The organism is Brevibacterium sp. FME37 (assembly GCF_014897485.1).
Classification (GTDB): Bacteria; Actinomycetota; Actinomycetes; order Actinomycetales; family Brevibacteriaceae; genus Brevibacterium.
This window is the reverse complement of sequence record NZ_JABUYE010000008.1, coordinates 1-115,343: the sequence shown is the minus strand read 5'-3', so window position 1 is coordinate 115,343 and position 115,343 is coordinate 1. Positions and strand designations below refer to the sequence as shown.

Below are 115,343 nucleotides of genomic sequence, written 5' to 3'. Positions count from 1 at the left end.
GCACGAGCATCACCGCGCCGTGCAGAAGATGTCAGGACTCTCGACCCAGTTCTCGAGTTCAGGTGATTCGGTGACAACTGAAGTCCTCTCGCTTGAACGCGGCGAGGACCCTCGTGCGCAACAGGCGTTGGGCACGTCAGATCTGCTTGCTCTCAATCGTCGCCGGAGCGTTGATGGTGAGCCGATCGCCCTCATTCACACATGGCTCCCTCGTCGTCTAGTACCGGGGCTCGAAGCGAAGGATCTGGTGGATTCCTCACTCCATGACACCCTGCGGCAGCGTTATGGAGTGCCGGTGACTGCTGGCCACCGCCAGGTGAGGGCCGTGTCAGCTTCGGAAGAGCTCTCCGCTGTGCTTGGGCTGCATTCAGCGGCCCCGCTTCTGGTCCTCGAAGGAACCAGCTGTGATGACAAGGGTGAAGTGATTGAGTATTTCTGTACCTGGCACCGCGCCGATCGTGTCATCTTCGACGTCGATGCGATTTCGGATCCTGCAGGCACGCGAGTCCGATCGACTCCCAAGCAGACTCCGACTCCTTACGGCAGTCTTGATGCGAAGAGTTCAGCAGAAGCCACTGAACTCAGCGAAGCAGCGCGGTCGATCGCCGAGGCGATGAATGACTTAGCCGAAAGAATGACCCAGCAAGACGGAGAAAGTCGGCACAGTACGCAGAACTGCTGAGCCTACAGCGGAAACTCCACGCCCGTCAGTTCCTCCGACACCGTCCACAGACGCCGCGCCACCTCAGTGTCCTTAGCGGCAGCAGAACGTCCGACGAGCTTCGGCTGACCCATAGTCTCCTTGAAGCCTCGTGGGCCAACATAGCTGTTGCCTGGGATATCGGCTGTGGCGGCGCACAGTGTCGGTACGGCACCCTGTTGTTCGCTCTGCGAGACTAGGCCGATGACCGCCTCGGCGACCGACGCGAGCAGTCGGTTCCCCTGCCGTCGATAAAGGTTCGTTGCGGCCAGGCCCGGATGAGCTGCGGTCGCGATGATAGGGGAGGACACTTCGGTGAGCCGTCGCTGCAGTTCGGATGTGAAGAGCAGGTTGGCGAGCTTCGACTGGCCGTACGCAGCCATCGGCTTGTACGTTCTGCGCTCCCAGTTGAGGTCATCGAATTCGATGCTGCCCATCCGATGCGCCATCGAGGAGACCGTGACGACACGATCGCGGATCTGAGGGAGAAGAAGGTTGGTCAGAGCGAAATGGCCGAGGTGGTTGGTCCCGAACTGCGATTCGAATCCGTCAGCGGTGTGCGCGAGGGGAGGGGCCATGATCCCGGCGTTGTTGATGAGGATGTCGATCGGGTCGCTGAACTCCTCAGCAAAGTCGTGCACTGTACTGAGGTCGGCGAGATCGAGGTGACGTACCTCGACGTTGCCGCGTATCGTCTGTGCTGCGGTCCGACCCTTGCGCAGGTTGCGCACCGCAAGTACCACTCGAGCGTCCATGCCGGCAAGCATGGATGCTGCCGCCCGGCCGATCCCGCTGTTGCCACCTGTGATGACGATGGTGCGGTCAGCCGCTGATGCGATGTTGCCATCAAGTCTCTTGCCCATGAAGCCATGTTAAACCTCAGTGGGACCGTCATGTCTCGCTGCGAAATGTTAGGGTAGCCTTCGTGTCGCAGACTCCCACATCAGGTTCGCTCCTCCTCCGCAGAGCCGCTCGTCGGCGCCTCGGTCTCCTCCTCCCCGGCGTCATCACCATGTCGCTGTGGCAGGTCTGCGAAGCCCTCGTGCCCGTCGCCATCGGAATCATCGTCGACCGTGCGATCATTCCCCTGTCCCTTCCGATGCTCATCGTCTCGATCATCGGCCTCGGTCTGCTCTTCACCGTGCTCAGCCTCGGCTACCGTTTCGGCGCCCGATTCTGCAATTCCGCCCGCGAACATGAAGCGCACGCACTACGTGTCGAGATCACCCACGCGGCTCTGACCTCGGCGAACCTGCCATCCGACCGTGCCTCCGGCGAAGTCCTCTCGATCGCCTCGGCGGACGCGGACACGGCTGCACAGTCCTTCGCCCAGTTAGGGCGTGGAATCGCCTCGGTGCTGGGCATGATCACGGCCGCCGTCTTCCTCCTCATCGCCGACCCCGTGACCGGACTCGTCGTCCTCATCGCCGTCCCCATCGGACTTGTCATCGTGGCCCTGCCCGGACGATCGGTGTCCACCAAGGCCCGCGCACAGCTCGAAGCCGTGGCACGAGCGGGCAGGTCAGCCTCCGACCTCATGCACGGACTGCGCGTGATCAAGGCTATGGGCGGAGAACCCTGGGCCGTGCGCCGCTACCGGACCACCTCGGACGAGGCCGCCACCGCCGGCATCGCCACCGGTGAGAGAACCGGACGGCTCGCTGGGCTTGGGGCACTGGTCATGTCGGTCGTGCTCGCGATCGTCCTCATCGTCGCCGGGCTGCGCCTCATCGAGGGTCAGATGAGCGTGGGCGCACTCATCGGCATCCTCGGCATGACCGCATTCCTCACCGAACCGATGCGGGCCCTGGCCGAGATCGTCGGCCTCTTCGCCCAATCACACGGAGCCGCCCAGCGGATCTCCCGGCTCCTGCTGGACATCGACGAGTCGGAGCTCGGGTCGGACGTGACCAACTTGCCTCAGATCCACCTCGGCGAGGACAATCTGAGCGTCCGCGATTGGGAGGTGGGGGAGGGCCGACACGTCGATTTCGACACTCCAACAGGCTCCCTGACCTGCATCGTCGTGGAGAGATCCGAGTCTGAGGCCGCACTGATCGCAGCCTTGAGCACCCACGCTCGCGGCACAGAACTGGACCAGATGATCGTGTCCCCACACACCGTCGACCTGTTCGAGGGCACAATCCGTTCCAACATCACCATGATTCTCGGCACCGACGATGCCCCTGTGGCCGCCGAGGTGCTGGCGGCCTCGGGCGCAGATGAACTCCTCGACCTCGTCGACACCGGACTCGACCACCGCATCCAGGAACTCGGCGGCAACCTCTCCGGCGGCCAGCGCCAACGTGTGGCCCTGGCCCGGGCCCTGAACGCCGACCCCCGGGTTCTCGTCCTCCACGAACCGACCACCGCGGTCGACGCCGTCACCGAAGCACGGATCGCGGCCGGACTCGAAGACCTGCGCAGCTCACGCGGCACCGCCGCAACCCTCATCTTCACCAGCTCACCGGCATTCCTCGCCGCGGCACAGACCGTTGTGTTCGTACCCGCCACAGGCTCGAGCGTCGTCGGCAGACATGCCGATCTCCTCGCCGCCGACAACAAGTCCGCCGAGGCCTACCGAAACGCGGTGACCCGATGAGCGAGCAGACCACCCAGACCACCCTGTCCATCGCCTCCAGGCGCCGTTCATTTGCGCATCTGGCGCCTCTGCTTCGGGCCCGGTGGGGGTGGCTGCTCGTCCTCGTTCTCGCCGGGGTCGCCAATGCCGGTGCCGGACTCGTCGGACCGTGGGCGATCGGCCGCCTCGTCGACGAGCTGCCCGCCGGAGCCGGTTCAGACCTCGTCATCACCTGTGCTATCGCCGTGGCCATCGCAGGTGTCATCATGGCCTTGGGCACCTGGATCGGAGCCTGGGCACTGGCCCATATCGCGATGCCCATCGTCGCTGACCTGCGTACACAGGTCGTCGAATCCGCACTCAGCCTCGAATCCCAGCGCATCGAATCCACAGGAACAGGTGATCTGGTCTCGAGGGTCGCCGACGACTCCCGCAAGATCAGCGAGGCGGCGGCGCAGGTGCTGCCGCTCGTGGTCGAATCGCTTCTCATCGTCATCGTCTCCGCCGCCGGTCTGGCTGCCATCGACTGGCGCCTGGGCATCGTCGGCCTCGTTGCGCTGCCGATGTACTGGCTCACCCTGCGCTGGTATCTGCCCCGCTCGGAGCCGATCTACAAGGAAGAGCGCGCAGCTTTCGGCCGTCGCGCGGGACGTCTCCTCGGCGGCCTCACCGGTGCCAGCACACTGCGTGCCTACCGCGCCGAATCTGGGGAGCTGACGCGCATCGATTCCGCCTCCGGGCAGGCCCGAGACCTCTCGATCGGCGTCTTCAGCTTCCTTACCCGAGCCTTCGGACGCAACAACCGCGCCGAGGCTGTCGTCCTCTCCCTGCTCCTCATCGCCGGATTCGTTCTCGTCTTCGCCGGTGAGACGACGGCTGGTGCCGTGACCACTGCGGCTCTTGTCTTCCACCGCCTGTTCAACCCCATCGGAGCCCTCGTCGGGCTCTTCGACCAGATCCAATCAGCCGGAGCCTCGCTGACTCGCATGGTCGGCGTCATCGACGAAGCATCGACCTCGCCGAGGCGGACGACCGACATCAGCATCGACCGACCCGCAATGGTTCTTGAGGACCTGTGGTTCACCTATGATGAGGACCCGGACTCGAGCAAGCACGTCCTCAAAGGTGTGAGTCTGCGCCTGAGTCCCGGCGAGGTCGTCGCCGTCGTCGGCACCACGGGGGCCGGGAAATCCACGCTGGCTCGGATCGCTGCTGGCCTGTCCTCACCCACCCGCGGTCGGGCCGGACTCACAACCACCTCGGCGAGGCAAGCGGGACAGTCAACGTCGCTGACCGACCTGCCGGAAGACATACTGCGCGGCCACATCTCGATGGTTGCTCAGGAGGTGCACACCTTCAACGGCACGCTGCGTGAAAACGTGGCTCTGCCGGTCCCGGATGCCACGGCCGAACAGATCGCGGCTGCACTGGACACAGTGGGAGCAGGTTGGGCCACCGAACTTCCTCGAGGCCTGGAGACCGAGGTCGGCGATGGCGGTGCCAGACTCACCGCGGTCCAAGAACAGTCGATCGCACTGGCCCGCCTGGTGCTCGCCGACCCGGACTTCGCGATCCTCGATGAAGCGACGGCCGAGGCCGGGTCGGCCGGGGCCCAAGTCCTCGAACAATCGGCCAAGGCCGCGCTGAACGGGCGCGGAGCACTCGTCGTTGCCCACCGATTGAGCCAGGCTGAGACTGCGGACCGTGTCCTCGTCATGGAGCACGGTCGAATCGTTGAAGAGGGCACACACGAAGAGCTGGTCGCAGCCGGTGGCCACTACTCGCAGCTGTGGGCAGCCTGGTCGGCTTGAGCGCAGTCAGCCTGAGCGCAGCCCAAGGGCGCAGTTCTCAGCTCAGTCCCAGAACCGTCGTCGCAATCGAGAAGTAGAGGATCAAGCCCGTGGCGTCGCAGAAGGTGGAGATGAACGGGTTGGAGAATACTGCTGGATCCGCTCCGACCCTCTTCGCGATGATCGGCATCAGCCCACCCACGGTCGCGGCCATCATGCACACCGAGAGCAGGGTGAGTCCGATGACCAGACCGATCGGCCACCCATAGACGAGGCCGGCGACGATGAATCCCAATAGCCCGAGCACGGCTCCCAGCATCGCTCCGACACGCAGTTCGCGCCAGATGACTTTCCAGAGGTCGCGGATTCTCACCTCGCCCACGGCCAACGCCCGGGTCACGGTGGTCGCGGCCTGGTTGCCGGTGTTGCCTCCGGTGCCGGTGAGCAATGGAATGAACAAGGCGAGGATAACGACCTGATCGAGGCGGTCCTCATAGACCTCGAGGACCTGCACCGTGAGGATCGCGGAGACGGCGAGGACCAGCAGCCAGACGATGCGGCTCCTGACCAGGCGAAAGATGGTGCTCGAGAGGTATGAACGGTCAAGGGGTTCGGAACCGCTGCCGCGGGCGATGTCCTCGGCGTCCTCCTCATCGACGATGTCGAGGACGTCGTCCATGGTCAGGATGCCGACAAGGCGGTCCTCCTGATCGACGACGGGCATCGCGATGAGCCGGTGGGAGAGGAACTGACGAGCGGCGACCTCACGGTCCGTCAGCGCCTGTGTGCTGATCGAATCTCGGACCAAGTCACTGACCAGGTCCTTGGCGTCTGCCGCGATGAGGTTACGCAGGGACACAACGCCGGAGAGGACGCGTCCGATGCCGACCACGGGGAGGAGATAGACGGTCTCGGGACCGTCGATGCGGGCCCGGACGACTTCCATCGCCTCGCCGGCGGTCCAGTCGTCGTGGAGGCTGAGGACCTCCGGGGACATGTACCGTCCGATCGCAGACTTCGGGTATCCGAGGACCGCGGTGGTCATCTCGCGTTCCTTGGCATTGAGGCCGCTCATCAGCCTGCGGGCGACATTGGCCGGCAGTTCGCCGAAGAGTTCGGCGCGGTCGTCGGGGTCCAAGCCTTCGACGATGTGGGCGACATCTGGTTCGCGGAGGTTCTGGATGAGTTCGGCCTGGTAACCCGGCGGAAGGTTCTCGAACACAGCGAGCGCATCATCCTTGTCCAGGATGCGGAAGAGGACCGCTGACTCCACGGGTGTGCTCGTGTGGACGAGCCGGGTCAGCTCGGGCAACGGGACCTCATGTGCCAGCTCGGAGATCGTGTCCATCGCGGATCGGTCGATTCGTCCCGTCAGTGCGGATTCGAGGCGGTCCACCGCCGAGTTGTCCACCGTCATGTCTGTCATGACTGCTCCTTCGCGTCCGCTGCCCGTATGATCGCTATCCACCCTATGCCACGGCAGGAGGCAGAGCCGAAAGCGGCCCGTTCATCACAGGTACGATCGTCCTATGGTTGGGCAACAGAATTATGCGACGACATTCGAAACCGGAATACTCACCACATGGATCCGACGCGTGACGCTGATTGCGACTGTTCTGTTGTCAGCAATTCTGCTTGCCAGCTACCCGAAGCTGCCTGAGCTGATTCCCACCCATTTCAACTTCGTCGGCAAGGCCGACAGCTACGGTCCGAGGTCGACGGTCTTCGTCATCGTCGGACTGCTCTGTGTCCTCATCGGCGCAACGTCCTGGCTGTCCACGAGGCCGCAGGTCCTCAACTTCCCGATCGTCGTGACTGAGACGAACGCGCAGCGGATCTTCCGTGAGTCGGAACGGATGATGGTGTGGGTGTCAGCGTCGTTGCTCATCATCTACGTCGGCACGGCGATCTCGACCTGGGGTGGCTACGGCGTCCCCGCCTTCATCGTGGGCATTCTCGGGCTGGCACTCGCGACGATCATCGGCGTCAAGAAAACCCTGACAGCCGGCTGAGCTCAGCCCGTCGCCGATCAGCGTTTCTTCGCGGCCTCCGGCACCCGCACGGTGAGCACCGGGACAGGGGAGCGGAGGATGAGGCGTTGGGCCACGGAGCCGAGCAGGACCTTGCCCACCCGGGAGCGACTGCGCACCCCGAGGACAAGGCGATCCACCTCGGCAACGTGATCGCGCAGCTCATCGAGGACTGCGGTGACGGGATCACGATCTCCGCGCCCGGACCGGTTGATCAGCTTCACCTCGAGGTTACGAGGAATCTCATCATCGGTGAAGTCATGGAGGGTGAGATTGATGAGGAGCAGGCCCGTGTCCAGGGCTCGCGCCTCGGCGACGGCGTTCTCCAGCGCTGTGCGTCCTTCGGGGCTGTCGGTGACGGCGACTGCGATTGACATGGTGGCTCCTGTTCTGTCATTTCCGGCCGTATTTCGCTTTGAACTTGCGTTCGAACTGCGCCAGGTCCTTGTCCTTGGTCTCAGGAAGAAGTGTGTAGAGGAAGATGAAGGCGATCACGGCGCAGCCGGCGAACATACTGAATGTCGCCGTCATCCCCATCGCCTCGATGAGCGGCGGGAAGAACTGCGCGACGATGGCGTTCATGATCCACAGCACGAACACACAGATGCCCATGGCGAAGCTGCGGATCTTCATCGGGAAGATCTCGGAGAGCATCAGCCAGGTCAGCGGTCCGACCGTGCCCTGCATCGAGAACACGAAGAGGACGAGGAAGACGAGGACCGTCCACGCCTGTCCCGGTCCCGGCGGAATCACGACGGCGGTGAGTGCGATGAGGATGTGGAAGAACGCGATGAGGGCGTAACCGGTGAGGAACATGACCCGACGCGGCAGCTTGTTGAGCAGGAACATGCCCAGCGAGATGCCCAGCAGCGAGAAGACCCCGTTGGCGATGTTGCCGATGATCGCGACACCGGAGTCCAAACCGGCATTGGTGAGCAGCTGCGTGCCGTAGTACATGACCGAGTTGATGCCGGTCAGCTGCTGGAAGAAGCCGAGGCCCACGCCGATGATGACCAATCGCAGCACCCAACGGGTTCCGAGATCGGAGAGTCCACCGGTGGACTGCTTGGCGTCTTGGGATGCGAGGTGGGTGACCTCGGCGACCTCCGCCTCGGCGCGTTCGGGGGAGCGGACCTGTTTGAGCACCTCGAGAGCCTCCTCCGTGCGGCCCTTCGAGATCAGCCAGCGGGGGCTCTCTGGTTGGAAGATCATGCCCACGAGCAGCGCGATGGCCGGTGCGAGTGCGACGAGGAGCATCCAACGCCAGATGGAGTCGACATGGCCCCAGACGTTGAAGATGACGGCGTTGATGATGAACGCTGCGAGCTGCCCCGCAACTATCATCAGCTCATTGCGAGTGACGAAGGAGCCGCGCTTCTCTGAGGGGGCGATCTCGCCCAGATAGACGGGGACGATGGCAGAAGCGGCGCCGACCGCGATGCCGAGGACGAAGCGGGCGCCGATGAGGAACTCCGCACCCGGGGCCAACACGCAGCCCAGCGTGCCGAGGATGAAGACGCCGGCGACGAGGATGAATGTGTGCCGCCTACCGTGGGCGTCGGCGACGCGACCGCCGAACACAGCACCGAATGCGGCACCGATCATGAGGCTGGCGACGACGAGTCCTTCGGACAGCGGAGTGAGGCCGAAATCTTGACTCATCGGTTCGAGTGCGCCGTTGACGACGCCTGTGTCATAGCCGAACAGGAGACCGCCGAAGGTGGCCACTGTGGCGATGATGCCGAGGCGGTGAACAGGCTTACCCGAACCCGCATGTGGCAGGTCGAACTGTTTCTCGGCGCGATCAGGCAAAGCAGACATGGATGACTCCTTTCCTCTCTCGTTCTAACACGGTTCGTTGTTGCTGAGGGCGGTTTGCCCGCACTGAGAAGTGAAGATCACACTTCGGCCCGTCCCGAACAGTAGGAGGCATACCATCGAAGCTATGACCAGGAGCCACCCGGAATCGGCACCGAATATCGCCGCGCTGGCCTCGGCGCTCGCCGACCCTACCCGCGTCATGATCTGCACGAGTCTCCTCGACGGCAGAGCCTGGACGCTGACGGAGCTGTCACGAGCTCTCGCGGTACCGATGTCATCGGCCTCTGAACATGCCAGCATCCTCATCGAGCGCGGCGTACTGGCCGAACGTCGGCAGGGCAGGCACCGCTACGTGCAACTCGCCTCGGCAGACATCGCCTGCTGGCTCGAATACACCGGTGCGCTCGCGGGGGAGAGAGTCGAATCGGCTCCGACCCTGGCGGCGAAGACTCGTGACCGACACCTCCTCGAGGCACGGACCTGCTACAGGCACATCGCTGGACGTCTGGGCGTGCAGATATGGGCGGCCGTCACGGCGCGAGGGTGGGTCGATGACACCGCGACCGTGACCGAGGCAGGAGTTGCGGGCTTCGCAAAGGTGTGGGGGATCGATGTCGCCTCCATGGCCTCAGGCTCGCGCCCGCTGACTCGCCGCTGCCTCGATTGGACGGAACGCCGCACCCACCTCGGCGGATGGCTTGGAGATGCCGTGTGCGAGGAATTCCTCGACCGGACGTGGATCACCCGCCGTCGTAGCAGTCGCGCACTCACACTCACATCGACTGGTCGGGACGAACTCGACTGGATACTCGACACAGAGGTGACACAGCTATGAACAGCACAACAACCGACCAGGACCCACCCTTCCACCGGTTGCACCGACCGGGGGACCCGTTCATCCTGCCGTGTGCCTGGGATGTGGCAAGTGCCCGACTCTTCGCCGAGGCGGGTCACCCTGCCGTGGGTACGAGCAGTCTGGGGGTGGCCGCCGGCATCGGAGCCGCCGATGAGGAGCGGGAAACGATGACCGCCATGGTCGATCTGCTGAAAAACCTCCGACGGGCCCTGCCCGAATCGCTGCTTACCTGCGACTTCGAAGATGGGTACAGTGGCGACCCGGCAGAAGTCGTCGACATCCTCCGGGACGCCTTCGCAGTGCGGCGAGACGCTGCAACAGGTGAGGGTCCCGGCCTCGCCGGACTTGCCGTCGACGGACTCAACATCGAGGATTCCGCTCGCGGACATCTCGTCGAACCGCGGGAACTCGCCGCCAAGGTCAGCGCGATCAAGGAGGCATTCCCGTCTCTGTTCGTCAACGCACGAATCGACACATACTGGACTGGTCAGGACAAGCTCGGGGAGACCCTTGAGCGGATGCGCCGCTACGCCGGTTCCGGGGCCGATGGGATCTTCGTACCCGGGGACCTGGATCTGGAGACCATCGCACAGATCGTTCGGGCCTGCCCACTTCCGGTCAATGTGCTCGCCAGTCCGCGCTTCTCACGTGACCAGTTCGCCGAGGCGGGTGTGGCCAGGATCAGCACCGGCTCATTGCTCTACCGGGCCGCGATTTCTGCGGCAGTGCACTCATTGAGTGGGCTGAACGAAGACCGCCCGGCGCAGACGGCGAATGTGCTGTCCTACCGGGCGGTCTCGACGCTGGGCGATTAGCCTGCCGCGGGGCAGACGGGTTTCAGTCTTCGACCCCGTCGTCGGCGAGTGCGTCGACATCGAGGTCATCACCGGCGAGTTGGGCGACTTCTGCATCGTCCTGGTATTCGGAGATCATGTGATCGCTGCGACGGTTGCCCTGTTCGGCAGCTGGCGAGGCATCTGTGGAGAACTCTTCCGGAATGTCGGGGGTACCGTTCCCAGACTCCAAGCCCTGTGCATCCAAGAGCTCATCGTCGGCGCCTTCGATGCCGATTCCCTCCGGGCCTTCGGCACCAGGCTCGACGGCTGCAGCGGAGGCGACATCGGCATCAAGGTCCGTGTCGAGATCATCGGCTTCGGCCTCGGCGGCATTGAGCTCCGGGTCATCAAGCTCATCGGCCGTGGGCTCGTCGAGGGTGGGGTCATCCATCAGCGGTGCACCCATCTCGGGTTCGTCCTGCCACTGTGTCGGATCGGTGGGGTTGTCGCTCATGGTCGCTCCTTCGGTGGTGGTCGATGCTTGTGTCTGTCGACGCCCACATTGTTGCACGAGCAGTGGGCCGCTCGCAGGTGTTTTGGTTCAGCGTCGCTCGTAGCGTTCCTTCCACGCCTGCCAGTCCCAGGTGCTGAGGAAATCTGTGGCTGCGGTTTGGCCCGAGTCGATGAGTTCGAGCTTATCGGCTCGACTCAGGCCGAAGTCGGTGCTGCTCTGCGAAGCGGTGTCGACGAAGATCGTTCGATCGGTGACCGAGGGCTCATCGATATGACGCCGGTCGTGGGCGTTGATCATGGTCGACAGGAGCGAGATCCCATATTGGTAGGTGTTCGCATTGGGCCGCCATTGGGTTTCAGCCGTTGTCCTGGCCGAGAGCATCACGCCCAATGTGGGCCAGCGGGCAGGACGCGCATCTTTCCGATCGAAGATGTCGACGGGGAAGTTCGAGAGCAGACCGCCGTCTGCACCGAGCACCGAGACACCGCCGGCCACGCGCGGATCTGCGCGCAGCGATCGGGGTCGGAAGAAGAAGGGTGTCGCGGCCGAGGCACAGACCGCCTCGGCGACCGACTGCGAATCCGGATCGACGCCGAGAGCAGACTGGTAGTCCCAGGGCAGGCGCAGCATGCGACCGCGGGAGACATCGGAGACGATGACGATGAGGCGGTACTGACGCTCCGGTGGCAGCGCACTGTGCGGGTCGTGCAGGCGAAGATCGCCCCAGGTGCGGATGCCCTGCGAGGCGAGGGCGTCGGCCAGGAAGTCGTGGAGGGCTGTGCCGAGGTACATGCCCTTGTGAAACAGAAGACCTTGGATCTTCCCGAGCCACGGCAGAAGAGAGAAGGTCGGGCTGAGGTCTTCGAAGTCGGTGAAGTCCTTGCGAAGAATCGTTTCGATGAGGTTCTCCGGAGGGATTCCTGCAGTTGTCAGCGCTCCCACGACTGCACCGGCCGAGGTTCCAGCGATGCGGTGGATGGAGTAGTCAGCCGAGCTCATCGCATCGACCGCGCCGACGAGCCCGGGAAGTTTGGCGCCCCCGCCTTCGAGGACCAGATCGGTCACGGCCATGACGCGCTCCTCCTTGGGCAATCTCGGTGTCCCGACGACGCTCGTGCCGAGGGGACTCCTCTCATTGTCTACCCGCAGGAGGGGCAACGAGAGGAGAAAGCCGTCTCGCCTGTCAGCGCGCCGTCGGGGCGGGATCGGTGATCTCGGCGGCCGGCGACGCAGTGTTGCGCTCTGCGACCACGGGCCGTCGGCCGGTGAAATGGTCCATGGTCTTGTTGACTCCGAGGAAGTCCATCAGCTTGTCGAAGGCCCGGGTGGGCAGCATCCGGGCTCCGGGCAGAATGCGCACCAGTGAAGGCATGGCAAGCTGCTCTCGTCCCGACTCAATGGAGTCGAGAACGTTGGTGGCAACGTTGGTTTCCTCGAGGATGGGCAGCAGACGAGGGAACTTGGTCGTGACGCCTTCGAACATCCCGGTATTGATGTAGAAGGGGCAGACGACGAGCGTATTGACGTTGTGGCCATCGGCGCGCAGTTCGGCGCGCAGAGACTCGGTGAAGCCCACCGCGGCGAATTTGCTCGCCGAGTAGTCGGTCTGACGGGCGACGCCGACAAATCCGGCAGCGCTGGAGATGGTGACCACTGAGCCCCGATCGCGTTCGATCATCCCGGGGAGGAAGGCACGCGTCACCCAGTAGAGGGCGAGTGTGTTGACATCGTAGACGCGTCGGATCGCGGCTTCATCGGCTTCGAGCAGTTTCGTACCGGTGACGATTCCGGCGCAGTTGATGAGGACGTCCACGGGTCCGGTGTCTTCGGCGATGACTGCGACCTGTTTGGCGTCGGCCACATTGACTGTGAACGAACGGGCCTGCGATCCGGTCGCCGAAATCTCATCGGCAACACGCTGTCCGGCCTCTGTTGAGAGATCCCAGATCAGAACTTCCGCAGCTCCACGCGAGGCAGCGTCGAGTGCCATCAGACGTCCGATACCGCTGCCCGCACCGGTGATCAGTACTCGTGAGCCGGCGATCTTTGTTCCACGCGTCATGTGGTTGCTCCTTTGCATCATGTGCTCTCAACTAAGATTGTGTCGAATCAAAGTTACTGTACAGTACATGTGTTTTCAATCACAAAGGGTGCCCTGTGCAGGGGAGGCTGGCTTCGGATACACGAAAACCCCTGCCGTGGCAGGGGTTTTCGTTGTGTGGTGGCTCCGACCGGCGTCGATCCGGTGACCTTTCGATTTTCAGTCGAACGCTCTACCAACTGAGCTACAGAGCCAGGTCGCCAACATACGTCAAGTATGTTGAGAGAAACAAAGGCCCTTCCGAAGAAGAGCCTTGTGCTCCGCGACCCTGACCGGACTCGAACCGGCGACCTCCGCCGTGACAGGGCGGCGCGCTAACCAACTGCGCTACAGGGCCTTACTGTGTTGCATCTGATCCGATGTCGGATTTCTCAATCCTACACCGTACCCCCAACGGGATTCGAACCCGTGTCGCCGCCGTGAAAGGGCGGTGTCCTAGGCCTCTAGACGATGGGGGCCCAGGTTGTCCTCGGATTCCCCGGGGCAACGTCGTTAATCCTAGCCCAACCATTTCGCAGAGTGCAAACCGATGATCCGTGTCCTCGGTCACACCGATTCGAGAGCCCCTGAGAGCCTCCGAGAGGGGCAGCAGGAGCGTGCCAGGGGCGCCGCCCTCAGCCCCTTCGGAGACCATCCCGCTAGGCTGGCAGACATGGAGTACCTCAGTGAAGAAGAGTTCGAGTCGATCCTTGATGAGGCGATCGACCAGCTTCCTTCGGGTGTGACCGATGAGCTCGACAATGTCGCTCTCTTCGTCGAGGACCGACCCGAGGATGGCAACACCCACTTGCTGGGACTCTATGACGGAACACCTATAGGGGAGCGAGGCATCTCCGGTCTCGAACTGCCGGACAACATCTTCCTCTACCGCGACAACCTCATTGCATACGCTGAGGACCATGATCACCTGCGGAGCGAAATCGTCATCACCATCGTTCACGAGATCGCACACTTCTATGGAATCGACGACGAACGACTCCACGAGATCGGTTGGGGCTGAGCATTACAACTGCCGAAGTTGACCGTGAAGTCCAGCGTCGCCCCAGGTCGTAGGTGGAATCTGGTGCTTCATCGGCCGTCATTGATTGGCGCTGGAGCCTGGACTTCGCTTATTGTGGGCGGGTACCCATCAGCATTCGATACAACATTCCGTCCGTATCGACGCGGGACCACAGGGGCGAAGCCCCGGGCAGAAGTGCCTCGCGTGTCCCCGCAGATTTACGGGCAGGAGGCACGACCCCTTTATGACAGTGGCATCCAAACCGACAAGCGCGGCTACCCCGGCCGTCCGTGTACTCAACCTGGCAGGCATCGATTACACCCTGCACAGCTTCGATCACGATCCAAGCACCCGCCGTTACGGGTCCGAAGCCGCCGACAAGCTCGGCGTCGGCTCTGACCAGGTGTTCAAGACCCTCATGATCCAGGTCGACGGCGCACCCGTCACCGCCCTGGTTCCCGTGTCCGGACAGCTCGACCTCAAGGGCCTCGCGTCTGCACGCGGAGCGAAGAAGGCTCAGTTGGCAGGCGTGGCCGAGACCGAGCGACGCACCGGCTACCCAGTCGGCGGCGTCTCCCCGTTCGGGCAGCGCCATGCTGTGCCGGTCGTCATCGACCGCACCGCACTCGAGCATTCCTCGGTCTTCGTCTCGGCAGGCCGGCGTGGCCTCGAGATCGAGATCCGTCCCGAAGACCTCGTCATGCTCACCAATGCGCAGGTCGGGAAGATCGCAGCCCTGGACTGATCAGTCCGGCACTGCTCACACCCATTCGATGTCACCGACGGCGGGCTCTGCCTGCCCGGCGGTGACGTCTGCGTATATGGCCAAGGCCGCGTCCACCTCGGCGACGGGAACCATCAAGTCGATCTCCACGGTGGCACCGTAGCTCGACCGTGTCGTCCACCCCCTGTTCCCGGCCGCCCGATCCAAGGCGTTGGCCTGGGCATAGTCCACGTCGGCGCGCACCGGAACCAGCTCATGCTTGGTGACGATGCGTGCGGTCTCCAATGCCGCCGAGGTGGCCTGTCCATAGGCGCGGACGAGTCCTCCCGCGCCCAGCAGAGTTCCCCCGAAGTATCTGGTCACGACCGCAACGACGAAGGTCAGCTGGTGACCGGAGACGACGTCGAGGATCGGCGCGCCTGCCGTGCCCGCCGGTTCCCCATCATCGCTGAAGCGCTGTGTGCGCGAATCCGGGTCAAGGACGAACGCCGTGCAATGATGACGCGCCTTCGGGTGGGCGGTTCTGCGCTCTGCGATGACCTCCCTGGCCTCTGCCTCATCGGCGACCGGCGCCACGAAGCCGATGAAGCGTGACTTCTTGATCTCGATCTCGGTTTCGGCGGGGGCGACGATCGTGCGGTAGGGCATGCGAATCACTCTACCGAAGACCATGGACACGGGGTCGGGGGCCACTGTCACGGACCGTTTCGCCGGAATCTGATCTACGATGAGCGGACTACCTGAACAATGGTGAAAGGGTGATGGAAAGTGCAGCAGCTCAGCGACGCTGAAATCTCAGCGATCAAGGACGAATCCGCCCGAGCCTACGAACTCGATCGGGCGCACGTCTTCCACTCATGGTCGGCGCAGGAGCTGCTGGACCCGATGACCGTCTCGCGGGCGCAGGGCTCACATATCGTGGACGGTCAGGGACAGTCATTCCTCGACTTCTCCTCCCAGCTGGTCAACACCAACATCGGCCACCAGCATCCGAAGGTCGTCCAGGCCATCAAAGATCAGGCCGACCTGCTGTGCACGATCAGCCCCGCCCACGTCAACGCCGCCCGGTCCGAGGCCGCCCGCCTCATCACCGACCGCACCCCGGCCGGTCTTGACCACGTGTTCTTCACCAATGGCGGTGCCGACGCCAACGAGCATGCGATCCGCATGGCCCGGCTGCACACCGGCAAACACAAGATCCTCTCCCGGTACCGTTCGTATCACGGCGGTACCGAGACCGCCGTCAACGTCACCGGTGACCCGCGCCGCTGGTCCAATGACCGCGGTGATTCCGGCGTCGTCCACTTCTTCGGACCCTTCCTCTACCGGACCGAATTCTCGGCCACCACCGAGGCGGAGGAGACCGAGCGGGCTCTGCGTCACCTCGAGCGCACCATCGAACTCGAAGGCCCGTCGACGATCGCCGCGATCATCCTCGAATCCATCCCCGGCACTGCCGGCATCATGTTGCCCGGCAGTGACTATATGCAGGGGGTGCGCGCGCTCTGCGATCAGTACGACATCATCTTCATCGCCGACGAGGTGATGGCCGGGTTCGGCCGTTCCGGTAAATGGTTCGCCTTCGAACACTTCGACGTCGTGCCTGATATCATCACCTTCGCCAAGGGCGTGAACTCCGGGTATGTGCCGTTAGGTGGGGTGATCATGGATGACGCGATCTATGGTTCATTCGCCAAGAAGCCCTATCCCGGTGGGCTCACCTACTCCGGTCACCCTCTGGCCTGTGCAGCAGCCGTGGCGACGCTCAAGGCTATGGATGAGGAAGGCATGATCGAGCACGCCGAGCGCATCGGCCAGGAGATCATCGGACCCAGGCTGCGCCAGATCGCTGAGAATTCGAAGCACGTCGGTGAGGTCCGCGGGGTCGGTGCCTTCTGGGCGATCGAACTCGTCTGGGACAAGGAATCACGCGAACCGTTGGCGCCCTACGGCGGAGGCTCACCCGAGGTCGCCTCGGTGGTGTCTTCGCTGAAGGAACGCGGCGTGGTGCCCTTCAACAACTACCACCGCCTCCACGTGGTCCCGCCGATCAACATCAGCGAAGAGGACCTCGAAACAGGCCTGGGCGTCTTCGAGAAGGTCCTCACCGACCTCGACTTCTCCCGCTAAACCTCCCCGACGTCACTAAATACCCCCGGCGCCGGGCGCTATTAGTGACGTCGGGGAGGTTTAGCGGGCGTCGTGGGTGAACTTTCCGCCGAGGATGGTGGCGCGGACCGGGATCTGTGAGATCTTGTCCGGGGCCACCTCGGCGGGGTGAGCATCGAGGGCAACGAAGTCCGCGAGCTTCCCGCGCGAGAGTGTTCCCTTGTCAGCGCCATGCCCGGAAGCCTCGGCCGCAACCGAGGTGTAGGCGGCGATCGCCTCATCGGGAGTCAGACACTCTTCGGCCGAACCCATGATGTCGCCATCGCGGGTCCCGCGGGTCACAAAGGCCTCGATGCCGCGCAGCACGTTGCCGTCGGCGCAGGGACGATCAGAGCTTCCGGCCAGCAGCACACCGGCGTCGATGAAGGACTTCGCACGGTAGATCAGTGACCGGCGTGCCGGGCCCAGTGAGGCGTTCATGCCATCGCCGATCCCTTCGGCGAACGCGGACTGCGGGGTCACGACGATGCCGTTGTCGGCCAGGGTGGTCAGGTGCTCGTCGTGGACGAGGGCAGCGTGTTCGATCCGGTTGGGAACCGCTCGGCGCCCGTATCTGGCCTGGGCATCGACGATGTTCTTCACCGCCTCGTCGATGGCGGCATCGCCGATCGCATGGACCGCGACGGACCATCCAGAGGCGTAGGTGTCGAGGATCTGCTTGCGCAGCGCCTCGGCGTCGGCCTGCAGGTAGCCGGGATGATCCTTGCCCTCATAGTTCTCTCGCAGGGCTGCGGTCTCCCCGCTGAGCGCGCCGTCCATGAAGAACTTGACCGGGCCCAAGGACACGAGGTCATCGCCGAGGCCGGTGCGGACTCCTGCATCGAGGCCGATTCCGAAGCCGTCGGCGGAGTTCGCTGCGATCTCGTGGAGTCCATCAGCCTGCGGCAGAAGCTGGGCGCGGGCGCGCAGCTTGCCCTCTTCGCGGGCGCGCAGGTAGGCGGTGACCTCGATGGGGGAGTGACCGATCCACCCGTAGGCGATGCCGCAGTCGCCGAAGGAGGTGATGCCTTCCTGCGCGTAGTAGGCAGTCGCAAGATCGATGGCTTCGACGATCGTGTCGAGCGAATAGGGGCGGATGAGGTCCTGGACGAGTCCCTGCGCGGTCTCTTCGACCAGCCCGGTGGGGTGCCCGGCCGCATCGGTGACGACCTTGCCGCCGACCGGGTCGCTGAAACCGGGCTCGAGGATTCCCGCTCGCCTCATCGCTTCGGTGTTGACGATCGCGGCATGCCCTGAGGTCTGACGCATGAACAGTGGACGGTCGCCGGTGATCTCGTCGAGGCGGGACAGCTCCGGGTACTGTCCGTCGTAGTCGCGGTGAGCGTAGCCGGTGGCGTTGATCCATTCACCTGCTGGCGTCGTCGCAGCGGCCTGCTCGAGCGCGGCGTAGACATCGGGCAGACCGCCGGGCAGGGCGGTGACATCGACCGATGCCAGGGTGAGTCCGAACCAAGCGGTGTGGCAGTGGACGTCGTTGAAGCCCGGCAGCACGGTGGCCCCGCCCAAGGATTCGACCCGGTCCGCGGTGATCCCGTCGAGCTCCTCGTCGAAGCCGATGATGCGTCCGGCGAAGACGCCGATCTTCTGCGCCCGCGGACGTGCCGGGTCGAGCGTGTGGGCGTCGAGATCGGTGAAGATCGCGTCGATGTTCATGTCAGTCACCTTTGCAGCGTCAGAGTCAGTTACAGCTTGAGGGGCAATTGCAGCGTGAGAGTGTGGGATTTCGCAGCAGCCGCGGCCGAAACACCGCCGGCGGCGTGCTCACGCCCGGGCTCCGCGGATCGCGGGGTCGGTGAGGCAGCGGACGAGGGCAGGACCCTCATGGGCGAGTGCCTTCTCGAAGGCGTCTCTGAAGTCCTCGGTGCGTTCGACGGTGAGACCCAGGCCGCCGAAGGCTGTGGCCAGCGCTGCGAAATCGGGGCTGCGCAGTGATGTGCCTGTCGCCCGGCCCGGGTACTCACGATCCTGGTGGCCCCGGATCGTGCCGTAGACCGAGTTGTCGTTGACGATGACGGTGAGGTTCACCCCGTACTGTGCCGCGGTCGCGAACTCCTGGCCGTTCATCAGGAAATCTCCATCGCCGGCGATGCAGAAGACGGCTCGCTCGGGATGGACGAGCCCAGCGGCCACGGCGGCCGGGAGGCCGAAGCCCATCGACCCGTTCCGTGGTCCCAGCGCCGAGGGGAAGCTGTGCGTGGGCAGGAACCTGGTGGCCCAGCCGGAGAAGTTTCCGGCCCCGTAGGTGATGATCGCGTTGTCCGGCAGCAGCTCCTTGACGTGGACGAACGCCTCATCCATATCGACGAAGGTGGAATCGCCGGTGCCCGCCGAGGTGGTGACCGGTTTCCGCCATTCGTCGAGTTCGGCGCGGGCATCGAGGATCCAGTCGGGCAGTTCCACCGGTTCGTCGGTGCCTGCCAGATGCTCATCACCGACGGCGGGCTCATCGACGGAGCCATCGGAGGACACCGAATATGCGCGAGCCCCGTCGGCGGTGAAAAGTGCCTGGGCGAATCGGTTGACCGAGGTGACGATGTGCTGGTCGAGGCTGCCGAAGTGTCCGTGGGCGTCCGGGTCGGGGTTGATGACGACTGTCTTTGCATCGGTGCCGATGGTGAAGGATTCCGTGGCCACATCGGTGCGGACACAGCCGAGGAAGATGTGCAGGTCAGCCTCGGCGAAGGTCCTCTTGGCCACTGCGGAGGCACCGAAGCCGAGCATGCCGAGGAAATTGGGGGAGTCGTGGTCGATGCCGTCATAGGCGCGGAAGGTGCCGATGACGCCGAGGCCGCGATCACGGGACCATTGGGCGATTCTGCGGGAGGTGGCCTGGGACCAATCTTCGCCGCCGATGATGAGGACGGGACGATCGGCCTGCAGGATGCGAGCCCGCAGCTCGGTGACGTCGCCGGCATAGGGCGCCGCAGAACCGTGGACACGGGGCGGCACTACCGTTCCGGCGCTGGACTGGACGAGCACCTCTTCGGGCAGGCCCACGACGACGGGACCGGGCCGGCCGGTCACGGCGGTGTGCATGGCATCGGCGACCACCTCGGCGGCCTTGTCCGGGTCATCGAGGGTCAGGACCTTCTTCGTGGTGGTGGAGAACCAGCCTGCCAAATCGAATTCCTGGAAGGCCTCACGGCCGCGCTGGGCTGTGGGGATGAGGCCGACGAACACGACGAGCGGTGTCGCATCCTGGTAGGCGGTGTGGAGGGAGACCATGACGTTGGAGGCTCCGGGGCCGCGGGTGACCATGGCGATTCCGGGGATGCCGGTCATGCGGCCCTCGGCTACGGCCATGTAGCCGGCGCCACCCTCTTGGCGGCAGACGATCGGGGTGATAGTCGAATCATGGAGCCCGTCGAGAACGTCGAGATAGGACTCGCCGGGGACCAGATAGGAACGCTGGACGCCGTGGGCTTCGAGCTCCTTGACGAGGAGATGGCCGGCGGAAAGTGGTGCTGAGTTGTCCATGGCTTCATGCTTATCATCCTTTTGTCTCATGTGGGCAGACTCTTGAACATTCGGTCGCGCAACGCCGTATGATCTTGGCACAACGGATTCCGCAGGGAACCGCTCGACATCGAGATACTTCATCGCCAGGAGGCTCAAGTATGACCGGCATCGACTCCGACGAACACCCGGCACAGGCATCATTCATGCCTGGACCGTCAGCTGCCGGAGGGACCTCCCGAAAGCGGTTGGACGCGGATGTTTCGGAGAACGGATTCCGGTCTCGGCCCAAACAATCCAAGCTCGAACGCGACCCGGGAATGCCGGCGAGCACCTGGCGTCTGCGCTCGGACGCCTGGGAGTACCTGAAGTTCGCGATCAAACGCCTGGCCATCAGCGGCGGCGACTTCTCGATGATCGCCGCCGACGGTGAGGTCTGGCGTTCGCTGCGCTCGCTGAAGACGATCGAACTGTACTGGGGCGGATTCGGTCAGCGCTATGTCGAAGACATTGCCGAGCTGCTCTCCGATGGTGAGTTCGATCGGGCCCACGACATGATCACGCGAGCCGTCAACCGCCTGCGCGGGAACACAGTCCCCGATGTGGCCGACGATGACCATCTCAATGAGGAAGAGCGCGCCGAGCAGAAGGACCGGCAGGACCCACGTCCTCGCTTCGAGGTCCTCATCGTCGACGAGACCACCGAGGGAGGCCGCGATGAGCTGCACACCGACCTGCTCAAGCTGCGCAACGCCTCCGACCAGTTCATCTACGACTACGTCATCGTCCCGACTGCTGATGACGCAGTCGTCGCGGCGCTGACGAACCCGAATCTGCTCGCCTGCGTCATCCGCCCCGGATTCACCGACCGGACCCGCGAGGTGCTCAGCCGCGATCTGCGCAGCACCGTCGCGCTCGCCCACGAGGGCACAGCCATGTCGCCTACAGCGCCGATGAGCCCGCTCAACTCGGTCCGTCGGGTGCTGCGCCTGGCCGACACTCTGGCGGGTCTGCGCCCGGAGCTCGACCTCTACCTCATGGCCGGCGCCCATATCGAGAGTTTGGCTGGTGCGCTGACTCATCGCTTCCGCCGTGTCTTCCGGCGCGAGGACCAGTTCGAACTGCACTTGTCCCTGCTGCGTCGCGTTCAGCACCTCTATGACACCCCGTTCTTCACCGCGATCCGTGAGCACGCCCGCCGCCCTGCCGGAGTCTTCCACGCGCTCCCAGTCTCCCGTGGCGGCTCGGTTGTGGGGTCGAAGTGGATCAGCGACTTCGTTGACTTCTACGGCCTCAACCTGCTGCTCGCCGAGACCAGTGCCACCTCGGGCGAGCTCGACTCGCTGCTCGCTCCGGTGGGCACGATCAAGAAGGCCCAGTCTCTGGCGGCCCGCGCATTCGGTGCCAAGCACACCTACTTCGTCACGAACGGAACGTCGACGGCGAACAAGATCGTCCACCAGGCCGTCGTCTCACCCGACGAGGTGGTCATGGTCGACCGCAACTGCCACAAATCCCACCACCACGCGTTGATGCTCACCGGTGCCCGAACCGCCTACCTCGAGGCCTACCCGCTCAACGACGTCGCCTTCTACGGTGCGGTGCCGCTGAACCGGATCAAGCAGCTCCTTTTGGACTACCGGGCCGCCGGTCGCCTCGACGAGGTGCGCATGATCACCCTGACGAACTGCACCTTCGACGGCATTGTCTACGACCCGGAGAAGGTCATGGCCGAGTGCCTGGCCATCAAGAAGGATCTCGTGTTCCTGTGGGACGAGGCCTGGTTCGCCTTCGCCCGGTTCCACCCTGTCACCCGCAAGCGCACGGCCATGGTCGCGGCCGAGCACCTGGAAGATCTCCTGGCCACCAACGCCCATGCCACGGCCTACCTCGATCAGCAGAAACGACTCTTCGACTCCGAGACCGGACAACCGGCACCCGATGAGGTGTGGCTGAACGAGACGCTGCTGCCGCCACCGGATTCGCGGATTCGCGTGTATGCGACCCAGTCGACCCACAAGACTCTGACCGCTCTGCGACAGGGATCGATGATCCATGTCTACGATCAGGAATTTGCCTACGGCGGCGAGGAGTCCTTCCACGAGGCGTACATGACGCACACCTCCACCTCGCCGAACTACCAGATCCTCGCCTCCCTGGATCTGGGCCGCCGGCAGGTCGAGATGGAAGGATTCGCACTCGTCCAGAAGCAGCTGGACCTGGCGATGAGTCTGGCATCGGCGGTCTCACGGCACCCGCTGCTGAAGAAGACCTTCCGCGTGCTCACCGCTGCAGACCTGATCCCGGAGGAATTCCGGGAGACCGAACGGACGATGCCGCTGCGTGACGGTATGGCGACCTTCTGGGAAGCGTGGGACAAGGACGAATTCGTCGTCGACCCGAGCCGCATCACCGTCGAGATCAGCGGCACCGGCGTCGATGGAGACACGTTCAAACACGAACACCTGATGGACCGCTACGGCATCCAGGTGAACAAGACGAGCCGCAACACGGTGCTGTTCATGACGAACATCGGCACCTCCCGCTCATCCATCGCCTACCTCATCGAGGTCCTGGTGAAGTTGGCCGGGAAGTTCAACGACCCGCACGAAATCCAGTCTCACGAAACCGTGGCGGAGCCGGCCGCGCTCATGCCTCCGCTGCCCGATTTCTCCGCCTTCGCTCCTGCCTATGCCGCCGAGGTGCCTGCTGAGGATCCGTCGAAGCAGCTGCCCGACGGTGACCTGCGTACGGCCTATTATGCGGGTCTGCGTCGGTGGAACATCGAACATGTGCTGCCGGAGGAACTCAGCCATCGGGTTGAGTCCGGTGACGAGCCGGTCTCGGCCGGATTCGTCACCCCCTACCCGCCAGGATTCCCTGTGCTGGTGCCGGGCCAGGTCATCACCGCCGAGGTGCTCGACTTCATGGCTGCCCTCGACACCAGAGAGATCCACGGTTACGACCCACGACTGGGCTACCGGGTGATCCTGAAGAAGGATCAGGCCGAAGCCAAGAAGTAGGACGAACCCACGAAACCGGACTCTGGAGCTACGGCGCAGCCTCGGCGTCCGGTTTCCGTCCGGGGAGGGCGAGTGCGGGCAGCAGCGCGAGAAGCGAGATGCCGACCGCCCACCAGAAGGACAGGTGGAATGCCTGCAGCGCGGCATCGCCGGAGGTGGAGTGGAGCGCGACGAATTGCAGGACGACCGCGACGATCGCGGTGCCGAATGAGGCTCCGAACTGCTGCATGATGCGCGTATTCATGCTGGCATGTGCGACATCCTCCGGCCCGAGGTCCTGGTAGGCCAGGGTCATCGGCGGGATGAGGACCGCGCCGATTCCGAGTCCCCGGACGAACAGCACGAGTGTCAGCCAGACGAGGCTCGTGTCGTGATCTGCGAACGCGAACGGCAGCGTGCCGATGACTGATACGAGGAAGGCGGCGACCGTCACGGTCCGACCGCCGAAGCGGGCGACGAGTTTGCCTGTCACGAAGCGGATGACAAGCGCGCCGATTCCTTGAGCGATCATCAGAAGGCCGGCTTCGAGCACGGACCGCCCCTGCACCACTTGGAAGTAGAGGGGCAGCAGGAACATGCCTGCGTACATGGCCGCTCCGGCGGTGAAGAGTGTCGACGAGGCTGTGAACATCGACCGGACCCGCATCAGCCGCACGTTCACGAGTGGGTCTGCGCTGCGGAGCGCCCATATGATGAAGCCGACCAGCAGGAGAATTCCGGCACTGAGCGGGATGAGAACACCGGGATGGTCAAGACCTCCGTGCTGTGCGGTCTGCGAGAAGCCCAGCAGAATGCCGACCACGGCCGGGGACAGCAGGCTCAAGCCCACCCAGTCGAGCCGTGGTCGTTTCTGGTCTGCGGCGGGTCGATCCGATTGAAGATATTTCCACGCCATCACCAGGGCGACGATGACGATCGGGGCATTGACGAGGAACAGCCACCGCCAGCTGAGCCAGTTGAGAATGACGCCGCCGACGACCGGTCCCAGAATGGGGCCCAGAGCTGCGGGCATGCTGATGGTGGCGATGAGATTGGGGCTCGGCCGGTGGCCGACGGCTCTGATGGCCAGAGTCTGCATGAGTGGCATGATGAGGCCGCCGCCAAGTCCCTGCATGGCGCGGAAGGCGATGAGGCTCGCATCATTCCAGGACAGTGCGCAGAGGACTGAAGCGGCTCCGAAGATCAGCAGCGCCAGCATCCATGCGCGTTTGCCTCCTATTCTCCGTTCCAGCCAGCCGGTCATGGGAACGGCCACGCCCAGTGCGAGCAGGTAGGCGGTAGTGACCCATTGGATGGTTGCAGTGGTGGAGTGCAGGTCGACAGTCAGGGTGTGGATGGCGAGAGTGACCATCGTGGAGTCGAGGATGGCGGCGATCGCGCCGATCACCAAGGTGGTGATGGCGAGTTTCGCTGCTCGGGGGAGCGGAGGCGCTGCGGCGTTCGCTTCGGCAGCGGGTGATCCGGTCTGGGAGGTGGACATGATGGGCAGGACCTTAGGTTAGAGAGGTTTTCCTCTCTAAAGATAAACCCATCTAATAAGAGATGCAAACATTCCTTGAGGGTTTGTGTCGTACGATGCTGAGGTGAGCGAATCCTCGATGCCCAGCCCCGCCCGCACCCGTCGACGAGGTGCGGAGCTTGAGAGCGCATTGCTGCAGGCAGCATGGGACGAACTCTCGGACGTCGGCTATGCGGGATTCACCATGGAGTCGGTGGCGACGCGTGCCCGTACCGGTATCGCCGTGCTGTACCGACGCTGGTCGAACAAGGACGACCTGGCTCTCGCCGCATTTGAGCACTACCGAGAGGCCCACCCGATCACGGTGCCGGACAGAGGCAGTCTGCGCGGTGACCTGATCGGACTGTTGGAGAGAATGGGGCGTCAGCGCGCCGGCTTCTTCTCGATCGCCTTCGGTGGTGCATTCTCCGGCCTGCTCAATTCGACAGGACTGTCATTGACGCAGTTCCGGGACAGGATCCTGGGCGCGCAGAGAACCGAGAACCTGATCATGATCTATCAGCGTGCGCATGACCGCGGAGAGATCGATCTGAACAAGATTTCGGGCACGGTCCTGGACATGCCCGTCGACCTGGTGCGACACGACATTCTCATGGATCCGAATCCAGTGGAGAGGACACGCATCGAAGCGATCGTCGACGAAGTCCTGCTGCCGCTCGTCCTGCCGACCGGGCGTGGTTGATTCGCCGACGAATCTACCCCAGCTGTCCGGGATTGAGGACGCGAGAGAGGAAGTCCCTCGTCCGCTGCTCCTGCGGATTGCCGATGACCTCCTTGGCTGGACCAGCCTCGACGACGACTCCTCCGTCCATGAAGATCACCCGGTCGGCGACCTGCCTGGCGAACTCCATCTCGTGGGTGACGACGACCATGGTCATTCCTGCCTCGGCGAGTTTGCGCATGACCTGGAGAACGTCACCGACGGTCTCCGGGTCGAGCGCCGAGGTCGGCTCGTCGAAGAGCATGACGTCGGGATCCATGCTCAGCGCTCGAGCGATCGCCACGCGCTGCTGCTGCCCGCCGGAGAGTGAACCGGGCTTGGCCTCGATCTTCTCAGACAGTCCCACCTTGGCCAGGTTCGCCTCGGCGACCTTGTCGGCCTCGGACTTCGGTCGCTTGAGCACCTTCGTCTGGGCGACCGTGAGGTTCTCACGCACGGTGAGGTGGGCGAAGAGGTTGAAGGATTGGAACACCATGCCGATGCGGGTGCGGGCGGCATCGATGTCGAGGTCGAGATCGGTCATGTCCATGCCGTCGACGACGATGGACCCACCGGTCGGGGTCTCGAGCGTGTTGATGCAGCGCAGCATCGTGGACTTACCCGAGCCTGAGGGGCCGACGACGCAGACGACCTCGCCCTTGCCGACATCGAGGTTGATGTCGGTGAGAACCTGATTCGTCCCGAAGCTCTTCTTGAGGTTGCGGATCGCAATGATCGGAGAGGTCATCATTTTGCTCCTGGCTCGGCGGAACCGTATTTGCGTTCGAGGACGCGTGAGAGATAGGACAGCGGAATCGTGATGATGAGATAGCAGACTGCGATGACGATGAACGGGGTGAGGTTCGCGGTGTTGACGATCTCAGCTCGACCGAGTGCTGCAAGTTCGCGACCGTCGACAGAGGATCCGAGGATGTAGGCCAGCGAGGAGTCCTTCGTGAGCAGGATGAGTTCATTGGTCAGCGGCGGCAGGATGATGCGCATCGCCTGCGGCAGCACGATCGTGACCATTGCTCTTGAGGAGGACATGCCCAGTGAGCGGGCCGCCTCGACTTGTCCCTTCGGCACGGCTTGGATGCCGGCGCGGATGGTCTCTGCCATGTACGCCGAGGACACGAGGCCCAGGGCGATCATGATGATGACCAACTGAGGCAGGAGGAAGCCGGGGAACGCGACAGGAAGCCCGAAGCCCATGACGAGGAAGACGACGAGGGCTGGGAGCCCGCGGAAGAATTCGATGTAAATAGTCGCCAGCCAGCGGTAGACGCCGACCGAGGACAGTCGCATGAGAGCAACGACCAGAGCGATGGCCAGCCCGAGGACGAAGCCCAGAGCCGTGAAGATGACTGTGTTCTTCAGCGCACCGGTGATGACCTCAGGGAACATGCCGACGGCGATGTCGACACGTCCGAAAGTATCAATGAGTGTCGGCCAGTCGGCGACGAAGGCGATGACGGCGGCGATGAGGATCAGGATTGCGTACTGGATTCCGCGGGAGAGCTTCGCCTTCTGGCGTTTGCTCATCTTGGCCTTGGGGGTGGCTGTGGCGAGAGGGACTGCGGGGCCGATGGGGCCGCTGTCTCCGTTCGCGGGTGTTGGTGACATGGGTGTCGTCCTTCAACGGTGGTGGCGTGGTGTGCCGAATCTGCTCAGGTCAACGGGCGGCCGACCCGGCCTCGAGGGCTCAGATCGACCGCCCGATCAGCGATCTCTATTTGGGAGCGTCGCCGAACCACTTCTTGTAGATCTTGTCGTACTCGCCGTTGCCCTTGATCTCCTTGAGGGTGTCGTCGACGGCCGTCTTCATCTTGGTGTTGCCCTTTTTCATGCTGATGCCGTAGTGCTCGTCGGTCTTGATATCGAAGCCGATGGCGAAGCCCTTGTTCTCGGTGTTGTAGTTGTAGAGCACGCCGTTGTCATTGATGACGGCGTCGACCTGCCCGGTCTTGAGCGCTTCGAGTGACAGCGGCAGGTCTTCATAGGTGACGACCTCCGAGTCTTTGAAGTGCTCGGTCGCGTATTCGAGGCCCGTGGTGCCCGCCTGTGCGCCGACCTTGAAGCCCTTCAGCGCTGCCTCGTCCTTGGCCTTCTTGTCGCCCTTGGTCAAGATCGCCTGGTTTGCATCGAAGTAGGGATCGGAGAAGTCGGCTGCTTCCTCGCGCTTCGGTTGGATCGTCGTTGCCGCTGCCGCTACGTCGCACTTCTTCTGGTTGAACTCGGCTCCCGAGGTGATCGTCTCGAAGGAGGTGTTGATGATCTCCTGTTTGACGCCGAGCTTCTTTGCCACGGCATCGACGATGTCGACGTCGAAGCCGACGACCTTGCCGTCCTTCTCGAACTGGAACGGCTGGTAGGACAGGTGGGTGCAGGTGGTCAGCTGGCCCTCTTTGACGAGAGGAACGCCGCCCTCACCGGTCGCCTCGGGTTTGGAATCGCCGCCTCCGCCGCATGCGGATAGGGCGAGCATGGCGCCGACGGCCACGGTGGCCAGGGTCAGGCGTCGTTTCATGGTTCCTCCAGGGGTGTCGCTGACATCGATGTCAGAAAGCCGGTGTCGCTCGCACGGAAATGTCTGAGCAACGTCTGGAAGGAATCGTACAGTGTGCTGAGTCACACTTGCGACCAGCCCGACCCCGCCGAGGTGGTTGTTTCCAAATCGTAGTGTTGAGATTCCTTTATTTGGCCCGAGGTTCGCCGAGGTTTCGGAGATGAGAAAGGTGGCCGCAGACTGGAGACTTCTCTCGAGTCCACGACCACCAATCCGGTCGCGCGCAATGGGCCGTGACCGGCCACTGTCTGCTTCAGCTCAGCTGAGCCTCCATGTCGAGGTCCGAGGTGTCCTTGGCCAGGAACAGGGCGATAAGCGTGAGAATCGCCGCCCCGATGATGTAGAGGCCGCAGTAGAAGATCGTTCCGCCTTCGGCCTGCCACAGGGCGACCATGGCGAAGGGCGCCGGCCCCGCGCCGATGACGCTGGACATGTTGTAGGAGATCGCCGACCCGGTGTAGCGGACGTTGGCGGGGAACAGCTCCGGCAGGTAGGCGGCCATCGGGCCGAAGGTCAGGCCCATCAGGATGAAGCCGACGATCAGGGCGATGATGACGCCGGCGGTTCCCGCGTTGAACAGGACGTTGACGACGAGGCCGTAGGCGGCGATGAGGATCGTCACTCCCATGAGCATCTTGCGCCGCCCCAGCTTCTCAGCCAGGGGACCGGAGACCACAGTGAAGATGCCGAAGAACACGACGCCGATGATGAGGTAAGTGAGGAACTCACTCTTCGTATACCCCAGCCCCGCGACGAACCCTGCGGGATCAAAGACCGTGCCCGCAGCCTCGGCGGCGGCCTTCGCCTGACCGGTCGTGGCGGGTGAGGTGCCGTAGGTGAGGGTGAACGCGGTCATGAAGTAGAAGATCACGTAGGTCGCGAACATGATGAAGGTGCCGAGGACCAGTGGCTTCCAGCTTGTCTTGAAGACAGCGGCGAGAGGGGCCTTCGAGATCTGCTGCTTCTGGGCGACCAGCTGGAATGCGGGGGTCTCCATGAGCGACATGCGGACATAGAGGCCGACCGCGACGAGAAGAGCCGAGAGCAGGAATGGGATGCGCCAGCCCCAGGCGAGGAACGCCTCGGGGGAGGTCCACCTGTTGAGTCCGATGAAGAGCAGGTTGGCAATGATGAAGCCGATCGGAGCGCCGAGCTGCGGGAACGTGCCCCAGATGGCGCGTTTGCCCTTTGGCGCGTTCTCAGTTGCGAGCAGTGCCGCACCCGACCATTCGCCGCCGAGGCCGACACCCTGGCAGAAGCGCAGGAGGACGAGGAGGAGTGGTGCCAGAATGATCCAGCCCGGAGTGCTCGCGGTGGGAAGAAGCCCGATGAGGAAGGTGCCGATGCCCATGATGAGCAGCGATGCGATGAGCGTCTTCTTGCGGCCGACGCGGTCACCGAAGTGGCCGAAGATGATGGAGCCCAGAGGGCGGGCGACGAAGGCGACGCCGAAGATTGCGAAGGAGCTCAGCAGCTGCGTCGTCGAGGTCTGGTTCGGGAAGAAGAGGGCAGGGAACACCAGCGAAGATGCGGTCGCGTAGGCGTAGAAGTCGAAGAATTCGATCGTCGTGCCGACCATCGAGGCGGTGAGAACCTTGCCTCGGGTGTTGTTCTTCCGAGTCGCCGCAATGGCGTCGTCGTGCTCTGATCCAGGCTGCGCGTTCGGGGAGCCCGGCTGTGTATCGGTGGACATGTTCTTTTGTGCTCCGCTGTAATCGAAAGACGAAGGCACGGGCGGATGGTGCTCGTGTCAGATGGAAGCCGCCGGACACAGGGATGAAGGGCGACTGCTAGACACTACTCCTGTCTCAGAAAACGCGCCCTTCAAGTCTCAGGCGTTGAGATTACTTGTACGTCCGAGTGATCTGTCCGACTCCGGCGTCAAGACACGGCAAGGCTCGCCAGAACGTGACAGGCCTCGGCAGGACTCAGAGCTCGACGGTCGAGCGGTTCTCGGAGCCGCCTCGGCGCAGGGCGATCGCGATTATGAGGACGATGAGTCCGAGCAGGCACAGACCGACGCCCACCCAGGCCGGGGCGCGGTAGCCCATGCCGGCGGTGATGACGATGCCGCCGAGCCAGGCGCCGAGGGCGTTGGCGAGGTTGAACGCGGCGTGGTTCATCGCCGCGGACAGGCTCGGGGCGTCGTGGGAATCGCGCAGCAGACGCATCTGCAGAGCGGTCGTGATCATCGAACCGGCGATGCCGATGAGGAAGAGCGCGACGATGGCAACGGCCGCGATGTGGGTGAAGGCACCGAATGCGGAGAGCACAATGGCGGAGAGGATCATGCCGCCGATGCCGGAGCGTTCGATGGACTTGTCGACGAGCGGACCTGCGATGAGTGAGCCGGCGGTCATTCCGAGGCCGTAGACGGCGAGGACCCAGGGGATCGCAACCTCAGGGACGCCGGCGACGTCAGTCATGGTCGGGGTGATGTAGGTGTAGACGGCGAACATGCCGCCGAAGCCGACGGAACCGGCAAGGAGAGTGAGGACGATCTGCGGACGTGCTAGTGCCTTCATCTCACCGCGAGCTGAGGGGGCTGCGCCGAGTTTCACACGGGGGACCGCGATGGCGACCATGACGACGCAGAGGATGCCGAGTCCGGCGACGAGGGCGTAGGCGCTGCGCCAGCCGAACATGTTGCCCAGTGCCGTGGCGATGGGGACACCGACGATGTTCGCGATCGTCAGACCCAGCATGACGCGTGACATTGCGCGTCCGCGACGATTCGGGGGCACGAGCGTGGAGGCGACGATCGCGCCGATGCCCAGGTAGGCCCCGTGGGGGAGTCCACTGGCGAAGCGAGCAATATTGAACAGGGCGGCGTCGGGGGCGAGCATCGAGGCGAGGTTGCCGAGGGCGAAGAGCCCCATGAGGCCCAGCAGCAGATTCTTGCGGTCCATGTGAGCGGCGATCGTGGTGATCAGCGGTGCGCCCACAACGACGCCGATCGCGTAGAACGACACGGCATGCCCGGCCTGCGGCACGGTGATGCCGAGCTCCCGGGCGATATGGGGCAGCAGGCCCATGGTGGCGAACTCGGTCACACCGATGGCAAAGGCGCCGATCGCTAAGGCGAAGACGGCGAATTTGTAGACTCGGCGTGGCACCGGAGCGTCGCTCATGGAGTCCCTTCGGACGGAGTGGGTAGGTCGAACAGACGCGATGCCCGGGGTCGGAGACCCGACCGGACGATTCACCGCAACCGAACAAGCCTATTGCTCAGCGACGGTCATCGGTAGCCCCTCCGACGCAATGTGACGATTCGAACAGCCTCGCGGGCCAGGGCCGGCTCAGCTCCAGCCAGCGCCTCAGCTCTCTTCGTCCATCTCCGCCAGTGCCTGCGAAGCCACTGAGAACGCGGTGTTCGCACTCGGTACGGAACAGTAGATGGCCGATTGGAGCAGGACTTCCTTGATCTCATCACGGCTCAGACCATTGCGGACAGCGGCCTTGACGTGCATCGCGAGCTCGGCCTCGTGACCGCCGGCGATCATTGCGGTCAGCGTGATCGCCGAGCGCATGCGCTTCTCCAGGCCAGGGCGGGTCCAGATCTCGCCCCAGGCGTAGCGGGTGATGAGGTCCTGGAAGTCCGCGGTGAAGTCGTCGACCTTCGCATTCGCGCGGTCGACGTGAGCGTCGGAGAGGACCTGACGGCGCACGGTCATTCCGGCCTCGCGCACCTCGTCCCGGCTGGCTTCACGTGGACCAGAGGCGGTCGGCAGTTCCGCCGAGGCTGCACCTGAGTTCTCTGCGCTCGCAGCGCTTCCGCCCCTGGTGTTTCCGTCCAGAAAATCGTGGAGCAGACCGGCGACGACTGCCGGCGCCTCGGCGGGTACGAGGTGGGCCGCACCCTCGATGACCTCGAGGAGGGCACCGGAGATGCCGTTGGCGATCTCTGCGAGCTTGGTCGGCGGGGTCGGTTGGTCCTGGGCCCCGGCCACGGCGAGAACAGGCAGAGAGATGCTGGACAGACGCGAGCGGACGTCGAAGGAGGCCAGCGCATGGCAGAGCGCGGCGTAGGAGAAGCGGTCCGCGTCCTGCAGCGAATGCAGCAGTGCGGCCGAAGTCTCTGGTTCGCGGTCCATGAAGCCCTCACCGAACCAGCGCTGGGCTGAACCGATGACCTGTGTGGGAGTGCCCGAAGTGGCGACGACCTCGGCACGTTCTTCCCAACCGCTGGCCTCGCCGATCTTCGCGCCGGTGCAGAACACCGCGGCGCGGTCGAAGCGATCGGCGTGGTCGAGGGCCAGCTGCAGGGCGATGGCTCCGCCGATCGAATCACCGGCCACGCTGATGCGGGCAGCAGCAGACCCGGCGACATCGGGAAGGATGCGATCGAGGGTAGCCAGGACCGCCTCGGCGAGGTCGCTCATCGTCAGCTTGGGAACCTCGGATGTCCCCGCGGGGACGTCGACCGGTGCCGAACGACCGTGACCGGGCAGATCGATGCCGATGACAGTCGTCTCCGGGTGCACTCCGCCGAGGTGGGTGGACGCGGACTGCCACAGTGCGCTCACCGAGGTGCCCAGTGAGGGCAGGACGATGAGGATGCGCGGGTTCGCGGTGGCGGGGGCGGTCGGTGCGGCAAGGACAGTTGCGGTCAGTTCCACGTCAGATCACTTTCTCGAGGCGAAGGGGAGGAGGCCCGGTGATACGGGCTCGGGTCCGTTGATGGTGGCGATGATGGTCTGGCGGATGTCTTCGGCATCGCCGAGGTAGTTCTCCGGTGAGAAGAAGTCGGCGAGGTCGAGTGCGTCGTCACCGGCGACCGGGTGCTGGGCGAGCGCTGCTGAGAGTGCGGCCACCGGGTCACCGTCGGGAGCGATGATGTTCTGGATCTCGGTCTTCGACAGCCTGTCGCCGAAGGCGATGTTGAGGCGTTCGGCATAGATGCCGGGGCTGGCGGTGTCCACGTTCTTCAGCATCGCGTCGGGGTTGACGCTCAGTCCCTCGACCATCGTCTGGAGCATGATGAGGGAAGACACCGCCAGGCTCATGAGTTCGGACAGGGCAGGCCATTCGGCGTGCCAGGCTCCGTCGGAGCGTTCCTCGATCGCTTCGGCGGCGGTCGAGGTCAGTGTGGCCATGGCACCGGGGGCGCGCATTCCGTTGCGGTGGAGCAAGACCGCCGAGGTGGGGTTGAGTTTCTGCGGCATCGCCGAGGATCCGCCGGTCGAGGCCAGGCTCAGTTCGCCGACCTCCGGGCGGGTTCCGATGAGTACGTCACGAGCGATCGAAGCTCCGACGGTCACACACTGTGTGAGGTGGGAGGCCCAGTTGAGGACCCGGACGCGGTCGGTGTGCCAAGGCACGGGAATGCTGGTGAGCGCGGCGTCGGGTCCGCGCAGCTGCACATGGAATTCGCGCAGCAGTGCCTCGGTCTGGGTCCCGGCGAACTCGCGGATCGCGGCTCGGGTGCCGGCCGCACCTCCGACCTGCACATAGTCGATGCGGGGGGTGAGACTCTGGACCTCCTGGACTTCCGAGGCCCAGGCCGCAGCCTTGAGTCCGAAGGTCGTCGGCAGGGCCGGTTGGGTCAGGGTGCGGGCCAGGCACACGGTCGAGGCATGGGCGTCGGAGAGGCCGACGAGCGCCTCGGCGATGACGTCGAGGCGCGCATGAGTCTGGCGGGCGACGCGGGCCATGAGCAGCCCGAGCGCCGAGTCCATGACGTCCTGACTGGTCAGGCCCTTGTGCAAGGCCCGGGACGCATCCTGGCCGAGCTGTGAGCGGACGGCCTTGAGGAATGGGATGACCGGATTGCCACCGGATTCGGAGTCCGCGGCCAAGGCCTCGAGCGCAGAGGCTTCTGAGAGCAGGGACCGGGTGGTGGCTTCGATGCCCGCCACCGCCTCGGCGCGGGCGTCAGCGGAGATCAGTCCGGCATGTGCCTGAGCATTGATCCACGCCGATTCGACGTCGCCGAGTGCAGACACGAGGGCGACATCGTCGATGGCTTCGGCGCCTCGCAGATCGCCTGGGGCGAACAGGAGGCGCGTATGGGCAACGCTGTCAGTCATTGTGTGTCCTCTCCAGCCGCTGCAGTCGCGGTTGAGTAGCCTGATGCGACTCTGGCTCAGTCTTCGTGACTGGGGAACCGCAGGAACGGTGTCTCGTTCTCACCCTGCAACCGTATGTCGAAACGCAGCGATCCGTCAGCCTCACGGGTGGCAATCAGTCGATCTCTTTCGTCTGACTCCAGGGAGGACAGCAGGGGATCAGCGGCCAGGGCTGCGGTGTCTTCGGGAAGATAGATCCTGGTGAAGAGTCTGTTGAGCAGCCCACGGGCGAAGATGACGACGCTGATGAACGGCGCCTTGCCGGGCTCCGTGGCACCTGGGTTGAGAGTGGAGAAGACGAAGCGGCCTTGTGGGTCGACCTCGTTGCGGCCGAATCCGGTGAACGTGAATCCGTCACGGCGCAGCGATCCCGAATTGCTCGAGACTTCGCCGTTCTCATCGGGCTGCCAGATCTCGAGGATCGCATCGGGGATGGGGTCACCTGCCCCGTCGTAGACGTAGCCGTGGAGTTGGACTGCCCCGTCCTTGGCTGGGGGGACGAGTTCGTTATCGCCGGGCCAGGGCATGGCGTACCCGTAGAATGGTCCGACGGTCTGGCCGGGTGTTGCGGTGAGCTTCGTCTCAGTCATCGTCCTCTTCTTCCATCCAGGTGCGGTTGCCTCCGGTGAGCACGATGTCCCAGTTGTAGCCCATGAGGAATTCGTGCTCGGTGATGTTGTGATCGTAGGTGGCGACGAGGCGATCGCGGGCCTTCTGATCCGTGATCGACTGGTAGATCGGGTCGAGAGCGAACAGCGGGTCACTCGGGAAATACATCTGAGTGATCATGCGCTGCGTGAACTCGGAGCCGAAGAGTGAGAAGTGGATGTGGGCCGGCCGCCACGCATTGTGGTGGTTCTTCCATGGATAGGGGCCCGGTTTGATCGTCGTAAACGAATATGAGCCGTCGTCTCCGGTCAGGGTGCGACCGACGCCGGTGAAGTTCGGGTCGATCGGGGCCGGATGCTGATCGCGTTTGTGGATGTAGCGTCCGGCGGAGTTGGCCTGCCAGATCTCGACGAGCTGGTTGCGCACGGGTCGTCCGTCGCCGTCGAGGACGCGGCCGGTGACCTTGATGCGTTCGCCGATCGGTTCCCCGCCGGCCTGGATAGTGAGGTCGGATTCGAGGTTCGCCAAGTCGCGGTGACCGAAGGCGGGGGAGAAGAGTTCGATCGTCTCCGGATCGGTGTGCCGGGGGTCCTTCGTCGGATGCCGCAGAATCGAGGACCGGTATGGCCGGTAGTCCAGGCGCGGCTGTGTCTCGGCCGGTGTGCCGGCGGCGACTGCGTTCTTGTGTTCGGTCTCGATCGCCTCGATCTCGGCAGACAGGGTCTGCTGTGACTCGGCCGCATCATCTGGGCCGGAGAGCTTCTGTGCACCCATGGTCGAACCTTTCTTCTCGGTGTCGCAAATTCGTGGTGGTTCTGCTGTTTCGTTGACTGAGCAGGCTCAGCCCTTCGGCCAACCCGTGTAGCACTCGGCGAGGTAGCGCCGGCCGTGCTCGGATTCGAGGATCGAATTCAACTCGCCGAGACTGCGCTTCGTTTCGAAGGCATCCTGGCTGGGGTCGGAGTGGAGCATCCGGGTCATCTGGTAGGAGAAGTTCTGCGCCTTCCACACGCGTTTCGTCGCGGTCTGCGAGTACCTGGCCAGCGCCTCGGCGTCGGAGTTCTTCAGCGCCGAGATCAGGGCCGGGGCGAGCACGGACACGTCGGCGAACGCGAGGTTGAGGCCCTTGGCTCCGGTCGGGGGAACGGTGTGGGCGCTGTCGCCGGCGAGGAACAGGGAACCGTGCTGCATCGGTTCGGTCACCGCCGAGCGGAAGGGCAGGATGTTCTTGTCGATGATCGCACCCGTCTTCAGATGGAAGCCGTCTGGTCCCTCGACCCGGGCCTGCAGTTCTGACCAGATGCGGTCGTCGGACCAATCGCCCACCTCGGTGTCGGCCGACGTTTGGAAGTACATGCGCTGCACGTTCTCGCTGCGCTGGGAGATCAGCGCGAAGCCGCGTTCGGAGCGGGAGTAGATGAGGACCTCGTGGCTGGCCGGTGCTTCGCAGAGGATGCCGAACCAGGCGAAGGGGTATTCGTGAAAGAAGCGCTGCTTCGTGTCCGCTGGGATCATGGCCCGGCAGGGGCCGCGGGAGCCGTCGGAGCCGACGACGTAGCGGGCATTGATGCGCAGTTCCTCGCCGTCCTCGGTCGTGGCAGTTACCCAGGGGTGTTCGGTTTCGATATCGCCGATCGCGGTGTCGGTGACCGAGTAGAAGGTGGGGCGGCCGGTGCGTTCGCGGGCGGCGGAGAGGTCGACGAAGATCTCGTTCTGCGGGTAGAGCCAGACGGATTCGCCGATGAGATCAGGGAAGTCGAAGGAGTGGCTGACGCCGTTGACGCGGATGTCGATGCCGTCGTGACGGTGGCCGGCGGTGTGCACGCGGGATTCGATGCCTTCGGCCTCGAGCATGCGCACCGATCCTGCTTCGAGGATTCCTGCACGGTGAGTGTGGGCGATGTCGTCGCGGCTGCGGTTGTCGATGACGACGGAGTCGATCCCCGCATTGTGCAGCGTATGGGCGAGCAGGAGCCCGGCCGGACCTGCTCCGACGATCGCAACGTCGGTTTGAAATTCTGGCACCTGGGCCTCCTTGCCGTAATCGTCCTCTCAGTGTGCGCCCGGTCACTGACACAAGGCGAGGCTGTTATCAATGAATGAGAAAAAGCGCGGCGGGGGCACCGACGATTCGTCGGTGCCCCCGCCGCGCGGACCGCAGGGTGCGGTCGCCCAGTCGTTGCCTTACTTGACCGGAGCCGGGTTGATCACCCGTCCCCAGGTGGACTTGTTGCCCCAGATGTTCTGGCGCAGTCCCTCCAGTTGGAGGATCTGGGAGTGGTCGACGAACAGGTTGCATTCGTTTCCATAGTTCTTGATATACCACTCGAAGACAGGTCCGTCGGCGGCTTCGAACATGACGTTCTCCAGGCCGAGGCCGTTGATGATGGAAGCCGCCGCAGCGGTGTTCCACTCATCGACGTTCTCCGTGATGCCTTCGGATTCGATCATGATGATCGAGGCACCGGCGTCCAGTGCCCGCTTCCCGCGGTCGACGAGGTCGCCGATGTCCTTCGCGGATTCGGCGGCCAGCTCGGCCTCACCGGAGTCGCCTCCGGAGCCGATCTGGATGCCCAGTTCGGGCTTGGCCTTGAGTCCGGCTTTGACGACCTTCTCGACGAGTCGTTCCAGACCCGAGGTCGGCAGCATGATGAAGCCGGTCGAGATCTCGATGACATCGAAGCCGACCTCCTTGGCCTCCTTGAGGTACTGGTCGACCGCGTCGTCGCCGTAGCGCAGCACGGTCTCGATCCAGCCTCCCGAGGAGACATAGGAGCCGTTGTCGTGGGCGATGTCGCTCATCGCCTTGACCTGTTCGGCGGGGACGAGGGAGAAAGACCCTCCCGCCCACTTGATGCCGTCGACCCACTGACCGGCGACGTCGAAGACGTCCTGCAGGTGGCGGGTGCCGAAGGTCGAGTAGTACGGGGCGCGGATCTCGGTCATCCCGATGGTGCGGGGCTTGGCCGGGCGCCAGGCGCGGGGGACGAAGTTCATGGACACATCGAAATCAATGGCATTCGACATTGTGTTTCCTTTCTTCGGTGTCGGCGGTGTGCCGACTGGGAGTGGTCAGCTGCGGGCGAGGGGAACCTGCGCGAGGACCGCGGTGAGCTCCTTGATCCGGTGATTCTCGAGGTCGTGGACGAGGTCGGCGATCTCGTCTCGCAGTCCCACCTCGGCGAATGGGGAGGTCAGTGCGTCGAACTTCCTCCGTGCGCCCGCCCAGTCGAGCGGGTGCGTGGTGAAGCCCTCGTAATCATCCGTGCTGGCCCGGAACTGCGTGCCATCGCCGAGCGTGACGACGAGGTCGGCGCACATGTGCTCGGGGAAGCGGTCGCTGAACTCCTTGGAGGGAGTGATCGTCACCTTGCGCATGAGGTCCTGCACATCGTCGTCGACGATGCGCTCGGACTCGTACTGAGCTGGGTTGAGCTCCCCGTCGAGGAGGACAACGGCGACCATCCAAGGCAGTGAGTGGTCGGCCTCTTCCTTGGTGCGGATCGAGCGCTTGTCGCCCTCCTCGCCGCCGCCGATGATCGAATACGCGACGTCGAAGGTCGTCAGCTCGACGCTGGCGATGGCATCGGTGCGGAACCCCTCCTGGCTGCGGATGTCCTGGGCTGCATCGAGTGCGGACTGGGAGTGGATCTCGGCGTTGTGCTTCTTGATGATCGTGCCGGTGACCTTCTCCAGATCCTCGGCCGACCAGTCGAGATCGAAGTCCCCAGCCAGGGCCTTGAAGCCCTTGTTGCCCTCGAAGACTTGGGCGGGTCCGGTGATCCCGTGTGCGGCGAGAAGGGCGTCGAAGACTCCCTCCTTCGACACGTGCGGGTAGGCCAGGCCCTTCCAATGGCTGAGATCACCGGTGCGCGTCACCCGCAGGGCGACGTTCGCGGTTCCGGCCATGGCGGCCGCGTGGGCGATCTGCTCGGCGTTCAGACCCAGTGCCTTCGCCGAGGCGGCGCCAGCAGCGAACGCGCCCTGTGTCGTGTGGTCGAAGCCAAGGTCACGGACCGGAGCGACGTCCGAGAGGCGCGCGTGGATCTGATAGGCCACGGCGAAGGCCGTGAGGAAGTCCGCCCCCGAAGCGTCTGCGTGCTCGGCTGCGGCGAGGACCGCGCCCATATTGTCCGACGGGTGGTTGGTCTCATCCTTGGCGAGGTAGGCATCCATGAAGTCGAGATACCTGCTCAGGGCCGAGTTAAAGAAGGCGGCGTGGTCCGGGCTGGTGTGGCCGCCGCCGATGAGGGTGGCTCCCTGCCCGGCATCGAGATCTTCGATCAGTGCGCGGATCTCCTGCAGCGGCTCGGCATCGAGGGCGCCGATGGCGACGCCGATCGTGTCGAGGACGCGGATTTTGAGCTGCTCGAGGGCCTGCTCGCTGAGCATGTCCAGCGAGGCCTTGTCGACGAATTCGGCGAGTGCCTGCACATCGGTGAGTGTCTGTGTGGCTGTTGTCTGACTGCTTGTCATTTTGACCTCTCCTAGTTAGGTTAGGTATTCCTAACTATTTCACCAAAAGTATCTTGATGTCAAGGTACTTTTGGTGAATCTGGATCACAGTGAGGCAATTGTTGTGATTGGTCTGACGTTGACGTGAGATTGATTGTTGAGCAGAATGGGCGGTTGTTGTGACCCCCGCCGTACTGCCGCCAGAGAAAGCAGATTCATGATCATCACCGGACTCATCGTCGGCCTGGTACTCGGATTCGTCCTCCAGCGAGGGCGATTCTGTGTGACCGGAGCCTTTCGCGATCTCACGCTGACCGGAAACACTCGGTGGTTCTCAGCACTCATCCTCCTCATCGCCGTTCATTCGATCGGGCTGTTCCTGCTCAACAGTCTGGGGGTGATCACACTCGAAGCATCGCCCTTCCCGTGGTTGGCCTCCATCGTCGGCGGGCTGATCTTCGGGTTCGCCATGGTCCTCGCCGGCGGTTGTGCCACAGGCACCTACTATCGGGCGGGCGAAGGTCTGGTCGGCAGCTGGTTCGCGCTGATCTTCTACGCGCTGGTCTCGTCCGTGATGAAGAACGGTCCGGCCGCCTCGGTGACGGAAGGGCTGCGCTCGATCACGATCGAGAGCGGCACGCTCCAGGCGTCGACGGGGCTGAGCCCGTGGGTCTTCGTCGCGATCATCTCAGCCATCGCCATCGCGGTCACCGTGCACCACAACAAGAAGACCGCCACGCCCGTCGCGACCCTGCCGCCGCTGAAGAAGGGGTTGGCGCACATCCTCACGGAGAAGCGCTGGAACCCCTTCGCCACTGCTGTGGTCATCGGCATCATCGCAACGATCGCCTGGCCGCTCTCGGCCGCGACCGGACGCAACTCCGGTCTGGGCATCACGACGCCTTCGGCGAATCTCACCACCTTCCTGGGCACGGGAGACTCATCCCTTGTCGACTGGGGCGTCATGCTCGTCATCGGCATTCTTGTGGGCTCGTTCATCGCGGCGAAGGCCTCGGGTGAGTTCCGGATCCGTGTGCCCGACCGAGGGACAGTGGTCAAGTCCATCCTCGGTGGAATCGGCATGGGTGTCGGTGCCGCGATCGCCGGCGGATGCACGGTCGGCAATGCGATGGTCTCGACCGCACAGTTCGAATACCAGGGCTGGGTCGCAACCTTCTTCATGATCGTCGGCGCAGGAGTCGCCGCGAAGTTCACCATCAAGTCGGGGGCGCGGACAGGTGTCGCGCAGCCCGCAGAAAGCAGGAGTGTATGAAACAGGTACTAGAGACAAATGGACTGGTCTGCCCGTTCCCTCTGGTTGAGGCCAAAGACGCAATCGGCGGAATGGACAACGGCGATGAGCTCGTCATCAACTTCGACTGCACCCAAGCCACCGAGGCGATCCCCCAGTGGGCGGCCGAGAACGGCTACCCCGTGACCCACTTCGATCGCACCGGTGACGCCAGTTGGACGATCACGGTTCAGAAAGCCTGACCGGCAACAGGCTGCCGCTCGGCTGGCATCTCGGCCGTTTTCTCGACCGCCCGAGCGTCCCTGGCTCTGAAGTGGCCCTGCAGATCGGCAGGGCCGCTTTTGTTACCGCGTAGTTCCAGTGGTGTGCATTGTTCTGGAATCGCTTGAAGAATCACCTCTGTGCCGAAAAGCACAGGTGTGATAAATGGCGTTAGTCAAAAAGTAATTGTACGATAATGAACGAATCACTACCGATGGTGATCTGTGCACATACGTGCTTTTCCAAGGAGTCAGAATGACGCAGTCCCCGACGCGCTCTCGTAAGTTCAAGGCTATCCTCGCAGGTGGCATCGTGCTCGGCGTCGGAGCTGCAGTGACGCTGGCCGCCTGGACAGACAACGAATGGGCCGAGGGAACCTTCGGTGCCGGTTCGTTCAACGTTCAGGGCAGCACCAATGGAACCGACTTCACCGATCACGAGAGTTCGGGTGACGCAGCGTCGTTGAGTTTCGACCTCGATGGCGGCAAAAACCTGTCTCCAGGTGACACCGTGGCAGCGCCCTTCGTCCTCCGTCTCGATGATGCGACTACATACGACGCAAGCGTGGTCCTCGAATCCGCCGCAGGCAGCGGTGCCAACGAAGCGAACCTGAGCTACGGAATCGTCACCGTCGACGATGCCGCGTCGTGCGGCGAAGGTGCAACGGGCACAACCGTCGTTCCGGCCGGTACGGCTTTGGATGCGACCACAGGTGCTCAGGGGTTTGACCTGACCGCAGGCGCGGGCAGCGCAGCAGGTGCTCCTGTCACCCTGTGCTTCCAGGTCACCGCCAGTGACGATCTGACGGAGGGTGATGCCGCGAAGGCTCAGTGGCAGTTCACCGCAACCTCCGCTGAATAATTCCAGCGGACTCCGTGCAGTTTCCAACGGATGCCTCTGGCGATCCGACCCTGTCTGAGCAGGTCTTGAACGAGACCTGCTCATACAGTCGACTCCGGAAACGGCAGCGCGAGCAGAATCGGCGACGCCTGCGCAATCGCCGAATCAAGGCGATCCTCGCCGGAGGATTGGTCTTCGGCATCGGTGCGGCGGCGACGTCGGCGGCGTGGACCGACGCAGAACAGGCCACTGGTTCGTTCAAAGCGGGTACGTTCAACATTGATCTCTCAGTCGACGGTACCAACTGGAACAACACGTCGACGATGACTTTCAACGCCACCGGGCTGTACCCGGGATCGAAGGTCTACGCTCCGGTGTTCATTCGGACTACGCCGGACACCTCGATTGATGGTGAGCTGACAGTGTCGAGCGGAGGGACAGGCGGCACAAGCGGCATCGCCGGGTCACTGGTCTACAAAGCGGTGACGGCCTCATACTCGTCCGGCGGTTTCACGTGTAATGCCTCGGCGTTCAACTCAGGTGCGGACTACGTCTACGGCGGTGCTTCAACTACGACGAATCTCTCGGATAAGGACCACTCAGGCGCCGGTTCGCGGTTGGTCGGCCAAGCCGGCAGGTCGGTTCGAGCCTACTGCTTCGAAGTCACTCTTCCGACGACCACCCCGAGCTCAGCACAGGGCACCTCCGCGTCGAACACTTGGACATTCACTGCCACGAACAAGGCACCGTCGTGACAAGTTCTCACGACGCCGCCCCTAGAAAGCGCCCCACATCGTGGCTCGGCGCGGCCCTGCTCAACATCCTCGCTGCATTGGGCGTCGTGTGCATCGTCCTCGTCATCCTCAGCTTCGTCTTCAACATCTCGATCATGATGTTCAAAACAGGCTCGATGACCCCGACGATCACCGCCGGTTCGATCGCCTTCGTCCACGAGATCCCTGCGCAGGAGATGAAGGTCGGCGATATCGTCACCGCCGACCGTGGCGAGAAGGTCCTGCCCGTGACGCACCGCGTGACCTCGATCCTCGATGCGGATGCTCAATCCGGCGAGGTCACCTTCGAGATGAAGGGCGACGCAAACGAGGCGAAGGATCCCGAGCCCTACTCCGCCGAGACCGTTCGCAAGGTCCTGTTCTCCATTCCCGGTATCGCCCCGATCATCCAGCAGCTGCGAAACCCGTTCGCACTCGGCGGCATCACGATCGCGGCCTCGCTGCTCGTCGTCTGGGCGTTCTGGCCTCGACGCGAGGACGACGATGCCGACCGCGATGACGTCGTCGAGGCACCCGCAAGCTCGGCCACGCACTCCGAACCGCAGCCAGCCGTAACCCGATCACCCAAGCACGCCGTGGCGCTTCCCGCCGTCGCTGCCATCGTCGCCGCCGGAACAGGAATGTTCGGGCCCTTACCGCAGGAACTCGCCGCAATCCCAGCAGCTGAGCCGGCAGCGGCTGCTTCCGGTGCGGAGACCACTACCCCCGCTGAGGTGCACGGACAGTACCTGCGAATGCGGGCAACCGGAGACGAATCGACAATGCTCAGCCTCAGTCCCGGTGCTTCGGCTGACTGGACGGTCGACGTGTGGGCCGACGCTCCCGACCCTGGAAAAGTGGAACTGGAGATCGGCTCCGGCCAGTTGTCGGAGGCCCTCGCGTCACAACTACTCGTCGACGTTCGCACATGTTCCCAGATCGTGCCGATGGATGAGTGCCCTGGCGGTGCGGCAGAGCCGGTCAATGATGTGGCGCTCACCGACCTCGGTGCGTCACCCGACAATGACCGACGGCTGCTCGAAATGCCCAGTGATGAGAAGCGCCGAGTTCAGGTGACAGTCACCATGAACAAGAACGCCGACGCCGAGGCGGTGGCAGGTCACCGCAGTGGAGTCCGCCTGACCGCCATCGGCCAAGGAGAAGAAGTCTCGCTCGGCCCCGGAGACCCGGGTGCTCCAGGTGAACCCGGCGCACCAGGTCCTGACAATCCAGACGTCCCCGGTGATCTGCCACGAACCGGTGTGGAAGGTTTGCTGTGGATCCTCCTGGCCGCCGCAGTGCTCATCGCGACTGGGTCGGCCGTCGTGGCCAGAACGCGTAGTCGGAGGAAGCCATGACTCAGCCTCGTTGGCATCAGTTGATTCGGGGTCGTCGAGTCCGTGCTCTGATCGCAGGGTTCGCGCTCGTCATGCTCGTCCTCGGCTTGTCCGGTGTGCGTTCGACGACGGCCGCTTGGACCGACAAGGTTGAGGCAACAGGATCGTTCTCGGCTGGATCGCTGAAGATCAGGGATCTTACTTGCACGGACAACAGCGGATTGCTCGGTCTAGGCGGCGACCAGTTAAAGCTGGATTGGAAGAGGCCGCAGATATCAGACTCTGTGCAACTCGCATACACAGTCACGGTTATCAGGACTCCGCTGCTCAGCTCCCCCAGCACGACAACCTACACCACTGAGGAAACGACACTGACATATCGGGACACGAAGCTGTCGCTGTTGTCCATTCCTACTTACACGCTCACTGTTCAGGCAAAGCCGATCGGTGAATGGATCGGAAGCGCAGCGACGGTGAAAGGGCATGGAATCAATCTCGCGACTCTCGGGTTGGTCTTGCGCTGCAATTCTTGATGGGCAGGACCCATCTTTCGTGGCCACGCACCCCTCAAACCCTCACCACAGTCTCCGCCCCATCAGCCACAGTCAACCGCATCGCAGTGTTCTGCTCAACGAGGCTCCAGCCCTCGTGCTCGATGCCTGATGACGACACGATCATCGCTCCATCGTCGAAGCGCCGCCAGCTCATCCGATAGTAGTGATCCTTGTGGTCAGGCGGCAGCTCGCCGCCGGTGCCCGAAGTGTCGAAGTTCTTATACGGAATCGGTGTTCCCGCGGTGGCATGGACGACGATCATATCCTCCGCTCTGAGGATTAGCAGATTGATCCCCGGATGATCGAAGTCTGCGCGCAGCATCCGCACGGTCGCGATGGTGGCTTCGAAGAGGCTCTCCCCTTCGGCCACACGTCGCAGCAGGAGAGCGAAGAGGATCGCAGTGTCCGTGGTTCCACCGATGCGTTCAACCTCGGCACTCGGGACGTATTTGCGGAGGCGTTCTATCGGGTGGATGGACCCGTTGTGCGCCAGGGCAATGTTGTCGGCGAGGAACGGGTGCGAATTCTCGGTGAGGTCGACCGCTCCGTGCGTGGCCATGCGCAGGTGAGCGATCCGCGCGACCGTCGGGCGGGCGGTGAGGACTTCCGTGAGATGAGGGTCATCGGCTCCCTCGTGCGGGGTGCGATACCTTTCCAGACGTCCTCCCCGAGACACGGTGTCCTGCACATCGGGTTCCATGTCGAAGGTGCCCGAGGTGGTTCCCTGCGGGCGGGCTGATTCGGCTGAATCAGCTTCCGGTCGGATCCAGGCGGTGCCCCAGCCGTCGGCATGGAGGCGGCCCAGGTTCTGCCACTGTCGACATTCCTCGGCGCCGATGAGGTCCGCCGCGCTCGCCGGGAGGGGGGAGATATAGCCGAGAAGTCTGCACATGGTTCGTCGTTTCCTTCCGCAGAAGACCGTCTGCCTAGTCGAGGCGGCTACGTCATTCCAGCGTACGCCTGACCCTTCCCAAGCAGTTCGATCAGATCGTCTGTCTTATTAACACTTAGGCGGCGAAGTGTTAATAAGAAGTGCCGGTGCACACAGGTAGGAGGAGAAGACACTTCCATTATCAACGTCATCCCCTGTTGCAGTCCTCGCCGGCTCACTAGACTCGGACCATGAAGATCACGGTACTCGAGGGAGATATCACCGAGGCTGCCGTGGACGCGATCGTCAATGCCGCCAACTCAAGTCTGTTGGGTGGCGGCGGCGTCGATGGAGCCATCCACAAGGCGGCCGGACCCGAACTGCTCGAAGCCTGTCGCGAGGTCCGCCAGACCAGCTACCCGCGCGGACTTCCCGCAGGTCAGGCCGTCGCCACGACCGCTGGCGCGCTCAAGGCCAAGTGGGTCATCCACACCGTCGGCCCGAATCGTCACCAGGGCGAGGCCGATCCCGAGGTGCTTGAGTCCTGTTTCGAATCCAGCCTCAACGCAGCCGAGGACCTCGGCGCCACCTCGGTGGCTGTCCCCGCCATCGGCGGGGGAGTCTACGGCTGGTCGGCCCGAGATGTCGCCGAGGCGGCCCATTCCGTCATCGTCGACGGTCGGGAGCGCAGGCGCTGGGAGCAGATCGCCGAGGTGGTCTTCGTCCTCTTCAGCGATTCGATGACGAGCGTGTTCTGCCAGGTCTTCGACCACGATCAATGGTGAAAGGTAGAGACGATGAAGGTCCACGACGTCATCCCCGACATTCTGGTCTCCGACATCGACGCGGCCCGAGGTTTCTACGAAGATTTCCTCGGCCTGGGTACCGAGGAGTTCAACCTGGGCTGGGTGGCCCGCTTCACCTCGGCGGAGACTGGAGCGCATGTCCAGCTCGTCACCGAGGACGCGACCGCTCCAGTCACCCCGGTGCTCTCGCTCAAGGTCGATGACATCGATGCTGCCTACGCCGAGGCGGTTGATCGCGGCTTGGACATCGTCCATCCGCTCGTCACCGAGGAATGGGGCGTGACGCGATTCTTCGTCCGCGACCCCGACGGCAACATCATCAACATCACCGCGCACAGAGTCCCCGAGGACGTCACCGAAGACAGGGAATGAGGAAATCCGTGACAACGAAGTCATATACGCAAGCCGTCGCCGATGGGATCTGGGGTGCAGGCGCCGATCTCATCGGCTACATCCCCTCAGTCACCATCGCGCCCGTCATCGACCATCTGGTCACTGCCGATGGAGGGAGAGCCGGAATCTCGGAGCGAGTGAAGCCGCTCTCGCGTGAAGAGGAAGCGATCGGCGTGCTCGGGGCTCTGCCGTTGGCGGGGAAGTTCGGGGCCGTCGTCATGCAGGACAACGGCTTCGGCAACAGCCTCACGGCCCTGACGACGTTCTCGCTGTCCTACCACCTGCCGCTGCTCATCTTCGCCAACACCCGTGGCGGCCCGGGGGAGTACAACTCGATGATCCACTCGATCAGCCGGCCAATGCCGACGGTGCTGCGCACGGTAGGACTCCAAGTCCTCGAACTCGACCGCCGATCCTCGTCCGAGGATTGGGAGCAGACTGTCGCCGAGGCGGGTGTCCACGCCCGTATGACCTACCGTCCGGTCGTCGTGCTCGGTTCCTTCTGGAACACCGATGGGAGGGTGGCCTGAGATGAAGCGCATCGAAGCACTCGAAGTCCTCAACGAACTGACCGCCGAATTGCCCGTCGTCGTGACATGTGCCGCGACCAGCCGTGAGCTGGCGTCCTTGGAGAACCGGGACAACCACTTCTACGTCCTCGACTCGATGGGCCTCGTCGGCTCCATCACCACAGGCCTCGCTCTGGCGGCGAAGGACTCAGATCTGCCCAAGGTCATCGGGATCGAGGGTGATGGGTCCCTGCTGATGAACCCGAATGTTCTGCCCACAGGGGGATTCTTAGGTCCCGAGAAGCTGCTCCTCATCGTCCTCGACAATAAGGTCTACGGTTCCACCGCAGGCCTGCCGACGTATTCTTCACGCGTCGACCTCGGTGCCATCGCCGAGGCCGCAGGCTGGACCGTCGGCCGAGCCGCGGATGAATTACAGCTGCGCACCGAATTCGACCGCCTACTGACAACGAGTGGTCCGACGTTGCTGCATGCGAGCATCGAGGCAGGTAATGCCGCCGACATCCCCAAACTCCTCGTCGACTCGGTCGTCCTCGCCCACCGCTTCCAAGGATGGCTGAGACCCAGACTGGCACGGGGCAGTGGGACCAGGTGAAGATCAGACCGTGGTGTAACCGCCGTCAATGAGTTCGGTGCGATTCTGATCATCCTGCCAGATCGGACGAACAGGAGACAGCTGGTATGTCGTCAATGGCCGAGGCCGGCTTCGAAACCTCGGCTATAGGCGGTAAGGAGTTCACCGGCAAGCGAGTTCCGCATGTGACGGATCAGCATCTGTCTCTGTGCCGGATCGCGGATGATGTCGAGCACGGCCATCCCGTCATGCTGTGAGAAGGGCCGGGCCGCGATGTGGGCGTAGTGGTAACTGGCCGCTGTGATGATGTCGGCATCGGTAGCGTCAAGTGCTTCGTCGTCGTCCCAGACCTCGTCATCGAATGGACTTTCAGACAACGCATCGGCGGGGTCCAGTCCGTCCTTGGGGTTGTCGGTGTGGCGATCGTGCCAGGCGAGAATCTTGAGTGCAGTCAGAGCGGCAGGGGATGCAACTTGCACTTCGGTTCCCCGTGGCATGCGCACAGAGACGGAGGTCGAGTGCGCTTCTTGAAGCCCAGTGACATCGAGAAGGTTGCCGTCTGTGAATGTCACAGTGCGATCGGCTTCATTGCCGCCGAACGGAACGATGTCGACCTCGACTCCGAGAACTTTGAACTTGTGAGGTGCTTTGCCCCTGCGAGCAACGGTTCCGGCGAGTTCGAGAAACTGTTCGTCGGTGCGGACTGCAACAGCGATATCAACACCATATGTGGCGAGTATGGGCTCTGTCTGCTGCTGAGAGTGGATGACGAGATCGCGAGCGGCTGCGCCGATGACGAGCATTTCGACGTTAGACTCCTTGCAGGCAACGCCAAGTTCGGCGAGGACCTCTTCGGGCACCGGGACGTCGTTGTGTCCGAAGAGATCGATCAACGGTCGTCACCAAAGAACTGAGTTCTGATCTCGTCGATACGCGGATCGTCTTCGAGCAGCAGATCGGCGCGAACAAGGATGCGAGGAGCCGTCTGATCGAGCGACGGCACCGGTGGGTGGCTCCAGATAGCAGGCCGGATTCGGATCATCCCGCGCTCGTCTTTGCGGAGCCTCCCCTGTCGGATCAGCTCTCGCCGGTCGCTGGCGTTACCGCCGAAGTGGATGAGTACGGATGCAGGCCGGATCGGTACACCGAGGCGGGCGGCGGCGATTTCCGAGCCGAACAGCGCAGCCGGTGGAAGAGATACGTCGAGCAGATCTGAAGGCTTCTTCCAGATGTCGCTGGTAAAACGTTCTTCGGGCCAGACAGTGTGCTGCATCGCCGAGTACGCCGAGATCCATTCGTGTTCCAGAGCCGATCTTCTCAACAGCTCATTGCGTTTTCCCTCCAGCACGGGCGGGGTGCGCTCGCGCAGGGCTTGGATGACGCGATTGACCGTTCCCAGTGACGCCCCGGAACTGTCAGCTAGCGCTCGCTGAGTGGGTGTGCTGCCGAAATGCTCGTTGGCGGCAAGAAGTGAGAACGTCACAGGGAGCCCCGCGCGCGTGAACGGTGCGGTAGTCGCGGCCTGTTGAGCCGACTCACCATTGCGTTGGCCTGTGATTTCAATGACCAGACCATCTCCGCGCAGCGAAGCATTTCCCGAGGAGTCCACGTAACCTCCCCACCCCCGATCTTTGAGCTGCTGCGCACGTGCTTGCGTGACTCGCTCTGAAATCAAGACCGTATCTCGATCATGAGGGAACATAGCGACGTCTGCTTTTGAGTTCGATGGGCTCGCAATTGCTGAGAACTTGTGAGGTCGTCCCCCGTTTTGGACTGTCAGTGTTCCTGAAACGGCCTGCCCGTATTCGTCCGCATGACCGGACCAGCCGACGCGCATGCCCAACGCAGCGAGATGACTGACAGCCCGTTCGATGAACGCGGGGGCATCTTGACTCCTATGTTCAATCAGATCCATATGTTCAGAATACTTGAACATATGGAAAAATTGAACATCCTGCGGAGAAGCGATCTGCACGATCACCTTGAGGGGTTCGATATCCCACCTGACCAGAAGGAGTTCCAAATCTGATCGACCTTGCTCTTCGCATCACCTGTAATCACAGGTACGAACACAGCCATTGGGATGGACGTGAGTTCAATTGGGAACCGAGCCGCAAATTTCGACATGAGCCGTAGCAGTGCGGCTCAATGACCGTCATACTGATTGCATCGACGACTCAAGGGGAGTGATGGGAAAAGTCACGTGGGGTTTCACGAGTTCACTCGACGGGTTCATCACCGGGCCGAACCACGACATGTCCTGGATGTCCGGTCTCGGCTCACTGGCTGAAGACACCGTTGAGGACCTTGCGTCCCAGGTGGCTGTCATCATTTCCGGGCGCCGTGGCTATGACGCTGCGAAGGCTCAGGCGGATGAACGCGACGAACTGACCTCCGAGGCTTACGGCGGGGCCTGGGAAGGCACAGAGTTCATCCTCACCCACCGACCCGAGGAATTGGCAGACAACTCGGCCGTCACCGCCCTGAATTGTTCCATCGCCGAGGCGATCGACCGTGCCCAGCTCATCGCGGGTGATCGTGACATACAGATAATCAGCGCCGACATCGGCCGCCAGGCGCTCGAAGGCGACCTGATCGACGAGATGCAGATGTTCGTCGCGCCGGTGTTCCTCGGCGATGGCACGAGAATCTTCGACGTTCCCGGTGGCAGACGCGTCTACTGGGAACTCGTCGCAGAGGATGAGGCCAACAACGATGCCTGGTTTCGCACATTTCGTCCGAAGCGTCGGTAGTGTTCTGCTGCCGCATCGGGTGAGCTCACTCTTGTCGTGAACTCAGCTCCCACAGGATACGCAGGGCTTCCTCGTCGAAATCCTCATCGGTGCTGCCCGGTTCGCTGTCGTGGACCTCGGCGTGCAGCTGCTCCATCTTGCGATCGAGCTGGCCGGCCACCTCGGCAGCCTGTGTGAGTTCCTCGACGAGCCGATCGGGAACTTCGCCGGCGAACTTGTAGTGGATCTTATGTTCCAGGCTGGCCCAGAAGTCCATGGCGATCGTGCGGATCTGAACCTCGCAGATCACCGAGGTCGGGCCTGAGCTGAGGAACACGGGCACCTCGAGTATCGCGTGCAGGCTCTTGTAGCCGTTGGGCTTCGGGTGGGTGATGTAGTCCTTGATCTGGACGACCCGGACATCGTTCTGCGAGGTCAGCATCTTCAGCACGTGGTAGGTGTCGGCGATGAAGCTGCAGGTGATGCGGATACCGGCTATGTCGGTGATCTTCGTGCGAATCACATCGAAGTCGAGGGGAAGCTCGCGGCGATTGACCTTCTCCAGCAGACTCCGCGGTGACTTCACCCTCGACGTGATGTGCTCGATCGGGTTGTAGCTGTGCCTGTGGGAGGTCTCTTCGCTGAGGATCGAGATCTTGGTCAGAAGCTCGTCGATGACGAAGCGGTGTTCCATGAGCAGGCGGGAGAAGTCGTGTCGCAGAGCTCGCACGCTCGCCACTTGGCCAGGAGTCACCGCCGTGTTCGGGGGAGGGAGTTGGTCGGTCATCATTCTCCAAGACTGGGTTGTTGCGGGGACGCTTCGCCAGTCTATCGGCGGCAGAGACCTATCTCGTGTCAGTCCCGCGGCGTACCGTTGGACCATGTGCAGGAACATCAGAACCCTTCATAATTTCGAACCCCACGCCACCTCGGACGAAGTGTATGCCGCGGCACTGCAGTACGTGCGCAAGATCGTGGGTACGACGAAGCCCTCCCAGGCCAACGCCGAGGCTTTCGACCGGGCCGTCGAGGAGGTCGCCCATACCACTCAGCACCTCCTCGATGCGCTGGTGACCAACGCCCCGGCGAAGAACAGAGAAGTCGAGGCCGAGAAGCGACGAGCCAGATACGAAGCCCGCGCGTGACGAGCCGGGAGATCAGTCCATCACAGTCTTGCCCGCAGCCTCGAGATCCTTCGTGATCGCCGCCGAGGCGGTGCGCAGGGCCTGCATGATCGCCGGCCCGCCGACGTGGTGCTCGGAATCGACGACGACGCCGAGGCCAGCGATCGTCAGCCCATTGCCGTCGAACACGGGCACCGCGATTCCAGTGGTGCCGTCATCGATATGACCGACCAGTTCTGCGAAGTGATAGGTCCGGATCGAGGCCAGCATCTTCCGCAGCACGCTCGGATCGGTCGTCGTCTTCTCGGTGATCGCAGTCAGAGGGCCCCGCAGGTACGCTTCGCGCACATGCTTCGGTGCGTGCGCCAACAGCACCAGTCCGCATGACGAGGCATGGGCGGGAAGCCTCCCGGCGGTCTTCGAACGGTGGATGACGGCAGTCGGCTTCGACATTCGCTCGATGATGAGGACCTCACGCTCGCGCAGAATCCCCAGCTGAGTGTTTTCGCCGACGAAATCGTGGACGGCCATCATATGCGGTCTGGCCACGGAGGCTAGGTCGACGGCGTCGGAGGCGCGATTCGACAGCTCCCACATTCCCACGCCGATTCGCAGCCGCCCGTTGGGGTCACGCTGCAGCAGGTTGTGTCGCATCATGTCGTTGATCAGCCGGTAGGCCGTGGACTTCGGCAAGGCTGCTCGTGCGGAGAGCTCGTCGGTGCTCAGGCTCTGATGATCGGGGTCGAAAGAGCCGAGGACCCGGACCAGCCGATCGATCATGGAATCGCCCGATTGAGAGTTCGCCATGGCCGCAATCGTAGCCGGAGAACTGGCGTATTCTCAATCAATGGATCACCGATGGCTCCGCGTGGTCCGCATCACTATTGTGGCGATAGGTGTGGCAGCCACGCGCATCAGCTGTGCCCGAAAGGCCGACCTCGAAGGAGCGGCAGCCCAGCACCCGATCGCCGAGGCGGCCGATCGTTCCCGTGGGCACGGGGGCTGACCTACATTGAAGTCATCACAGTCACAACCCGAGCAGAGCAGAAACAGGGGAGAACGTCATGAGCGAGAACAGTTTCCTAGGCACCCAGTGGCACGGCAAGATCTTCGCCGGCGCGTGGACGAACGGCGCAGACGAGTCCTATGACGTCATCGAACCGGCAACAGGGGCGACCCTGGGGCGCTTGGGCGCAGCGAACGCCGATGACGTGAATGCAGCCGCCACTCGTGCGGCCGCGGCCCAGAAGGAATGGGCGAAGACACCACCTGCCGAACGTGCAGCCGTCCTCCGCCGAGCCGGTGCGCTGTGGGCCGAACATGCCGAGGAGCTCGCCGACTGGATCGTCCGCGAATCCGGTGGAATCCCAGCCAAGGCAGGTCTGGAAGTAAGCTCTGCTGAGCAGATCTGCTACGAATCCTCCGCCCTGCCCAGCCATCCCAAGGGGCAGGTCCTGACCTCGAACGAACCCCGCTGGTCGTTCTCCCGCCGGGTGCCCGCCGGAGTCGTCTCCGTCATCGCACCATTCAACTTCCCACTCATCCTCTCGATCCGCTCGGTTGCCCCGGCACTCGCCCTGGGAAATGCGGTCCTGCTCAAGCCGGACCCACGTACCGCAGTCTGCGGAGGAGTGAGCCTGGCCCGCATCTTCGCCGAGGCGGGTCTTCCCGAGGGTCTCCTGCAGGTTCTGCCCGGAGGCCGGGAAGCCGGCGAAGCCGTGGTCTCTGCTCCCGAGGTCTCTGTCATCTCCTTTACCGGATCCACCGCAGCCGGGCGCAAGGTCGGCGAGTCCGCCGGGCGCCTCCTCAAGCGCTGCCACCTGGAACTGGGTGGAAACAATGCACTCGTCGTCCTTCCCGGAGCAGAGGTCGGTCCGGCCACCTCGGCAGGGGCCTTCGGTTCCTGGATGCACCAGGGACAGATCTGCATGACCACCGGCCGCCACCTCGTCCACGATTCCATCTACGACGAATACGTCGAACAGCTGGCCGAGCGCGCCAGGAACCTGCCCGTGGGCAATCCCGCCACCGAGGAGGTCGCACTGGGGCCGATCATCGACGATCAGCAGCGGAGCAACATCCGCGACATCATCGACAAGTCCCAGGCCGACGGTGCACGACTCGTTGCCGGTGGCACCGGTGAAGGCGCCTTCGTGCCACCGACGGTGCTCGCGGACCTGAGCCCCTCGAACCCAGCTTGGACGCAGGAGATCTTCGGACCTGTGGCGCCCGTGAGTCGATTCTCGACGCTTGAAGAGGCCGCGGAACTCGTCAATGCCAGCGAATATGGTCTGTCCGTGGGCATCCTCGGCGATGTGGGCATGGCCATCGAACTGGCCGATCTCGTCGACTCCGGCAAGGTCCACATCAACGAGCAGACCGTGTCCGATGAGGCGAATGTGCCCTTCGGCGGCACCAAGGATTCCGGCAATGGATCCCGCTTCGGTGGGGCCGATGCCAATATCGAGGCCTTCACCGAAACGCAGTGGGTCACGATGCGCTCGCAGATCGCACCGTACCCCTTCTGACCTGATGATTTATCGACAAACGTACTGCTCGAACCCCTGAACGACCGGAGACACCGATGTCCACACCTGCTTCACCCGCTGGCGCTGCCACCACAGCTCGCGCGACCGATACCCGTTGGCCGGCGATCCTGTGCTGGCTGGCCGTCGCCCTCGAAGGCTTCGACCTCGTCGTGCTCGGGGCCGTGATCCCTGAGCTTCTGGCGACCAACGCCATCGGCTTCACCGCGGAGGCCGCGACCCTCGTCGCGACCCTGAGCTTGGTGGGTGTGGGCCTCGGTGCTGCGGCGGTGGGGCCGATCGCCGACCGCGTCGGACGCCGCTACACGATCATCGTCTGCGTCCTCGTCTTCTCCATCTTCACGATTCTCGTCGCGTTCTCCCCGAACGTCGCACTGTTCACAACCTTCCGGTTCATTGCCGGACTCGCCCTGGGCGCCGTGATGCCCGGCTGCCTCGCCTACATCAGCGAGCACAACAAATCGGGCAAGACCGGCAAAGCGACGACGCTGACGATGACCGGCTACCACGCCGGCGCCGTGGCGATCTCTCTGCTCGCCGTCTTCTACTCCCACAACTGGCACCTGCTCTTCATCGCCGGCGGTGTCGCCGGACTTGTCCTCGTCCCGCTGCTGTGGTGGAAGCTGCCCGAATCCCAGGAATTCGTCGACGCCCAGGCCGCGAAGTCACGTCCAGCCGAAGCCACGGCCGCAACCGCAGACGCGACTGTCCTCGCGCCGAAGACCGGAATGGCGGGACTGTTCGTGGGCCGCTTCAAATTGGTCACGATCGGCGTCTGGGCCGCCAGCTTCATGGGTCTGCTGCTGGTCTACGGACTCAACACCTGGTTGCCGAAGATCATGGCCGACGCCGGCTACGAAGTCTCAGACTCCCTGGTCATGCTGCTCGTACTCAACCTCGGCGCCGTCGTCGGTCTCGTCATGGCCGGCTGGCTGGCAGACAAGCACGGCACCAAGCCGATCGTGCTGATGTGGTTCATCTTGGCGGCAGTCTTCCTCGCCGTGCTCAGCATTCCCATGACGAGCCAGATCCTGCTCAACATCGCCGTCTTCATCACCGGAGTCTTCGTATTCTCCGCCCAGGTCCTCGTCTACGCATTCGTCTCCGCGATCTACCCACCCACCGCACGCGGAACGGCGTTGGGCATGGCCTCGGCCGTCGGCCGCCTCGGCGCCATCGTCGGCCCGTTCATCACCGGCACCCTCGTCACCGCTGGCATCGCCTACCCGTGGGGCTTCTACCTATTCGCGGTCGTCGCTGTCCTCGGCTTCGTGGCCATGGTCATCGTGCCCAAGGCCGTGGACCCCGCGGGCCGATGACACACTGGATCGATGCCGCGTTCGTTCGCGGAGGTACGAGCAAGGGACTCTACTTCCGCGCCGATGCACTGCCGACGCTGGACTCGGTGCCGGGACCGGGGCACGATGGGACTACCTCGGCGTGGGATGCGATCTTCTGCTCCGCGCTGGGCTCCCCGGATGCCTTTGGTCGTCAGCTCGACGGGATGGGCGGCGGGATTTCGTCGCTGTCGAAGGTGATGGCGGTATCCGCCTCGGACCGTGAGGGTGTGGATCTCGACTACACCTTCGGTCAGGTCGATGTCGCCGAGGCGGCCGTGGACTATTCCGGCAACTGCGGAAATCTGTCCTCGGGTGTCGTGCCCTTCGCTCTCATCGCCGAGATCATCTCGGCCGCCGACGGGTGGCATGTGTTCCGTCTGTTCAATACGAATACCGGCAAGCTCGTCGACGTCGGTCTCACCGTCGTCGATGGCCAGGCCTCCGTTGCGGGCGATTTCGAACTCACCGGTGTCAGCGGCACCGGAGCGCCGATCGAACTCATCTATCCGGATCCTGCCGGCAGCCGCACTTCGGGGCTCCTGCCAACTGGAGTGTCCTCTGAATCGATCGACGTCGACGGAGCCATGTTCGACGTTTCCATGGTCGATGCGTCGCTGCCGGTGGTCATCGTGCCCGCGGCGGCAATCGGTCTCAACGGTGATGAGTCTCCGGAGTCCATCGACGCCAACCGTCATTCGACCCTGATGATCGAGGAGCTGCGGCGCAAGGCGGCGGTGCGGATGGGTTTGTGTGAGTCGCCGGAGACAGCTCCACAGGTCGTACCGAAGGTCGCGGTCGTCACCTCGCCGGAGCCGACGACCCTGCTCGACGGCACCACCTTGGCTGCGGCCGATTCCGATGTCGTCGTGCGCATGATCTCGATGGGCCAGACCCACAAAGCGGTACCGGGTACTGGAGCAATGTGTTTGGCAGCTGCCGCGCAGATCTCCGGAACAATCGTTTACGGAATAATCCACAGATCCGAGCATTCTGTGCCTGGCCCGGAGGTGCGTCTCGGCACACCATCGGGCGTGGTCACCGCCTCCGCGGTCTGGGACGAAGCGCAGAAGACCGTGACGGCGGCCTCCCTGTTCCGCACTGCCCGCGTGCTCATGCGCGGCCAGGTCGCAGTAGAGAGCTGAAGGCGAGGGAGAAGAACCTTGATTTCTGATCGTAGAATCAAGGTTATTCTCCCTCACAATTGCTGGTCCGGCTCACGGCCGGCTGGGTGCGCGGCGCCCAGCGCCGTGGGCTAGCTGCGCTCGCCCAGCTTCCGCCTGCGCACGATGTGCACAATGCTTGCGCCGATGATGATAAGCCCGGCCGCAATCGACATGATCAGCGTTGGATCAGTACCGGTGCGCGGCAGATCGCCGCCGGCATGACTGCCAGCATCGCTTGCCGCCGCGTCCGAGGAGCCGCTCGCACCAGAACCAGTGGAACCGTCTGCCGCGGCCGTCGATGAGCCACTCGAGTCGCTGGCGGAATTCGCACTTGCAGAAGCATCAGAGTCAGCGCCGTTGGCACCTGCATCAGCCCCGTCGTCGGAGGCGGCACCCACATCAGCCTCACCCGAGGCCGCTGCACCGTCGCTTCCATCTTCGTCCTCGGGTTCGAAGAGCCCGACGATGACAGGGTCGTGATCGGAGGCACGGAACTGATCCGGAGCGTAGAAGTCGCCCGCGTTGTAGTTGAAGCGGCTGTATTCGAGTGCCAGAGCTTCGACCGAGTTGATGTTCCAGACATCGGCACCGGTGATTGCATCGAAAGCGCTCGACGGCACATCCGCCTGAGCCTCGGACCTCGACTTCGACTGAGCCCCCGAGCCTGAAGCGTCCAATGCCAGCACGTGGTCGAGACTGCCGGTGCGGGACTTGAACACATAGGTGGATTTGTCTGTCTTCTCGGCTGCGACGTCCTTGAACCCTGCCTCGTAGAAGACCTGCATCGGGTCCTCTTGAGTGTAGGAATTGAAGTCGCCGAGCATGTAGACGAAGTCGCTGTCGGCGGCCTCCTGCTGCTTGCCTGCGAACTTGACCAGCGAAGTCGCCTGCTTCACCCGATCAGCGTTCGACGCTCCTTGTCCGTCACCACTGTCCTCGTTGCCTTCGCCTGAGCCCGAACCTTTGGACTTGAAGTGGTTCGAAATCGTCACGAAGGTCTTGTCGGTCTCAAGCTCACCGGACTCGTCCTTGGGTGCGAACGCCTGCGAGAGGGGCTCGCGGGCGTTGGAGAACGCATCCTGGTCGTCAAGGATCGTGGAATCGTTCTGCGTGGCCACCTCGGCGGGCTGATAGATCAAAGCCGTGCGGATGACATCCTCATCTTCCGGCACCGTGGCGGGGGAAGGTACGAAGTCCCACTTGTCTTCTCCGGCAGACTCGCTGAGGCGCTGCACAAGAGTCTCAAGTGCATCATCGCGATCATCGCCGAAAGCCGCGGAATTCTCGATCTCCATGAGAGAGACGACTGAAGCATCGAGCTTGCTGATGGCCGTGACGATCTTCGTCTCCTGGCGTTTGAGGCTTTCCGCGTTGGCAGCACCACGGGCATCGCAGCCGCCGCGAACGGTGATCGGGTGGCCCTCGCGGTCGTCATAGTAGTCACAGCCGGAGAGCTGATCGCCGGTCGTGGTGAAATAGTTGAGGACGTTGAAGCTGGCCAGACTGACCTGTCCGCCGATGTCCTCTGGTGCATCGGTGCGGGTGTCGGTGAAGCTGGCAGGCTGGATCGCCTCGGCGTTGTCGCCGGTCAGGCGCGTGGTGGGCTGGAAGCGCCACTTCTCGTGATCGAAGCCGAGCACCACCGGCGAGGTCATCGTTACCTGAGCGCCGACGCGCATCGGTTCGTCGTTCGAGACATACGGGACGACAGTGTCCTTGTCGTTTTCGAGGTAGTTGACGCTCGCACCGTCATCGAGGATGACCTCACGTTTGAGGTTCTCGGCTTCGACGGCCTTGGCCTCTGCACTTCCCGGTCGGGCGACTTCGGTGGGCTGGGGGAGGGCTCCGTCGCCGGTGGCCAACACCACTTCGCCGTAGGCGTTCGTGTTGTAATTGTCGGCCACGGTCAGCTCACCGCTGGGCTGCAGCAGCATGCCTTCGAGGGCTTCACGGGCGGAAGCGTCGTCAGGGAACGCGTCTTCGATGGGCTTGACCGCCTCGGCGGGCTCATCGAGGACCGTCATTCCCTTGTTGCTGACGGAGATCTGAGTCTGCCCGTAGTGTTCAGAGACCGAGCCGGTCAGTTCAAGATGGTCGCCGAGGCTGACATCAGCGACTGTGTCAGGGGAGTAGACGAAGACGCCGTCCGAGGCGCCCGGAGTCTCATCCTCGGCACCGCCTGTGCCCGGCGTCTGCACGTAGTATCCGTTCAGCCCGCCGCTCGGGTACGACGCTGTGACGATGCCGCGGGTCCTGACGGTCTCGCCTTGCAGGGGGCTTTCGTCGCCGGTGCCCTGAATATCGGCGATCGGGGTGACATCCTCTGGCACAGGGGAGTTGCCGCCGTCGTCACCGTCATCACCGGGCAGCGCGTCCGGAGTCGGCGCCGCGGAGGACCAGGTGCCGTCGATGAGTTGGATGGATTGTCCGCCCGCGGCGGTGGCTCCCGTGGGAGAGGCCTCTTCGCCGACGACGGCGTCGGGGGTGTTCTTGTTCGACTTACCCGTCACACCCTTGCCGTCGGTCACGCCGCCGACCTGTTCGAAGTCCACGAGCATGCCGTCGTCATCGATGGCGAAGGCCGAGGAGCCGTAGCTGCCGTCGGCGGCATTCCCGGACTTCACGGAGTTCGTGATCGGCACCTCGACCGCCAGCGCGCCGGCCTCGCCTACGGTGGTGCCGGCGGGAACGGTAGTGATGTTCTCCGCCGCTTGGACACTGCCGCCGCGAGTGACGGAACCGACGGTCCATCCCGAGACGTCGGTGCCGGGCTCGGCCGCGATCTCGATGAAGTCGGTGTCGAGCGTGTAGCCGATTTCGCTGATGTGCGGATCTTCGGCAGCGGTTGCCGGTGCTGGGGGAAGCGTGAGGCCGATTGCCGCGACGAGGCTGAGCGCCGCGCACGATGAAGCCGTCTTGGAGACTGTCATAGGAGCCTTTCGGATTCTCAAGCGTCGCGAGAGATCACGGCGCAGACGCAAGCACCGTATCGCTGTCCACGCTGACGTCTATGGCAGACATGTGAACGAAGTGTGAACTCTGCAAGAGAACGCTGGGTGCTCTGGTGTGATCGAGACTACTACATATGAGACCCTGCCAACACGAACGTCGGCTTGGACGCAGCCAGTCCGCGCTGGCTCCGGGAGATCTAAACTGGTGATCTGATCATCAGTCTGCAGGGAGGCAGAAGATGCGTGTGCTCGTCGTCGGCGCCGGGATCGCTGGTTCCACGGTGGCCTATTGGCTGCAGAAAGCGGGGCATCAGCCCACGCTCCTCGAGCGATCACACGGGCTGCGTCGAGGTGGTTATCTCATCGATTTCTGGGGTACTGGATTCGATGTGGCAGAGCGGATGGACCTTGTGCCTCGACTGCGACGCGAGGGCTACCCGCTCGCAGAGGCTCGCGATGTCGCCCTAGATGGGCACCGGATTGCGTCGCTCGACCCCCAGCAGTTCGTTGCGGGAACAAGTGGCCGATACGTCAGCATTCTGCGTTCAGACCTCGCCGCTGCAATCCATGACAGCCTCGAAGGAGGCGTCGAGACGATCTTCGGGGACACCGTTGCCCGACTCACCGAGGGGGAGCGAGGCGTCCATATCGAGTTCTTGCATGCTGCCCCACGGGAATTCGACCTCGTGGTCGGTGCGGACGGGTTGCACTCACGCGTCCGTGAACTGATCTTCGGTGAGGAGTCGCGGTTCGAGCGAGACCTCGGGATCGCCGTCGCCGCGTTCGATGTCGACGGCTACCGCCCACGCGATGAACTCGTCGCCGTCTTGCATGCTGAAGTCGGGTTCCAGGCGATCCGTGTCGCGCTGCGTGATGACCTGACGATGTTCATGCTGACCTTCCGGCATCAGGGCCCGGTTCCCACTGATGATCTCGATGCACAACGGGACCTCCTTCGTTCCAGCCTGGCAGAGGCAGGATGGGAGATCCCGGCGATTCTTCACGAGCTGCCGCGGGCACGAACGCTCTACCTAGATCGGGCGAATCAGATCCGGATGCCCTCATGGACCAGCGGCAGAGTCGCACTGATCGGCGACGCCGCGGCGAGTCCGTCATTGTTGGCCGGTCAGGGATCGGCGTTGGCGATGGTCGAAGCCTATGTGCTGGCGGCCGAATTGGCTGCCACACCGGGGGACCATCGCCGAGCCTTCGACGCATACGAACGTCGGCTGATGCCGATGATAGCCAGCAAGCAGGACGCGGCCCATGGGCTCGGAATCGTCTTCGCTCCAGCGAATCGCCGCGACCTGCTGCTGCGCTCGGTCGGAATGAAACTCATGAACACCCGACCGCTGGCCGGTTTGATGCTGGGGCGCAGTCTGCGGGACCAGGCCGGCCTTCCCACGTGGCCGGGCCGCTGAGGCTTCAGCGTATGTACACGATCGACGGAGTGGCACGCGCCGATCGCGCAGGGAACCGCTCAGGCCGGGAAAGTGAACCGTGTTTCGACGAGCTGATGATCGGACGGGAAACGGTTCTGCCGCTGGTTCGGGATGAGTTCGCAGCGTCCGCCGACATCGACGAAGCCGTCTTCGATCAGACCTTCGGCGCTGCAGCCACGCATCACACTGTCGACGACGTCGAGGCCGCGCGAGAAGATGAAGTCGATCCGATCACGGGGCTCGGCACCGTCGGCGCGGCCCGGTTCGGGCTTCTCTTGATGACCCGCGTGGGTGAGCGGCTCGATCGGAGACCATGTATCGGCCGGAGAGGCGACAGGGTCAGAGTGCACCGCGCGGAAGGTGTCGGTGAACCCGGCCGCCAGCAGTGCGTCGGGCGAGCGCCACGCGATATCGGGTCGATCAGTGCGCGCCGACCAGTCCCCGGTGGACGGGGTATTGAAATCACCGCAGATGACGACGGGCAGATCGGCCTGACCGTCCTGGCCGCAGATACGGTCGGTCTCGGACAGGATCTCTTCGATCTGCTCGAGGCGTGGTGCCTCCTCGGCATCGGCGACGTCCTGTCCTTCCCCCTGCAGAGCTCGGTAGACCGCATAGGGGTACGGCGCGAGGTGGACGGACCAGACGAGTATCTGCGGCGAGTCCGGCAGCGGACGCACGAGTGCTGCCTGGGCATAGGGCAGCGTGCTGGTTTCCACCACCGTCAGCTGTCCGGAGCTGAGCACAGCCGTGTCCCATCCCCGCTGCGCATGGTCTGCGAGGATCTTCGGTGCCAGGTTCTCTGCGGCGCTGCCCCAGCATTCCTGCAGAGCCAGAACGTCTGCTGGGAACTGCGCAGCGATCGCGTACTGCTTCTCTTGGCCGAAGTCGACTTCGCGGCCGCCGTACCAGACGTTCCACGTCTGCAGGGTGAATGTGGTCGAAGTGGGCATGGCATCTCCTCAATGCTCGGTGTTGACGAGCAGCGAACGGGTTCGGGGATCGAAACGCAGCTGCGCGAAGTGGCGCAGTCGCACCTCGCCTGCCAGCTCGATGCTGGGATCGTTGTTGACTCCGATCACCGTGCATCCGGCCGTGTGCGCTGCCTGTGACCCGACCGGTGAGTCCTCGAAGGCGACCACCGCCGAGGCGGAGAGCCCGAGCCGTCGAGCAGCCAGAAGGTAGGGGTCCGGTGCCGGTTTGCCCTGGTCGACGTCGTCGATCGTGATGATGGCGTCGAAGAAGTCGAGCATTCCGGCACGTTCGAGGAGTCCGCGGACGTCCTCGCCTCGGCCGTTGCTGGCCACAGCTATCGGAATGGTCCCTGACAATGAGGCCACGAGTTCGGGAGCGCCGGGCATGGGAGCGGCGACGTGCTCGAGGGCGGCGCTGTAGGCGCGGTCGACCTCGGCTGCCGTCGGCGGCTGGACATCGCTGGGCGAGCCGAGTGCCTCGTGAATGCGCTGAAGTCGGGCCACAGCCTCGTCCGCGGTGAGTCCGCGCAGGTCCTCGGGCGAGAGGCCACTGGCGGACATCGATGTCAGGTAACCGGCCATGAGGTCGATCCAGGGGGCTTCGGAGTCGACGAGGATGCCGTCGCAGTCGAAGACGGCACCGGAGAATCCGGTGATGGAGTCGCTCATGCGGGGACTCCTTCGGCGTCGTTCCGGTCCAGGCGCAGCGCGGGTTCAGCGGTGACCGAGGCATCGATGCGCATGCCGGGTCGCAAGTCATCGGCGTCGACCGAGGCCAGGGAGGCCGCCCACCGCGCCTTGTGGTCTCCGGGCAGCCCGAGGTGGACCATTGTGCGCTCGCCGGTGTAGGTGCTGTGCTTGACCTCGAGGAAGCCGTCCGCGGCAGAAGTGATCGACAGGTTCTCGGGACGGACGAAGACGGTGTGATCCGGTGCGGGCTCGATGGGAAGACGGTCGCGAATCGTCCAGTCTTGGCCCACGGCGAATTCGTTGATCGAGCCGACGAACCGGGCGACGAAGGCAGTGGCCGGAGACGAATACACCTCGTGCGGGGCGGAGTACTGCTCGATCCTGCCGTCGTTCATCACCGCCACGCGGTCGGCGATCGCCAGAGCCTCTCCCTGGTCATGGGTGATGAAGACCGTCGTCGTGCCCAGCGCCTGCTGCACTCGACGAATCTCATCACGCAGCGAGGAGCGGACCGAAGCGTCGAGTGCGGATAGCGGCTCGTCGAGCAGCAGGACCTTCGGCTGAGTGGCCAGCGCGCGGGCCAGAGCGACACGCTGCTGCTGCCCGCCAGAGAGCTGATGCGGGAAGCGGGCGCCCATTCCGGTCAGGCCGCAGATCTCGAGGAGCTCCTCGGTGCGTCGACGGCGTGCTCCGGCGTCGACCTTGCGGATCCGCAGGCCGTATTCGATGTTGTCGCTGACCCCGAGATTGGGGAACAGGCTGTAGCTCTGGAACACCATGCCCATGTCGCGGCTGTTGGGTGGCAGCTTGAGGACGGATTCGCCGCCGACGAGGACATCTCCTCCGTTGACCGGTTCGAAACCGGCGAGGATGCGCAAGGTCGTCGTCTTGCCGCAGCCGGACGGTCCGAGGAAACTGACCATGCTGCCCGCTTCGATGTCGATGTTGAAGTCGTTGAGCACCTCGGTGCCGCCGTAGGACTTGTTGACGTGTTCGAAGCGCACGGCTTCGGGCTCATCTGTGTGTTCGATGCCCGATCGTGATGGGCGAGGGCGGTTATCCGCAGTGGTCATGGGGTCTCATCGTCCTTTCGAAAAGCACCGGCGGCCTGGGAGACGGCCGGTTCATCGGCTTCGGGCTCATCGTGCTCGCTGACAGCGCTCGGTCGATGGCCGAAGCGCGAGGCGCTCACGGTGGCGGCAGCCAGCAGCAGCCATGTGGTGAGGTTGAGCAGCACGGACAGGGTGATCGAACCGCGGAAGTTCGTGCTTGAGAGTGTATTGAGGAAGACCGGCAGGGTGTTGATCGACAGAGTCGCGGCCACCGTGTACTCCGCAATGGACAGGGCGAAGGTGAAGAAGACCGAGAACATCACCGGTCCTCGGATGTTGGGAATGATGACCCGCCGCAGTGTGGTCCCGAGCCCGGCGCCGAGGATCGATGAGGACTCGAAGAGCGTGCGCAGCGGCAGGGTGGACAGCCCCGCGTCGATCGATCGGAATGTGAAGGGCAGGCATAGGATGACGTAGGTGCCGACGAGCACGAGCGGCAGATCCTGCGACTGCAACATCGTATTCAGCTGCATGCCGAGGCTGCCCCGGCCCTGAGCCGCCAGGCTGCGCAGCACTGCTGAGAGTCCGGCGACGATCGCGATGGCCGGCACGACCAGAGGCAGGGTGCACAGGATGCTGAGCACCGACCGCAGCCGAGGCGCCCAGAGGTGGACGGCGACGACTGCAGGAACCAGCGTGACCACGAGGATGACGGCGGCGAGCACGGACACGACGAGGCTGCGCATGAGCGGGGCCACGATCTTTCCGGAGTCGGCCAGGCCGGTGAGCCCGGACGTGGTGAAGCTGCCGTCGGCGCGGAAGAACGAATATATCAGCGAGCTCAGCAGCGGAGTGAGGATGAAGATCGCCAGCGCCGCGAGCGGCAGCCACGCCAAGAATCTCTTCATCCGCGGGGAGCTGTTCAGGTGTTCAGCCACTTGGCGCTCCTCTTCATCAATGCGTTGTAGGCGATGAGGACGATCACGGCGATCGCTCCCGTCGTCACGCCCAGGGCCATCGCCACTCCTTCTCCGCCGGTGGCTGCAGAACCGGCGAGCTGTCCGGCGATCTCGAGCGGGATGAGGGGGAAGCCTCCCGTGCCGATGAGCACTGCTGCCGAGGCGTGGGTGCCGAAGGCGGAACCGAACATGAGCAGCCAGGCACCCAGCAGGGCGGGAGTGATCACAGGCAGTCCGACACGGCGCCAGAAGGTCAGGCTGGTGCCGCCCAACGACGTGTTGGCCTCACGCCACTGCTGTCTGAGCGAGACGAAGCTGGGAAGCGTGAGAAGGATCATCGTGGGGATGAGGAAGTACTGGTACATGAGGATCAGACCCTTGACGCTGTAGAGCGTGAAGGTCGAATCGACCGCCGTGATCAGCGCGGTGAAGTATCCGGTGTTGCCGACGGCGACGATGAAGGAGAACGCCAGAGGAACGCCTCCGTCGTTGGCCAGCACGCTGGAGATGACGGCGGTGATGGAGTCGACGATCTTCGACTTCACGGTCGAGATCGCCCAGGCGCAGAGACCGCCGAAGATCGCGGCCACGGTGGCGGCGGTGAACGACAGGAGGAGGCTGTTGCCCAGGGCCATCGAACGCGATCCCGAGCCCAGCGCGGTGAAGTTGTCGAGGCCGAAGGTCTTCGTGCCGGGTTCGCTGCCGGGAACGAGGAGCGAGGTCGCCACCATTCCGCCGATCGGGATCACGAAGAACAGCACGATGATGACCGCGATCGGTGCCAGGGCCGTCCAGGCCGGTGAGAGGGCTCGCCTGCGCCGTGGGCCGGCCGGAGCGGAACCTGCTCCGGCCGGCCCAGCGGTGCGGGGCGATGACTGTGGAACTGAGGTCATCCGATAGCTTTCGCCCAGTTGTCAGCGAGGACCTTCTGCTGCGAATCCCGCTGTTCCTGAGTCGGCTGCGGCGCCGTCTGGTCGACCGCATCATCGAGCAGCTTCGACAGTGCATCGTCGTCGACCGTGTCGGCTTCGACCATGGCGTCGAGGCGACCGGGCAGGACGTAGCCTTCGAGCAGCAGGTTCTGTCCCTCGTCGCTGAAGACGAATTCCTGCCACAGGCGTGCAACCGCTGGGTGTGGTGCATCATCGTTGATCGATGCCGCGTAGTAGGAGGCGACGGTGCCGTCGGACGGGATGGAGATCGACATGTCCACCCCACCGTCAGCAAGGTCGTCCGCCCACTGCAGGAGCAGGTAGTCCCAGTTGACGGCGATCGGCGTCTCACCGGTCTCGAACGTTCCGGCCTCGGCCTCTGTCGGTACGAGGTTGCCCTTGTCCGAGAGCTCGGCGAAGTAGTCGATGCCCGGCTGAATGTCGTCGAGCGAGCCGTCGTTGGCCAGGGACGCGGCGACGACGGCCATGAAGCCGGCTTCGCCCGTCGTCGGGTTGCCGCGCATGGCGACCTTGCCCTTGTACTCGGGCTCGAGCAGCTCGGCGAAGCTCTTCGGGCACTTCTTCACGGTCTCGGAGTCACAGCCGATGGCCATGGTCCCGCCGAGGTGGTTGAACCAGGTGCCGTCCGGTGCCTTCATGTTCTCGGGAATGTCATCGGCGGTCTCGGGATAGTATTCGGCGAGCAGGCCCTCCTCTGCGGCGTCGACGGCGAAGGATTCGCCGGTGTCGAGGTAGTCGAGAGAGGTTTCCTGCCCCTGCCTGTTCTTGACCGCGTTGATGAGGTCCTGGCTCGCGCCGGTCGAGGTGTCGTTGTCGATCTCGATGTCGTACTTCTCCGAGAACGCGTCGAGCAGCCCGCCGTAGTTGGCCCAGTCGGGGTAGAGGCCCATGACATTGAGTGATCCCTCCGCCTGAGCAGCCTCGACGAGAGCGTCCATGCCCCCGCCGTCTTCGACCGACGTCGCCGATCGCCAATTGGCCGATTCCTCGGACTCGGCGCTGTCACCGCAGCCGGACAGGGCGGCCAGAGCGCCCACTGCGAGGGCAGCCGTGAGCTTTCGTGTGTGTTTGAGCATCGTCGTACTCGCCTTTCGGACTTGTGCGCAAGCGCATTGTGTTCTCATTCGAAGTGCTTCGATCCATCCCCACGATAGGGGACAGATGGAAGATAGACAACCTAGATCACTAGTGAGGTTCTAAGAGTAGAATAATCCTCACTAGTGAGCCTAACCGCGAAAATTCCGTGCGTATGAACTCTGCCGGGCTGCTCACAGCGTCGAGACAAGGTGACGGTGACGCTCCAGTGCGTGCGGCCATCGCCAGCTCGGAGCTTGCGGTAGCGTAGGTGCACGGCACTGACAGCAGTGCTGAGCGTGCTGGCTCTATTGGGAATACATCATGGGAGGACTGAAGGCGTGACCGAGTCGCAACTGCAGCCGTCTGGATCCGGCGGAGCGCGGTACGAGCAGATCGCGGAGCAGATACGCGAATCGATTCGCACGGGGGCACGGCAGGTGGGTCAGAGCCTCGAATCCGAAGCAGCTCTGGCCTCCGAGTACGAAGTCGCACCGGGCACGGTGCGCGAAGCGCTGCGACTGCTGGTCAGCGAGGGAACCGTGGGAGGTCGGCGCGGAGCTCGCAAGATGGTGCTGCGCAGGCCTCGGCCGGCGGCAGTGGCTGAGGAGTTCCGCAGCTTCGCTCAGTGGGCCAGCGCGCACGGGCGGACCCCGGGCGGCCAGGTCATCGAGCAGCGCTGGCGCATTGCGGGGGATGAGACGGCCGCGGCACTCAAAGTCGATCCTCGTGCCCGTGTGCTGCGGGTTCTTCGTGTGCGTCTACTCGACGGCGAGAAGGTCATGGTCGAACGGACGAGCTACCCCGAGGATCTCGGCGACTTGGTCGAGAAGGTTCCCAACGATGCAGCCTCGGTCAGTCGCAGCCTCGCCCAGCAGTACGGGATCGTCTTCGCCGGTGCTGATCACGTCTTCTCGGCGACCGTCTGCGGTCAGCAGGATGCAGACCTGCTGGGGGTTGCACGCGGACGACCGCTGCTGCGCCACCTGCGCCGCAGCCGCGACAGCGCGGGGCGGCCGTTGGAGATATCCGAAGACCGCTATCTGGCCAACATCCTGTCCGTGGCGATGTCGAACGGTCGCAATGTCAACCCGATCAGCTGGCTGACTGCCGACGAACCGAACTGGTTCTGATTTCGTCGCCGACACCCGAACAGCAGACAGCGGCTCGGACACCTCGATCCGAGGTATCAGAGCCGCCGTCCGCCAACCGATCGGCTGGGTCAGAGCCAGCAGGTCGGCTGGGTCAGGCCTTGAGCTCGGCCGCCAGCTCGTGGAAGTCGCGGCTGGGGTTGCCGAAGCGGTGCAGAGTCATCGACACTGCCTGCTCCTGCACGTAGTACCGCATCTCCACCCGCGCCGAGGAGGTCACCGGTTCATCGATGACCGCAACTTCGGGGCGTGGTGCGGTGGCCGCCAGCAGCTCAGGTTCCTGCGGTCCGAGCACGCGGATGCGGGCACCGACGGAGTCGTCGTAGCGTCCTTCGCCGACCATGTTCGCGAATGTCGCTGCGGACTCGGTCCGAGCTGCGACACCCGCGTTCGTGGCGGCGATCTTCACCTCGGGGGCCACCTCCTCGGCGACGGACAGCTGCACGGTCGACCCGACGCATTTCGCCGCGTGCAATGACCTCTCCAGATCGAACAGCGACGATGTCGAGATCACCCGCAGTGTGACCGGACGGGGCCGGTAGCGGAAGATGTTGGCCTCTGACTGCAGGCCCGTGTGATCCTTCGCCGCGCCGAACTCCCGCGCCAGCCAACGTTCGTCGTCGGCCTTGGCCAGTTCCAGGTTCTGGCTTGCGTCAGTGGCCCCTGGCAAAGTGGAGGGATCGTCGGTGTAATGGCCGAAGAGCATGAGGTAGTTCGGGCCACCGGCCTTCGAGCCGAGCCCGACGGAGGACTGCTTCCAGCCGCCGAAGGACTGACGCCGCACGATCGCGCCGGTGATGCCGCGGTTGACGTAGGCGTTGCCGACCTGGACTTCGTCGAGCCAGGTGCGCACCTCTTCGGGATCGAGGGAGTGGATGCCGCCGGTGAGACCGAAGTCCACCGCGTTCTGGAACTCGATGGCTTCGTCGAGGTCACGGGCGTGCATGAGTCCGAGCACGGGTCCGAACACCTCGGTGAGGTGGAAGAAGGACCCCGGCTTGACGCCGTCCTTGATTCCCGGACTCCACAGGCGACCCGTGTCATCGAGCTGCTGAGGCTCGAGCAGCCAGGACTCACCGGGTTCGAGGGAGGTCAGGGCCCGTTCGAGCTTGTCGGCGGGATCCTCGGTCAGCGGTCCCATGGTTGCCGACATGTTCGCAGGCCAGTCGACGACCATCGACGAGGCGGCATCGATGAGCTGGCGCCGGTAGCGCTCCGAATCATAGGTCGAGCCCACCATGATGCCCAGCGAGGCGGCCGAGCACTTCTGACCGGCATGGCCGAAGGCCGAATACACGAGGTCGGCAACAGCCAGGTCCCGGTCCGCCGCAGGAGTGATGAGCAGGGCGTTCTTGCCGGAGGTCTCGGCATTGACGTGCAGGTCAGGACGGAAGGACTTGAACAGAGCGGCCGTCTCGGAGGCACCCGTGAGGATGACACGGTCGACATCCGGATGGGCGACGAGGTGACGGCTGAGGTCACGGTCGGACGGGGTGCACAGCTGCAGCACGTCCTTCGGAACGCCGGCTTGCCACAGGCAGTCGATGATGAGTGCCGAGCAGTGCTGGGTGGGTTTCGAGGGCTTGTGGATCACGGCCGAACCTGCGGCCAAAGCTGCCACGGTGCCACCGGTGGGGATGGCGATGGGGAAGTTCCACGGCGGGGTGACGACGACCATCTCATCGGGGACGAAGCTCGCCCCCTCGAGGGTCTCCAGCTCCGCGGCGTTGAGAGCGTAGTAGCGGATGAAGTCGATGGCTTCGGAGATCTCCGGATCGGACTGCGAGGGCATCTTGCCCACCTCGGCGGCCTCGACGGCGATGAACTCACCGCGGCGTGCGGCGAAGATCTCGGCCGCACGGTGGAGGATCTCGCCACGTCCGGCAGCACCGAGCTCGCGCCAGGCCTTCGCCGCCTTACGACCGCCGGCGATCATCTCATCGAGCTGCGCTGCCGAATCGACCTTCGGCGTCTTCGGGCGGTCGTCGAGGTATCCGGGAGCGGTCGCCTCGGCGATGATGGCCTTGACCCACTTCTGGTTCGCGGGCAGCGAGGGATCGGTGTCGGGCTCATTGAAGAATTCGGTCGGTGCCGTGCCCGGGACATCGCGTTCGGCCGCACGGTTCTGCCCACGGTTGGGCATGGGAGCGGAATCGCCGTCTGTCGCGAGAATGTCTTCGAGCTGCCGGACGGAGTCCTCGAAGCGGTTGGCCTCGCGGACGAAGACGTCGTTGCCGTTGGCCAGGTCGAAGATGCCCGACATGAAGTTCTCGGACGAGGAATTCTCCTCGAGCCTGCGCACGAGGTAGGAGATGGCGACGTCGAATTCCTTCGGGTGCACGGCCGGGACATAGAGGAGAAGGTCTCCGACGTCCTCCGTCACTGCGGCGGCCTGTTCCGAGGCCATGCCCTGCAGCATCTCGAACTCCACCCGGTTCGTGACCTCACGGTCGACGGACAGGTGGTGGGCGAAGGCGATGTCGAAGAGGTTGTGGCCGGCCACGCCGATGCGCAGCCCCTTCATCCGCTCGGGCGTGAAGAGCCAATGGAGGACGCGCTTGTAGTTCGCGTCGGTGGACTGCTTCGAGTCGCACGTGGTGGCGGGCCAGCCGGCGATCTCCGCGTGGACGGTCTCCATCGCCAGGTTCGCGCCCTTGACGAGGCGAACCTTGATTCCGACCCCGCCATCGGCGACGCGTTCGTTGGCGAATTCGCTCAGGCGCTGCACGGCCCCCAGGGCATCGGGCTGGTAGCCCTGGATCACGATTCCGGCCTCGAGGTTCTTGAACTCGGGTTCGGCGAGCAGGCGAGTGAAGACCGCGATCGTGAGCTCGAGGTCCCGGTACTCCTCCATGTCGAGGTTGACGAACTTGGACCCGGTCGGTGCCTTCGCCGCCTGCTGGTAGAGCGGGCGCAGGCGTTCGACGACGTAGTCGACGGTGTCGTCGAAGGCCCACATCGAGATCTGTGAGGCGACGGAGGAGACCTTGACGGAGACGTAGTCGACGTCCTCGCGCGCCAGCAGACGGTGGGTCTCTTCGAGGTGATGATCGGCTTCGCCATCACCGAGGACAGCCTCGCCGAGGAGATTGATGTTGAGCCGGTGCCCGTCGGCTGTCAGTGCTGCTACAGCCTTGCCGAACTGTTTGTCGCGAGCGTCGACGACCATGTGCCCGACCATCTGACGCAGGCGGGTGCGAGCCGCCGGCACGACGACCTGGGGCAGTGCCCGGGCCAGGGCGGCACCGGTCTTGATCTGGGCGCGGTCGAGGGCCGACATCGTCTCGGGAGCCAGCTTGCCGACCTCCGCCAAAGCATCCGCGGCGGCGTGCACATCATCGGTACGCACGACCCGATCGACGAATCCGACGGTGAAGTCGAGGCCGTTGGGATCGGAGAGCACTGCCGAGAGGCGTTCGGCGGCAGGATTCTTCGCCGTGGTCTTGCTCGTTGCCACGCGCAGCCATTTGCGAACGGTGTCGATGGAGCGACTGGTGAGCTGATCGAGATCGGAGTCTGTATGCAACAACTGCTCGTTCCTTTTCTGTTGGACGAACTCTGGATGAGTCTGGCTGGGGTCGTGCCAGCTGTTCCCGCGTCGCCGTTGACTGTTGACGGGATCGTTGAGACCAGTATGCGCCGCAGAGAATTCGCGGTGAAGGGCTTGCAGCCAATCGCAGACATAGTTGAGTCAGAAGTAATAGAATGGGGCGATGTATTCCTCAGAGATGCGTCGCGCCGCTGTTGCCAAGACGGCTTCGTCCTCCATCGCCGAGGTGGCAGCCGAGTTGGGTATCTCGCCATCGAGTCTGCGTCGGTGGACGCTGCGATCCGACCTTGACGACCGCCCGCGCAGCGGCCGTCCGCAGATTCAGAGTACGGCAGATCAGGTCGTGGAAGCCCTGGTGAGCACGGCAGGGGCGAGGATCTCGGGGAAGGACTATTCGACGAGGGCTCTCGCCGAGGCGACCGGGCTGAGCCAGAGCATCGTGTCCCGTGCGATGAGAGGGATGACGGTGCACCGCGACCAGCTGCGCGGAAGCGCTGAGATCACGGTTGTCGCAGGCGGATTCCCGCTCGTTGTCATCGGCATCCGACTTGGTGACGAGCACGGTGTGGGTGAAGCCTTTGATGGGGGTGCCGGCCGCGATGGTGGTGCGAGCGCAGTATCGGCACGACGGGTCCAACGCCGCATCGCTGGCATCGTGGCGGCTCTGCGTTCGGCAGGTGTTCAGCGTTGGCCGCAGCGTTTTGACAGCGAGCATCGCCAGACAGATGCTCAGGACCTGCTCGATCTGCTTCGGGACGGGGGCGAGCGCGAGCGCTTCATCGTCTTCGATCCCTTCGGTGAGACGGACGATTTGGACGTGCAGGTCCCGATTGCGAACGCCGGCATCGTGGTCCACAGGGAGTTCGATGCGTTTATCGACGACGTCAAAGCTGGACTCGCTCTCTGCCGCGATGTTCCCGGTTCCCTGCTCGACACCCTCTCCGGCCGTGTGCGTCACGGTTTCGAAGGCGTCATGTGGCGGCAATCGAGCCAAACTGATGCTCGTAGAAGTTCCATTTCTTCTGACTCAATGGAGATCTCTTCGTGGTTGCCGAAGGGGACTCGGTCCATCACAGAACACCTGGCGATCGCCCTGCGTGAGGAGATCATCGATTCGGGATATCAACCTGGGGACAGAATCAATCCGCGCCTTCTGTCGGGGCGGATGCAGGTGCCCCGCTCCTCGGTGGATGCCGCTCTGCGGCGCATGGTCGATGACAAGCTGCTCGACGGTTCACGGGGCGGTTCGAGGATTCCACTGATCACCACCCTTGACGTCCTCGACCTCTATGCCGGACGCATGTCGGTGGGGGAAGTTCTCCTGCGCTCGCTGGCGCTGCGACCGAAGCGCTACTTCGTGCCCGTGCAGCTGGCACTGCGGCAGGTGGAGGCCTCGGCGGCGACGAAGAGCGGCATCGACGTCGAGGATGCCGATCTCCACTTCCAGCAGGAACTGGCACGGGCCTCCGGTCTGCGACAGAGCGCCCGAGCCTTCGAGGCACTGACCCTGCGCCTGCGCCTGTTCATCTCTGTTCTGCAGCTTGACTACTCACCCGCCAGCGATCGCATCCTCATCGATGACCGCGCTATCTTCAGGGCACTGTCCCTCGGTGACGCCGATACCGCAGTGGTGGCATGGCGAGGCAAAGTCGACAACGCGGTCAGGCACATGGCCGGACTGTTCGCTCAGCGTCGGTTCGACCAAGACCTCTGGGCCCAGCTCACCCGTCGAGTATGAACGGACCCGCCGGCCAACCTCGGCGAGGGTGACTGGTATAAATTTGGGGAAAGTCAAAGCTTGAATCCGCAGAGCCGAATGGGATAGTTGAACCGTGGAGACCTTGATTGTAGGCGTGGCCGGGGGCACCGGCAGTGGAAAGACAACCCTGACCCAGGCGCTGCTGGACAAGTGCGCGGGCCCGCCTTCGGTGTTGTTTCACGACAACTACTACCGGCGGCGAGACGAGCTGACGTACGAGGAGCGCGAGAAGGTCAACTACGACGACCTTGACGCCTTCGACAATGACCTGTTCGTCGAACATTTGAGCGCTCTGCGGGCATCGCAGTCGGTGGAGAGCCCGGTCTACGACTTCTCGATCCACAATCGCAGCGATCGCACGACGCTCGTGGAGCCATCGCCAGTGATCATCGTCGAAGGCATCCTCATCTTCGCCGAACCGCGAATCTGTGAACTGCTCGACATCAAGCTCTTCGTCGACACCGACGCCGACGTTCGGCTGCTGCGGCGGATCAAACGCGACGTCGTCGAACGAGGACGGACCCTGCAGTCTGTTGAGGACCAATATCTGGGCACCGTAAAGCCGATGCACGAGCTGTATGTGGAGCCCTCGAAGCGCAACGCAGACATCATCATCCCTGATGGCGGGCACAATATCGTGGCCATGGACATGGTGCTCAACCGAATCCAACGGGACGTTGGGTAGAGCTCTGCCTGATCGGGTTCCAGTTCGTTGAAATCTCGTGCCAGAGGCACGAGTACCTTCGTGTCAGGCGTTCGAAAAGTCTCGTGTCAGTACCGGATTGTAGTGTGTTTGCATGGACACGGAGACCGTTCCGGATGCACCACCGGCGGACCTCGATCTCATTGCAGAGATCGACCGCTTCGCATCTATGCTGCGCGGTGAGCGGCCTGCTGTAACCGAAGCCGAGACATTGGCACGCATCACCGCGTTCGAGAGCCTGAAGGCGACCATCGTGTCCGCGCAATCCGCCGAGGCGGTGGCATTCGAGGGCTTGCGCCAACGCCGAGATGCCCTCAACCAGGTTCCCGCACGTGATTGCGGAATCCGCTCCGCTGAGGAAATCGCCCTCGCGAAGAAGGTGTCACCGGGTTCCGGTCGAAAGTTCCTGTCCACCTCTCGTGCGATCGTGTGCGAGATGCCGAATACGTTCAAAGCTCTCGCCTCCGGGGAGATCTCAGAAGACAAGGCCCGTGTCATGGCCGACGAAACGGCGACGCTGCCCAGCGCTGACCGACGCAAGGTCGACACTCGTATGAAGATGAGCATGGGACCCGCCGGGATCCGGAGCCTGCGCACCGAGGCGCGCGCCTTGGCGGAGGAGATGAACGCCGAGACGGCCGCTGAGCGAGCGGAGAGAGCGACGGCTAACCGACGTGTGACCATGACCGCGCTCGAAGATGGAATGGGACGAGTGTCTGCGATCCTTCCGATCCAGCAAGCCGTTGCCGTCTATGAAGGGCTGAGAGGTGCGGCCGAATCAGTGACTGCAGCCGGAGGCGCCCAAGGGCGCAGAAACAACCAGCTGATGGTCGACACATTCGTCGAACGCCTGACTGGACAATCGAGTGCGGCAGCCATTCCCACCGAATTGCACCTCGTCGTAGAGGCGGAAACATTGCTCTCCGATGGAATGGTGCCCGCCTGGTTGCCAGGCTTCGGTCCTCTCCCTGCTCGGACCGCACGCAACTTCCTCGCCGCCAATGAGGCAGAAGTCTTCATCCGCCGGATGTTCACCCGCGCGACCGACGGTCAGCTGGTGGGGATGGAATCTCGCGGCCGCATATTCACTGGTCAATTACGGCAGATGGTCATCTACCGCGACGATGTGTGCCGCACTCCGTGGTGCGATGCGCGGATCAGGCACGCCGACCATGCAGATGGGTATGCCTCAGGCGGCGCGACTTCGTGGGAGAACGGCTCAGGACTGTGCGCCGCGTGCAACTATGCGAAGGAACATCCGGGTTGGAAACACGAAGCGACGGCAGAGGGTCTTAAAGTCACCACTCCCAACGGCGCTGAATACGAGGATCTGACCCCGCCCTTCGTCAGACGAATGAAATACCCGCGAGCCGTGTCCGGGTCGTTGGACCCACCCCGAACAGTTGACCCACCAGGAACCAGTGACACGTGGGAAGCCGGAAATTCGCGCTCCTCTCCACGCGACGACGATTGGCGGCTGAAGCTGTCCGGATTTCTGGAGCCTGAACGACGCAGGGAACCACAAGGCACGGAATGCCGCGAAGTGGAGATCCCGTTCCTTCCGATCACAGGAGCAGAAGCGAAGAAGTACGAGGAAAGCCAGCGAACAGCGCGTGACCAGGGCGAACCTCCGGAGCTCGAAATCGTAGAGATCGTCGAACCCGTTCTACTTCCACGAACGATTTGGCCCACATATCGTCGCAGGATTCGCAGTTTCAGCGATTCCGAGGACTGCTGTGTGGAGAGGACTTTTCGGAAGGCGCTGCTCGAAGCGAGCTGACGTGGTGAATCTGCAACAAATCCGACACTGTCCACACAGCGTCAGATTGCATGATTTTGAGTATGAATGCGGACGACAACAACACTCCAGGACCTGATGCCGACCGCAGGGTTCAAAAATCCGAGGACGGTGGCAGCGACGAGGTCCCCGCTGCGGGTTCCCTGCGACGACGCGAGACTCGGCCCGGCCGGAGTCTGCTTCAGGCCGCTCGTCTCCTGCCGCTTGCTACAGTCGCAGTTTGGATCGCCACGATCTTCGTGCCCATTCTCGACAGTGGAGGTACTGAGGGCTTAGGAATCACGATCACATCCTTAGGGGAAGCTCCGCTCGGCACAAGGGGCACCGACCCTGGCTCAGTCGCCATCTGGATACTCATTGTGATCATCGCGCTTCTGCCTTGGCTGTTCGGACACTCACACTGGTGGTCGGCAGCCGCGATCCTGATCGGTGATGTCATTCTCTTCGGCCTCGTAGCCGTGGCGATCACTCCGCCTTCCCTGATTTGGGACGGACAGACCGCCGAAGGAGTGCCGACAGGGGGTATGGAAATTGCTCGCCCCGACTTCGGGTTCGTGCTGTGGATCATCGGGAGTCTAGCGCTCATCGTCGCCGGCATCTGCGGATGGATCGGGGTACAGCGGCTGAAGAGCGGGGGATCGAAATGACTGCGGGAGGGCGTGAGCGATCCCGTATCGCGGCCAAGGTACTCCCGATCCTTGCGATGACCGCGTGGGTCGCGACGATCTGGGTGCCGGTCTTTGACAGCACTTCCAACAGTTTGCATTCCAACGAGTCCATGGTGCTTATCGTCACCTCACTTGGACGTAGGCCGATCACCCTGAGCGAAATCGACGTCGAGCTTGTCGTGATCTGGGCTTGCATGCTCACCTGCGTAATCTCCGGGTGGCTCGTCAATGGTCTGCGGCTGTGGGCATGGGCCGCTGCAGTCCTCGGAATCGTGGTCATGTCGCATCTAGGAGCCATGGTGGAGGACCCGCCGACAATCATGTGGGACGGCAAAGACGGAGACGGCATGTGGATCGGCGGTATGGAGGTGGCCTCTCCCTCAGTTGGTGCTGCATTTTGGGCGTTCAGCGGCGTCGTACTGGTTACGGCTGGAATCTGCGGACTCATTTCCGAACGGCATCGCTCGAACGTGCGGATCCGCCGCTGGTTCGCAACCCATCACCGTACGTCTGGCCGGCCTGGCCGAGCGACCAATCATCAGCACATCTCCGCGGTCGACCGCGCGGCCTGCCTGTTTCCACTTCTTGCCCTGGCTTCGTGGATAGTGATGATCTGGGTGCCGATAATGGACAATACAGCGTCGGACGAAGACGATGTCACGTTCACGTCTCTTGGCCGACAGACGGCCGACCTTGTCGATTTCGAGCCCAGTGTGGTGATCGCATGGTTGATAGTCCTCATCTGCGCAGTTGTCGGCTTGGCTAACGACCTTCCGCGCTGGTGGCCTGGGATTGTGCTGGGACTCGGTGTCGTGCTGTATGCGCTGTTGGTAGAGCGATTGGCTCATCCGCCGATTGTCCGGTGGGCGGGTGAGACAACAGATGGGCAGTCGATCAGCGCGAGTATTGTCGGCTATCCGGCCGCTGGAGTGAGCTACTGGGCACTGGGAAGCGCCGCTCTGGTCTCGGCTGGAATCTGCGGACTCATCGGTCAGAGGCGGCAACACCCCATAAACGCAAAACGTCGGCACCTCATCAGCTGAAGCATCTCGCGGCTGATGAGGCGCCGGCGTCACCGGGCGAAGCAAGTCACTTACTGGGGCAAGAACACTCCGTCGAAGAACTCACCGATCTCGTCGTGAGCATCCAGAGGGAAGATGCCCGAGACGTACTGATCGGGGCGGACGACGACTACGGCGCCGTCACGGCTGATGCCGCGTTCGTCGTAGATGTCTTCCTCGGGCAAAGCTGCGAAGATCTTCTCCACGTATTCGAGGCCGAACTTGCCCACGTGTGGGCGGAACGCCGTCGGAACATCGGGGAACGAGAACGCGGTGTGATCCTGCTGGTAGACGACGTTGAGATCGATGAGTGCATCGAGGTCAGCGCCCTCACGTCGGAACCTGACCAGAGGTGAAGCTGGATCGAATTCGAGCCAGTCAGCCAACTGAGTGGTCTTGGACTCCGCCGCGTCGTCGCCGAGCGCCGGGGCTGGAGCGTCAGCGAAGACGTAGACGCGCCAGCGGCCATCTGCGCGTGCTCGGTGGCCAAGATGGATGAAGTTGGCGTCACAGTTGCGCTGTACCCGAGCGGACTTGAACCTCTTGCCCACCGGGAAGCCGGTCGCCAATTCCTGATGCTTGGGCGAAGCGGTGATCATCGATTCCGTGTATTCGGTCATGAAGCCGGCAGGGAACTCGGCAGTCTTGACGTAGAAGTCCTGTAGATAGGTCTCGTCCGGAAGATCCTCCTGCGGAGTCGCCATCAGCGTCGACCATTCCTTGTCGAAGTCGATGAGGTTCTTCGCAGTCACCTGGCGCTCGGCGGAATAGGTCCGCAGCAGTTCGTACGAGGACCGTCCGGAGAGCACCTGGCCGAGTTTCCACGAAATGTTGAACCCGTCCTGCATCGAGACATTCATGCCCTGGCCCGCCTTGGCCGAGTGGGTGTGGCAGGCATCGCCGGTGATGAACACGCGTGGACACGGCGAGCCGACAGACGTGTCATCTGTGTCATCGAAGGCATCGGTGAGGCGGTGTCCGACCTCGTAGACGCTGTGCCAGGCCACGTCCTTCACGTCGAGGCTGTACGGGCTGATGATGGCGTTCGCCCGGTCGATGATCTCGTCGACGCTCGTCTGTCGCACCTTGCGTGCGTCGTCTTCGGGGACTTCGCCCAGGTCGACGTACATGCGGAACAGATGCCCGCCCTCCCGGGGGATGTGGAGGATGTTTCCGTGTTTCGAGGAGATTGCGCATTTGGTGCGGATATCGGGGAAGTCCGAGTTCGCGAGCACGTCCATCACACCCCAGGCGTGGTTGGCCTGGTCGCCGGCCATCTTGCGGCCGATGGACCTGCGCACGCCCGAACGGGCCCCGTCGCAGCCGATCACATAGCCGGCGCGGATAGTGCGCTCTTCTCCTGCGCGGTCACCCGCGGTGTAGCGAACGGCAACCGTCACTGGGTGATCGGACGCGGCGGCTTCGGAGCTGGATGGGTCGGCCGAGCCTGCGGTGGCAGCATCGTTGACCTTGAGATCGACGAATTCGATGCCGTAGTCGGGCTCGATGCGGCCGGGGGACTGTTTGGCGAACTGCGCGAAGTAGTCGAGGACTCGCGCCTGGTTGACGATGAGGTGCGGGAACTCGCTGATTCCGGATTCGTCATCCTTGGGTCGTCCGGTGCGGATGATGTGTTCGGGGTTCTCCGGATCCGGATTCCAGAAGGACATGTCGACGATGTGGTAGCCCTCGCGGATGATCTCTTCGGCGAATCCGAACGCCTGGAAGGTCTCGACCGAGCGGGCTTGAATGCCGTCTGCCTGCCCGATGACCAGTCTCGAGTCGCGCTTCTCGATAATCCGGGTGTTGACTTCGGGATATTGAGACAGCTGTGCTGCCGCGATCATGCCAGCCGGGCCGCTGCCGACGATGAGGACATCGACCTCGTCGGGCAGATCCTCTGGACGATCGATTCCGTAACCTGCTGCAGCTTCGGTCCGCGGGTCTGCGGACACATAGCCGTGCTGGTGAAAATGCATGTCAACCTCCGGTTCATCACACGTCTTCGTGACTTTCCAATATTAGCAGTTCATATACGATCTTGTGTTGCTCAGGTCATCATGAGCGGATACCTATGATCGGGCTCACGGACTGCTCCTCCTCGTGGGCCGGTCCCAGGGGGATGCCCGAGCGGTCCCGCAGGAGCAGCGTGGCCACCAGCGCGATCACGGTCACACCACCAAGATAGATAGCCACCGAGGTGGTTGTTCCGGTGGCGGAGACCAATGCCTTTGCGATCGTGGGTGCGAAGGCCCCGCCGAGGATCGACCCGATCGCATAGGACACGGAGACACCGGAGAAGCGCACGCTGGAGGGGAAGATCTCGGCATACATGGCCGGCTGCTGCCCATAGGTGAAGCCGAGTCCGACGGTGAGGATGACCAGCCCGAGGAAGAGCATCCAGATGCTGCCGGTGTTGACCAATGGGAAGAGGGAGAAGATGCCGATCAGCAGCAGAACCCATCCGAGCAGATAAGTGTTCTTGCGTCCGATCTTGTCCGAGACGGAGCCGGCGATGATCGTGAAGATCAGCCACGACACCGCCGAGGCGGAGACTGCCCAGAGCACGGGGCCGCGCTCGAGCCCGATTGGGCCGGTCGGGTCGGTGGCGTAGTTCTGAATGTAGCCGCCGGTGGTCATATAGCCGGCGGCATTGTTGCCGACGAAGACCAGCGAGGCCAGGATGACGAGCAGCCAGTGGCACTTGAACAGTTTGCCGAGTGGGTTGGTGACCTGTTCCTTGCGTTCGGCGATCTCGTGGAAGACAGGGGACTCTTCAACCCCGCGACGAATCCAGTAGCCGACGGCGACGAGCAGGATCGAGAGGAAGAAGGGCACGCGCCAACCCCATTCGAGGAAGGCTTCGCCCGGAGCGATCACGGTCATGAGTGCGAGCACGCCGGAGGAGAGGATGAGGCCGATGGAGACACCGATCTGCGGGAAGGATCCGCGCAGCCCGCGATGTTTGACCTCCGCATGCTCGACGGCCAGGAGGACCGCTCCGCCCCACTCGCCGCCGGCGGAGATTCCCTGGATGACGCGCAGGACGATGAGGAGGATGGGTGCTGCAAGGCCGATCGAGTCGTAGGTCGGTAGGAAGCCGATCAGGGCGGTGGCCGCACCCATCGCGATGAGGGTGATGATGAGGACGACACGGCGCCCCAGTTTGTCACCGTAGTGTCCGGCGAGGAATGCGCCCAGTGGGCGGAACAGGAAGCTGATGCCGACAGTGGCGAAGGAGACCATGGTCGAGAGCGTCGACCCGAGACCACCGAAGAACAGCTCGTTGAAGATCAGTCCAGAGGCAGCCGCATAGAGGAAATAGTCGTACCACTCGATGCTGGTGCCGACGACGGTCGCGAATGCCACCCGACCTTGGGTGTGCTTTTTACTCACCATGACTCCTGTGTCGCATTGTGACTGCTGCGTTAGTGCCGCTGTCCCATGGGTGGGAGATCGCAGCCATCGGAACGCTGACGTGACCTCAATCATGTGACGCGGACTACTTGTCCTCCGGAACCGTATCATATACGATCTGGGTGAAAGCCAATCGAAATGAGGTGCGAGATCGATGTCGACTCCAGCTGGTGTCCCAGTCCGACCGGGCAAGATCATTGCCGTCCATGTGGCGTACGAGTCACGCTCCGCCCAGCGCGGAAAACGGCCCTCCCAGCCGTCCTATTTCCTCAAGGCCACCAGTTCCCTGGCCGCGTCTGGTGAGGCGATCGAGCGCCCTGCCGGGACATCGCTGCTTGCCTTCGAAGGCGAGATCGCGGTCATCATCGGCACCGCGGCCCGATCCGTCAGCCCCGACGAGGCCTGGACCTTCGTCGAGGGAGTGACCGCGTCCAACGACTTCGGCCTCTACGACATCAAGTCACCCGACAAGGGCTCGAACCTGCGGTCGAAGAGCCGCGACGGGTACACACCGCTGGGTCCGAACATCATCCCCGCCGCCGAGGCTGACCCTCAGTCGCTGCGCATCCGCACCTGGGTCAACGGCGAGGTCAAGCAGGACGACGGCACGGGTGCCGCACAGCTGATCTTCCCCCTGACCCAGATTGTCGCCGATCTCAGCCAGCACATGACCCTGGAGCCCGGCGACGTCATCCTCACCGGCACCCCTGCGGGATCATCCGTGGTGGCTCCCGGGGACACGGTCGAGGTCGAGGTCAGCACCACCTCGGCGAGTACCGGATCAGAACTCAGCACGGGCCGACTCGTCACGAATGTCGTCGAAGGGCCGGGGAAATTCGACCCGAACCTCGGCAGCACACCGGCCGTGACCGAAGCGCTGCAGGTCGACGCCTGGGGATCGCGAGAGGCCGCAGGCCTGGCACCGGAATCCACCGGCGGCGGTGCACTGAGTGAGGACCTGCGCGCCAAGCTCACCGAGGCTCCGACGGCTGGTCTCTCCGCGCAGCTGCGTGCACGCGGACTCAACAATGTGGTCATCGAAGGCGTCTCGTCGCTGGTGCCCGGCAGCAAAGTCGTGGGCACCGCGAAGACTCTGCGCTTCGTGCCCAACCGTGAGGACCTGTTCAAATCCCATGGCGGCGGATACAACGCCCAGAAGCGGGCTTTCGACTCTTTGCAGTCCGGTGAGGTCGTCGTCATCGAGGCGCGCGGCGAGTCCGGTTCGGGAACCCTCGGTGACGTGTTGGCGCTGCGGGCCAAGGCCAAAGGTGCGACCGGCGTCATCACCGACGGGGGAGTCCGCGACTCCGCCGAGGTGGCCGGAATCCTCCCCGTGTTCTCGACGGCGAAGAACCCCGCCGTGCTCGGCCGCAAACACGTTCCCTGGGAATCGGACGTGGCAGTGGCCTGCGGAAACGCCACCGTGCTGCCCGGCGATGTGATCGTCGGAGACGACGACGGAGTCATCGTCATCCCACGTGACCTCGTCGAAGACGTCGTCGACTCGGCGTTGGCGAAGGAGATCGAAGACGGCTGGGTGGCCGAGCAGGTCGCGGCGGGCAATCCGATCGAATCCCTGTTCCCGCCCAAGGGCCAATGGAAAGAGAAGTTCGAAGCCTGGAAGGCCGCGCGATGACTTCTGTTCCCACCGCGGAGACACAGCCGGAGGCGACGTCACTGAGCAAGGCGGAGACGGCCTACCGGTGGATCCGCAAGTGCATCGCTGATCAGACCTTCGAACCCGGACACAAACTGGTTCTGGCTCAGATCGCTCTCGAACTCGACACCTCTGTCGTGCCCGTGCGGGAAGCCATTCGCCGCCTCGAGGCCGATGGACTCGTCACCTTCGAACGCAATGTCGGGGCTCGTGTGGCCATGGTTGACCACACCTCCTACGTCCAGTCGATGGAGGCCGTGGCGATCCTTGAGGGTGCCGCGACCGCGCAGGCGCTTGAATTCTTGGATGAGCAGGACCTCGCCGAGGCGGATGCGATCAATGAGCGCATGCGTGATCTGCTGACCGACTTCGATCCCACCGAGTTCACCCGCCTCAACCACGAATTCCATGCGGCACTGTTTCGCCGGTGTCCGAACGAACGGCTGCACAATCTGGTTGCCGTCGAATGGGACCGCCTGGCTCACCTGCGCAACTCGACCTTCTCCTTCGTGCCCGAACGGGCTCTGGGGTCGGTCGACGAGCACTCCAGGATCGTTGCGCTGATCCGGGCCCGCGCCTCGGCGGAGGAGATCGAGCGGGTGGTGAGGAGCCACCGCTCAACGACCCTCGCCAGCTACCAGGAAGCCCAAGCCACCTCCAAGACCATGAGAAACATCGACAGAGAAGAGGACAAGTCATGACCGAGTCCACTGCAGCTCCAGCAAACCTGCCGGAGAAGATCCGTCACTACATCAACGGCGAATTCGTCGATTCGATCGACGGCGACGAATTCGATGTCATCAACCCGGTGACCAACGAGCCCTACATCAAGGCCGCCTCAGGCAAGAAGGCCGATATCGACGCCGCCGTCGCCTCGGCGAAGTGGGCCTTCGACGAGGGCCCGTGGCCGACGATGCTCCCACGTGAGCGCGCCCGCGTCCTCAACAAGATCGCCGACATCGCCGAAACCCGCAGCCAGGAACTCGCAGAGATGGAGTCCTTCGACTCCGGTCTGCCGATCACCCAGGCGAAGGGCCAGGCCAACCGCGCAGCGGAGAACTTCCGCTTCTTCGCAGACCTCATCGTCGCCCAGGTCGACGACGCGTTCAAGGTCCCCGGCCGCCAGGCCAACTACGTCAACCGCAAGCCCATCGGCGTCGCCGGGCTCATCACCCCGTGGAACACACCGTTCATGCTCGAGTCGTGGAAGCTGGCCCCGGCGATCGCAACCGGTAACGCCGTCGTGCTCAAACCCGCCGAGTTCACCCCACTCTCGGCATCGCTGTGGCCGGGCATCTTCGAAGAGGCAGGACTGCCCAAGGGCGTCTTCAATATGGTCAACGGCTACGGCGAAGAGGGCTTCGCCGGCGACTCCCTCGTCAAGCACCCGGACGTCCCGCTGATCTCGTTCACCGGTGAGTCCACGACCGGTCAGACGATCTTCGCCAACGCCGCTCCCTGGCTCAAGGGCCTGTCGATGGAGCTCGGTGGAAAGTCACCGGCCGTCGTCTTCGCCGATGCCGACCTCGACACCGCGATCAATTCCACAGTCTTCGGCGTCTTCTCCCTCAACGGTGAACGCTGCACCGCTGGTTCGCGCATCCTCGTCGAAGAGTCGATCTACGACGAGTTCGTCGAACGCTACGCCGCCCAGGCCAAGCGTGTGAAGGTGGGTCTGCCCTCGGATCCCACCACCGAGGTGGCCGCACTGGTCCACCCCGAGCACTATGACAAGGTCATGTCCTACGTCGAAATCGGCAAGGAAGAGGCTCGCCTCGTCGCAGGCGGCGGTCGCCCCGAAGGATTCGACACCGGCAACTTCGTGGAACCAACCGTGTTCGCCGACGTCGCACCCGACGCACGGATCTTCCAGGAGGAGATCTTCGGGCCCGTCGTCGCGATCACTCCGTTCAAGTCCGATGAAGAGGCCCTGCAGCTGGCCAACAACACGAAGTACGGTCTGGCCGCCTACATCTGGACCTCCGACCTCAAACGGGCACACAACTTCTCGCAGGCCGTCGAATCCGGAATGGTGTGGCTGAACTCGAACAACGTCCGCGACCTGCGCACCCCCTTCGGCGGTGTCAAGGCTTCGGGCCTCGGACATGAGGGCGGCTACCGTTCGATCGACTTCTACACGGAACAGCAGTCCGTGCACATCAACCTCGGCGAGGTTCACAATCCCGTCTTCGGGAAGCAGTGAGAGGAAAACACATGTCCCAAACCATTCCAATCCCATCGGTTCCGGCACCCGACATCCTGCGGTGCGCCTACATGGAACTCGTCGTCACCGACCTGAAGAAGTCCCGTGACTTCTATGTCGACGTGCTCGACCTCCAAGTCACCGAGGAAGACGACAACGCCGTCTACCTGCGGTCGATGGAGGAGTTCATCCATCACAACCTGGTGCTTCGACAGGGACCCGTCGCAGCGGCCGCAGTATTCTCCTATCGCGTGCGCACACCTGAAGATGTCGACGCTGCCGAGGCCTACTACCGTGAACTCGGCTGCGAAGTCGTGCGGAAGAAAGACGGCTTCGTCAAGGGCATCGGCGATTCGGTGCGCGTCCAAGATCCCCTCGGGTTCCCGTACGAGTTCTTCTACGAGGTCGACCATGTCGACCGTCTGGCCTGGCGCTACGACCTCTACTCCCCGGGAGCTCTCGTCCGGATCGACCACTTCAACCAGGTCACCCCAGACGTGCCGAAGGCAGTGGACTACATGGAGAACCTGGGCTTCCGCGTCACCGAGGACATCCAGGACTCCGACGGCACCGTCTACGCGGCCTGGATGCGCCGCAAGCCGACGGTGCACGACACGGCAATGACCGGCGGCGACGGGCCGCGCATGCACCACGTCGCCTTCGCCACGCATGAGAAGCACAACATCCTCGCCATCTGCGACAAGCTCGGTGCACTGCGACTCTCGGATTCGATCGAACGCGGACCGGGACGCCACGGCGTCTCGAACGCCTTCTACCTCTACCTGCGTGACCCCGACGGTCACCGGATCGAGATCTATACCCAGGATTACTACACGGGCGACCCCGACAACCCCCGCGTGACCTGGGACGTTCACGACAACCAGCGTCGCGACTGGTGGGGCAACCCGGTTGTCCCATCCTGGTACACCGACGCCTCCACGGTCCTCGACCTCGACGGCAATCCGGTGCCGCTGAAGCAGCGCACCGACGATTCCGAAATGGACGTCACGATCGGCGCCGACGGATTCTCCTACACCCGCCGTCAGGATGCGACGACGAACTTCGGTGAGCGCTCCGGCGCTGACGACGGAGAAGACGAGTTCAAATTGGGCCACCAGCTCTGAGGAGACGCGCACATGCTCGATGAATCAACGATCGCGGCCATCGCCGACGATCTGGCGAATGCGGAGAAGAACCGGACGAAGATCGGTCTGCTCACGGCGAAGTATCCCGATATGACCGTCGAGGACTCCTATGCCGTGCAGAACGAATGGCGTCGCCGAGGCGAGGCGTCCGGGCGCAGGCTGATCGGCCATAAGATCGGCCTGACTTCGAAGCCGATGCAGCAGGCGACAGGGATCAGCGAACCGGATTACGGGGCGATCTTCGCCGACCAGGTCTACGACACCGGCTCGGTAATCGACCACTCGCAGTATTCGGGCGTGCGCGTCGAGGTCGAACTCGCCTTTGTGCTGAAGGACGAGCTGCGCGGACCCGACATCGGCCTCATCGACGTCCTGCGAGCCACCGAATATGTGGTGCCGGCACTCGAGGTGCTGTCGTCTCGGATTGAGATGGAAGGCCGCACCATCGTCGATACCATCTCTGACAATGCGGCACTGGGGGCCATGGTCCTCGGCGGTCGTCCGGTGGCCGTCGACGCTGTTGATCTGCGCCGAGTCGGTGCGCTGCTCTATCGCAATGAGTCGGTCGAAGACTCCGGCCTCGCCGCCGCCGTCCTCGACCATCCTGCCCGCGGCATCGTGTGGTTGGCGAACAAGCTGGCCGAACACGGCGATGTCCTTCAAGCAGGCGAGACCGTTCTGGCAGGATCCTTCACCCGGCCCATGTGGGTCAGCCCGGGTGACACCGTCCACGCCGACTACGGAGATCTGGGAGTCATCACATGCCGTTTCAAGTAGATCTGCCACAAACCCTCACCCAACGCGTCGCGCAATTGGGCGAGGGGGAGTACCTGGCCGGAATGTGGGTCTGCTCCGGCTCGCCCGTGGCTGCGGAGATCGCCGCGGCCTCCGGAATGCAGTGGGTGCTCATCGACGCCGAGCATTCGCCCATCGACCTGCAGATCACGACCAGCCTCCTCCAGGCCATGAACGGATACCCCGCGACCCCCGTCGTGCGGGTGCCCGTGAACGACCAGGTGCTCATCAAGCAGTACCTCGACCTCGGTGCGCAGAATCTGCTCGTACCGATGGTCGATACCCCTGCCGACGCCGAGGCTGCCGTGCGTTCCGTGTACTACCCACCTCGCGGTGTGCGTGGGGTCGGATCGGCGCTTGCCCGGGTCTCCCGCTGGAACGCGGTGCCGAACTACCTTGCTCGGGCCGAAGAATTCGTGTCCCTGACCGTGCAGATCGAATCCGCAACGGCGGTGGACAACGCCGCGGAGATCGCTGCTGTTGATGGGATCGACGCGGTGTTCGTCGGGCCCTCTGACCTTGCGGCTTCGATGGGTCTGCTCGGTCAGCAGACCCATCCGGATGTCACCGCAGCGGTGCTGGCCACCTTCGACGCGGTCAAAGCGGCCGGCAAACTCGTCGGCGTCAACGCCTTCGATCCCGAGCAGGCTCGCAAGTACCTCGACGCTGGTGCTTCGTTCGTGCTCGTCGGTGCCGATGTCGGCCTCATGATGAACGGCGCCCGCGCCTGGGCCGAGACCTGGGTGGGCGATTGAGCGACTGACTGCAGTAATAGCCGCGTGACTGCAGGACCGTGGCCCGGAGGGTATGCGTCCTCCGGGCCACGGCTCTATTCATTACTCCTCACTCCATTCACTCCTTGTTGCGGCGGCTGCCCGTGATGAGCAGGGCAGTGGCTCCGAGGCCGATGAGGAAGATCCCGGCACCGATGAGCATTCCGTTGCCTGTGGTTCCCGTTCTCGGCAGCTGTGCAGGAGGCGCGGGTGCCGCAGGTTTGTCGGCGACCGGCTCGACTGGAGATGCTGGGGCTTCCGGTGGTGCTGGGGGTGTCGAGGGTTCCTCGGGGGGTGTTGGTTCCGGTGGTGCTGGGGGAGTGGAGGGTTCCTCTGGTGGCGCTGTCGGCGTCTCCTCAGGTGGTCTGTGCACGGTCTCGGCGGGGACGCCCCAGTCGCTCTTCCACTTGTGGTGCTCGTCGTTGCCCTGGATCGTGGTCACATATGTGACCCACCCGACGGGCATGTCGATGGCCTCCGAGCTCACGGTTGCCGTGCCGTCCTGGTCCCCGACGACGGTGATGTCTTGGGAATCGAGCTCTGTCCCGCTGATCTCTGTGGACTGCTTCGGCTCTGATTCTGAGTGATATGCCGTCATCGTGATCACTGCTTCGCCGCCTGGGCGCAGTCCGCTGACCGTGACTTCGTCGTGGACGGAGTTGACCTCAAGGACCGCTTCCGTTGCGGCTTTCGGAGTCCAGGGGACAAAGCCTGTCTCTCGCGGCTGACCATGGACACCATTCCATTCCTTTGTGGACTTGTCACCGGCGATGGTCTCAGTGAAGTACATCCAGCCGTGGAAGTCCGTGGGGACTGTGATCGCATCGGATTGGTGCGTGCCGTTGCCGATGTTCTTCGACGTCACCTCGGCTATCACCTCGGCGTCGTCGTTCTTCTTTCCGGGTTCCGGCATCGATTCCGTCTGCCACAGCTTATGTTTCACGGTGACCGTGTGGTCACCGACCAGGCCTGTGACAGTGAACTTGTCGGTGACCGATTCGTCGGGCTGTGGACTCTGATCCGAGATTTCGGTGGTGATGCGAGGCTGTGAGGTCATGTCGACCTTCGCCTGGGCTGAGACATCGACAGGTTCGTCCGGCGTGATGACGCGCTGCACTCGTTTGGTCTTCTGCGGCTTGTAGAGGAGAACTGACTCCGGTGCGAGGCTCGCAGATGCCTTGGCCGTCACAGTGCCGGGAACCTTGAGTTTGAGGGTGGTGACAACGGGCTTCGCCTCACTGGTCAGGGACTTCGGTGCGTCCGTGGTTCCGCTGATATCGAGGGCGATGGGGATACCGGGCACCGCGGTGCCGGACGCGCTGGTCAAGGACACGGAGAGCGTAACTGAACCCGTCGTGGGGAGTTGGAGCGTTGTCTCCTCTTCCTTACCGGCGTCGTCTTTGCCGGCGTCGTCTCGTTTGAAATCACCGTCACCGAGTCCCTGCTTGCCGTATGCCTCGAGTTCCGGCATGTCCAGGACCGGGGTCAGAGTGACTTCGAGGGTATAGGGGCCTGCAAGTTTCTTCGACTCGGCGCTGATCTTTGAGAACTGCTTCGCCGCACCCTTGAACTTCCTTCCCAGATCGCCAGGCTTCTGCGGAGGCACCTTGTGGTCATGCGGAATCGCCTTGTCCAGGCGAGCCAGCGCGCTCAAGGCTGCCTGCACATCGGCTGATTTGGACCCGGAGTACTGGTACAGCGCCCATGCCGTCTGCGCAGAGGTGACCGTCTTCGGTTTCGAGCCCTTGAAGTACTTGGGAAGTGGCGACTGCTTGCCGGCATCGATGCAATACGCCCGCGTGTCATCGAAAGTTCTGTAGGCGCCGTACCAGGTCTTTCCCTGTGGCGCGTGATGCCAGATGCCGGGACCATAGGCGTTGCTGGCTTTGTGCATCGGCACCTCTCCGAGACCTGCCGGCGGTCCTTGGGCCATGGCGGGCCCGAATCCGATGAGCGGGGCCAGGGCCAAGATCAGGAAGAAGAGAGCTGAGCGGAGAGTGATGCGTCTGCGAGTAGTCATACCCTGATTCCACGATGACCTTGTCGTACCTGGCCAGAGCAGAAAATCTGCCTGTGAATTCACTCGGTGCCATCCACAGGAAAACGAACATGAGTCAACGTCGACGGCAGCGTGGGTGTGGACAGACGAGCACTCCCACAGGCATCTATCGTTCCACGTCACGACGGATGGCGACGATATCGGTCGCGTAATGGGCGATTCCATCGCAGCGATCCCTCGCCGAGGTGGCCCCGGGAACGCTGATTCGTCCACATGCCAGCGAACTTGAGTGGGACATCGAAAGCCAGGAACTGTTGCCGGACGGACACACCATTCTGGGCCTGACGTCAGCATTGGACCGTAAACTTGGCAATGCGGCAATTCCAAACGACGAAGGACGATATATGTCGGATCAGGTGGGCCCTGGACAGGGCCCCGACTCGCAGCAGAACGCGCACCCGGGCAACCCAGTGCCCCCGCGCGCGCAACAGCCTCGGGTCCCCGGCCCCCGGAACCCTGATGTTGCGCCTCAGGGGCAGGCACAGATGCCGCCTCCGGGTCAGGGCCAGATGCCGCAGGGGATGCCTCCTCAACAGGGACCTCCGCCTCAACAGGGGCCGAGCAATGACCGGTTTCGTCCTCGTCCGCAGCAGCCCGGACCCGGTTCGCAGGGGCTTGGTCCTCAGCAGCCGGGTCCTCAACAGGCTCCTCGTCAGATTCCCCAGCCGGGCATGAACCCGGCGTTCCAGGGACAGGTCAACCCCCACCTCGGCGGCCAAATGGGCCAGCCCCCGGTGCAGGGCCAGCCACCAGTGCAGGGCCAGCCACCGATGCAGCGACGCGTCTACGAACAGGCGCGGTTCGCGCCGACCGTGACCCAAGAGATGCGGGTCCGTGCGCGCATGCAGGCACCACAGCAGATCGTTTCGGAGACACCGTGGACCGGGGCTGTGCGCCAGTCTCAGCCAGAAGAAGAACCAGATTCGACGGCAAACGTGGTGCGTCTCGTGATTGCCATCCTTGCGGTGGTCGGACTGTTCGTGGGACTCTTGCTTCTCGCCCTGCTCGGCGGTCTCAACTTCGGTCTTAAACTCTTCGTCCTCGTCCCACTGTCCGCGATCCCATTGATCGCAATCATCGCCTACGTGCTCTGGCTCGATCGCTGGAGGCCGCAGCCCAAGATCATTCTCGGACTCTGCCTGCTCTGGGGTGCCGTCGCCGCCGTCATCCTCACCCTCTTCGTCACGCTCGTCGGCCAAGTCGCTCTGTACTTCTCCGGCGTCGGCGCAATGCCCAACGCATTCGGCACAGTGGTTCAGGCCCCGATCGTCGAAGAGACAACGAAGACCGTACTGCTCGTTGTCATCGCTCTCGCCGCTCGTCGGCACTTCGAAGGTCCCCTCGACGGACTCGTCTACGGAGCCCTCATCGGCGCCGGTTTCGCCTTCACCGAAAACGTTCTTTACCTCGGAGGAGCGTGGGAACAGCACCAAGCTGGGGGTCTGCTGCAGACTTTCATCTTCCGCTGCATATGTTCTCCGTTGTTGCACACAGCGTTCTCCACCTGTGCCGGCGTGACTATCGGACTCGCTGCCCGGAAGTGGCAGTGGTGGGCGGTCATCCTGATGTGGCTGCCCGGACTTTTGGTCGGGATGCTTCTCCACGCCCTGTGGAACGGCACCATGACCGGACTCGGCCATTTCCACCCGGTCGTGTCGATCATCGGACTTATCGCCCTCAGCTTCATCCTCACCACTTGTTGGGTGGTGCTGGGAATTCTCCTCCGTCGCAGCGAACGCCTCCACACGCAGAACATGCTCGGCGACTATGCGAATACAGGCTGGCTCACCCACTCCGAGGTGGACATGCTCGCAACGTGGAAGGGACGCAAGTTCGGCAAGCGCTGGGCGGATTCCTTCCCCGGCGGCAAAGAGGAGATGCGCACCATGATCCGCACCTCCGGGGACCTCTCGACGACACGCATGCGGCTCCTAGCCGGAGTCGGCGGGCAGAAAGAACGTGACATCGAGAGCTTCCAGCTGAAGAAGTTCTCCTCCGCCCGCGATCGCCTTCTCGCCGCCTCGAGAAGCGTGGTTCGCTGACTCCCGTGATGCTCGTCGACGTAATCATCATCATCCTGGGGATCGCTGCACTCTTCTCCGGGTTCCGCCAAGGTTTCATCATCGGTCTCGGCACCGTCGCCGGTTTCGTGGTCGGTTGGGTCATAGGCAGGCTGCTCTCGCCTCTGGTCGAAAGCCTGAGCCAAGGCACACAGGTCATGGAGAATCCCGGGGTCGTCATCCTCCTGGCATCGATGCCGCTCGTCCTCAGCGTCCTGTTCGCCTTCGCCGGCAACGGTGTCGGGGTGTGGATCAGACGATCCATGGACTCAGAACTCGGGCAGGGCATCGACTCGATCGGAGGCACAGTCACCGCTGGCGTCGTCTACGTCCTGGTCATCTGGCTGGCGGCAGGTTTCATCCGCACCACGCCGTGGGTCGAACCGAATCGGTGGGTCGCGGACTCGTCGGTGATCGCGGCCGTCGACCGGACGATCCCGTACTCCTCGCAGATCGCGCTGGGCGACATCTCGCAAGGTCTCAAGGCCACCGGGTTCCCGCAGGTGTTCTCGGGGCAGACAGAGCAGATCCGCGGCGTCGGCGAACCCGACTCCGCGATGGTCGACGTCGGCCGTGGCGTCGAAGAATCGGTCGTCAAGATCACGACAGCTGCCACCAGCTGCCCGACCGGATCCGAGGGTTCGGGGTTCGTCTACAGTGACGGGCTCGTCGCCACCAATGCCCACGTCGTTGCCGGCTCCAAGGAGCTCGCCGTCCAAGTCGGCGGAAGGGGCAGGCCCTATTCCGCCGAGGTGGTGGAATTCGATCCTGAAGCCGACGTGGCCGTCCTGCGGGTTCCAGACCTCGAAGCTCCCGCCCTTGACTTCGGCAATGCGCTGGGACCGGGAGATGACTCCGTAGTCGCCGGATTCCCACAGAACGGCCCCTACACGATCTCCCCATCACGAGTGCGCGAGACGATCAACGCGCGCGGCCTCGATATCTATGATTCGAACTCAGTGGTGCGTGAGGTGTATTCGCTCCGAGGCATCGTCCGCGAAGGAAACTCGGGCGGTCCGCTGCTGGACGCTAACGGTGACGTGGTGGGGATGGTCTTCGCCAGGTCCGCCACCGATGATGAAACTGGGTATGCCCTCACACGGTCGGAGATCAGCGATGAGCTGCAAGCCGGAGCGAAGAACCGTTCCCCGCAGTCGACAGGTCAGTGCACCGGCTAGCGACAGACTATTTCAGGTCGAGGCCAGCCAGGACGGCACGGTGGTCACTCGAGCCACGGCTCAGCACCTCGTCGGAGGTGGCCTCGAACCCGCGATAGAGGACATGATCGAGCCGGGTGACGGGGAAGCGCGCGGGCCATGTGAAGCCGAATCCGCCGCCGGTTTCGACGCGGGTGTCCTCCAGCGGGGGAGACAGGGTTGAGAAGTTGGTGTCCGTCGTCGCGGTGTTGAAATCACCGGCGACGATGACATGCTCGGCCTCATCGGTTTCGACTTCTGTGGCCAGCCTGCGGATGGCCGCGTTGCGCATGGCTTCGTGGCCGGGACGAACCGAGGGCATATGCACGGAGTAGAACCTGATATCGCCGTGGTCCGTAGACACTGTGGTGGCGAAGGCGCGTGGCCACTGCAGACCCAGGTCCACCTCTTCGGGTTCGGACATCGGCCATTTCGACCAGACGCCGATCGTGTCGACGACCTGCGAATGCTCGAATGAGGAATCGAGTTCCTTGTGGATGATCTTGCCCGACAGGGACTCCAGCTCCTGAATCGTGACGATGTCAGGATCAGCGGACACGATGCTCTTCGCCGCTGCTGTGGGCTCAGGCATCCTGGCACCCACATTGTGCGTGGCGACGGTGAGGTCTGGTTCGCCGTTGTCACTGGCCGGAATCAACGCAGAGCCGAACATCGAAGCCCAGACCACTGTCGGAACGAGGAAGCCGATCGCTGAGAGCACCGAGAAGCGGAAGAGGAACATCAGCAGCACGAGGGCGAGGAAAAGTCCCGTCCACGGAAGAATGCTCTCGACGAGCAGCGCAATGCCCATCCTGGCCGGCAGCAGGTGGTGGAGCAGGAGAAATGCAGCATAGGCCATGCCGAAGATCAGCACAGTGATCCCCTTGGCCGGGCTATGCGTTTTTCTGGTTTGCGAAGATTCCTGGTTCATCGATTAAGAAGCTTAACCGTTGAGTCTGTCCTCATGCTGGGTGAGTCATGCGACGTGCCTCACTTGGGCTCACAGAAATCGATCGGCTCACCGGTGAGCGGTGGCGGACCACACCGTGACATCGGGGTGAGTGTCATAGCGGTAGCCGGTGCCCCTCATGGTCCGAATCACCGAAGAGTACTCGCCCAGACGCCTGCGCAGGCGTCGGATATGCACATCGACAGTCCGCTCATCAGGGACTTCACTACCTGACCAGACAGCGGTGATGAGATCTTCGCGCGGCAGAGTGGAATCGGCATGAGAGACGAGAGTCGCCAGGAGGTCGAACTCCTTGGTGGTGACATCGACGAGGTCGCCGTCGATGCGAACCTCGCGGCGCGGGATGTCGATGCGCAGACGTTCGGCGGTTCTGTTCTGGAAGTTCCCATCGAAGCGTGAGCCGAAGCCACCTGTGGGTGCGGTTTCACCGGTGCCCTGGTCAGGTTCGCGGCGCAAGGCCGGCGGATGGATGCGGTTGGGGATACGGGAGCGGACCGGGCCGTGTGTTCCAGCCGGGGTGCCGGTGGCGGCGGGGGAGCCGTTGGCCACGGCACGGACGGCATCGATATCGTTGCCGCGGCCTTCTGGTGCCAAGGCGATGACCGCTTGGGTCTCCGCCTGGGAAGCCAATTCCTTCGCGTAGGCCTGCAGTTCACCGGCGATCGCGGAGAGGTTGGTCCCATCAGCGGCCGCCTTAGACTCGTCCAGGCCGATGTAGACGATGATTCCGCGCGCTGCCTTCGGTGAGGCCACGACACCGGCGGGGCCGAAGGTGTGGGGCGGGTTCTGCGGGTCCACTGCACTCAAGCGGGCTCCTGCACGACGGACGGCAGCTGCGCTGCGTGGATGTGCGTATGCTGGTTCTGGATTCGACATGGCTGTCCTTTGCTTCGGCCTGCACGGCCGTTGTGACTGAATGAGTCCGCTGCGGAGACTGCGTGTACTCGTTCGAGGCCGGACAGCGGAGAGACGGTCACCGACAACGAACGCAGAGCATACACATGCCTGCGGGGCACATTCGTGTCGAGTGCGTCGTAGAAGTCATGGCTTCATTATTTGTCACAAAACTCGTCGGGTGCAAAGGAAAGTCCGAAAATGAGACGAGTATGACGAAATATGACGCGCCAGGGCCGGTTCAGACGGCCTGGCCGACCGCGTCGACCGAGTCGGTCCAGTAGACCCAGCCGACCAGCTGGCGTCAGTCGACGATTCCGTACATCCGATCACCGGCGTCGCCGAGCCCGGGCACGATGTAGCCCTTCTCATTGAGTTTCTCGTCCAGTGCCGCGGTGTAGATCTCGACATTCGCGGACTGTGCGTAATCCTTTTCAATGCGCTCGACGCCTTCCGGGGCGCTGACGAGGCAGACCGCCGTGACGTCTCTGGCGCCTCGGGCGAGGAGGAAATCGATGGCCATGGCCAGGGTCCCACCCGTGGCCAACATCGGATCGACGACGAAGATCTGCCGACCGCTGAGGTCATCGGGCAGCCGATCTGCGTAGGCGCTGGGCTCGAAGGTCTCTTCGTTGCGGACCATTCCCAGGAAGCCCACCTCGGCGGTGGGGAGGATGCGCAGCATGCCGTCGAGCATGCCCAGGCCCGCGCGCAGGATCGGGACGACAACCGGGCGCGGCTCGGCCAGGCGGGTGCCCGTGAATGTTGTGACTGGAGTGGAGATCTCCTTGTCCTCGACCGCCACCGAACGAGTGGCTTCGTAGGCGAGAAGCATCACGAGTTCTTCGGTGAGCTGGCGGAACCGTGCAGAGTCGGTGCTCTGGTCACGCAGGACGCTGAGTTTGTGGGCGATGAGCGGGTGATCGGCTACATGAAGGCGCATAAGAATAAATGGTACGGAACTTTTCATCTTCGCGCGTGGAGCTGTGGTGAAAGGTCGGCTGAAGCGTCACAATGGAGTCATGTCCTACTTCACTGAGATCCTTGCCGAAACGAGCGATGGTTTTCGTGCGCTCGATGTCGATGTTCAGGATGCCTCCGATCTCGACAGCCTCGTTGAGATGATGCAGGCCGCCGGGTCGGAAGACGGCGAATCGGTCGCTGTCATCGAACACGAGGACGAATGGTTCGGCCTCGTGCGAGTCTGCGAGAACAACGAGATCCGAGTCTTCCTGTCTGACCTGCGTGCCGTCGAGCTCAGTCCCTTCGCGGAGATCTTCGCCGATTACCTCGATTCGCAGCCCGATGCCTACGAGGCTGAGCCGGAGGAGGAGTTCGGGCTCGAGGAAGACGGGGCCGCGGAGGCCGATGACGAGGATGAAGACGAAGAGGTCGCGATGCTCGAGTTCGACGCCGCCGCGGAGTGGGGCGGCGATGCTGAGATCTATGCCGATCGCGGAGTCCTGCCCGCAGAGCTCATCGAGCAGGTGGAGAAGTACCGCTCGGATCCTGCCCGCGTCGTCGCTCACGTCGGCGAGACCGTCGGATTCGCCGACCAGCTTCAGGCCGCCCGCTGAGCGCACCGGAGGAAAGTGCAGAACTCGGCTTTGGTGCTCACCCGCACTTCCAGGACTGGATGACTCTTGCCCTCGCCGAGGCGGCCCTGGCCGGTGAACATGACGACGTGCCCGTCGGGGCCGTGGTCCTCGATGCCGAAGGTTCGGTCATCGGCCGCGGTCATAATCGACGCGAAGTCGATCAGGATCCTCTCGGGCATGCTGAGCTCATGGCTCTGCGCAATGCCGCCGAGGTGACCGGACGGTGGCGCCTCGACGACGTCACTCTCGTCGTCACCCTCGAACCCTGCGCAATGTGCGCAGGTGCAGTCGTCGGGTCTCGGGTGGCGCGAGTCGTCTATGGGGCCTTCGATGAAAAGGCCGGTGCTGCAGGCTCGGTCTGGGATCTGCTGCGAGACCGCGCCGCACTGCATCATCCTGAGGTCTACTCCGGCGTGGCGGCGAAGAAGTGCCGCAGCCTGCTGAGTGATTTCTTCGCCGCAAAGCGGGAGAGCGCTGCTGGCTGAGCGCCGTCGGAAGCGTGAAGCAGGGCAGTGGTTCAAGTCACTCTCGCTCGATTTGGTTGCCACCTGGGCCTGACTGTAATGTTGTCCGCGGTGGCGTGTCCGAGCGGCCGAAGGTGCGACACTCGAAATGTCGTGTAGGGCATCCCCCTACCGTGGGTTCAAATCCCACCGCCACCGCGTTGTGATGTGTCGCGACATCGTTCCTACGATGTCGCGGCACATTTTTCATTTCTGGCCCGGTTCTGTCTCACGTCATCATTCCGGTCATGTCTCACGTCATCGTTCCTTTCGATGGCTGGTAGTTCTTCTCGATATCGATCGTGTGTTGCGCGATGATTGCTCCTGCGCCTCGGTCGATGACCATCGTTTCCCGGTCATGGACGAGTAAGAGAACTCGCTTTTGCGCATATGCTCTCCCGATGCCCAGATGTCGGAGTCTGCCGGCAAAGCGCAGGCTGATCTTTCCGTAGGCATCGACTCGGTCGTAACGGATGCGCCAGACTCGGTTGCCGACCTCGATCACCGGCTGTGCCTTCGGTGTGGCGTTATAGGCGGTGTCGGGCGTGCGCCTGCCAATAGCCCGATGGGGCCGCTGTGTGTTGTAGACGTGGGCGAATCTGACCAGCTGCTCGTTGAGTGCCTCGACCGATTCGACGTCCCCGTCGGCTCTGAGCCACCGTTTGAGCGTCTGGTGATAGCGCTCGATCTTGCCCTGCGTGGTCGGTTTGTTGGGGCCACCGTTCTTCTGCGTGATGGCCAGGTCGGACAGGAGTTGCTCGAAGGCGTTGGGTTGGTCGCGTGTGCCGTCGTTGCCGCGAGAAAATCGGGCTGTGTAGACCATGCCGTTATCGGTCAGGGTAGATGTTGGTGGCCCGTAGGCATCCATGGTCTGGCTGAAGGTGTCGATGACGATAGGTCCGGTCACGGGGGTGTGGGCGGTGGCGTGGAGGAGTTTGCGGGAGTGGTCATCGAGCCAGGAGATGATCTCGGTGTCGGTGCCATCGGCGAGGGGCCAGTGGGTGAAGTCGGATTGCCAGGTCTCGTTTGGGGTTGCGGCTTCGAATCGGTGCCAGGACGAGCGTGGTCGTTTCTGGGGTTGGTCGGTGATCGTGTTGTTGCGGCGCAGGATTCGCCAGATCGTAGCGGTGCTGGGTCGGGTCTGTGCTGGGAGTCGGTCCCAGATTGATTCGGGTCCGGCATCGAGGCCGTCGGCGTTCAGGGAGTCGCGCAGTGTCAGGATCGTGGAGGTGGTGGCCTGATCGGTGGCGTTGGGGTTGGTGTGGGGGCGTTTCGATTGTGGGTCGACGGCGTCGAGGCCTCCGGTGCGGTACCGGGTCAGGAGGGTCCGGATCCAGCGGGTGGAGACGTTGAAGCGTTGGGCTGCTTGGGTCTGGGTGAGTCCGCCTTCGGTGATGGCGAGGATGATCGAGCGGTTCTTGTTTGAATCGTTCATAGAGGAACGATGTCGCGAGACACCAGCGGAAGTATGTCGTGACACACCAGGGGATTGATGTCGTGAGACAGAGACCGGAACTATGTCGGGAGACATAGCGGAACGATGTCGTGCAACCAGACACCACCGCCACCGCGTTTTGCCTGAGCCGTGACATCGTTGGAAGACGATGTCACGGCTCAGGCTTTTCTGTGCTCGGATGCACCTGGAAATGGCTGGAGCCAGCTCAGGGCATCGTGCCGGATCGTTGTTCGCTCAGGTCGAGGCGATCGTCGCGATCACCGACCCTTGGGTTGTCGCTCCACCTTCGGCAACCACATGGCTCAACGTTCCAGATTCGGGTGCGGTCACCTCGGCGTCCACCTTGTCCACAGCCACCTCAGCGATGAGATCCCTATTGACACCTTGCTGCCGTCCTCGGCGAACCACGTGGAGACGACGCCCTCCGTGTCCGGACTGTTCTCCGACAGCGTGGGGAAGACGATCTCAGTCATCGGTTCACCTGCTTGAGGATCGCCTCTTTGATCCCTGCAGGAGTCGGCAAGGCTGCATACTCCAAGGGGCGAGCGTAGGGGATCGGGATATCGGGGTTGGCGACGCGCTCGATCGGTGTCTTGAGCATGCTGGGGTCGTGTTCTGTGATCCTTGCCGCGATCTCCCCTGACAGGCCGATTGACCGGCGGTTCTTCGCCATCCACGGCAGTCCCTGAACTCCCTTGTGGAACATGAAGACGATGGGATTGTCGTCCCGGATCGCCGTTGTCATCAGTCCCGCAGCATCGGCTGGATTGCTCGGAACGACGATCATCATGCCCGGCAGATGTGCGAATATTCCCCACAGACATTGGGAGTGCTGCGCCCCATCGGAATAGCCCCCGCCGACTGTGGTCGTGAGCACGAGCGGAACCGTGACATTGCCGCCGGACTCATAGTCGATCTTGGCCATGTGATTGTAGATCTGGTCCATGCACACGCCGAAGAAGTCGACGAACATGAGCTCGACGATCGGCCGCATGCCCTCCGTCGCAGCTCCGATGAATCCGGTCTCCGAGATCGGGGTGTCGATGACGCGCTCTGGGCCGAATCGCTCGAACAGGCCTGTGATCGAGGAGAAGATGCCGCCGTAGTCGCCGACGTCCTCGCCCATGACGAACACATTCTCATCGCGGTCCATCTCCGTGGCAATTGCTTCAACCGTGGCCTTAGCGGTGTTGAGGCGACGGGTCGATGGCTGTGCTGTCGTTGTCATTGCTGTCCTCCTGGTATTGGGGTGGCAGTTGTTGGCTGCCGGAAGTCGTCGATGACGCCGCTTCCTTTCAGCTGAGCTTCGTAGGTGGGGATCGGGTCGAGGCCGGGCACTCCTTCAAGTTCGGGCGGTATCCCTGAGCATCGCCTTCGAAATGTCCCCACAGGCGAAGCGTATGGACTTCGATCAGGTTGGGTCCGCCGCCGTTGGAGGTCACCGAGGTGGATGTGGCGCGCGCAACCGAGATTCCCCAATCGTTGTCTTCGAAGACGAAGATGACCGGCACCTTCCACAGCGCAGCCAGATTGAGGGACTCGTGGAACACGCCCTGGTTGGCGGCACCTTCCCCCGCCACGGCGACGGCGATGTTGTCGAGGCCCTTGCGCGAGAACGAGAGCGCCTGGCCCACGGCCACGGGCAGGCCCTCGCCCACGATTCCAGAACAGGAGAACTTCACAGCCGGATCGAAGAGGTGCATATGCCCGCCGCATCCATCGCTCAGGCCGTCGAAGCGTCCATGATTCTGCTCAGTCGCCGTGTCGCCCGTTGCAATGTGAGGGCCTGGTCATGTGTATCCGGCCTATGTGATGGCAGGGGGACCGCAATTGCCCCGACCGTCTCACCTGCGCTGATCGTCGTCGCCAGGCAAGAGGTCCCAAGCAGATATTCCTCGGAGTCGGACCAGACCGTGGGGGTTGTATTCAGACTCCTCTCGAGGGCTCCGCGGTTCGTGACCGTGCTCGGGATGAGGTCGAAAAGATCATGACGGTCGATGTAGACGGCCCGCTGGTCTTGGGTGAGGCCGGCGAGGATTGCCTTCCCGAATGCTGTTGCATGTCCCGATTCGTGAACGCCCGCCCAGAGGACGACCGCGGGTGCGGTGGGGCCATCGGCGATATCGACGAGTCGGATCTCTCTGTGATCGTAGATCGAGAGGTATGTGGCACCGCCGAGTTCGTCGCGCAGGGAGCGCAGCACGGGTCGGATCCGTGGGAGTCTCTGCTGCGGGGACGAACGCTGTTGCTGTGAGGCGGCTGGCCCGAGCAGGTATCCGTCTTCGTTTTTGCTCAGATAGCCTTCGAAGACGAGGGTGCGCAGGAGGTGGTATGCCGTGGGCAGGGGCAGGCCGACGACGCGCGGCAGCTCTCTGGACAGATCCGATGAGTGTCGGCTCAGACATACGGGTCCTCCTCGGGAATCGGCATCGGTGCCGCTCTCGAATGTGGCATCGATCCTAGACCGTTCGGCAGTGGATACCCACCCTTTCGCGGCAACGGCCCGCACCCCGATGGCAGCGCCAGGCGCGAGATTTGCGATGATTGTGTGTGGTCGAATCGGGTGAATCGGCGGCGGTCGGTCCTCGTAGCCAGATTGTGATCGTTGACACATTATGCAAAACAGACTTAACTGGTCAGTCGGAACGGAAGTGTCTTTCCATGATGCGAAAAAAAGTTTCTGTCGTGGAAGCAGCGCCCGTTTCTCTGCGCATGTTCAAGGCGCATGGTCGCCAACGATGATGTTGACGGCTGATCAAATCGAACAACTTGAGGTGATCCATGAAAAAGGTTGACAACGACCAACGGCGGGACACAGAGTCCGCCGCCGAGAGCAGCGGGAGTCCCGGCCTGCTCGACAGATTCTTCGAAATCACATCACGTGGTTCCTCGATCAAGCAAGAGATCCGCGGAGGCATCGTCGCCTTCGTCGCGATGGCCTACATCGTCGTCCTCAACCCCCTCATCCTGGGCGGTTCCGAGGATGTCGCGGGCGGGTCGCTCGACTTCGCCCAACTGACCGCTGTCACCGGCCTCGTCGCCGGTGTCATCACGATCCTCTTCGGAGTCGTCGCGAGGCTGCCCTTCGCGCTCGCCGCGGGCCTTGGCATGAACAGCTTCCTGGCCGTATCCGTGGTTCAGGAAGTGACCTGGGTCGAAGCCATGGGGCTCGTCGTCATCAACGGTGTGATCATCGTCGTCCTCGGAGCCACCGGCATCCGAACCGCGATCTTCAACGCCGTGCCCCACGCACTGAAGGTCGCGATCACGGTCGGCATCGGCCTGTTCATTGCGTTCATCGGCTTCGTCAACTCCGGCTTCGTCACCCGCACTCCGGCCGGACCTCCCGTCCAGCTGGGACAGGACGGATCGATCGCTTCGCTGCCGACGTTGGTGTTCGTGGTCGCACTGTTCCTCATCGGCATCCTCGTCGCTCGCAACGTTCCCGGTGGAATCCTCATCGGCATCGTCGTGGCCACGATCCTTGCGATGGTCATCCAGGCGATCGCAAAGCTGGGCACCGTGGGAGATCCGGTCAGTCCGGACCCGAAGGGCTGGAACCTTGCAGCACCTGAGATTCCCAGCCAGATCGTCGCATTGCCGGACTTCTCCCTCATCGGAGCCTTCGACCTGTTCGGAGCCTTCGAGCGCATCGGCGTCCTCGCAGCCACAATGCTCGTCTTCACTCTGGTGTTCACGAACTTCTTCGACGCCATGGGCACAATGACCGGGCTCGCGCGCAGCGCCGGTCTGCAGACGAAGGATGGAATGTTCCCCCGCATCCGCGGAGCATTCATCGTCGAGGGCCTCGGCGCAGTCGCCGGTGGTGGAGCCTCCGCCTCGTCGAACACCGTGTTCGTCGACGCAGCAGCAGGCATTGCCGAAGGTGCACGAACCGGACTTGCCGCCTGCATCACCGGTGTGCTGTTCCTGCTGTCGATGTTCTTCGCACCGCTCATCGGAGTCATCCCGATGGAAGCCGGCGCCGCCGCGCTCGTCGTCGTCGGTGCCATGATGGTCACTCAGATCCGCGAGATCGACATGAGCGACTTCCGCACCTCACTGCCGGTGTTCCTGACCATGGTCACGATGCCGCTGACCTACTCGATCGCCAACGGAATCGGCGTCGGGTTCATCTCCTGGGCCGTCATCCACGCGATGAGCAAGCGCGGCAAAGACGTCCACTGGCTCCTCTGGCTCGTGTCCGCAGGATTCGTGCTGTACTTCGTTCGCGGACCGATTTCGGCTATGTTGGGTGGATGAGTGAAATGATGGGACATCTTGCTTGGGGAAAGGGCCAGATCGCGCACGGCGACTGAAGCCCGTCAGTCGCTGCACTGACGGGTCACCCGGTCAATCGGGCCACACCGTCATCTCGACACCACGTTCTTCGCTGCTGTTCGCATGGATAACCAGAAGTTTCGAAGAATGAAGCAAATGTTCTAACCATGCACTGTGCGCCGCAGAGACGAGGCGCAGGAGGTAAGTGCGATGTCTGCCCCGGCAACTCAACGTTCCACCGCCCAGGTTTCAGTGAACTCAGCCGTTCATGAGATTGAGGGCCCCCCACACACAAATGCTTTGGACTTCCTTCGCGGAGTCGGCCTCACCGCAGCAAAAGAAGGCTGCGCCGAAGGCGAATGCGGAGCCTGCGCGATCATGGTCGCCCGCCCCGACGCCGATGGGACCACCCGATGGACCTCGGTCAACTCGTGCCTGCTGCCCGCCGCAGCACTCGATGGCCAAGAGGTCATCACAGCCGAAGGGCTCGTCGACGGTGAATCCGTCCACCCCGTCCAAGAAGAGATGGCCGTGCGCGGCGGATCCCAATGCGGATACTGCACCCCCGGCTTCATCTGCTCCATGGCCGCCGAATATTACCGGCCCGAACGTGCCGACGACGCCTCGGCTGCCTCAGCCGCAGCGGACGAGGACCACCACTGCGGTCCCAACGGCTTCGACATCCACTCCTTGTCCGGCAACCTCTGCCGCTGCACTGGCTATCGCCCCATCCGCGACGCCGCCTACGCACTGGGCCAGCCCGAACCCGGCGACTCGATTGCCGCGCGCACCCAGAAGTCGGCGCCCACCTCGGCGAGCACCGATATTCACCGCACGGATACTGCCACCGGTGAAGCCGGACGCTACCGTCGCCCGTCCACCCTCGCCGAGGCGCTGGATATCTTGGCTGCCGAACCCGAGGTTCTCGTCGTCGCCGGCGCCACCGACTGGGGCGTCGAGGTCAACATCAAGGGGGCACGCGCCAAATCGATGCTCGCCATCGACCGCCTGGCCGAACTGCGCGGCATCACCCGCACCGACGAATACATCGAACTCGGAGCCGCCCACACCCTGAGCGAACTCGAACGCGAACTCGCCGGCTCGATCCCGCTGCTGGGCAAACTGATTCCGCAGTTCGCCTCCCGACTCATCCGCAATGCCGCCACCATCGGCGGCAACCTCGGCACCGGCTCACCCATCGGTGATACCCCGCCGGCGCTCCTGGCCTTGGACGCACAGCTCGTGCTCACCTCGGCGACCGGGTCACGGGTCGTGGAACTCGCCGAGTACTTCACCGGCTACCGGCAGACCGTGCGGGGTGCCGGGGAACTCATCTCTGCGATCCGCATCCCGCTGCCGCTGGCCCCCATGACCTCGTTCCAGAAGATCGCAAAGCGCCGCTTCGACGACATCTCCTCGGTCGCCATCGGCTACTCCGTGACCGTTGCAGACGGGATCGTGACCAAGGCTCGGATCGGTCTGGGCGGAGTCGCGGCCACCCCGCTGCGCGCCAGGGCCACCGAGGCGCTGCTTGAAGGCGCACCCTGGACGCTGGACACCGTCCACGGCGCAGCCGAAACACTGGCAGCAGAAGGCACCCCGATGGACGATCACCGGGCGAGTGCGAAATATCGGACCGCGATGCTGCGGTCCTCGTTGGAACGCTTCTATGCAGAACAGGAGGCAGGACGATGAGCCACCTCTCACAGCGCCCCACCGACCCCATCGTCGGTGAGAGCCACCATCACGAAAGCGCCTTCGGCCACGTCACCGGAGCTGCCCTCTACACTGATGACCTCGTCGGACGCCTCGCCGGCGTCCTCCACGCCTACCCGGTGCAGTCCACTCAGGCCCACGCGAAACTGAACAGGGTCGACATCGACGGTGCCTATGCGGTGCCCGGAGTCGTTCGCGTCATCACCGCTGCAGACATCCCCGGCGTCAACGACCAGGGCGTCAAGCACGACGAACCGATGCTGCCCGTCGACGAAGTGATGTTCTACGGCCAGCCCGTCGCCTGGGTCCTCGGCAACGACCTCGAAGCTGCGAAGGCCGGAGCCGCGGCTGTGGTCGTCGACTACGACACCCTGCCCTCGCTCGTCACCGTACGTGAGGCGATCGAGGCGGGCAGCTTCCACGGCATCCAGCCCGTCATCGACAAGGGTGACGCCACGGGAGCCTTCGCCGATGCCGCCCACGTGTTCGAAGGCGAATTCGAGTTCGCCGGTCAGGAGCACTTTTACCTCGAGACCCAGGCCTCACTGGCTCAGGTCGACGAGAGCGGACAGATCTTCGTCCAGTGCTCGACACAGCATCCCACCGAAACGCAGGACATCGTCTCCCATGTCCTCGGGGTTCCCGCCCACGAGGTGACCGTGCAGTGCCTGCGCATGGGCGGAGGTTTCGGCGGCAAGGAGATGCAGCCCCACGGTTACGCCGCACTCGCGGCTCTCGGCGCGAAGCTCACCGGTCGTCCGGTGCGCCTGCGACTCAACCGCACGCTCGACATCACGATGACCGGCAAACGTCACGGCTTTCACTCGTCCTGGAAGATCGGCTTCACCGAGGAAGGCAAGATCCTTGCCTTGGATGCGACGCTGACCGCCGACGGCGGGTGGAGCCTCGACCTGTCCGAGCCCGTGCTCACCAGGGCCATGTGCCACATCGACAACGCCTACTGGGTGCCCAATATCCGCGTGGCCGGTCGCATCGCGAAGTGCAACAAGACTTCGCAGACCGCGTTCCGCGGGTTCGGCGGGCCGCAGGGCATGCTGGTGATGGAGGACATCCTCGGCCGGGTCGCCCCGAAGCTGGGTCTGTCGGCTCGAGAGCTGCGTCGCCGCAACTTCTACCAAGCCGGCCAGGACACCCCGTACTACCAGCCCGTGCGTCACCCAGAGAGGCTGGAGGCCACCTGGGACCAGGTCGTCACTACCGCCGAGGTGGAGGCTCGGGAAGCCGAGATCGAGCAGTTCAATGCCCGCAACGATCACGTCAAACGCGCGATCGCGCTGACCCCTGTGAAGTTCGGGATCTCGTTCAACCTCACCGCCTTCAACCAGGGCGGGGCCCTCGTGCTGGTGTACAAGGACGGTTCTGTCCTCGTCACCCACGGCGGCACCGAAATGGGACAGGGCCTGCACATGAAGATGCTGCAGGTCGCGGCCACCACTCTCGGTGTGCCTCTGTCCACGGTGCGGCTCGCGCCCACGCGCACGGACAAGGTCCCCAACACCTCGGCGACGGCGGCGAGCTCCGGCACCGACCTCAACGGCGGTGCGGTCAAGGACGCCTGCGAGCAGATCCGGGATCGTCTGACCCAGGTGGCAGCCGGGATCCTCGGGGCACCCGCCCACGAGGTGAGCGTAAGCCGCGGCATCGTCAGCGCACTGTCCTCGAAGAAGACAGTGACCTGGGAAGAGCTCATCAACGCCGCCTACTTCCAGCGGATCCAGCTCTCGGCCTCCGGGTTCTACCGGACCGAGGGATTGCACTGGGACCTGTCGATCATGACCGGCGAACCCTTCAAATACTTCGCCTACGGGGCTGCCGCGTCCGAGGTCGAGGTCAACCGCTTCGACGGCTCCTACACGCTGCGTCGCGTCGACATCGTCCATGACGTCGGCGACTCGCTCTCACCCCTGATCGACCTCGGCCAGATCGAGGGCGGCTTCGTCCAGGGCGCCGGCTGGCTGACACTGGAAGACCTGCGCTGGGATGAATCAGACAAACCCAGCCGAGGTCGCCTAGCCACCCAGGCCGCAAGCACGTACAAGATCCCCAGCTTCTCCGAAGCCCCCGAGATCTTCAACGTTGCGGTGCTGGACAAGGCGCACGAAGAGGGCGCCGTCTACGGTTCGAAGGCCGTGGGCGAACCTCCGCTCATGCTTGCCTTCTCCGTCCGCGAAGCCCTGCGAGACGCTGTGGCCGCGTTCGGCGCTGAGTCCGAGCCGGGCGGTGTGGGGCCGTCGGTTGAGCTGGCTTCACCGGCGACTCCCGAAGCCGTGTTCTGGGCCATCGAATCGGTGCGCTCACCTGCCACGAGCGGTGCGGCTGCCACTGGCGCTGCGGCTGCGTCCGGCGATGCTGCGCGGGAGAATCCGGAAGGCATCAGTGTCCCATCATGACTTGGATGGACACAACGGCCGAGCTTCGGAAGGCTCGAGTGCCGGCCGTCCTCGTCACTCTTGCTTCGGTTCGCGGGCACGCCCCGCGTGAAGCCGGAGCGAAGCTGATCGCCACCGCCGATGACCTGTATGGGACCATCGGCGGCGGCAATCTGGAGATGACGGCCGTCACCCGTGCCCGCGAGATCCTCGCCGCCGCAGCAGACTCGGCGTCGGGGGAGCACCGCGCCGAACCCGAGATGCTCACTCTGCGACTCAACGACAAAGCACCCGCCAAATACGGGCGCCAATGCTGCGGCGGGGAGGTCAGCGTTCTGCTCGAACCGCTGCCCGTGCCCGCCTCGGTGGCGATCTTCGGCATCGGCAACATCGGGCTCGAGCTGACCCGGATCCTGGCCCGCCACGACATCGATGTCCACGTCAGCGATTCTCGCCCGGAGCACCTAGGGGAGCTCGACCGGTTGGAGCCGCCCGTGGCTGCGATTCATCGCGAGTTCGCCGTTGTCGGCGAAGAGGTGCTCGTCGGGCTGCCTGCCGGTACGCACGTTCTCATCATGACCCACGACCACGCCGAGGATCTCCACCTCTGCGATGCGGCACTGACCCGCGGCGACCTCGGCTCCATCGGGCTCATCGGCTCGAGCGCCAAATGGCAGCGGTTCCGGAAGAACCTCATCGCCGAGGGCCACACACCCGAGTCCGTCGACACCATCGACTGCCCCATCGGACTGCCCGATCTGCCTGGCAAACAGCCGGCGACGATCGCACTCAGCGTCGCCGCCGATCTGCTTGGCCGCATGGGCTGACTTTCACCAGACCACACTTCATTCTTCAAGGAGCACCACCATGTTCATCTATCGTGCCCGTGTCTTCGACACACCGAGCGACCCCTTTGCCGGCGGCGCCCTGCGCTCGGACTCAGACGTCGCCATCGTCGTCGATGACGGACAGATCATCGCCCGCACCGACTTCGCCGCAGCTGCGGCCAAACATTCCGACGCCGAGGTGGTCGACCTCCGTGCCGGTGTCCTCATTCCCGGCCTCATCGACACCCACGTCCACTACCCGCAGGTCCGCGCCATCGGCTACCTCGGCATGCCCCTGCTCGACTGGCTCGACCACTGCGCCCTGCCCGAGGAGACGAAGCTCGGTGACGAGGCCTATGCCTCGGCCGTGGCCGGTGATTTCCTCACCGGGCTGACCTCGGCGGGGACCACCTCGGCGATGGTCTTCGGTTCGCATTTCGCCAGCGCCATGGACACCTTCTTCTCCCAGGCCGCCGAGGTGGGTCTGCGGATCACATCGGGCCTGGTCACCAGCGACCGGATCCTCCCGGAACCGCTGCTGACGAGCGTGGAGAAATCCGTGTCGGAGAGCCAGGGCCTCATCGACCGCTGGCATGGCCAAGGCCGCCTGCGATACGCGGTCACGCCGCGCTTCTCCTTTTCCGCCGGACAGGAGCTGCTGGCCGCCGGAGGGCAGCTGGTGGCTGACAACCCGGGCATCTGGGTGACCTCTCACCTGAACGAGAACCGCGACGAGGTCGCCGGTGTCGCCGAGATGTTCCCCGAAGCCCTGGACTACCTCGACACCTACGACCGGGCGGGACTGCTGAACCGACGGACGATCCTGGCCCACAATGTGCACCCGAGTGATCGCGAACTGGCCCGCATGGCAGAGGTCGGGGCCGCCTCGGCGCACTGTCCGACCTCGAATTCGAACCTGGCCAGCGGCTTCTTCCCGCTGCGCAGACACATCGAAACCGGAGTCCGCGTTGCGCTCGGCTCCGACGTGGGCGCGGGAACGGGCTTCTCCCTGCTCAAGGAGGGCGTGCAGGCCTACTTCATGCAGCAGCTCGACCCCTCCGGCGGGCTGCCGCTGACCTCTGCGCACCTGCTGCACCTGGCCACCGCGGCCGGAGCACAGGCCCTCGAGCTGTCGGATGAGGTGGGCGATCTGTCCGTGGGCAAGCGCTTCGACGCCGCCTATATCGCGCCAGCAGAAGGTCAGCCCCTGGCCGTGGGACTTGAGCACGCAAGCAGCGACGAGGACGCCCTGGCGAAGATCTTCGCCATGGGAACCCCAGCCGACATCGCCCGTGTGTGGGTCGATGGAGAGCCCGTCAAGGGCTGACCTTTCACTTCTCAGCCACCCTCCGGGTGCTGGGCAACCCCGCTAAAGGTTGCTCAGCGCCCGGAGGGTTCTTTTCGTCGCGGGGTTGACGATCCACTAGCCGCCTGCTTATGCTTGATTTCATCAAACGGAAACACAATTCCACAATACGGAAAACAGAGAATCCGTACTCGCAGCGACGCGAAGGAGAACCCCATGACGAACTTCGATTTCACCAATGCCGACAGCTACATCCTCAACTGCTCCACCCTGCTCACCGAGCTGCCCGTGATGGAGCGTGCCCAGGCGGCGAAGGACGCCGGGTTCAACCAGGTCGAATTCTGGTGGCCCTTCGACGGCAACCCGACCCCCACCTCGGCGGAGGTCGATGAGTTCATCGCCTCACTCGACAACGCAGGCGTCGAACTCAAGGGTCTGAACTTCTGGGCCGGGAACATGGCCGGAGGTGATCGCGGCATGGTCTCTATCAAGGGCGCCGAGGCGGACTTCGCAGCCAACGTCGACATTGTCGTCGAGATCGGACGCCGCACCGGCTGCCGCGCCTTCAACGCCCTCTACGGCCTGCGCACCGAAGGCCAGACGCCTGAGGAGCAGGACGAGGTCGCCATCGAGAACCTCAAACTCGCCGCCGACGCCGTCGCCGCCATCGAGGGCACCGTGCTCGTCGAGCCCGTCTCAGGGGCAGAGGATTATCCGCTCAAGCGCGCATCCGACGCCGCCGACGTGGTTCAGAGGGTCCGGGCCCAGGGTGTGGTCAACGTCGCCGTCCTCGCCGACTTCTTCCACATGTCGATCAACGGCGATGACGTGGCCGCTGTCATCGAGGCCGACGCCGCGAAGTTCGGGCACATCCAGATCGCCGATGCCGCCGGCCGCGGAGCACCAGGAACGGGCGAACTGCCGCTGCAGGACTGGATCAACCGCTCCTACGAACTCGGCTACACCGGCCAGGTCGCCCTCGAATACAAGCAGGACCGGACCACCGCATTTCAGTGGCTCGCGAACTGAACCTGCCCTCACCAACTTTCATCGACATCGTAGATAGGACACGAACATGAGCAAGACAATCGCATTCATCGGACTCGGAATCATGGGCCTGCCGATGGCCAAGAATCTCGTCAGCGCCGGCTTCACCGTCCGCGGCTACAACCGCTCACCTGAGAAGGCCGCGGAACTCGCGAAGGCAGGCGGGCAGGCCGCAGGCACCATTGCCGAGGCGGTCGACGGTGCCGATGTCATCATCACCATGGTTCCCGATTCCCCAGACGTCGAAGACGTGCTGACCGGTGAGGAAGGCATCCTCGCCCATGCCAAGTCCGGCGCCTACTGGATCGATAACTCGACCATCCGCCCCGACGTTGCGAAGAACCTCTCCGCCCAGGCCGCAGAGAAGGGCCTCAAGCCCCTCGACGCGCCGGTCTCCGGCGGCGAAGCGGGAGCGGTCAACGGTGCCCTGTCGATCATGGTCGGCGGCGAACAGGCCGACTTCGATGCCGTCTCCGATGTCTTCGACGCCGTCGGCAAGACCATCGTGCTCGTCGGCCCCTCGGGCTCGGGGCAGACCGTGAAGGCCGCGAACCAGCTCATCGTCGCCGGCAACATCGAACTCCTGGCCGAGGCCGTCGTCTTCCTCGAAGCCTACGGAGTCGAGACCACCTCGGCGCTGCAGGTCCTCGGCGGCGGATTGGCCGGATCGAAGGTCCTTGATCAGAAGGGCAAGAAGATGCTCGACCGCTCCTTCGAGCCCGGCTTCCGGCTGGCGCTGCACCACAAGGACATGGGCATCGTCACCGCCGCCGCCCGCGAGGCCGGAGTCGCGATCCCCCTCGGATCCGCCGTCGCCCAGCTCGTCGCCTCGACCGTCCAGCAGGGCAACGGCGGACTCGACCACTCGGGGCTCTTCACCGTCGTCGAGCAGCTCTCCGGTAAGAACCAGGACTGAAGCGCCACCTCGGCGGCTTCATTCCACCACGAACCGGGCCGGCGACAGCGTCGTCGCCGGCTCATCCAACTCGGCCCATTGCGGGCCACCGAACCCGGTCCGCTCGAACGTGGGCCGCTGAAGCGAAGGAAGAACAATGACACGTATGCGCGCAGTTGACGCGGTGGTGCTCATCCTCGAAAAGGAAGGCGCCACGGAGGCATTCGGCCTGCCGGGCGCGGCCATCAACCCGCTGTACTCAGCGATGAAGGCCCACGGCGGAATTCGCCACACCCTGGCTCGCCACGTCGAAGGGGCCTCCCATATGGCCGACGGGTACACGCGGGCAGCGGCAGGGAACATCGGCATCTGCCTGGGCACCTCGGGGCCTGCCGGTACAGACATGATCACCGGCCTCTACGCCGCGGCAGCGGACTCACAGCCCATCCTGTGTATCACCGGACAGGCACCCGTCGCGGTCCTCGACAAAGAGGACTTCCAGGCCGTAGACATCGCCTCCATCGCGAAGCCCGTGACCAAGATGGCCAAGACCGTGCTCGAAGCGGGACAGGTGCCCGGCGTCTTCCAGTCGGCCTTCCAGCTCATGCGCTCGGCCCGGCCCGGCCCGGTCCTCATCGACCTGCCGATCGACGTCCAGCAGACCGAGATCGACTTCGACATCGACACCTACGAACCCTTGGTGCCCTCGAAGCCAGCGGCCACCTCGGCTCAGGCGGAGAAGGTCCTCGACCTCATCGCAGCGGCCAAGCACCCGCTCATCATCGCCGGCGGCGGAATCCTCAACGCCGATGCCGCGGACAAGCTCGTCGAATTCGCCGAGGCGACCTCGATCCCGGTCTCACCGACGCTGATGGGATGGGGCACGATCCCGGACAACCACCCGCTGCAGGCGGGCATGGTCGGCATCCAGACACACGTGCGCTACGGCAACGCCTCATTCCTGGAATCCGATCTGGTCATTGGCATCGGCAACCGCTGGGCCAACCGTCACACCGGTGACCTCGGCGTCTACCGTGAGGGACGCAAATTCGTCCACATCGATATCGAACCCACACAGATCGGACGCGTCTTCTCACCCGACTACGGCGTCGTCTCCGACGCAGGGGCCGCGCTCGACGCACTGCTGGCTGCCGCTCACGGGCGGGCCGAGGGCACGGGCGCTGGCGCGCTGCCGGACTTCACCGGCTGGGCCGGCGAATGCACGGAGCGCAAGTCCACCGAGCACCGCAAGACCAACTACACGGATATGCCGATCAAGCCCCAGCGGGTCTATCAGGAGATGAACGCTGCGTTCGATGAGGACGTGACCTATGTGTCGACGATCGGGCTGAGCCAGATCGCCGGTGCACAGATGCTCCACGTCTACAAGCCTCGCCACTGGATCAACGCAGGTCAGGCCGGCCCCTTGGGCTGGACAGGACCCGCTGCGCTGGGTGTGGCGAAGGCCAAACCGGAGGAGACGGTCGTCGCCCTGTCCGGTGACTACGACTTCCAGTTCATGATCGAGGAGCTGGCCGTCGGCGCACAGCACAAGATCCCGTACCTGCACGTCGTCGTCAACAACTCCTACCTGGGCCTGATTCGGCAGTCACAGCGCGGTTTCGACATGGACTTCGAGGTGTCGTTGGCCTTCGACAACATCAACTCCTCAGGTGAAGCCGCCAGCTACGGCGTCGACCATGTGGCCGTGGCGCAGGGGCTGGGGTGCAAGGCGCTGCGCGTCGAGGATCCCGAGCTCATCGGCGAGGGTCTGCGGGTGGCGAAGGAACTCATGGACGAACACCAGGTCCCCGTGGTCGTCGAGGTCATCCTCGAACGCGTCACGAACATCTCCATGGGTGCGGCGCTGGACAGCATCAATGAGTTCGACGTCCTCGCTCAGACCCCGGCCGATGCCCCCACGGCGCTGACGCCGATGAGCGAGCTGGCCGCTGCGAAGTAGGGGATCGGCGGTCAGCAGGCTGTGCCAGCCTGCTTCGACGTCGGCCACGTCACAATTGGTATACCATGGCCCCGAGGGTGTCGGATGCACGAGTCCGAGCCCTCGGGGACTTGTATGACATGCTCGGCGCAGCTGCCGAGGACAACTGCCCGGCTGGCACTGCCGGGTGAAATGGCTCGGCCGTCCTGGCTGGGTGAACCACCTCGGCCGTCTCGGCTGAGTGAATGAGGAGAGTGTATGAACGTCGACGACGCCGGAACACAGGCTACCGACCAGGCCTTCGATCTGGTCATCCGAGCACAGCGGGCGGTTCTGCCCGAGGGCCAGAGCGCTGCTGAAGTCGGAGTGCGCGAGGGCAGGATTATCGAGATCGCCACCGGGGGCACGGTGCTGAGCGGGACCACCTCGGCGAATGCGAAGGTCGTCGAACTCGGCGACGACCAGGTGCTGCTGCCTGGCCTCGTCGATTCCCACGTGCACGTCAACGACCCGGGCCGCAGCGAATGGGAGGGCTTCGCCAGCGCCACCCGGGCAGCGGCAGCCGGAGGAGTGACGACGATCGTGGACATGCCGCTGAACTCCCTGCCACCGACCGTCAATGTCGAATCCTTGGACATCAAGCGCGAGGTCGCAGGGCCCAAGGCCTTCATCGACGTCGGCTTCTGGGGCGGAGCGATCCCCGGCAACACCAGTGACCTCAAGCCTCTCTTCGATGCCGGCGTCTACGGCTTCAAGTGTTTCCTCGAGGACTCGGGCGTCGATGAGTTCCCGCCGCTGAAGCCCGAGGAGCTGCGCGCCGATCTGGCGGAGCTCGCGAAATACGACGGTCTGCTCATCGTCCACGCCGAGGATCATTCGGTCATGGCCGAGGCGCCGAAGAACTCCGGCCGCAAGTTCAGCGACTTCCTCGCCTCCCGTCCGCGTGAGGCCGAGAACGTCGCGATCGCTCGCGTCATCGAAGCGGCGAGGGAGACCGGCGCCCGCGCCCACATTCTGCACCTGTCCTCGGCCGACGCGCTGCCGCAGATTGCCAAGGCCAAGGCCGAGGGCGTGAAGCTCACGGTCGAGACCTGCCCCCACTACCTCGTGTTCACTTCAGAGGAGATCCCCGACGGCGCAACTACACATAAGTGCTGCCCGCCGATTCGCGAGGAATCCAACCGTGAGGCTCTGTGGCAGGGGCTCGTCGACGGCACGATCGACTGCATAGTCTCCGATCATTCGCCCTCGACTGCCGAGCTGAAGCTCCTCGACACCGGTGACTTCGGTGCGGCCTGGGGTGGAATCTCCTCCCTGCAGCTGGGTCTCTCGCTGGTGTGGACCGAGGCCGCCAGGCGCGGGATCGACCTCGCCGAGGTGGTGGCCTGGATGTCCTCGGCACCCGCCGCGGTCGCCGGAGTACAGGACAAGGGTGCGATCGCCCTCGGCAACGACGCAGACTTCGCGGTCTTCGCCCCCGAAGAAGAGTGGACCGTTCATGCCACGGAGCTCTACCACCGGAACCAGATCAGCGCCTACGACACGCGTGCCGTCCGCGGTGCGGTCAAGCAGACCATCCTCCGCGGCGCCCCGGTCAACTTCGACGAGCCTCAGGGCCGCCTGCTGCGCGCCCGCTGACCCTCAGGTCGCCTAAACCTCCCTGACGTCACTAATTGCGCCCGGCGCCGCGCGTAGTTAGTGACGTCAGGGAGGTTTAGTGTGTGCGCCGGAACTTCGATTACGTAATCCACAGGGTTATCCACAATATTGCTCATAGTGTGGCGTTTGACGCGATTTGTTGTCATTATCTGCTGTATGTACTCTATTATGACTACGGCGCGATTGTTGCGTTCAGGCTTCAGCAAGCGAGAACTGGCGCGCGCCGAACGTTGTTGTCTCCGGCGGATTGCTCGCGGGCGATACGCCGTCGAGCGTATATGTGACAACCCTGCGCATCAGTGCGTCTGGGCTGCCGTGGATGAGGGGCACGCTGAAGAGTTCGAGTTGTTCAATGACCGCCGGGATGCCGAACAGAATCTCAAGGCGCTCATCCGTGCGCGAGCGGAGAAAGTGAATGAGCAGGAGTCAGTCAGGCCCTCGGTCCGAGGGCGGGAAGTCTTCTCACATCTGTCTGCCGCTCTGATTCATGGTCTGCCGACAGTAACTCTGCCGGATCGCAGGGTTGAGGTCATCAGGCCGGGCGCTTCACGTAAACATCGCCACCTTCGAGTGCGCAACACCACTTTGCCCCACAGTGGCTGGGTAACGGTGGGGATCTACCGTGTGACCACGCTTGAACGAACTCTCGTTGATGTTGCTTTGACCTATGATCTCGCCACCGCGGTGTCGATGATCGATCATGCTCTACATCTGGAGTGGACGTCGGTGGAGGCTATCCAAGAAGTTCTGGTTGAGTGCGACGGTGCCCGTGCACAGCGGCGAGCGAGGTGTGCGCTGGGCCTTGCGGATGCCCTTCGCGAATCTCCCGCAGAATCGGTGGCCGCGGCACGATTCTTCGAACACGGTATTCGCGGTTTCGTGCCCCAGGTCGAGTTCAGGGACAGGTTCGGGCGCGTATTCGCCCGGGTCGACTTCTGTCACCAACCATCGAAAGTCGTAGTTGAAGTAGACGGCTTGGCGAAGTATTCCATGGGCCCAGGAACTCCACGACAGGCGCTTGAGAACGAGAAGAGCCGCGACGCCCAGCTTTCGGCTCTTGGCTACAGGGTGATTCACCTGACGTGGAAACAGCTTTTCCTCGCAGGGCCATTCGAAGACGTCAAACGGGTGATTTCTGAGCGCGTCATTGCACGGTAAACCTCCCTGACGTCACTAAATGCCCCCGGCGCCGGGGGCATTTAGTGACGTCAGGGA

At 63.5% G+C, this 115,343-nt stretch carries 101 protein-coding genes, 4 tRNA genes and 1 pseudogene (1 of these 106 running past the window's edge); 54 read left to right on the top strand and 52 right to left on the bottom strand.

The window, feature by feature from the left end; translation table 11 throughout:
* Positions 1-682, top strand: partial view of a GntR family transcriptional regulator gene (locus tag INT29_RS11270; protein WP_180958958.1) — the 3' portion only. Its footprint begins 254 nt before the window's first position; the window shows 682 of its 936 coding nt (coding positions 255-936); its start codon lies off the left edge, out of view; the stop codon is at positions 680-682.
* Between the two features lie 2 nt (positions 683-684).
* Here INT29_RS11270 and INT29_RS11265 read toward each other — a convergent pair whose 3' ends face one another.
* On the bottom strand, positions 685-1,563 hold the full coding sequence (locus tag INT29_RS11265) for an oxidoreductase (protein WP_193071669.1): 879 nt from the start codon (positions 1,561-1,563) through the stop codon (positions 685-687).
* 62 nt (positions 1,564-1,625) lie between these two features.
* Between INT29_RS11265 and INT29_RS11260 the strand changes: the two genes are divergently transcribed.
* Together INT29_RS11260 and INT29_RS11255 are read left to right on the top strand one after the other, a co-directional pair.
* Complete coding sequence (locus INT29_RS11260) at positions 1,626-3,302, top strand: ABC transporter transmembrane domain-containing protein (RefSeq protein WP_101571881.1); 1,677 nt, start codon at positions 1,626-1,628, stop codon at positions 3,300-3,302.
* Positions 3,299-5,092 (top strand): ABC transporter ATP-binding protein, encoded by a 1,794-nt coding sequence (locus INT29_RS11255; protein WP_101571882.1) that lies wholly within the window; start codon positions 3,299-3,301, stop codon positions 5,090-5,092. Before INT29_RS11260 ends, INT29_RS11255 begins: the two co-directional genes overlap by 4 nt.
* 37 nt (positions 5,093-5,129) lie before the next feature.
* Here INT29_RS11255 and mgtE read toward each other — a convergent pair whose 3' ends face one another.
* Positions 5,130-6,497 carry a magnesium transporter gene (mgtE, locus tag INT29_RS11250; protein WP_101571884.1) on the bottom strand — a complete coding sequence of 456 codons (1,368 nt, stop codon included), beginning with the start codon at positions 6,495-6,497 and terminating at the stop codon, positions 5,130-5,132.
* Positions 6,498-6,600: 103 nt separating this feature from the next.
* On the opposite strand from mgtE, the gene INT29_RS11245 reads away from it, so the two are divergent.
* Positions 6,601-7,083: a DUF1648 domain-containing protein gene (locus tag INT29_RS11245; protein WP_101571886.1), complete on the top strand. Its 483-nt coding sequence runs from the start codon at positions 6,601-6,603 to the stop codon at positions 7,081-7,083.
* 17 nt (positions 7,084-7,100) lie between these two features.
* Here the strand turns inward: INT29_RS11245 and INT29_RS11240 are convergent, their stop codons facing one another.
* Both INT29_RS11240 and INT29_RS11235 read right to left on the bottom strand, forming a co-directional pair.
* Complete coding sequence (locus INT29_RS11240; protein WP_101571888.1) at positions 7,101-7,478, bottom strand: universal stress protein; 378 nt, start codon at positions 7,476-7,478, stop codon at positions 7,101-7,103.
* A 16-nt stretch (positions 7,479-7,494) separates the two neighbouring features.
* Positions 7,495-8,922 carry a sugar porter family MFS transporter gene (locus INT29_RS11235; RefSeq protein WP_193071668.1) on the bottom strand — a complete coding sequence of 476 codons (1,428 nt, stop codon included), beginning with the start codon at positions 8,920-8,922 and terminating at the stop codon, positions 7,495-7,497.
* Positions 8,923-9,046: 124 nt separating this feature from the next.
* Between INT29_RS11235 and INT29_RS11230 the strand changes: the two genes are divergently transcribed.
* Both INT29_RS11230 and INT29_RS11225 read left to right on the top strand, forming a co-directional pair.
* Positions 9,047-9,757, top strand: a complete 711-nt coding sequence (locus INT29_RS11230; RefSeq protein ID WP_101571892.1) for an ArsR/SmtB family transcription factor — start codon at positions 9,047-9,049, stop codon at positions 9,755-9,757.
* Positions 9,754-10,593: an isocitrate lyase/PEP mutase family protein gene (locus tag INT29_RS11225; protein WP_101571894.1), complete on the top strand. Its 840-nt coding sequence runs from the start codon at positions 9,754-9,756 to the stop codon at positions 10,591-10,593. Before INT29_RS11230 ends, INT29_RS11225 begins: the two co-directional genes overlap by 4 nt.
* A gap of 22 nt (positions 10,594-10,615) precedes the next feature.
* On the opposite strand, the gene INT29_RS11220 is transcribed toward INT29_RS11225, so the two are convergent.
* The 6 genes from INT29_RS11220 to INT29_RS11195 form a co-directional block, all read right to left on the bottom strand.
* Positions 10,616-11,068, bottom strand: a complete 453-nt coding sequence (locus INT29_RS11220; RefSeq protein WP_193071667.1) for a hypothetical protein — start codon at positions 11,066-11,068, stop codon at positions 10,616-10,618.
* An 87-nt stretch (positions 11,069-11,155) separates the two neighbouring features.
* The gene (locus tag INT29_RS11215; protein WP_193071666.1) at positions 11,156-12,139 is read right to left on the bottom strand and encodes a patatin-like phospholipase family protein; all 984 of its coding nucleotides are present in this window, start codon (positions 12,137-12,139) and stop codon (positions 11,156-11,158) included.
* A gap of 112 nt (positions 12,140-12,251) precedes the next feature.
* A complete protein-coding gene (locus INT29_RS11210) occupies positions 12,252-13,130 on the bottom strand; it encodes an SDR family oxidoreductase (RefSeq protein ID WP_101571900.1) in 879 nt (292 codons plus the stop codon).
* A 157-nt stretch (positions 13,131-13,287) separates the two neighbouring features.
* Positions 13,288-13,363 (bottom strand) — tRNA-Phe (locus tag INT29_RS11205).
* A 69-nt stretch (positions 13,364-13,432) separates the two neighbouring features.
* Positions 13,433-13,506 (bottom strand) — tRNA-Asp (locus INT29_RS11200).
* 48 nt (positions 13,507-13,554) lie between these two features.
* Positions 13,555-13,627, bottom strand: a tRNA-Glu gene (locus tag INT29_RS11195).
* A gap of 194 nt (positions 13,628-13,821) precedes the next feature.
* On the opposite strand from INT29_RS11195, the gene INT29_RS11190 reads away from it, so the two are divergent.
* Entirely contained in the window at positions 13,822-14,169 is a 348-nt protein-coding gene (locus INT29_RS11190; RefSeq protein WP_193071665.1) for a metallopeptidase family protein, read from the top strand.
* Positions 14,170-14,413: 244 nt separating this feature from the next.
* Positions 14,414-14,914, top strand: coding sequence for a Cys-tRNA(Pro) deacylase (ybaK, locus tag INT29_RS11185; protein WP_125187771.1), 501 nt, complete (start codon positions 14,414-14,416; stop codon positions 14,912-14,914).
* Between the two features lie 15 nt (positions 14,915-14,929).
* On the opposite strand, the gene INT29_RS11180 is transcribed toward ybaK, so the two are convergent.
* Positions 14,930-15,541, bottom strand: a complete 612-nt coding sequence (locus INT29_RS11180; protein WP_193071664.1) for a YigZ family protein — start codon at positions 15,539-15,541, stop codon at positions 14,930-14,932.
* A gap of 120 nt (positions 15,542-15,661) precedes the next feature.
* Between INT29_RS11180 and INT29_RS11175 the strand changes: the two genes are divergently transcribed.
* Complete coding sequence (locus tag INT29_RS11175) at positions 15,662-17,023, top strand: aspartate aminotransferase family protein (RefSeq protein ID WP_193071663.1); 1,362 nt, start codon at positions 15,662-15,664, stop codon at positions 17,021-17,023.
* 60 nt (positions 17,024-17,083) lie between these two features.
* Here INT29_RS11175 and INT29_RS11170 read toward each other — a convergent pair whose 3' ends face one another.
* Both INT29_RS11170 and INT29_RS11165 read right to left on the bottom strand, forming a co-directional pair.
* A complete protein-coding gene (locus INT29_RS11170; RefSeq protein ID WP_193071662.1) occupies positions 17,084-18,715 on the bottom strand; it encodes an amidohydrolase in 1,632 nt (543 codons plus the stop codon).
* A 108-nt stretch (positions 18,716-18,823) separates the two neighbouring features.
* A complete protein-coding gene (locus INT29_RS11165; protein ID WP_226841872.1) occupies positions 18,824-20,569 on the bottom strand; it encodes a thiamine pyrophosphate-dependent enzyme in 1,746 nt (581 codons plus the stop codon).
* 110 nt (positions 20,570-20,679) lie between these two features.
* Here INT29_RS11165 and INT29_RS11160 point away from each other — a divergent pair, with 110 nt between their 5' ends.
* Positions 20,680-23,541, top strand: a complete 2,862-nt coding sequence (locus INT29_RS11160; RefSeq protein WP_193071661.1) for an aminotransferase class I/II-fold pyridoxal phosphate-dependent enzyme — start codon at positions 20,680-20,682, stop codon at positions 23,539-23,541.
* Positions 23,542-23,569: 28 nt separating this feature from the next.
* Here the strand turns inward: INT29_RS11160 and INT29_RS11155 are convergent, their stop codons facing one another.
* A complete protein-coding gene (locus INT29_RS11155) occupies positions 23,570-25,021 on the bottom strand; it encodes an MDR family MFS transporter (RefSeq protein WP_193071660.1) in 1,452 nt (483 codons plus the stop codon).
* A gap of 103 nt (positions 25,022-25,124) precedes the next feature.
* Between INT29_RS11155 and INT29_RS11150 the strand changes: the two genes are divergently transcribed.
* Entirely contained in the window at positions 25,125-25,742 is a 618-nt protein-coding gene (locus INT29_RS11150) for a TetR/AcrR family transcriptional regulator (RefSeq protein ID WP_319020885.1), read from the top strand.
* A gap of 13 nt (positions 25,743-25,755) precedes the next feature.
* On the opposite strand, the gene INT29_RS11145 is transcribed toward INT29_RS11150, so the two are convergent.
* From INT29_RS11145 to INT29_RS11090, 13 genes and pseudogenes are all read right to left on the bottom strand, one after another.
* Complete coding sequence (locus INT29_RS11145; RefSeq protein ID WP_319020884.1) at positions 25,756-26,511, bottom strand: amino acid ABC transporter ATP-binding protein; 756 nt, start codon at positions 26,509-26,511, stop codon at positions 25,756-25,758.
* A complete protein-coding gene (locus tag INT29_RS11140) occupies positions 26,508-27,302 on the bottom strand; it encodes an amino acid ABC transporter permease (RefSeq protein ID WP_193071716.1) in 795 nt (264 codons plus the stop codon). Before INT29_RS11140 ends, INT29_RS11145 begins: the two co-directional genes overlap by 4 nt.
* A gap of 187 nt (positions 27,303-27,489) precedes the next feature.
* On the bottom strand, positions 27,490-28,287 hold the full coding sequence (locus tag INT29_RS11135; RefSeq protein WP_193071659.1) for a transporter substrate-binding domain-containing protein: 798 nt from the start codon (positions 28,285-28,287) through the stop codon (positions 27,490-27,492).
* Positions 28,288-28,579: 292 nt separating this feature from the next.
* Positions 28,580-30,019, bottom strand: coding sequence for an MFS transporter (locus tag INT29_RS11130; protein ID WP_101571917.1), 1,440 nt, complete (start codon positions 30,017-30,019; stop codon positions 28,580-28,582).
* A gap of 235 nt (positions 30,020-30,254) precedes the next feature.
* The gene (locus tag INT29_RS11125; RefSeq protein WP_101571919.1) at positions 30,255-31,457 is read right to left on the bottom strand and encodes an MFS transporter; all 1,203 of its coding nucleotides are present in this window, start codon (positions 31,455-31,457) and stop codon (positions 30,255-30,257) included.
* Between the two features lie 186 nt (positions 31,458-31,643).
* Positions 31,644-32,057 carry a 4-carboxymuconolactone decarboxylase gene (gene pcaC / locus INT29_RS20155; protein WP_226841885.1) on the bottom strand — a complete coding sequence of 138 codons (414 nt, stop codon included), beginning with the start codon at positions 32,055-32,057 and terminating at the stop codon, positions 31,644-31,646.
* Positions 32,058-32,153: 96 nt separating this feature from the next.
* A pseudogene (locus INT29_RS20150) lies at positions 32,154-32,945 on the bottom strand (alpha/beta fold hydrolase); the annotation flags it as partial.
* A 6-nt stretch (positions 32,946-32,951) separates the two neighbouring features.
* Positions 32,952-34,355, bottom strand: coding sequence for a lyase family protein (locus tag INT29_RS11115; protein ID WP_101571922.1), 1,404 nt, complete (start codon positions 34,353-34,355; stop codon positions 32,952-32,954).
* Between the two features lie 56 nt (positions 34,356-34,411).
* Positions 34,412-34,984, bottom strand: a complete 573-nt coding sequence (gene pcaG / locus INT29_RS11110) for a protocatechuate 3,4-dioxygenase subunit alpha (RefSeq protein WP_193071657.1) — start codon at positions 34,982-34,984, stop codon at positions 34,412-34,414.
* A complete protein-coding gene (pcaH, locus tag INT29_RS11105) occupies positions 34,977-35,777 on the bottom strand; it encodes a protocatechuate 3,4-dioxygenase subunit beta (RefSeq protein WP_193071656.1) in 801 nt (266 codons plus the stop codon). The genes pcaG and pcaH overlap by 8 nt, the downstream gene beginning before the upstream one ends.
* Positions 35,778-35,843: 66 nt before the next feature.
* Positions 35,844-37,028 carry a 4-hydroxybenzoate 3-monooxygenase gene (locus INT29_RS11100; protein ID WP_193071655.1) on the bottom strand — a complete coding sequence of 395 codons (1,185 nt, stop codon included), beginning with the start codon at positions 37,026-37,028 and terminating at the stop codon, positions 35,844-35,846.
* A 159-nt stretch (positions 37,029-37,187) separates the two neighbouring features.
* A complete protein-coding gene (locus tag INT29_RS11095) occupies positions 37,188-38,030 on the bottom strand; it encodes a phosphosulfolactate synthase (protein WP_101598476.1) in 843 nt (280 codons plus the stop codon).
* Positions 38,031-38,075: 45 nt separating this feature from the next.
* Positions 38,076-39,479 carry an MmgE/PrpD family protein gene (locus INT29_RS11090; protein ID WP_193071654.1) on the bottom strand — a complete coding sequence of 468 codons (1,404 nt, stop codon included), beginning with the start codon at positions 39,477-39,479 and terminating at the stop codon, positions 38,076-38,078.
* Between the two features lie 196 nt (positions 39,480-39,675).
* On the opposite strand from INT29_RS11090, the gene INT29_RS11085 reads away from it, so the two are divergent.
* The 5 genes from INT29_RS11085 to INT29_RS20145 all read left to right on the top strand — a co-directional run bounded on the left by INT29_RS11085 (position 39,676) and on the right by INT29_RS20145 (position 43,942).
* Complete coding sequence (locus INT29_RS11085; RefSeq protein ID WP_193071653.1) at positions 39,676-40,731, top strand: YeeE/YedE family protein; 1,056 nt, start codon at positions 39,676-39,678, stop codon at positions 40,729-40,731.
* Positions 40,728-40,952, top strand: coding sequence for a sulfurtransferase TusA family protein (locus tag INT29_RS11080; RefSeq protein WP_101598479.1), 225 nt, complete (start codon positions 40,728-40,730; stop codon positions 40,950-40,952). Before INT29_RS11085 ends, INT29_RS11080 begins: the two co-directional genes overlap by 4 nt.
* 274 nt (positions 40,953-41,226) lie before the next feature.
* The gene (locus INT29_RS11075; protein ID WP_101571940.1) at positions 41,227-41,832 is read left to right on the top strand and encodes a SipW-dependent-type signal peptide-containing protein; all 606 of its coding nucleotides are present in this window, start codon (positions 41,227-41,229) and stop codon (positions 41,830-41,832) included.
* A gap of 14 nt (positions 41,833-41,846) precedes the next feature.
* Complete coding sequence (locus tag INT29_RS11070) at positions 41,847-42,566, top strand: SipW-dependent-type signal peptide-containing protein (RefSeq protein ID WP_193071652.1); 720 nt, start codon at positions 41,847-41,849, stop codon at positions 42,564-42,566.
* Positions 42,563-43,942: a signal peptidase I gene (locus INT29_RS20145; protein ID WP_319020883.1), complete on the top strand. Its 1,380-nt coding sequence runs from the start codon at positions 42,563-42,565 to the stop codon at positions 43,940-43,942. The genes INT29_RS11070 and INT29_RS20145 overlap by 4 nt, the downstream gene beginning before the upstream one ends.
* 546 nt (positions 43,943-44,488) lie before the next feature.
* Here INT29_RS20145 and INT29_RS11060 read toward each other — a convergent pair.
* Complete coding sequence (locus tag INT29_RS11060; protein ID WP_193071651.1) at positions 44,489-45,367, bottom strand: class II glutamine amidotransferase; 879 nt, start codon at positions 45,365-45,367, stop codon at positions 44,489-44,491.
* 230 nt (positions 45,368-45,597) lie between these two features.
* Here INT29_RS11060 and INT29_RS11055 point away from each other — a divergent pair, with 230 nt between their 5' ends.
* From INT29_RS11055 to INT29_RS11040, 4 genes are read left to right on the top strand one after another with little or no spacing between them, the layout of a single operon-like run.
* Positions 45,598-46,131 carry an O-acetyl-ADP-ribose deacetylase gene (locus INT29_RS11055; RefSeq protein ID WP_101571950.1) on the top strand — a complete coding sequence of 178 codons (534 nt, stop codon included), beginning with the start codon at positions 45,598-45,600 and terminating at the stop codon, positions 46,129-46,131.
* Between the two features lie 12 nt (positions 46,132-46,143).
* Positions 46,144-46,524 (top strand): VOC family protein, encoded by a 381-nt coding sequence (locus INT29_RS11050; RefSeq protein ID WP_193071650.1) that lies wholly within the window; start codon positions 46,144-46,146, stop codon positions 46,522-46,524.
* Between the two features lie 8 nt (positions 46,525-46,532).
* Positions 46,533-47,075: a thiamine pyrophosphate-binding protein gene (locus tag INT29_RS11045; protein ID WP_193071649.1), complete on the top strand. Its 543-nt coding sequence runs from the start codon at positions 46,533-46,535 to the stop codon at positions 47,073-47,075.
* 1 nt (position 47,076) lies between these two features.
* A complete protein-coding gene (locus INT29_RS11040; protein WP_193071648.1) occupies positions 47,077-47,670 on the top strand; it encodes a thiamine pyrophosphate-dependent enzyme in 594 nt (197 codons plus the stop codon).
* A gap of 92 nt (positions 47,671-47,762) precedes the next feature.
* Here the strand turns inward: INT29_RS11040 and INT29_RS11035 are convergent, their stop codons facing one another.
* Positions 47,763-48,542: a hypothetical protein gene (locus tag INT29_RS11035; protein WP_193071647.1), complete on the bottom strand. Its 780-nt coding sequence runs from the start codon at positions 48,540-48,542 to the stop codon at positions 47,763-47,765.
* Complete coding sequence (locus INT29_RS20140) at positions 48,539-49,672, bottom strand: type IV toxin-antitoxin system AbiEi family antitoxin (RefSeq protein ID WP_226841871.1); 1,134 nt, start codon at positions 49,670-49,672, stop codon at positions 48,539-48,541. The genes INT29_RS11035 and INT29_RS20140 overlap by 4 nt, the downstream gene beginning before the upstream one ends.
* A 166-nt stretch (positions 49,673-49,838) precedes the next feature.
* Between INT29_RS20140 and INT29_RS11025 the strand changes: the two genes are divergently transcribed.
* On the top strand, positions 49,839-50,402 hold the full coding sequence (locus INT29_RS11025; RefSeq protein ID WP_101571960.1) for a dihydrofolate reductase family protein: 564 nt from the start codon (positions 49,839-49,841) through the stop codon (positions 50,400-50,402).
* A 25-nt stretch (positions 50,403-50,427) separates the two neighbouring features.
* Here INT29_RS11025 and INT29_RS11020 read toward each other — a convergent pair whose 3' ends face one another.
* A complete protein-coding gene (locus tag INT29_RS11020; RefSeq protein ID WP_226841884.1) occupies positions 50,428-51,168 on the bottom strand; it encodes a GTP pyrophosphokinase family protein in 741 nt (246 codons plus the stop codon).
* A gap of 94 nt (positions 51,169-51,262) precedes the next feature.
* Here INT29_RS11020 and INT29_RS11015 point away from each other — a divergent pair, with 94 nt between their 5' ends.
* Entirely contained in the window at positions 51,263-51,526 is a 264-nt protein-coding gene (locus INT29_RS11015) for a DUF2277 domain-containing protein (RefSeq protein WP_193071646.1), read from the top strand.
* A gap of 12 nt (positions 51,527-51,538) precedes the next feature.
* Here the strand turns inward: INT29_RS11015 and INT29_RS11010 are convergent, their stop codons facing one another.
* Complete coding sequence (locus INT29_RS11010; protein WP_193071645.1) at positions 51,539-52,312, bottom strand: IclR family transcriptional regulator; 774 nt, start codon at positions 52,310-52,312, stop codon at positions 51,539-51,541.
* On the opposite strand from INT29_RS11010, the gene INT29_RS11005 reads away from it, so the two are divergent.
* From INT29_RS11005 to INT29_RS10990, 4 genes are read left to right on the top strand one after another with little or no spacing between them, the layout of a single operon-like run.
* The gene (locus tag INT29_RS11005; RefSeq protein ID WP_101571964.1) at positions 52,311-52,511 is read left to right on the top strand and encodes a hypothetical protein; all 201 of its coding nucleotides are present in this window, start codon (positions 52,311-52,313) and stop codon (positions 52,509-52,511) included. The genes INT29_RS11010 and INT29_RS11005 overlap by 2 nt on opposite strands.
* Before the next feature lie 58 nt (positions 52,512-52,569).
* Entirely contained in the window at positions 52,570-54,033 is a 1,464-nt protein-coding gene (locus tag INT29_RS11000) for a benzaldehyde dehydrogenase (protein WP_193071644.1), read from the top strand.
* A 56-nt stretch (positions 54,034-54,089) separates the two neighbouring features.
* Positions 54,090-55,370: an MFS transporter gene (locus INT29_RS10995; RefSeq protein ID WP_193071643.1), complete on the top strand. Its 1,281-nt coding sequence runs from the start codon at positions 54,090-54,092 to the stop codon at positions 55,368-55,370.
* A complete protein-coding gene (locus INT29_RS10990) occupies positions 55,367-56,533 on the top strand; it encodes a PrpF domain-containing protein (protein ID WP_193071642.1) in 1,167 nt (388 codons plus the stop codon). The genes INT29_RS10995 and INT29_RS10990 overlap by 4 nt, the downstream gene beginning before the upstream one ends.
* 110 nt (positions 56,534-56,643) lie before the next feature.
* On the opposite strand, the gene INT29_RS10985 is transcribed toward INT29_RS10990, so the two are convergent.
* Positions 56,644-59,484, bottom strand: coding sequence for an ExeM/NucH family extracellular endonuclease (locus tag INT29_RS10985; protein ID WP_193071641.1), 2,841 nt, complete (start codon positions 59,482-59,484; stop codon positions 56,644-56,646).
* Positions 59,485-59,744: 260 nt separating this feature from the next.
* On the opposite strand from INT29_RS10985, the gene INT29_RS10980 reads away from it, so the two are divergent.
* A complete protein-coding gene (locus INT29_RS10980) occupies positions 59,745-60,926 on the top strand; it encodes an FAD-binding domain (RefSeq protein ID WP_193071640.1) in 1,182 nt (393 codons plus the stop codon).
* A 59-nt stretch (positions 60,927-60,985) separates the two neighbouring features.
* On the opposite strand, the gene INT29_RS10975 is transcribed toward INT29_RS10980, so the two are convergent.
* The 6 genes from INT29_RS10975 to INT29_RS10950 are packed head-to-tail and all read right to left on the bottom strand — an operon-like array spanning position 60,986 to position 66,651.
* Positions 60,986-61,900, bottom strand: coding sequence for an endonuclease/exonuclease/phosphatase family protein (locus tag INT29_RS10975; protein ID WP_096160317.1), 915 nt, complete (start codon positions 61,898-61,900; stop codon positions 60,986-60,988).
* Positions 61,901-61,909: 9 nt separating this feature from the next.
* Positions 61,910-62,590, bottom strand: coding sequence for an HAD family hydrolase (locus INT29_RS10970; protein WP_193071639.1), 681 nt, complete (start codon positions 62,588-62,590; stop codon positions 61,910-61,912).
* Positions 62,587-63,684, bottom strand: a complete 1,098-nt coding sequence (locus INT29_RS10965) for an ABC transporter ATP-binding protein (RefSeq protein WP_101571979.1) — start codon at positions 63,682-63,684, stop codon at positions 62,587-62,589. Before INT29_RS10965 ends, INT29_RS10970 begins: the two co-directional genes overlap by 4 nt.
* Positions 63,681-64,601: an ABC transporter permease gene (locus tag INT29_RS10960; RefSeq protein WP_096160314.1), complete on the bottom strand. Its 921-nt coding sequence runs from the start codon at positions 64,599-64,601 to the stop codon at positions 63,681-63,683. Before INT29_RS10960 ends, INT29_RS10965 begins: the two co-directional genes overlap by 4 nt.
* A complete protein-coding gene (locus INT29_RS10955) occupies positions 64,586-65,515 on the bottom strand; it encodes an ABC transporter permease (protein ID WP_101571981.1) in 930 nt (309 codons plus the stop codon). Before INT29_RS10955 ends, INT29_RS10960 begins: the two co-directional genes overlap by 16 nt.
* The gene (locus INT29_RS10950) at positions 65,512-66,651 is read right to left on the bottom strand and encodes an ABC transporter substrate-binding protein (protein WP_101571983.1); all 1,140 of its coding nucleotides are present in this window, start codon (positions 66,649-66,651) and stop codon (positions 65,512-65,514) included. Before INT29_RS10950 ends, INT29_RS10955 begins: the two co-directional genes overlap by 4 nt.
* Positions 66,652-66,990: 339 nt before the next feature.
* On the opposite strand from INT29_RS10950, the gene INT29_RS10945 reads away from it, so the two are divergent.
* Positions 66,991-67,782 (top strand): GntR family transcriptional regulator, encoded by a 792-nt coding sequence (locus tag INT29_RS10945; RefSeq protein ID WP_125187783.1) that lies wholly within the window; start codon positions 66,991-66,993, stop codon positions 67,780-67,782.
* A gap of 112 nt (positions 67,783-67,894) precedes the next feature.
* Here INT29_RS10945 and INT29_RS10940 read toward each other — a convergent pair whose 3' ends face one another.
* Entirely contained in the window at positions 67,895-71,329 is a 3,435-nt protein-coding gene (locus INT29_RS10940; protein ID WP_226831234.1) for a bifunctional proline dehydrogenase/L-glutamate gamma-semialdehyde dehydrogenase, read from the bottom strand.
* 184 nt (positions 71,330-71,513) lie between these two features.
* Between INT29_RS10940 and INT29_RS10935 the strand changes: the two genes are divergently transcribed.
* From INT29_RS10935 to INT29_RS10915, 5 genes are all read left to right on the top strand, one after another.
* Complete coding sequence (locus INT29_RS10935) at positions 71,514-73,088, top strand: transposase (RefSeq protein WP_101571990.1); 1,575 nt, start codon at positions 71,514-71,516, stop codon at positions 73,086-73,088.
* 94 nt (positions 73,089-73,182) lie between these two features.
* Entirely contained in the window at positions 73,183-73,794 is a 612-nt protein-coding gene (gene udk, locus INT29_RS10930) for a uridine kinase (protein WP_257930139.1), read from the top strand.
* A 112-nt stretch (positions 73,795-73,906) separates the two neighbouring features.
* Complete coding sequence (locus INT29_RS10925) at positions 73,907-75,592, top strand: HNH endonuclease (RefSeq protein ID WP_193071638.1); 1,686 nt, start codon at positions 73,907-73,909, stop codon at positions 75,590-75,592.
* A gap of 62 nt (positions 75,593-75,654) precedes the next feature.
* Entirely contained in the window at positions 75,655-76,257 is a 603-nt protein-coding gene (locus tag INT29_RS10920) for a hypothetical protein (protein ID WP_193071637.1), read from the top strand.
* The gene (locus tag INT29_RS10915) at positions 76,254-77,321 is read left to right on the top strand and encodes a hypothetical protein (RefSeq protein WP_193071636.1); all 1,068 of its coding nucleotides are present in this window, start codon (positions 76,254-76,256) and stop codon (positions 77,319-77,321) included. Before INT29_RS10920 ends, INT29_RS10915 begins: the two co-directional genes overlap by 4 nt.
* A 50-nt stretch (positions 77,322-77,371) precedes the next feature.
* Here the strand turns inward: INT29_RS10915 and INT29_RS10910 are convergent, their stop codons facing one another.
* Both INT29_RS10910 and INT29_RS10905 read right to left on the bottom strand, forming a co-directional pair.
* Positions 77,372-79,318, bottom strand: a complete 1,947-nt coding sequence (locus INT29_RS10910) for an FAD-binding monooxygenase (protein WP_193071635.1) — start codon at positions 79,316-79,318, stop codon at positions 77,372-77,374.
* A gap of 79 nt (positions 79,319-79,397) precedes the next feature.
* Positions 79,398-80,738 carry an MFS transporter gene (locus tag INT29_RS10905; protein ID WP_193071634.1) on the bottom strand — a complete coding sequence of 447 codons (1,341 nt, stop codon included), beginning with the start codon at positions 80,736-80,738 and terminating at the stop codon, positions 79,398-79,400.
* A 172-nt stretch (positions 80,739-80,910) separates the two neighbouring features.
* Between INT29_RS10905 and INT29_RS10900 the strand changes: the two genes are divergently transcribed.
* From INT29_RS10900 to INT29_RS10875, 6 genes are read left to right on the top strand one after another with little or no spacing between them, the layout of a single operon-like run.
* Positions 80,911-82,392 carry a fumarylacetoacetate hydrolase family protein gene (locus tag INT29_RS10900; RefSeq protein ID WP_193071633.1) on the top strand — a complete coding sequence of 494 codons (1,482 nt, stop codon included), beginning with the start codon at positions 80,911-80,913 and terminating at the stop codon, positions 82,390-82,392.
* Positions 82,389-83,114, top strand: coding sequence for a GntR family transcriptional regulator (locus tag INT29_RS10895; RefSeq protein ID WP_193071632.1), 726 nt, complete (start codon positions 82,389-82,391; stop codon positions 83,112-83,114). Before INT29_RS10900 ends, INT29_RS10895 begins: the two co-directional genes overlap by 4 nt.
* A complete protein-coding gene (hpaE, locus tag INT29_RS10890; RefSeq protein WP_193071631.1) occupies positions 83,111-84,616 on the top strand; it encodes a 5-carboxymethyl-2-hydroxymuconate semialdehyde dehydrogenase in 1,506 nt (501 codons plus the stop codon). Before INT29_RS10895 ends, hpaE begins: the two co-directional genes overlap by 4 nt.
* Positions 84,617-84,627: 11 nt before the next feature.
* Positions 84,628-85,740 carry a 3,4-dihydroxyphenylacetate 2,3-dioxygenase gene (hpaD, locus tag INT29_RS10885; RefSeq protein WP_193071630.1) on the top strand — a complete coding sequence of 371 codons (1,113 nt, stop codon included), beginning with the start codon at positions 84,628-84,630 and terminating at the stop codon, positions 85,738-85,740.
* 12 nt (positions 85,741-85,752) lie between these two features.
* The gene (locus INT29_RS10880; protein ID WP_101572013.1) at positions 85,753-86,538 is read left to right on the top strand and encodes a fumarylacetoacetate hydrolase family protein; all 786 of its coding nucleotides are present in this window, start codon (positions 85,753-85,755) and stop codon (positions 86,536-86,538) included.
* Positions 86,523-87,311, top strand: a complete 789-nt coding sequence (locus INT29_RS10875) for an HpcH/HpaI aldolase family protein (protein ID WP_193071629.1) — start codon at positions 86,523-86,525, stop codon at positions 87,309-87,311. Before INT29_RS10880 ends, INT29_RS10875 begins: the two co-directional genes overlap by 16 nt.
* A gap of 97 nt (positions 87,312-87,408) precedes the next feature.
* Here INT29_RS10875 and INT29_RS10870 read toward each other — a convergent pair whose 3' ends face one another.
* Entirely contained in the window at positions 87,409-89,349 is a 1,941-nt protein-coding gene (locus INT29_RS10870) for an LPXTG cell wall anchor domain-containing protein (protein WP_193071628.1), read from the bottom strand.
* Positions 89,350-90,059: 710 nt separating this feature from the next.
* Here INT29_RS10870 and INT29_RS10865 point away from each other — a divergent pair.
* Together INT29_RS10865 and INT29_RS10860 are read left to right on the top strand one after the other, a co-directional pair.
* Complete coding sequence (locus INT29_RS10865) at positions 90,060-91,430, top strand: PrsW family intramembrane metalloprotease (RefSeq protein WP_226841870.1); 1,371 nt, start codon at positions 90,060-90,062, stop codon at positions 91,428-91,430.
* An 8-nt stretch (positions 91,431-91,438) separates the two neighbouring features.
* Entirely contained in the window at positions 91,439-92,626 is a 1,188-nt protein-coding gene (locus INT29_RS10860; protein ID WP_101572026.1) for a MarP family serine protease, read from the top strand.
* Between the two features lie 7 nt (positions 92,627-92,633).
* On the opposite strand, the gene INT29_RS10855 is transcribed toward INT29_RS10860, so the two are convergent.
* From INT29_RS10855 to upp, 3 genes are all read right to left on the bottom strand, one after another.
* Positions 92,634-93,518, bottom strand: coding sequence for an endonuclease/exonuclease/phosphatase family protein (locus tag INT29_RS10855; RefSeq protein ID WP_319020882.1), 885 nt, complete (start codon positions 93,516-93,518; stop codon positions 92,634-92,636).
* 144 nt (positions 93,519-93,662) lie between these two features.
* On the bottom strand, positions 93,663-94,490 hold the full coding sequence (locus INT29_RS10850) for a winged helix-turn-helix transcriptional regulator (protein ID WP_101572030.1): 828 nt from the start codon (positions 94,488-94,490) through the stop codon (positions 93,663-93,665).
* Positions 94,491-94,812: 322 nt separating this feature from the next.
* Positions 94,813-95,451: a uracil phosphoribosyltransferase gene (gene upp / locus INT29_RS10845; protein ID WP_101572032.1), complete on the bottom strand. Its 639-nt coding sequence runs from the start codon at positions 95,449-95,451 to the stop codon at positions 94,813-94,815.
* A 79-nt stretch (positions 95,452-95,530) separates the two neighbouring features.
* Between upp and INT29_RS10840 the strand changes: the two genes are divergently transcribed.
* The 3 genes from INT29_RS10840 to INT29_RS10830 all read left to right on the top strand — a co-directional run bounded on the left by INT29_RS10840 (position 95,531) and on the right by INT29_RS10830 (position 96,768).
* Positions 95,531-96,085 carry a tRNA adenosine deaminase-associated protein gene (locus tag INT29_RS10840; protein ID WP_101572034.1) on the top strand — a complete coding sequence of 185 codons (555 nt, stop codon included), beginning with the start codon at positions 95,531-95,533 and terminating at the stop codon, positions 96,083-96,085.
* Between the two features lie 59 nt (positions 96,086-96,144).
* On the top strand, positions 96,145-96,591 hold the full coding sequence (gene tadA / locus INT29_RS10835) for a tRNA adenosine(34) deaminase TadA (protein ID WP_101572036.1): 447 nt from the start codon (positions 96,145-96,147) through the stop codon (positions 96,589-96,591).
* 89 nt (positions 96,592-96,680) lie between these two features.
* Positions 96,681-96,768: transfer RNA gene (locus INT29_RS10830), tRNA-Ser, on the top strand.
* A gap of 94 nt (positions 96,769-96,862) precedes the next feature.
* Here the strand turns inward: INT29_RS10830 and INT29_RS10825 are convergent.
* The 6 genes from INT29_RS10825 to INT29_RS10805 form a co-directional block, all read right to left on the bottom strand.
* On the bottom strand, positions 96,863-98,044 hold the full coding sequence (locus INT29_RS10825; RefSeq protein ID WP_193071626.1) for an integrase core domain-containing protein: 1,182 nt from the start codon (positions 98,042-98,044) through the stop codon (positions 96,863-96,865).
* 255 nt (positions 98,045-98,299) lie between these two features.
* Positions 98,300-98,416, bottom strand: coding sequence for a biotin/lipoyl-containing protein (locus INT29_RS20135; protein WP_319020881.1), 117 nt, complete (start codon positions 98,414-98,416; stop codon positions 98,300-98,302).
* Positions 98,392-98,538: a hypothetical protein gene (locus INT29_RS20130; RefSeq protein WP_226831238.1), complete on the bottom strand. Its 147-nt coding sequence runs from the start codon at positions 98,536-98,538 to the stop codon at positions 98,392-98,394. Before INT29_RS20130 ends, INT29_RS20135 begins: the two co-directional genes overlap by 25 nt.
* Positions 98,535-99,293, bottom strand: a complete 759-nt coding sequence (locus INT29_RS10815; RefSeq protein WP_193071625.1) for an alpha-ketoacid dehydrogenase subunit beta — start codon at positions 99,291-99,293, stop codon at positions 98,535-98,537. The genes INT29_RS20130 and INT29_RS10815 overlap by 4 nt, the downstream gene beginning before the upstream one ends.
* 67 nt (positions 99,294-99,360) lie before the next feature.
* Positions 99,361-99,768, bottom strand: coding sequence for a thiamine pyrophosphate-dependent enzyme (locus INT29_RS10810; protein ID WP_264298408.1), 408 nt, complete (start codon positions 99,766-99,768; stop codon positions 99,361-99,363).
* A gap of 20 nt (positions 99,769-99,788) precedes the next feature.
* Positions 99,789-100,574, bottom strand: a complete 786-nt coding sequence (locus INT29_RS10805) for an IclR family transcriptional regulator (RefSeq protein WP_319020880.1) — start codon at positions 100,572-100,574, stop codon at positions 99,789-99,791.
* A 272-nt stretch (positions 100,575-100,846) separates the two neighbouring features.
* Here INT29_RS10805 and INT29_RS10800 point away from each other — a divergent pair, with 272 nt between their 5' ends.
* The 10 genes from INT29_RS10800 to INT29_RS10755 all read left to right on the top strand — a co-directional run bounded on the left by INT29_RS10800 (position 100,847) and on the right by INT29_RS10755 (position 115,286).
* On the top strand, positions 100,847-102,328 hold the full coding sequence (locus INT29_RS10800; protein WP_101570903.1) for an NCS2 family permease: 1,482 nt from the start codon (positions 100,847-100,849) through the stop codon (positions 102,326-102,328).
* Positions 102,329-102,556: 228 nt separating this feature from the next.
* Positions 102,557-104,041 (top strand): xanthine dehydrogenase small subunit, encoded by a 1,485-nt coding sequence (locus INT29_RS10795; protein WP_193071624.1) that lies wholly within the window; start codon positions 102,557-102,559, stop codon positions 104,039-104,041.
* The gene (gene xdhB / locus INT29_RS10790) at positions 104,038-106,473 is read left to right on the top strand and encodes a xanthine dehydrogenase molybdopterin binding subunit (RefSeq protein ID WP_193071623.1); all 2,436 of its coding nucleotides are present in this window, start codon (positions 104,038-104,040) and stop codon (positions 106,471-106,473) included. Before INT29_RS10795 ends, xdhB begins: the two co-directional genes overlap by 4 nt.
* A complete protein-coding gene (gene xdhC / locus INT29_RS10785; protein WP_193071622.1) occupies positions 106,470-107,279 on the top strand; it encodes a xanthine dehydrogenase accessory protein XdhC in 810 nt (269 codons plus the stop codon). The genes xdhB and xdhC overlap by 4 nt, the downstream gene beginning before the upstream one ends.
* Positions 107,280-107,319: 40 nt before the next feature.
* Positions 107,320-108,606 (top strand): guanine deaminase, encoded by a 1,287-nt coding sequence (guaD, locus tag INT29_RS10780; protein ID WP_101570894.1) that lies wholly within the window; start codon positions 107,320-107,322, stop codon positions 108,604-108,606.
* Positions 108,607-108,801: 195 nt separating this feature from the next.
* On the top strand, positions 108,802-109,614 hold the full coding sequence (locus INT29_RS10775; RefSeq protein ID WP_193071621.1) for a hydroxypyruvate isomerase family protein: 813 nt from the start codon (positions 108,802-108,804) through the stop codon (positions 109,612-109,614).
* A gap of 46 nt (positions 109,615-109,660) precedes the next feature.
* Complete coding sequence (locus INT29_RS10770; RefSeq protein WP_193071620.1) at positions 109,661-110,548, top strand: 2-hydroxy-3-oxopropionate reductase; 888 nt, start codon at positions 109,661-109,663, stop codon at positions 110,546-110,548.
* 136 nt (positions 110,549-110,684) lie between these two features.
* Positions 110,685-112,490: a glyoxylate carboligase gene (gcl, locus tag INT29_RS10765; protein ID WP_193071619.1), complete on the top strand. Its 1,806-nt coding sequence runs from the start codon at positions 110,685-110,687 to the stop codon at positions 112,488-112,490.
* A gap of 237 nt (positions 112,491-112,727) precedes the next feature.
* Positions 112,728-114,107: an allantoinase AllB gene (allB, locus tag INT29_RS10760; protein WP_101570886.1), complete on the top strand. Its 1,380-nt coding sequence runs from the start codon at positions 112,728-112,730 to the stop codon at positions 114,105-114,107.
* Between the two features lie 189 nt (positions 114,108-114,296).
* On the top strand, positions 114,297-115,286 hold the full coding sequence (locus INT29_RS10755) for a hypothetical protein (protein ID WP_193071618.1): 990 nt from the start codon (positions 114,297-114,299) through the stop codon (positions 115,284-115,286).
* Positions 115,287-115,343: the final 57 nt, after the last annotated feature.

What these genes read in the sequence shown, in the direction of transcription:
- INT29_RS11265 (WP_193071669.1), bottom strand. Translation starts at nt 1,563, where the DNA reads ATGGGCAAGAGACTTGATGGCAACATCGCATCAGCGGCTGACCGCACC.
- INT29_RS11255 (WP_101571882.1), top strand. Translation starts at nt 3,299, where the DNA reads ATGAGCGAGCAGACCACCCAGACCACCCTGTCCATCGCCTCCAGGCGC.
- mgtE (WP_101571884.1), bottom strand. Translation starts at nt 6,497, where the DNA reads ATGACAGACATGACGGTGGACAACTCGGCGGTGGACCGCCTCGAATCC.
- INT29_RS11245 (WP_101571886.1), top strand. Translation starts at nt 6,601, where the DNA reads ATGGTTGGGCAACAGAATTATGCGACGACATTCGAAACCGGAATACTC.
- INT29_RS11240 (WP_101571888.1), bottom strand. Translation starts at nt 7,478, where the DNA reads ATGTCAATCGCAGTCGCCGTCACCGACAGCCCCGAAGGACGCACAGCG.
- INT29_RS11235 (WP_193071668.1), bottom strand. Translation starts at nt 8,922, where the DNA reads ATGTCTGCTTTGCCTGATCGCGCCGAGAAACAGTTCGACCTGCCACAT.
- INT29_RS11230 (WP_101571892.1), top strand. Translation starts at nt 9,047, where the DNA reads ATGACCAGGAGCCACCCGGAATCGGCACCGAATATCGCCGCGCTGGCC.
- INT29_RS11225 (WP_101571894.1), top strand. Translation starts at nt 9,754, where the DNA reads ATGAACAGCACAACAACCGACCAGGACCCACCCTTCCACCGGTTGCAC.
- INT29_RS11220 (WP_193071667.1), bottom strand. Translation starts at nt 11,068, where the DNA reads ATGAGCGACAACCCCACCGATCCGACACAGTGGCAGGACGAACCCGAG.
- INT29_RS11215 (WP_193071666.1), bottom strand. Translation starts at nt 12,139, where the DNA reads ATGGCCGTGACCGATCTGGTCCTCGAAGGCGGGGGCGCCAAACTTCCC.
- INT29_RS11210 (WP_101571900.1), bottom strand. Translation starts at nt 13,130, where the DNA reads ATGACGCGTGGAACAAAGATCGCCGGCTCACGAGTACTGATCACCGGT.
- INT29_RS11190 (WP_193071665.1), top strand. Translation starts at nt 13,822, where the DNA reads ATGGAGTACCTCAGTGAAGAAGAGTTCGAGTCGATCCTTGATGAGGCG.
- ybaK (WP_125187771.1), top strand. Translation starts at nt 14,414, where the DNA reads ATGACAGTGGCATCCAAACCGACAAGCGCGGCTACCCCGGCCGTCCGT.
- INT29_RS11180 (WP_193071664.1), bottom strand. Translation starts at nt 15,541, where the DNA reads ATGCCCTACCGCACGATCGTCGCCCCCGCCGAAACCGAGATCGAGATC.
- INT29_RS11170 (WP_193071662.1), bottom strand. Translation starts at nt 18,715, where the DNA reads ATGAACATCGACGCGATCTTCACCGATCTCGACGCCCACACGCTCGAC.
- INT29_RS11165 (WP_226841872.1), bottom strand. Translation starts at nt 20,569, where the DNA reads ATGAGACAAAAGGATGATAAGCATGAAGCCATGGACAACTCAGCACCA.
- INT29_RS11160 (WP_193071661.1), top strand. Translation starts at nt 20,680, where the DNA reads ATGACCGGCATCGACTCCGACGAACACCCGGCACAGGCATCATTCATG.
- INT29_RS11155 (WP_193071660.1), bottom strand. Translation starts at nt 25,021, where the DNA reads ATGTCCACCTCCCAGACCGGATCACCCGCTGCCGAAGCGAACGCCGCA.
- INT29_RS11145 (WP_319020884.1), bottom strand. Translation starts at nt 26,511, where the DNA reads ATGATGACCTCTCCGATCATTGCGATCCGCAACCTCAAGAAGAGCTTC.
- INT29_RS11140 (WP_193071716.1), bottom strand. Translation starts at nt 27,302, where the DNA reads ATGAGCAAACGCCAGAAGGCGAAGCTCTCCCGCGGAATCCAGTACGCA.
- INT29_RS11135 (WP_193071659.1), bottom strand. Translation starts at nt 28,287, where the DNA reads ATGAAACGACGCCTGACCCTGGCCACCGTGGCCGTCGGCGCCATGCTC.
- INT29_RS11130 (WP_101571917.1), bottom strand. Translation starts at nt 30,019, where the DNA reads ATGTCCACCGATACACAGCCGGGCTCCCCGAACGCGCAGCCTGGATCA.
- INT29_RS11125 (WP_101571919.1), bottom strand. Translation starts at nt 31,457, where the DNA reads ATGAGCGACGCTCCGGTGCCACGCCGAGTCTACAAATTCGCCGTCTTC.
- INT29_RS11115 (WP_101571922.1), bottom strand. Translation starts at nt 34,355, where the DNA reads ATGACTGACAGCGTTGCCCATACGCGCCTCCTGTTCGCCCCAGGCGAT.
- pcaG (WP_193071657.1), bottom strand. Translation starts at nt 34,984, where the DNA reads ATGACTGAGACGAAGCTCACCGCAACACCCGGCCAGACCGTCGGACCA.
- pcaH (WP_193071656.1), bottom strand. Translation starts at nt 35,777, where the DNA reads ATGGGTGCACAGAAGCTCTCCGGCCCAGATGATGCGGCCGAGTCACAG.
- INT29_RS11095 (WP_101598476.1), bottom strand. Translation starts at nt 38,030, where the DNA reads ATGTCGAATGCCATTGATTTCGATGTGTCCATGAACTTCGTCCCCCGC.
- INT29_RS11090 (WP_193071654.1), bottom strand. Translation starts at nt 39,479, where the DNA reads ATGACAAGCAGTCAGACAACAGCCACACAGACACTCACCGATGTGCAG.
- INT29_RS11085 (WP_193071653.1), top strand. Translation starts at nt 39,676, where the DNA reads ATGATCATCACCGGACTCATCGTCGGCCTGGTACTCGGATTCGTCCTC.
- INT29_RS11080 (WP_101598479.1), top strand. Translation starts at nt 40,728, where the DNA reads ATGAAACAGGTACTAGAGACAAATGGACTGGTCTGCCCGTTCCCTCTG.
- INT29_RS11075 (WP_101571940.1), top strand. Translation starts at nt 41,227, where the DNA reads ATGACGCAGTCCCCGACGCGCTCTCGTAAGTTCAAGGCTATCCTCGCA.
- INT29_RS11060 (WP_193071651.1), bottom strand. Translation starts at nt 45,367, where the DNA reads ATGTGCAGACTTCTCGGCTATATCTCCCCCCTCCCGGCGAGCGCGGCG.
- INT29_RS11055 (WP_101571950.1), top strand. Translation starts at nt 45,598, where the DNA reads ATGAAGATCACGGTACTCGAGGGAGATATCACCGAGGCTGCCGTGGAC.
- INT29_RS11050 (WP_193071650.1), top strand. Translation starts at nt 46,144, where the DNA reads ATGAAGGTCCACGACGTCATCCCCGACATTCTGGTCTCCGACATCGAC.
- INT29_RS11040 (WP_193071648.1), top strand. Translation starts at nt 47,077, where the DNA reads ATGAAGCGCATCGAAGCACTCGAAGTCCTCAACGAACTGACCGCCGAA.
- INT29_RS11025 (WP_101571960.1), top strand. Translation starts at nt 49,839, where the DNA reads ATGGGAAAAGTCACGTGGGGTTTCACGAGTTCACTCGACGGGTTCATC.
- INT29_RS11020 (WP_226841884.1), bottom strand. Translation starts at nt 51,168, where the DNA reads ATGACCGACCAACTCCCTCCCCCGAACACGGCGGTGACTCCTGGCCAA.
- INT29_RS11015 (WP_193071646.1), top strand. Translation starts at nt 51,263, where the DNA reads ATGTGCAGGAACATCAGAACCCTTCATAATTTCGAACCCCACGCCACC.
- INT29_RS11005 (WP_101571964.1), top strand. Translation starts at nt 52,311, where the DNA reads ATGGCCGCAATCGTAGCCGGAGAACTGGCGTATTCTCAATCAATGGAT.
- INT29_RS11010 (WP_193071645.1), bottom strand. Translation starts at nt 52,312, where the DNA reads ATGGCGAACTCTCAATCGGGCGATTCCATGATCGATCGGCTGGTCCGG.
- INT29_RS11000 (WP_193071644.1), top strand. Translation starts at nt 52,570, where the DNA reads ATGAGCGAGAACAGTTTCCTAGGCACCCAGTGGCACGGCAAGATCTTC.
- INT29_RS10995 (WP_193071643.1), top strand. Translation starts at nt 54,090, where the DNA reads ATGTCCACACCTGCTTCACCCGCTGGCGCTGCCACCACAGCTCGCGCG.
- INT29_RS10990 (WP_193071642.1), top strand. Translation starts at nt 55,367, where the DNA reads ATGACACACTGGATCGATGCCGCGTTCGTTCGCGGAGGTACGAGCAAG.
- INT29_RS10985 (WP_193071641.1), bottom strand. Translation starts at nt 59,484, where the DNA reads ATGACAGTCTCCAAGACGGCTTCATCGTGCGCGGCGCTCAGCCTCGTC.
- INT29_RS10980 (WP_193071640.1), top strand. Translation starts at nt 59,745, where the DNA reads ATGCGTGTGCTCGTCGTCGGCGCCGGGATCGCTGGTTCCACGGTGGCC.
- INT29_RS10975 (WP_096160317.1), bottom strand. Translation starts at nt 61,900, where the DNA reads ATGCCCACTTCGACCACATTCACCCTGCAGACGTGGAACGTCTGGTAC.
- INT29_RS10970 (WP_193071639.1), bottom strand. Translation starts at nt 62,590, where the DNA reads ATGAGCGACTCCATCACCGGATTCTCCGGTGCCGTCTTCGACTGCGAC.
- INT29_RS10965 (WP_101571979.1), bottom strand. Translation starts at nt 63,684, where the DNA reads ATGACCACTGCGGATAACCGCCCTCGCCCATCACGATCGGGCATCGAA.
- INT29_RS10955 (WP_101571981.1), bottom strand. Translation starts at nt 65,515, where the DNA reads ATGACCTCAGTTCCACAGTCATCGCCCCGCACCGCTGGGCCGGCCGGA.
- INT29_RS10950 (WP_101571983.1), bottom strand. Translation starts at nt 66,651, where the DNA reads ATGCTCAAACACACACGAAAGCTCACGGCTGCCCTCGCAGTGGGCGCT.
- INT29_RS10935 (WP_101571990.1), top strand. Translation starts at nt 71,514, where the DNA reads ATGTATTCCTCAGAGATGCGTCGCGCCGCTGTTGCCAAGACGGCTTCG.
- INT29_RS10925 (WP_193071638.1), top strand. Translation starts at nt 73,907, where the DNA reads ATGGACACGGAGACCGTTCCGGATGCACCACCGGCGGACCTCGATCTC.
- INT29_RS10920 (WP_193071637.1), top strand. Translation starts at nt 75,655, where the DNA reads ATGAATGCGGACGACAACAACACTCCAGGACCTGATGCCGACCGCAGG.
- INT29_RS10915 (WP_193071636.1), top strand. Translation starts at nt 76,254, where the DNA reads ATGACTGCGGGAGGGCGTGAGCGATCCCGTATCGCGGCCAAGGTACTC.
- INT29_RS10910 (WP_193071635.1), bottom strand. Translation starts at nt 79,318, where the DNA reads ATGCATTTTCACCAGCACGGCTATGTGTCCGCAGACCCGCGGACCGAA.
- INT29_RS10905 (WP_193071634.1), bottom strand. Translation starts at nt 80,738, where the DNA reads ATGGTGAGTAAAAAGCACACCCAAGGTCGGGTGGCATTCGCGACCGTC.
- INT29_RS10900 (WP_193071633.1), top strand. Translation starts at nt 80,911, where the DNA reads ATGTCGACTCCAGCTGGTGTCCCAGTCCGACCGGGCAAGATCATTGCC.
- INT29_RS10895 (WP_193071632.1), top strand. Translation starts at nt 82,389, where the DNA reads ATGACTTCTGTTCCCACCGCGGAGACACAGCCGGAGGCGACGTCACTG.
- hpaE (WP_193071631.1), top strand. Translation starts at nt 83,111, where the DNA reads ATGACCGAGTCCACTGCAGCTCCAGCAAACCTGCCGGAGAAGATCCGT.
- hpaD (WP_193071630.1), top strand. Translation starts at nt 84,628, where the DNA reads ATGTCCCAAACCATTCCAATCCCATCGGTTCCGGCACCCGACATCCTG.
- INT29_RS10880 (WP_101572013.1), top strand. Translation starts at nt 85,753, where the DNA reads ATGCTCGATGAATCAACGATCGCGGCCATCGCCGACGATCTGGCGAAT.
- INT29_RS10875 (WP_193071629.1), top strand. Translation starts at nt 86,523, where the DNA reads ATGCCGTTTCAAGTAGATCTGCCACAAACCCTCACCCAACGCGTCGCG.
- INT29_RS10870 (WP_193071628.1), bottom strand. Translation starts at nt 89,349, where the DNA reads ATGACTACTCGCAGACGCATCACTCTCCGCTCAGCTCTCTTCTTCCTG.
- INT29_RS10865 (WP_226841870.1), top strand. Translation starts at nt 90,060, where the DNA reads ATGAACCCGGCGTTCCAGGGACAGGTCAACCCCCACCTCGGCGGCCAA.
- INT29_RS10860 (WP_101572026.1), top strand. Translation starts at nt 91,439, where the DNA reads ATGCTCGTCGACGTAATCATCATCATCCTGGGGATCGCTGCACTCTTC.
- INT29_RS10850 (WP_101572030.1), bottom strand. Translation starts at nt 94,490, where the DNA reads ATGTCGAATCCAGAACCAGCATACGCACATCCACGCAGCGCAGCTGCC.
- upp (WP_101572032.1), bottom strand. Translation starts at nt 95,451, where the DNA reads ATGCGCCTTCATGTAGCCGATCACCCGCTCATCGCCCACAAACTCAGC.
- INT29_RS10840 (WP_101572034.1), top strand. Translation starts at nt 95,531, where the DNA reads ATGTCCTACTTCACTGAGATCCTTGCCGAAACGAGCGATGGTTTTCGT.
- tadA (WP_101572036.1), top strand. Translation starts at nt 96,145, where the DNA reads ATGACTCTTGCCCTCGCCGAGGCGGCCCTGGCCGGTGAACATGACGAC.
- INT29_RS10825 (WP_193071626.1), bottom strand. Translation starts at nt 98,044, where the DNA reads ATGAACGATTCAAACAAGAACCGCTCGATCATCCTCGCCATCACCGAA.
- INT29_RS20130 (WP_226831238.1), bottom strand. Translation starts at nt 98,538, where the DNA reads ATGACTGAGATCGTCTTCCCCACGCTGTCGGAGAACAGTCCGGACACG.
- INT29_RS10815 (WP_193071625.1), bottom strand. Translation starts at nt 99,293, where the DNA reads ATGACAACGACAGCACAGCCATCGACCCGTCGCCTCAACACCGCTAAG.
- INT29_RS10810 (WP_264298408.1), bottom strand. Translation starts at nt 99,768, where the DNA reads ATGCACCTCTTCGATCCGGCTGTGAAGTTCTCCTGTTCTGGAATCGTG.
- INT29_RS10800 (WP_101570903.1), top strand. Translation starts at nt 100,847, where the DNA reads ATGAAAAAGGTTGACAACGACCAACGGCGGGACACAGAGTCCGCCGCC.
- INT29_RS10795 (WP_193071624.1), top strand. Translation starts at nt 102,557, where the DNA reads ATGTCTGCCCCGGCAACTCAACGTTCCACCGCCCAGGTTTCAGTGAAC.
- xdhB (WP_193071623.1), top strand. Translation starts at nt 104,038, where the DNA reads ATGAGCCACCTCTCACAGCGCCCCACCGACCCCATCGTCGGTGAGAGC.
- xdhC (WP_193071622.1), top strand. Translation starts at nt 106,470, where the DNA reads ATGACTTGGATGGACACAACGGCCGAGCTTCGGAAGGCTCGAGTGCCG.
- guaD (WP_101570894.1), top strand. Translation starts at nt 107,320, where the DNA reads ATGTTCATCTATCGTGCCCGTGTCTTCGACACACCGAGCGACCCCTTT.
- INT29_RS10775 (WP_193071621.1), top strand. Translation starts at nt 108,802, where the DNA reads ATGACGAACTTCGATTTCACCAATGCCGACAGCTACATCCTCAACTGC.
- INT29_RS10770 (WP_193071620.1), top strand. Translation starts at nt 109,661, where the DNA reads ATGAGCAAGACAATCGCATTCATCGGACTCGGAATCATGGGCCTGCCG.
- gcl (WP_193071619.1), top strand. Translation starts at nt 110,685, where the DNA reads ATGACACGTATGCGCGCAGTTGACGCGGTGGTGCTCATCCTCGAAAAG.
- allB (WP_101570886.1), top strand. Translation starts at nt 112,728, where the DNA reads ATGAACGTCGACGACGCCGGAACACAGGCTACCGACCAGGCCTTCGAT.
- INT29_RS10755 (WP_193071618.1), top strand. Translation starts at nt 114,297, where the DNA reads ATGACTACGGCGCGATTGTTGCGTTCAGGCTTCAGCAAGCGAGAACTG.